The organism is Rhizobium grahamii CCGE 502 (assembly GCF_000298315.2).
GTDB lineage: Bacteria > Pseudomonadota > Alphaproteobacteria > Rhizobiales > Rhizobiaceae > Rhizobium > Rhizobium grahamii.
Map to the genome: position 1 here is coordinate 1 of NZ_AEYE02000015.1, position 111,360 is coordinate 111,360.

Sequence of the window (111,360 nt, forward strand, 5' to 3'; positions counted from 1 at the left end):
CGACGCAGACATTGCTTGCGCCAATGCTGCGCAGGCGCGCTCAGGTCAATGTCATTTGCGCGCAGGACGAACTCGCCGAACGCCAATTTCGATCCAGCACTCCTTAACGAAAACGGCACATATTAGCACTGCTGGAAGTACCATATCAGCGCATGCGCGGCCAACGGCCTCGAGACCCCTTTCCATCGGCTCAGGCTCGAGGCATCTCCGATCACTTTATCTGACGCCTTGGCTTCAAGCGTGTCTCCTACGAGTGCCGTGTTTTCGGGAACAACGGCCCTCCATGCTCAGGTTCTCGACTGATCCTGAATCAACTGGCCCCGCATGTGCGGGGCCTCTTTCTCACTTCCGGAAATGATCGCTAGTTCTGCGGCCTGTTCCTGAAGGCTTCCGCTTCCGCGTAGAACTTCTTTTCCCATTCCTTGTGGTTATCCAGCCCTTCTCGAATGAAGGGCGTGAACACGGCGACGTTCATCAGTGCCCAGTTGACGAGGCGCGCCGGGAATTTCAACGGCTTCACGAAATCGACAAACAGCACCACGCGAGTCTTGTCCGTGTGGTTCCAGGCTTCGTGTTCGTAGGCGTCGTCGAAGATCAGGACCTTACCTTCCTGCCAGTGGCAGATCTGGTCCTTGACCCGGATAGCGAGCTTGTCTGCTGGCTCCGGCACGATCATGCCGAGATGCAAGCGAAGCACACCATTGTAAGGGCCGCGGTGAGCCGGTAGATGTTTGCCGGGTTCGAAGATCGAGAACATGGCGGTTTTCAGTCCCGGTATCTTCTGCACCGCCTGCCAGGTTTGCGGGCAAGCCTTGATGTTCTGCTCCGACTTCAAGCCGAACCCGGCCAGGAAAAATGTCTTCCAGCCGTTATCGCTGGAGATCGACTTCACGTCAGTCGAGATATCCTGGAATGTCGGTAGCTCACTCTGTCGCAGGAGCACGCGGTCAAGCTCGGCGCGGATCTGCGGCCAGGCCTTTTCAACCTCGGCGGCCCAAGGGAAGGTCGCGTTATCATAGACCGGCGGATTACCGAGCTTTGCATATTTGAAGTTAAGCTTTTCCGCCCAGGCGACGATACCCATGAAGAAGCGGGTGATAGCGCTCGGCCGGCCCATCGGCTCGATGCCGACGGTACTGAAGGATTGGCCCTTCGCGGGAGAAGCTGGAGTTTCGGAAAGACCTGCGTGAGCGGTGCCGTCGGCCATGGGTTGTCCAATGCGTAGGATAAGCCGTGAAAAGTTCAAAAAGATATGGAGATGGCTCCATTTTTCACAAGCCCGCGCAGCGGTGGTCAAAATGTCGCGACGACATCTGCCGCGCCGTAGCGGGTCAAGTTCGTTAGCCAGATAAGTCCGGATACGGACAAAATCAATGGGATATGGATTTCGAGAAAAGGTTGACCACCAGCACGCCGGCAATGATCAACCCCAGGCCAAGGATGGCCGGCAGATCGAGCCGTTGCTTGAAATAGATGAGGCCGACCGCGGATATCAGCACGATGCCGAGCGCGCTCCAGATCGCGTAGGCGATACCGACGGGAATGATCCTCAATGTCATCGACAGGCAATAGAATGCAGCCGCGTAGCAGACAACCAGGACAATCGTCGGCCCGGCCCGGGTAAACTGCTGCGACAACTGCAGTGCCGTTGTGCCGATAACCTCGAGCACGATCGCAGCAAAGAGCAGGGCGTAGACTGCAGCGGGAGCCATGGCGCGATCCTACTTTACTTGTTGGTCAATTCGACAAGGCGGGCAATCAGCGCCTGGCGATCGCCGCCGTCGTCATAACTACCGAGCATGTCGGCAAGCCATAGGCCGTCGGCCGCGAACCGAACGATCTGCGCGTCGACGGACGAATCCGTACCCACGTATTCTTCGGTCCGCTCTTGTATCCACTCGCGCCAGCGCTGCCGAAGTCGCGGCTCGGCAAGCAGCGCGACGGTCACTTGCGCCCAGTGGGCAGCCTCGTCGGGGCTGTCCCTGAGATCAGCGACGGCATGCAGATAGGCCCGGCTGAAACGGCCATGCGGCACCGGGTCCTCGCGCATGCGCTCATTGATATCCACATCAAAACGATCGAGGAGGCTCTCGAAAAGCGCGTCAAGCAAGGCGTTCTTCGTCGGGAAGTGATGGAGCAGCCCACCTTTGCTCACACCCGAAGCACCAGAAACGGCATCCAGCGTCAGGGCGGCCATGCCGTCCTCCATCGTCAGTCGCGCAGCTACGTCCAGCAACTGCTGGCGTACGACGAGAGGCTGCTTACGGCGGTGATGAGCGAGTGACATGATTATAAAAGATACCGTCCAGACGGTTTTGTCAAGTAACTTGTGGTGCGATGACGAATTGCCGCGGACTATTTCTGGCGGTTGCAGTTCCCCTTTTCCCAAGGCATTAAAGAATTTTGAGGAACGGAACCGTGACGGAAAAAGTCATCACGCTTTACGAGGCAATCGGCGGCGACGCCGTCGTCCGTGCGCTGACGCACCGCTTCTACGAGCTCATGGATGCGTTGCCGGAGGCAAAACACGTTCGCGCGGTCCACCCGCCGGCGCTGGCAGGCAGCGAGGAGAAGTTCTACGAATACCTGACGGGGTATCTCGGCGGACCGCCACTCTATACCGAAAAGCGTGGGCATCCGCGCCTCAGAAGCCGGCACTTTGTTGCGAAGATCGGTCCTGTGGAGCGCGATGAATGGCTTCTCTGCTTCCGCCGCGCGCTTGAGGAAACCGTCGCCAACCCGAAGCTGCGCGAAATCGTCCTGCCGCCGATCGAGCGACTTGCCTATCACATGCAGAACAAGGAATAGAACAACCATGACGCTGAACACGCGCATCGCACCACTATTCTACCTATTCGCCGGTCTGTTCGGCTTTGCCGGCGTGGCACTGGCGGCTGCTGCGGCGCACGGTGGCGGCGAAGCGCATCTGGTTGCGTCGGCTTCGACAATGTGCCTGGCGCACGCCCCTGCCCTGCTCGCCCTTGCCATCGGGGCTGAAAGACTCCGCACTGCATGGCTCGCCGGCATACTAATAGGCGCGGGTACACTTCTCTTTGCGGGCGATCTCGTCGCGTTGCGCTATGCAGGTTCCGGATTGTTCCCAATGGCCGCGCCGACAGGCGGATTTGCCATGATGTTCGGCTGGCTAGCGATCGCGGCGGGCGCCTTTTTTCACCGAAGCTGATCGATCAGCTGACCGGTATGCGCCCCGCATCAGGTTGCCGTGAGGGTCATGGACATAGAAGTCTTCCATGCCGCGCGGAGGCGCTCAAGTGCCCGTCAGGCGCGCCGCTCGTCTTTCTTGAGCTCGGCATGGAGCGCGGCTCTCCGACCGCCGCACCAATAGACGGCCGTCGCCTCGCACGGCGCCCGCTCGCCAACGAGCCCGAAATGCAGCTCCATCTCGTTCGGCGAAACATCAGATAATCCGGAGACTGATAAATGATCCGGTCAAAGCCAAGCGCCTCGCGATAGAAGGCTAGCATTTCATCGAGACCAAGCGACGGCAACCGGCAAGACCTCCGCGCGATCCGGATCCAATTCGGCGGTTAGATGCCAGCCACCACATTGAAGCCTTCGAAAACCGGCGGTCCCTTGTACATCGACTTGCGCTCGCCGGCGCTGCGATGCGCAGCGCGGAAGTTCTCAGACTTCGTCCAGTTCACGAAGTCGTCTTCGCTCCGCCAGAGTGTATGCGAGGAAAACAGGGTGTAGTCTTCCTCGGCATTCGTCCTTCCACGCAGCAGGCGAAATTCGACAAAGCCGGGAACCTTGGAAAGGCTGGAATCGCGGTTGCGCCAAACATCCTCGAAATCCGATCGCAACCTTGAATCGGTTCATCGCAATATACATGGAGAATCCTTATCCCTTCCCTTTTGTGCCGGTCCGCACAGGCGCGAAGGCCACGACATTATTGCCGTTCGCAGCCTCCAGACCAAGTGGCTTCTCCGGCTCCTGCCCGGGCATTCTTGCCTCCCACAGCGGAAATTCGGACACGTTGGGATAGTCTCGGCGTCGCTCCGCGTTCCGCAAGAGCAGATCGTAGAGCTCCGGCACAAGGCCGTCGCCTCTTTGAGCGGCGAGCTTGTGCAGGCCGATCATCATGACCCCGTCAGGGCGTTCTTCATTCATCGGGAATTGTCTCGTTCGTTCATGGTCTGCAGCGCACGTTCCAGGCTGGACTTGCTGCCGTTCCGAAGCGGTATAAAGGCCTTGCCGAACTTCTTGCAGCCGGTCTTCACGCGCAGGCAGGCATCGTGGCTGATACAGTCGATCGGGCAAAAGACGCAGTCGACAGAGGGAAGCACGGTGTCGATGCGCGAGACCGCTTCGCGCAGACCGCCATCGTGGTGGATCAGCTCTGCTCCAAAGCTGCTTGCGATCTGACGAAGATGCGCCACCTGGCAGTCCCGTCCACCGACATACAGGAAGCTGCGTCCATCAAGTTTGGACCGCCCGGACGTTTCCTGAACCGTCTCGATATCAGCGCTGACGCGGATCTCGCGGTTGGAACCCTTCTTCGTCTTTCGAGCCATTGCCCACCCGTTCGCTCGTTGATCGTCACACGATTCCTGCGTGTGCCGGGGGACCTTATTAAACTTGATTTTAGAGTAAAGTATAAAGTTGATTATAACAGTCATATTTTATCAGCGACCCGTCACCTGGACGTCCTGGGTGAACGACCAGACCGGTTTGCCCCACTCTGCAGGGAGCGGAGGGAATGGCGCAGCGCGCCGGATACCCTCGACAACAGCTTGATCCAGCTCAGGAATCCCTGAGCTTCGCGCGATCGAAAGACCGCTCAAATCGCCGCTGGCGCCGATTGTCAGGCGAACGCGGACACTCATCGATGCGCTCATGCGCTTGTATTCCGACGGCACCCTGACCGAGCGCTTGATCCGGGACTGCACTTTGCCGGGATAATTGGCAACGGCCGCGCTCCCAGCACCGCCACTGCTGCCAGCGCCGCGCGAATTCTGGTTCGACGTTGCCGTCTCGGTCCCGTCGGCGGCCCCTCTCTTGGAATCCTGCTTGTTTTCACCGCCCGATCCAGCGGATGGTTTAGCCTTCTTCGGCGGTTCCTTCTTCTCGATCGGCTTTTTGACGGGCTTTTCCGCTTTCGGCTTGGCGTCAGGCGTCGACTTATCCGGCTCGGGAGCGATCGTCGCCGTTTCGACTGGTTGAACCGGCTTGACTTGTTCCGTCGCCGCTTGCGCAACCGGAGGCGTTTGCGCAGGAACTGCGGGCGCTACTTCAGTCGCCATCGGCTGCACGACGGATGTTTCAGCCGGCGACAGCGAGGTCAAAACTTCAGGCTCGGCGGCAACGGCACTCTCCGGCGAGACGCGGGTAACTTCTTGCACGGGCGCAACGGCCACCGGCTCGGTAGGCGCGGTCTCCGTCGGTGTAGCGGCGCTCGGCTGCACGGTCTGCGTCTGCACCGTCTCGGCCACGATCTGCTCGGGCTGCAGCTCTTCGGCCTTCTCGCCCGCCGCCGCCTGATCCGCATCCGAATCTCCAAGGATGATGACGCTCACCACCTCGCCCGCTTCTTCGACCGGATCGTGGGGTGTGACCACAAATCCAACGACGAGCATCGCAATGACCGCCACATGGCAAGCAAAGGAGCCCAGGCAAGCCACTATCACATTGCGTTGACGTGGCTCGGCGCCCGCTTCCTTTTCGGGGGTCGCATCCAGCGACGGTGCCGCCGCCGCGACGCTGTCGCTTGCGCTCTGCGGATCCTGCGGGAAGGATTCGATCAACGCCAGACGGGCGTAGTGAATGGAGACTTCGGCGGCTGGCTGGCGTGGCGCATTGCGAAGATCAGACAATTCATGCCCGGGATGCATTCCGGGCATGTTGTCGTTCATTCCGCTATCGGCGACCGGCTCCTCGACGAGAATAACTCTCGATTTGGATTTTGCTGAAACTGCCATTTGCGCCTGCCTCGGCCAGTTGAAACAGAAAATCGCCGGCTGTCATGCCGGCGAACCACTCAACCCTCGAAGGGAACGGAAACCTGTGAACGCGTGACGAGCCCCTTCATGCATTCACCCGAGGCCGGCCCATCGCAGATCAGCGCGTCGTTGATCAGCAGGCGCGTCACGGTCTCGCACTTGACGTTCGGCATATCGAACTGACGCACTCGCTTCTTTCCCTGTGGAAGGTCGCGGAAATCCAGTACGGTGACCCGGTCCACCGCATTCTTGTCGTTGAAGAAAGCAAGCTCGAAAGAGATTTTGCTGATCGGCACGGCGAGATTGTTGATTGCGACGAAGGTCATCATGCAGCCCTTCTGCGAGGGCGCTAGGCCATTCAACTCGACCTCGAGCCCCTTGGACGGCGATGCTGCGGCGGCATCCTGAGCAAGAACCTGCGAAGCACCCGCAACCATGATTAGACCGCTCGTCAAAAGCGCCGCAACCTTGCTCACCGCCATTCCTTCCATCAGTAGAACCTAAAACTTGACTTAAACTCCGCTATTGCGTCAATAAAAAATGATGACTATGAGAGTCAAGATAATAATGGATTTTCCCGGCGTTGCGCGCCGCGGATCAAGCGGAAATAACCGACCGGAAATGATGGTTGAGAAGCCAGATAGCTTTAGTCACGCGTCGCTGCAGCGCGAACCAACGGCAGAAATGCGCGTTTTGGAGAGTGCGGACATTTTTCGCGGAGCGACCGAGATCATGATCCGTCACGACGGCGTGGTCTACCGCATGAAAATCACCCGTCAGGGCAAACTCATTCTCAATAAGTAGGGCTAGGACATGACTGAAACCACGAAACCGGCTCCCGCCGACATTCGCGCATTCCGTGCAGAGAATCCGAAGATGCGCGAGCGTGACATCGCCGCTCAGCTTCAGATTCCGGAAGCCGCGTTAGTTGCAGCCGAGGTCGGCATCAGCGCGACCCGTATCGACGGCAGCGCCTTGAAGCTTCTGGAGAGGGTCGCTGAACTCGGCGAAGTCATGGCCCTTTCCCGTAACGAAAGCGCCGTTCACGAAAAGATCGGCGTTTACGAAAACATCACTGCCGGACCGCACGCCTCGATCGTGCTTGGAGAAAACATCGACCTGCGTATTTTCCCAACCCGCTGGGCGCATGCTTTCGCAGTCTCCAAGAAGGACGGCGACCAGGAACGCCTGAGCCTGCAGTACTTCGACAAGGCCGGCAACGCTATTCACAAAATCCATCTTCGCCCGAACTCTGATGTGAAGGCCTATCACGCCATCGTCCGCGATCTGAAGCTCGACGACCAGTCGCAGGAGTTCGTCGCTGATCCGACGTCCACCTCGATGGACGAGAGCGGCGAAGTCACTCGCGAGGAACTGCGGGGGCACTGGAGCAAGCTCACCGACACGCACGAATTCTTCGGCATGCTGCGCAAGCTGAAGATCGGCCGCCAGGCCGCCGTTCGCACCGTCGGCGACGATTATGCGTGGCAGCTCGACAACGCGGCGACGGCGGAGATGATGCACGCATCGGTCAAGGCTGGCCTGCCGGTCATGTGCTTTGTCGCCAACAATGGCATCGTCCAGATCCATTCCGGCCCGATCTTCAACGTGCAGCCGATGGGTCCGTGGATCAACATCTTCGACCCGACCTTCCATTTGCACCTCAGGCAGGATCACATCGCCGAGACATGGGCCGTGCGCAAGCCGACGAAGGACGGCCACGTGACCTCGCTCGAGGCCTACAATGCCGAGGGCGAAATGATCATCCAGTTCTTCGGCAAGCGCAAGGAAGGCGCTGACGAGCGCGACGATTGGCGCGCCATCATGGAAAACCTGCCGCGCGCAGGAACCAGCGTCGCGGCTTGAGCGGGAGATGACGATGCGTAAGGAACCGCAAAGCAAGCGGCTTCGGGCGATGGCGTTTTCGGTGGCGGCGATCGCGTTGTCGCTCGCTGCTGCGCCGAATGTGCTGGCCGCCGACAAGCTGGATACGAGCCGCCTCGTCTCCGTCGGCGGTGACGTCACCGAGATCATCTACGCGCTTGGTGAGCAGGACCGCCTGATCGCGCGCGACACGACCAGCATGTATCCCGAAGCGGCAACGAAGCTGCCCGATGTCGGCTATATGCGCGCGCTGTCGCCGGAAGGCATTCTTGCGATGAACCCGACGGCGATCATCGCCATCGAGGGATCCGGTCCTCCGGAAGCCCTGAACGTACTCAAGGGCGCGAGCGTCCCCTTCGAGACCGTGCCCAATGCCTATACCCGCGAAGGCATCCTCGCCAAGATCGACCGGGTCGGCAATCTGCTCGGTCAGTCCGACAAGGCAAAAGCGCTGGAGGACAAGGTCGGTGCGGATCTCGACGCGGCAATCGCCGACGCCGCCAAGCGGCCCGAAAGCGAGCGCAAGCGCATCCTCTTCATTTTGAGCATGCAGGGCGGCAAGATCATGGCCTCTGGCACCGGCACCGCTGCTGATGGCATCATCAAGCTGTCCGGTTCGGTCAACGCCGTGGGCAACTTTCCCGGCTATAAGCCCCTCACTGATGAGGCGATCGTCGAAGCCAAGCCTGATGTCATCCTGATGATGAACCGCGGCGATGGATCCGGAACCACGAACGAAGACCTCCTCAAGCAGCCGGCACTGGCCCTGACGCCCGCCGCGCAGAAAAAGGCGATCATTCGTATGGATGGTCTGCATCTCCTCGGCTTCGGCCCCCGCACCGCGAGCGCCGTTCGCGAATTGAACGCGGCGATCTACGGGAGCTGATGATGGCTCTCTTGGACTCCATGGGACAAAAGCGCGCCATGTTTTCGCTGGCAGGTCTCCGGGAACTTCACAGGGCGGGCGACCGCAGTCGCCTTGCTCTGTTGGCGATCCTTCTGCTTGGGGCTGGCTCCCTCCTGTCGCTGTTGTTTTCAGTAACGACAGGCGCCTCCAACGCCTCGTTTGTCGATGTCATTGCAAACATCGCCGGCTCCGACGAAGCGCTGAACGCGCGTGACAGGATCATCATCTTTGATATCCGCATGCCCCGCGCCATCCTGGGTTTCCTCGTCGGTGGCTCGCTGGCCGTCTCGGGCGCCATCATGCAGGGCCTGTTCCGCAATCCGCTTGCGGACCCCGGGCTGGTCGGCGTCTCCTCTGGGGCAAGTCTCGGAGCAGTCGTTATCATCGTGCTCGCCAGCACCTTTGCAGCTCCGCTCTACACGCTACTCGGCATCTACGCGTTGCCGATCGCGGCCTTCGGTGGCGGCCTTGCCAGCACGTGGTTGCTGTACCGGATTGCAACCGGCAACGGCCAGACCTCGGTCGCCACGATGCTGCTTGCCGGTATCGCGCTCGGCTCGCTTGCCGGTGCGCTTACCGGCCTGCTGATCTACATGGCCAACGATCAGCAACTGCGCGACCTCACCTTCTGGGGCATGGGCTCGCTTGCCGGAGCGACATGGGCAAAGATTGCCGCAGCTGGCCCGATCATTCTTCTTTCCTTCGCCGCGATACCCTTCATGGCGCGTGGCCTGAATGCCATCACGCTCGGCGAAGCCACGGCCTTTCACATGGGTGTGCCTGTTCAGCGACTGAAGAACATCGCGATCGTCACCGTTGCCGCCGCAACGGGTGCTTCGGTCGCCGTCAGCGGCGGTATCGGTTTCGTCGGCATCGTCGTTCCGCATGTACTGCGCATGTCGATCGGCCCCGATCACCGCTTTCTGCTACCGGCCTCGGCGCTGCTCGGCGGCTCGCTGCTGATTTTCGCCGATGTCCTTGCCAGAACCATCGTTGCGCCCGCCGAGCTGCCGATCGGCATCATTACCGCAGCTGTCGGTGGCCCGTTCTTCCTTTGGATCCTGTTGCGGCATCGCGCACGCCTTGCCCTTTGAGTGTTGAGCAATGATTGAAGTATCCGGCGTTTCCGTGCGCCTTTCCGGCAAGACCATTGTTAGTCAGGTCGGGTTCACTGCGGAAGCGGGTCAATTGACCGCGATTGCCGGCCCGAACGGTTCGGGCAAGACGACGACGATGAAAGCGGTCTCGGGTGAACTTCCTTACTCCGGCTCCATTGCTTTCAATGGGCAGGAAGTCAACCGGCTGCAGCCGTGGCAGCTGGCGACAATGCGGGGCGTGCTGCCGCAGGCAAGCTCGATCTCCTTTCCGTTCACTGTACGCGAAGTGGTCCGGATGGGCTTGACCGCCGGTGTCAATCGCAATCCGGAGAAGGCCGAGCAGACTGCTGCCAATGCGCTGGCCTCCGTCGATCTCGAGGGTTTCGAAGGCCGCTTCTACCAGGAGCTTTCGGGTGGGGAGCAGCAGCGTGTTCAACTCGCCCGCGTTCTCTGCCAGATCGCCGATCCGGTCATCGACGGCACCCCCTGCTGGCTTCTGCTTGACGAGCCGGTATCCAGCCTCGATATCAGCCACCAGCTGACCATCATGACGCTGGCGCGCAAATTCTGCGAGGCCGGTGGCGGCGTCATCGCCGTCATGCACGACCTCAACCTGACCGCGCTTTTTGCCGACCGGATCATCCTGATGAAATCCGGACAAGTAGCTGCCAGCGGCAGCGTCCGCGATGTCTTGACGGACGAGACGATGGAATCCGTCTTTGGTTGCGCGTTGCGGATCAATCAGGTTCCGGCGGATGGCACACCTTTTGTGCTTGCTCATAGTGCGATCCAGGCCTGACACAATCCAGCGTAGCGGAACTTTTTGCTAGGCGACGACGTTAAGCAATTGACGATGTGGGTCATTGCCGGGCGACAATCTTCATGCAAACGTCGGCGGCGGCCCTGTGTTGAACCAGGCCGCGCCAGAGCGCGCCTTACCGATGGAGAAAATCGTGGCCTCTTCGCTCCTCCACCCCATTCGCAGCCGGCGTAATGGCGGCACGCTTCACAACATCGAATCCACCATCGAAGAGCAGATCGAGTCTCTTCGCGAGGAGATCGCAGCGCTGACGAAGATTGCCGGAAAGCAGTCTCGCAAGTCGAGCGATCGCATTCGCTATCAGGCGGCGGCAGGTTATGACGATCTCGTCGCCCGCAGCGAAGACCTGATCCACGAATTGCAGGAAGGCTACCTTCGTGGCGCGCATGAAATGCGCAACACGGTACGCAAGCATCCTCTCGCCACCGTCGGCGCAGCGGCAGCCTTTGGGCTGGTCCTCGCGCTCCTTGCCCGCCGTTAAGGAGGCTCGATGCTCTTCCCGATTCTCAGCCTGCTGGTAGGCACGAGTGTTCACCGGACCGTTGCGCGGACCAAGCGCAACGGTATTTTCGTGGCGATTGCCGCCGTGCTTTTGTTGACCGCCTACACGCTCGCGGTCGTTGCTGGCGCGATATGGCTATCGGGAATTTATGGACCGATCGGCGCAGCCCTGTTCCTGGCCGCCGCAGCACTGCTGATCGCGATCGTAGTCCTCGTCATCATGATGGTGATCAACGCGCAGGAAGCCCGCCGCGCGCAGGAACGCAAGCAGGCACTGGAATCACTCGCCGCAGTCGGCATTGGTCTCGTCCGCGCGCAACCCTTGTTGACCGCCGGAGTGCTCGCAGCAATCGTGGCAGCCAACCTCATGGGTTCCAAGCGGGACGATTGACGGCCCGCATTGCTGCAATCAACTCTCACGAAAAAGGCCGGCGCCCCGAGGCAGCCGGCCTTTGATCGCTGAGATGTGCAGAATTCAGAAAGCGAAAGCCTTGGAGGTCAGCGGCGACGACGTCGCATCCGGTCCGAAATCGGCCTCGCCGGAAATCTGAAGAAGCTCCTGGAGGCGCTGACGGGCGCGGTTAACGCGGCTCTTGATCGTGCCGACGGCGCACCCGCAGATTTCCGCGGCTTCCTCGTAGGAGAAGCCCGAAGCCCCAACGAGGATAATCGCTTCACGCTGATCGGGGGGCAATTGGTCGAGTGCCTTCTTGAAATCCTGAAGGTCGAGCGCACCGTACTGCGACGGGTGCATCGCCATCGACTCGGTGAACAAGCCGTCACTATCCTGGATTTCGCGGCCGCTCTTGCGCATCTGACTGTAAAGCTCGTTGCGCAAAATCGTAAATAGCCAGGCTTTCATGTTCGTACCCATCTCGAAATGGTCCTGCTTTGCCCAGGCCTTCATGATGGTGTCCTGAACAAGGTCATCGGCCCGATCGTGGCGGCCGATCAGCGAGATGGCAAAGGCTCGGAGGCTGGGAAGAGACGCGAGAAGTTCGCGTTTGAAGCTCGGTTGCTGCTTTTCCATGGAGCCACCTACTTCGCGGCTTTGGCCGAAGCGACAAGTTCGGCTTGATCCAGCTTCTCGAGCAGGTCGAGAAAGCGGTCCGGAATAGCCTCTTCCTGCACGGCAGCATAAAGCGATCGCAACTTCACCCCGATCTGGCTGTTGGGGTCCAGTATATCGCTTGCGCGCATTTCCAGCCGCTGCCGATCTTTTTCATTCTTCCGTGTCGTCATCAATCGTCACTTTACTTCTGTTATTCGCCCGTCCTGCCGCCCGCCTCAAGTTCGTCTTAACTAATTCAGCCGCTTGGGCCGACTGATTGGCGAACACCCCGTCAGGTGCCATGGAACAAATGCGATGAGCCCTCTGTTGTAGGCACCATAATGCTGCCAGGGAAAAAAAGTTCCTACTTCTCAGGAACATTTTTACAGTCCGTGACGTTTTAATCGCCATTGAGGGCCGCTCGGGCCTCTAGTGGGAGCTATAAATGACACTTTCGACTCGAATCGCGCCGCACCTTCCTTACCTGCGTCGTTATTCCCGCGCGCTTACCGGAACGCAGACCTCAGGCGACGCCTACGTCGCTGCCGTGCTTGAGGCGATCATCACCGACATATCCATTTTCCCGGATACTGCGGATGACCGCGTCGCATTGTACAAACTTTTCACCACGCTCTTTGGTTCCGTCACGGTCCAGATTCCGGAACCGACGTCGCCTTACGCGTGGGAGCAGCGCGCAACGCTGAACCTCGCCAAGGTTTCGCCGCGCGCCCGTCAGGCCTTTATCCTGGCCTCTGTTGAAAACTTTCGCGTCGGAGAGATCGCCGAGATCTTGGGCGTAGAAGAAGATGAAGTGGTCGGCCTGCTCGACAGCGCATCACGCGAAATCTCTCGCCAGGTTGCGACCGATGTCATGATCATCGAGGACGAGCCGCTAATCGCGATGGACATCGAACAGATGGTAGAAAGCCTGGGCCACCGCGTCACCGGCATCGCGCGTACCCACGCCGAAGCAGTTGCGCTTTACAATAGGACCCGGCCGGGCATGGTTCTTGCGGACATCCAGCTTGCCGACGGCAGTTCCGGCATCGATGCGGTCAACGACATCCTCAAGACCGCGAGCGTGCCGGTGATCTTCATCACCGCCTTTCCGGAGCGATTGCTGACCGGCGAACGACCGGAGCCGACATTCCTGGTCACGAAGCCGTTCAATCCTGACATGGTCAAGGCCTTGATCAGTCAGGCGCTCTTCTTCAACGAATCCACCAAGGCCGCTGCCTGAGGAAATGGCGCCTTAGAGGAACAAAAGGAAACGGGGATGCGTTTCGGGTGAATCCGAGACGCTCTTCCGCCTTAAGGTTTTGTTTCAGCGCTTTACTCTAGGATGAGCTTCCCTATCGAAGGGCATCTTTCTCAGGGGCGACTGAGAGAAGATCAACATGGGAAAGGCGACTAGGTGAATACGAATGAACCAGTGCCCGGCATGCCCTTCGCGCTGGAAGAAAAAGCAGTATTGCTGCAGCGAGCCCTCGCCAGTGCAGGGATCTGCGTAATCTACCAGGATCCTCGCCTATCGATCACCTATGCCGATAACCTCCCTCCGCATTTCCAGTCACTGGCGATACCAGGCGGAACCGACGCCGATCTTTTCGGCGAGCTGCAGGGAGCCAATCTGGCGAAACTGAAGCAGCAGGTATTCGAAACCGGAAGACCTGCTACGACCGAGGTCGACATTTCGATCGACGGTGAAATGCGCACCTACGAGTTGAAAATCGAACGCGCCGGTGGCGATCAACCGGTCGGAATCCTTTCCGTCATCTCAGAGGTAACGGAAACGCGGCATCGCGAGAAAGTGCTGAAGTCCCTTCTTCGCGAACTCTCCCACCGCTCAAAGAACCTTCTCGCAATTATCCAGGGCATTGCCACCCAAACAGCCCGCAACACCATATCACTGGATAGCTTTCTGATGAAATTCCGGGGCCGGCTGCAATCGCTGTCGAATTCTCAGGACCTGATTACCGACTCCAGCTGGCGTGGTGCCTTCCTCTTCGAACTGGCTGAAAAGCAGTTCGCACCGTACTGGCCGGAGACCGCGGGACCGCTGCCGATTTCCGGGATAAACGTCCACCTCACTCCCAATGCCGCCGTGCACGTCGGCCTGGCGCTCCACGAATTGATCGTCAACTCGGCCTCCTACGGAGCAATCGCCGGCAGCAAGCCTGCCGTCACTCTGACGTGCCGCGAAGTGGCCTCGACCGGACGAAGGGCCATCGAGATTTCATGGACGGAGACGCTGTGCGATCCCGCCGAGATTCATGAATTCAGCGAGAACAGCTTCGGTAAAACGGTGCTGGAGCGTGTCGTACCCTCCTCTGTCAACGGCAAGGCCGAGCTGACGCTGGTACCGGGACGGATCGAATATAACCTGACAATCCCCGACGCCGAATTCGAAATTCTTAGGCGCCCCCCTCAAAAAGCCGCCATGCGCTAAACGAAGAACAGCCAGTGCGAGGGCGGCGCACCGGCTGTTCTTTCACTCACCGGGAGGGGACCGTGAGTACGTCCAAACGATGGGTTGGGGGCGCGCATGTTGGGTCGATGCGGTCATCGTTTGGATATCGCAGTAACGAGCAGGTATCCAAATGGTTCCCGGCGCTTCTCAGAAAAATATCGATTTCTTTACTTTTTTATTTGCGGGGCGAGAACAGGCCCTGATGGCCCTCGGCTCAAAAGAAAATAACGGTATAAAAACAGATGCATAGATACCAAAAGCTTCTAAAATTTTACCGTTTGATAAATTTTTGAAGCTGAGTTACGCTTTCCCTCACTGGCCGTTTACCAATAATGAGGGAACTTCAATGGAACGACTGGGAACTGGGATTCGTGCCGGCCGGCTTTCGCCCGCTGAGTATGAGTCGAATTTCTCCGATCTTCATCCGCGCCTCGACAAGCACGAGGCGCTGGTCGCAGCTGACCGCTGTTATTTCTGCTACGACGCGCCGTGCATGACGGCCTGTCCCACCTCCATCGACATCCCGCTCTTCATCCGGCAGATCGCCACCGGCAATCCGATCGGCTCGGCAAAGACGATCTTCGACCAGAATATTCTGGGCGGCATGTGCGCCCGCGTCTGTCCCACCGAAGACCTATGCGAGCAAGCCTGTGTGCGCAACACGGCAGAGGAACGCCCTGTCGAAATCGGTCGCCTTCAGCGCTACGCCACCGACACCGCCATGCAGGCGGATCGACAGTTCTACAGCCGCGCCGCCTCATCAGGAAAGAAGGTCGCCGTGGTCGGCGCCGGTCCGGCTGGCCTTGCCGCCGCTCACCGCCTCGCCGTAAAAGGCCATGACGTCGTCATCTATGATGGCAAGGCAAAGTCCGGCGGCCTCAACGAATACGGTATCGCCACCTACAAGGCGGTCGATGACTTCGCCCAGAAGGAAGTGGACTACGTCCTTGCGATCGGCGGCATCGAAGTCCGTCACGACCAACTGCTCGGCCGCGATTTCTCGCTCGCCGATCTGCAGTCGCAATATGATGCCGTCTTCCTCGGGATCGGCCTTGCCGGCGTCAATGCGCTTCGTGTCGAAGGCGAAAACCTGGCCGGCGTCGATGATGCCGTCGACTTCATCGCAGGCCTGCGCCAGGCCACAGACAAGGGCGACGTTGCCATCGGCCGCCGCGTCGTCGTTCTCGGCGGCGGCATGACCGCCATCGATGCCGCCGTGCAGGCCAAGCTCCTCGGCGCCGAAGAGGTGACGATCTGTTATCGCCGCGGCAAGGAGCACATGAACGCCTCGGAATTCGAGCAGGATCTTGCCACGTCCAAGGGCGTCATAATCCGCCATTGGCTGGCGCCGAAGTCGATTCTTGCACAGGATGGCAAGGTCGCGGCGATCGAGGTGGAATATACCAAGCTCGTCGATGGCCGCCTGTCGACGACGGGCGAAACCGGTGTCATCGCCGCTGATCAGATATTCAAGGCGATCGGCCAGACCTTTGAGGCGTCAGGCCTCGGTGCACTGCGCATGGAATCCGGCCGCATCGCCATCGATGCGGATGGCAAGACCTCGCTCGACGGTGTCTGGGCCGGCGGCGACTGCGTCGTCGGCGGTGACGACCTGACCGTTTCGGCGGTCGCGCAAGGGCGCGACGCCGCTGAATCCATCAACCGTGTGCTTGCTGCGGGCGCGCAGCCGGCCGTTGCCGTCGCGTGAATGGGAGAATGAACAATGGCTGATCTCCGCAATAATTTCGTCGGCATCAAGTCGCCCAACCCATTCTGGCTTGCCTCGGCACCGCCGACCGACAAGGCCTACAACGTCGAACGCGCCTTCAAGGCCGGATGGGGCGGCGTTGTCTGGAAGACGCTCGGTGAGGAAGGCCCGCCCGTCGTCAACGTCAACGGCCCGCGCTACGGCGCGATCTGGGGCGCCGACCGCCGCCTGCTCGGTCTCAACAACATCGAGCTCATTACCGACCGCGACCTCTACACCAACCTGCGCGAAATGAAGCAGGTGAAGATGAACTGGCCGGATCGGGCGCTGATCGCCTCGATCATGGTTCCTTGCGAGGAGAATGCCTGGAAGGCAATCCTGCCGCTGGTCGAGGAGACCGGCGCCGACGGCATTGAGCTCAACTTCGGCTGTCCGCACGGCATGTCGGAACGCGGCATGGGCTCCGCGGTCGGACAGGTGCCGGAGTATATCGAAATGGTCGTGCGCTGGTGCAAGCAGTACACGCGCATGCCCGTCATCACCAAGCTGACGCCCAACATCACCGATATCAGAAAGCCGGCGCGGGCCGCCAAAGCCGGCGGCACCGACGCCGTATCGCTGATCAACACGATCAACTCGATCACTTCGGTCAATCTCGACACCTTTGCTCCGGAACCGTCGATCGACGGGCGCGGCAGCCACGGTGGTTATTGCGGACCGGCCGTCAAGCCGATCGCGCTTAACATGGTGGCCGAGATCGCCCGCGATCCGGAAACCTATGGCCTGCCGATATCAGGCATCGGTGGCGTCACGACATGGCGCGATGCGGCCGAGTTCCTGGTGCTCGGCGCCGGCAACGTGCAGGTCTGCACGGCGGCGATGACCTACGGCTTCAAGATCGTCCAGGAGATGATCACCGGTCTCTCTGACTGGATGGACGCCAAGGGCCACCGCAACCTCGACGACATCACGGGTCGCGCGGTCCCGAATGTTTCCGACTGGCAGTATCTCAACCTCAACTACATCGCCAAGGCGAAGATCGACCAAGATGCCTGCATCAAGTGCGGTCGCTGCCACATCGCGTGCGAGGATACCTCGCACCAGGCGATCACCCAGTTCGTGAATGGCGTCAGGCAGTTCGAGGTGATGGAAGAGGAATGCGTCGGCTGCAATCTCTGCGTCAACGTCTGTCCTGTCGAGAATTGCATCACCATGGAGCAGCTTCCGGTTGGCGATCTCGACAAGCGCACCGGCAAGATCGTCGATCCAAATTATGCAAACTGGACGACCCATCCGAACAACCCGATGGCTCGACAGGCCGCGGAGTGATGGACTGTAGCGCCGCGGGTTCTCCGCGGCCCTTTACTCCTCATTCCTGGGCCAAGCACAGGAATGAGGAGAAGCAGAGCCGCTGGGCACGCGTCTCACCGTCGACCGCGTGCGCCCGCACAAACAAAAGCGCCCGCCTGAAAAGACGAGCGCTTCGAAACCATTGCAAATAGCGCTACTTAGCGCGCGGCAGCCCTTGCTACCGTCTCGATGTCGGCACGATTGATGCCGAGGTCGTGCAGTTCGCGGTTGCTCATCCGGCCAAGCTCGGAGACCGTCTGACGGTACTTGCGCCAATTGTTGAAAGAACGTGCTACATTCATGATAATCCCCTTTCCTTGGGCTTTCGAAGTTAGCTGCCAGTCGTTGGCGCTTCGATTACTTCGATGACCCTCATATAGTGGCGCCATGTGGGGGATTGGAGCGCCAAGAATCGATCCCAGCCATGCTTGCAACGCATGTCTTCAAAAGTCAGGCGGGTGTTGACCGACATCGCTGAACGCTCGCCTTGATGGCGCTTCTCTCGTGGAAAGCACGAGGTTCACTAGCGGCGTTTGACCGCCGGCGACCGCCTGAGCGAGCCGCTAAAACAGGCACTATTACTGGTGAGCGCTGATTTGCGGATTGGGACCTATTGGCCGGACCGTCCCATCTACGTCGCTTGTTTTTCCCCATCCCGCCCAGACAAGTATTGCAAGACTGGCAACAAAGACAAAAGCCAACGTTCCCGTCAGATCGCTACGCAAGGTGACATGCGCTTTCGTTGCTGCAATGCTGTTTGTCGCGTCAGTCATATAACCTCTTACAGGGCCGCATTTCGACCGCCTAAGTAGCAGCTGGAGATAAACTATGGAAGTCCTCACATTGAGCGATGACTTACTGCGGTCCTACTGAGACGGACCCAGGAATGATCTCCCCTTGCCGCACAGCGATTACGCTCTAAAACCTTTGTAATTGGAGGATCCATGAAGCCGGACGCCGACAAACCGGACACCGAGCGCATCTTCGCGATAGACCTGTCCGACCCCGAAACAGAGGATGCAGGGATCTTCACTTGGGATATGACCAAAGATCTCGTCTACGCCGACGCCGCGCTTGCGGAACTGTTCGGACTGGCTGCCGAGGAAACCATGCGCGGCTTGCCGCTTCAGTCGTATCTGGACCGTGTCCACGCAGAAGATCGACCGAAGCTGGCGAAAGCCATCACCGAAACAATCGTTGGCGAACGACCGCAGCAGTCTGTCTACCGTGTCATGGCAGCAAACAATCATTACATGCGGGTGGCTGCATTTGGCAGATGCTTTCGCGATCGCGACGGCACGCCAATTCTTTATTCCGGCATCGTCATCCTCGAAAGCGAGGCGTCAACGGCGACGGTCCATCACTGACGGCCGAGTGGAAAATGGCGAATGAGCGACAACTTCATCATCTCGTCAGCAGCGTTTTCAAGATGCGGTTGCTACCGGTACCGGCTCGAGCGCCAATGGGACCCGCTGAAGAAAACAGTTGCGTTCTTGATGCTCAACCCCTCCACCGCGAACGCACGCGACGACGACCCGACCCTTCGTCGATGCATCACCTTCGCTAGGTCGTGGGGATTCGGCGGTCTCGTGGTCGGCAACCTGTTTGCACTGAGATCGACCTCTCCAAGTTTGATCTACGAACACACCGATCCTGTTGGACCGGCGAACGATCGTTATCTTCGCAGGATCGCTAAGGACTACAGCCAAATCGTCTGCGCTTGGGGAAGACACGGCGCTTACCTCGGACGTGGTTCCAGAGTTTTCGAAATGCTCCGGACGTCCCGGTGCTGCGCACTCAAGCTTACATCCAACGGGCATCCTTCACACCCGCTATATATTTCTGCCACCGCTGAACCAAAGCCGTTTTGGATCTGAACTGGAAAACTTGGCAACCCAGCCCAAACGCGACAAATGAAGCATGTGACCTGTGGCAGTCCCTGCGTTCACCGAAGCTCGTCCCGAAGAGCTTGCTTTTGGCTGGGACGGTATTTCGCGGGGATGACCGAAAGAGCGACGTCAACCGATCGAGAGGCGAACACGCTACCAGCAAGCGCGATAGCTGTGGCGGCCATGACAAGCAAAAATGTGAACACGGTGGTTGGTTTCTCCATTTGCGTTACGGTCTCAGAGAACACCCGACATGTGTCGCAATTGTTTTCTCTCTCCTTGGATTTGAAAGGCGATGTAACTACGGCTTGCCCGGACAAAGTAAGATACAAAGGACGAGATGCTCGCCCGATCTCAAAAGCTCAATAATTAGGCGCTCCACAAAACAGCTTGATTTTAAGGCGAACATCGCGCAAGCAATGCGCCTCGCGAGAGTCTGTGCATGACCTCAAAACCCAAGGACGTTTGCGACGAAGCCATGATCCCTTCCGGTCAAACTGACATCAAAGACGGTCCGCTCCATGCGTCTCACGAGTACACAGCGGTAGACGCATAATGACCCCTCTTGCCAAGCCCAGCGACCTCAACGTGCTCGTTATCGATGAGAACAGCATTCGGGCGTCGATCATCGAAGTCGGTCTGCGCGAGGCGGGCTATGACAACGTCACGCTCATCGATGACATGAATGGCCTTGCAAGGCGCATCATGGAAATCAACCCTGACGTCATCGTCATCGACCTCGAGAACCCGAACCGCGACATGCTGGAAAGCATCTTCCAGATTTCCCGCGCGGTAAAACGCCCCATTGCCATGTTCGTCGACAAGTCGGACGAAGCCTCCATCGAGGCCGCCGTTGAAGCTGGCGTTTCCGCCTACATCGTCGACGGCCTGAAGCAGGAGCGTGTCCGCCCGATCCTCAAGATGGCGATCAGCCGTTTCAACGCCTTCTCGCGCCTGAACCGCGAGCTCGAGGAAACGCGCGGCGAACTGGAAAACCGCAAGCTGATCGACCGCGCCAAGGGGTTGCTGATGCGATCCCGCGGGCTGAGCGAAGATGAGGCCTATGCGCTTATGCGGCGCACGGCCATGAACCAGAACAGGAAGATCGTCGAGATCGCGCAGAGCCTGATCACAGCCGCAATCCTCCTCGATCCGGGAACCGACGCATGACAAGCACGCATCAGATTACCGCTGGCTTCCTGCCGCTTCTCGATAGCGCGCTTTTGGTCGTCGCCAAGGAAAAGGGCTTTGCCGCCGAACAGGACATCGCGCTGACGCTCGTGCGTGAACGCTCCTGGGCGACGATTCGCGACCGGCTTGCGGTCAGCCATTTCGACGTGGCCCATATTCTCGCCCCCATGCCGATCGCCTGCAATCTCGGACTGACCGCACCGGCGCCGCGTATGATCGTGCCCATGGCGCTTGGACTTGGCGGCAATGCTGTGACCGTTTCTGCGGGCCTGTGGAGCGATATGGCCGAATGCGGCGCCTCGCCGGATCTTGATGCCATCTCCAGCGGTCTCGCCTTGCGCAGGGTGGTCGACAACAGGAAAGGAGAACGACTGCGCTTCGGCGTCGTCCACCCCTATTCAGGCCATAACTACGAGCTACGTTACTGGCTGGCAGCAAGCGGCATCGACCCCGAGGAGGATGTAGAGATCGGCATCCTGCCGCCGCCCGATATGGCTGATGCGATGACATCGGGTCTGATCGACGGTTATTGCGCCGGCGAGCCCTGGAATACGCTCGGCGTGCTCCACAGCGGAGCGCACCTGGCGACAGTGAAGGCGGCTATCTGGAAATCGAGTCCGGAGAAGGTGCTTGGCGTCAACGGCCGATGGGCCGATGGCCACGCCGAAGCCCTGGCGGCTCTCCTGCGAGCCCTTTACAAGGCCTCACTTTGGTGCGCCGCTCCCGGCAATCAAGAGGAACTTGCCGACCTGCTGGCGAGACCTGCCTACGTGGATCGGGCCGCAGAAAGCCTGCTGCCGGCATTAACCGGCCTTCTGCAAATCGGCGGACACAAAACGCTGAGCATCAGGGACTTTTTCGTCCCCAACGCCAAGGCGGCGACCTTTCCCTGGAAGAGCCACGCTCTGTGGTTCTATACGCAGATGGTTCGGTGGGGACAAATCCGGCATACGCCAGACCATGAGCAAATCGCCAACGACACTTACAGGCCCGATATCTACCGAAATGCCCTGAAGGCGCTGAATATTGCCATGCCGGCGGCAAGCTCCAAGGTGGAAGGCGCGCTTAAGATAGAGACACCCGTCGGTTCAAGCGGCGCACTAACATTGGGGCCGGACGGTTTCTTCGACGGCGGCCTGTTTGATCCCGTCGACATCGAGAGCTATATCGCCAGTCAGGCTCGCATCTAATCGTGCTCATTTTATATGCATTGCACAATTTTTAGGGCGATTGCTGCGCACGCGTTGGCGCAGATAATACTGCTCCGGTCTTCGTGATCAATGCTACCCATGCAAAAACAATAACTTAAATAAAGTGGCACGCGCCTTGCTTCGTTACAAGCAGGCCAAGAAGCCAAGAATTCCGCGTCCAACGACGGGCGCCCACAGCAAAGCCGCTGATCAGGATATCTCGCGCACGTCTAGTGCATGCGCGCCCTGACCAGCGGCTTTTTGTTTTTAACCCCTAGCGATGGATCGGCACGACCTTGTCGGGCCCCGGAGAAGCCATGTCTGTTATCAGGAACACGCAGTCCATGTCCGCCAGCGAACCAGCCAAAGCATTGTGGATGTCCACGATTGCCTTCACCCTCTGTTTCGCCGTCTGGACGATCTTCGCCATCATCGGCATCCGCATCAAACAGGATCTCGGCCTGAACGAGGCCGAGTTCGGATTATTGGTCGGGACGCCTGTCCTGACCGGTTCGCTCGTCCGCATCGTCCTTGGCATCTGGACCGGCCGTTATGGCGGCCGCCTCGTCTACACGCTCACCATGCTGGCCGCTGCCCTGGCGACCTTCCTGCTCTCCTACGCCCAGACCTACACCCAGATGCTGATCGCCGGCCTCGGCGTCGGCCTTGCCGGCGGCTCCTTCGCAGTCGGCGTCGCCTATGTCTCGCCCTTCTTCCCGGCTCAAAAGCAGGGAACAGCGCTTGGCATCTTCGGTGCCGGTAACGTCGGCGCTGCCGTGACCAAGTTTGCGGCACCCTTCGTCCTGATCGCCTGGGGCTGGCAGGCCGTTGCCCAGATCTGGGCAATCGGCCTGGCGCTGATGGCAATCGTCTTCTGGTTCACCACGACCGATGATCCGGCCTTCCGCCTTCGCCGCGAGGGCAAGGTTGCCTCCAAGAGCCTGGCACAGGAGTTCGCGCCGCTGAAGAACGTCCAGGTCTGGCGTTTCTCCCTCTACTATTTCTTCGCCTTCGGTGGCTTCGTAGCCCTGTCTCTGTGGCTGCCCCGCTATCTGGTTGGTGTTTACGGCTTCAATCTGGCAACTGCAGGCATGGTCGCGGCCGCCTATTCCATCCCGGGCAGCATCTTCCGCGCCTTCGGCGGCGTCGTCTCCGACAAGAAGGGCGCCCGCAGCGTAATGTACGTGATGTTCGCAGTCGCGGCCGTCGCGACGCTCATCCTGTCGCTTCCCGCGGCCGGCGCAGGCGCAACGGTCGGCATCACGCCTGTCGTCTTCATCGTCGTCATCTTCGCCCTCGGCTTCGTCATGAGCCTCGGCAAGGCTGCCGTCTACAAGCACATCCCTGCCTACTATCCAGAGAGCGTCGGCGCGGTTGGCGGCATCGTCGGCATGATGGGCGGACTTGGTGGCTTCATCCTGCCGATCGCCTTCGGCTTCCTCAAGGACATGACCGGCCTCTGGTCGAGCTGCTTCATGCTGCTTTTCGCGATCGTCGTCATCTCGCTCGTCTGGATGCATCTGTCGGTAAAGCGCCTCGACCGCCAGGGCCTCTCCGCACAAGCCGTCGCTGCCACCTGATCTGAGGATTTGAAACTATGACTGAGAAGCTTGTTATCATCGGCAACGGCATGGCGCCCGGGCGCATGCTCGAGCACCTCTTCGAAAAGGCGCCAGACCAATATCAGGTCACGATCTTCAACGCCGAGCCGCGCGTCAACTACGACCGCATCATGCTCTCGCCGGTTCTATCAGGCGAGAAGGACTACGAGGAGATCATCATCCACGGTGATGGATGGTACATCAAGCACGGCATCACCCTCTACAAGGGCCACAAGATCATCAAGATCGACCGTGCCGCGAAGACCGTCACCTCGGATCACGGCGTCACGGAAAGCTACGACAAGCTGGTGATCGCCACCGGCTCCGTGCCCTTCATCATCCCCGTGCCCGGCAACGATCTGCGCGGCGTCATCACCTATCGCGACCTCGACGATGTGCAGGCGATGCTGCTTGCCGCCCAGTCGCGCGAAAAGGCGATCGTCATCGGCGGCGGCCTGCTCGGTCTCGAAGCGGCGGCAGGCCTTGCCTCTCGCGGCATGGACGTCACTGTCCTGCATGTCATGCCAACACTGATGGAGCGCCAGCTCGATCCTGCTGCCGGCTATCTCCTGCAGAAGGCCGTGGAAGAGCGCGGCATCAAGGTCATCTGCAAGGCCAATACCAAGGCGATTATCGGCAACGGCAAGGTCGAGGGCATCGAGCTCGACGACGGCCGCATCATTCCGGCAACCCTAGTCGTCATGGCGGTCGGCATCCGTCCGAGCGTCGGGCTTGCCAAGGATGCCGGGATTGCCGTCAACCGCGGCATCGTCGTCGATGACGGCATGCTGACCTCGGACGGCAGCATCATGGCGCTCGGCGAGTGCGCTGAAGTCGGCGGCATGGTCTACGGCCTTGTCGCTCCGCTCTACGAGATGGCCCGCGTCGCCGCTTCGCATCTGTCGGGCGATCGCTCCGCTGCCTTCGTGCATTCCGACACGCCGACCAAGCTGAAGGTCACCGGTATAGAATTGTTTTCGCTCGGTGACTTCGCCGATGGCGACGACCGCGAGGAAATCGTGCTGCGCGACGCCTCCGCCGGCGTCTACAAGCGCCTCGTGCTGAAGGACAACAAGATCATCGGGACCGTGCTCTACGGCGAAACCGCCGATGGCGCCTGGTTCAATGATCTGAAGAAGAAACAGACCGACATCAAGGAGATGCGCGAAACGCTGATCTTTGGTCAGGCCTACCAGGGAGGGTCGCCGCTGGACCCTATGGCGGCCGTTGCAGCCTTGCCGGATGACGCGGAAATCTGTGGCTGCAACGGCGTATGCAAGGGCAAGATCACTTCGACGATCACGTCCAAGGGCCTGACGTCGCTGGACGACGTGCGCGCCCACACCAAGGCATCCGCATCCTGCGGCTCCTGCACCGGCCTCGTCGAGAAGCTGATGACGCTGACCCTCGGCGACAGCTACAACCCGGTAGCTGTCCAGCCGATGTGCACCTGCACCGAGCTCGGCCATGACGACGTGCGCCGCCTGATCAAGGCCAAGGGCCTGAAGACGATCCCCGCCGTCATGCAAGAGCTCGAATGGAAGACCTCGTGCGGCTGCGCCAAGTGTCGCCCGGCGCTTAATTACTACCTCGTCTGCGACTGGCCGGACGAGTATGCCGACGATTACCAGTCGCGCTTCATTAACGAGCGCGTCCACGCCAACATCCAGAAGGACGGCACTTATTCCGTCGTGCCGCGCATGTGGGGCGGCGTGACGAACTCCAACGAATTGCGCGCCATCGCCGATGTCGTCGACAAATTCGAGATCCCGATGGTGAAGGTCACCGGCGGGCAGCGCATCGACCTGCTCGGGATCGAGAAGGAAGATCTTCCGGCGGTCTGGGCCGATCTCGGCAAGGCGGGCTTCGTCTCAGGACAGGCGTATGCCAAGGGCCTGCGCACCGTGAAGACCTGCGTCGGCTCCGATTGGTGCCGCTTCGGAACGCAGGATTCCACCGGTCTCGGCATCCGCATCGAGAAATTCATGTGGGGCTCGTGGACGCCGGCCAAGCTGAAGCTTGCCGTCTCCGGCTGCCCGCGCAACTGCGCGGAAGCGACCTGCAAGGATATCGGCGTCATCTGCGTGGATTCGGGCTTCGAAATCCACTTCGCCGGAGCCGCCGGCCTCGACATCAAGGGCACGGAGGTTCTCGGGCTCGTGAAGACCGAAGACGAGGCGGTGGAACACATCGTGGCGTTGACGCAGATGTACCGCGAGCAGGCCCGCTATCTCGAGCGCATCTACAAGTGGGCAAAGCGCGTCGGCCTCGAGGAAATTCGCCGCCAGATCGTGGGCGATGCCGACAAGCGCAAGGCCTATTACGACCGCTTCGTCTTCTCGCAGAAATTCGCCCAGGTCGACCCCTGGTCGGAACGCGTCTCCGGCAAGGACAAGCATGAATTCAAGCCGATGGCGACCATCGGCTTCCCCCAGGCAGCGGAGTGAAGTGATGGACATGAACTGGATTTCGATCGGTGACATTTCCGACATTCCGCTGCGGGGCGCCCGCTGCGTGAAGACACCTCAGGGCAAGGTCGCCGTCTTCCGCACGGCGGAAAACGAGGTCTTCGCCATCGAGGACCACTGCCCGCACAAGGGCGGGCCGCTGTCGCAGGGGATCGTCCATGCGAAGGCGGTCACCTGCCCGCTACACAACTGGGTGATTTCGCTCGAAACCGGCAAGGCGCTCGGGGCCGATGAGGGCGAGGTAAGGACCATTGCGGTGCGCAACGAAAACGGCGCCCTCTACATCGCCCTCGAAAGCCTGATGATGGCGGCCGAATGATGGAAAAAGAGGTCAAGACAATCTGTCCGTATTGCGGTGTCGGCTGCGGCGTCATCGCCAAGGTCGCAGAGGACGGCAAGGTTTCCGTCAAGGGCGACCCGGACCACCCCTCCAACTTCGGGCGGCTCTGCTCGAAGGGCTCGGCGCTCGGCGAGACGGTCGATCTCGACGGACGCCTCCTCTATCCGGAAGTTTCCGGGAAGCGGGTGGAATGGGAACAGGCGCTTGACCTCGTCGCACAACGGTTTTCGGATGCCATCAACGAGCATGGCCCCGATTCCGTTGCCTTCTACGTCTCCGGCCAGCTGCTGACCGAAGACTACTACATCGCCAACAAACTGATGAAGGGCTTCATCGGCTCGGCCAACATCGACACCAATTCACGGCTCTGCATGTCGTCCTCCGTCGCCGGCCACCGCCGCGCCTTCGGATCGGACACCGTGCCGGGCACCTATGAGGACATCGAGCTTGCCGATCTGGTAATCCTCACCGGCTCGAACCTCGCCTGGTGCCACCCCGTGATCTATCAGCGGCTGGCGGCTGCCAAGGCCGCGCGCCCCGGCATGAAGGTCGTCGTCATCGATCCGCGGCGCACGATGACTTCGGATATCGCTGACCTGCACCTGGCGATCCGCCCGGACAGCGACGTCGCATTGTTCGTCGGTCTCTTCGAACACCTGATCGCAAGCAACGCCATCGACCAGAACTACGTTGCCGAGCATACCAACGGCTTTGCCGAGGCCTTCACGGCGGCGTCAGGTGTCGCCTTCAACGAGGTGCTTGAACTGACCGGCCTGCCGGCCATGCAGCTTCGCGAATTCTATCGCCTCTTTGCCACGACCGAGAAGGTAGTCACCTGCTACAGCCAGGGCGTCAATCAATCCTCGTCGGGCACCGACAAGGTCAATTCAATCATCAACTGTCATCTCGCCACCGGCAGGATCGGCCAGCCGGGCATGGGGCCGTTCTCGCTCACCGGCCAGCCGAACGCCATGGGCGGGCGTGAAGTCGGCGGGCTTGCCAACATGCTGGCTGCCCACATGGCGATCGAAAGTGCCGAGGATCGCGATCGCGTCCAGCGCTTCTGGGCAGCGCCGACCATTGCTGAAAAGCCGGGCCTGAAGGCGGTCGACATGTTCAAGGCCGTCGCCGACGGGCGCATCAAGGCGCTCTGGATCATGGCGACCAACCCGGTCGTTTCGATGCCGGATGCCGACACCGTCGAGGCCGCCATCAAGGCCTGTCCCTTCGTCGTCGTCTCCGACGTCCTTGAGAACACGGATACCGCACGGCACGCCGACGTCCTTCTACCTTCGCTCGGCTGGGGTGAGAAGAGCGGCACGGTCACCAATTCGGAACGCCGCGTTTCCCGCCAGCGCTCCTTCCTCGATGCTCCCGGAGAAGCCCGGGCCGACTGGTGGCAGCTGGCCGAAGTGGCTCGCCGCATGGGCTTTTCCGAAGCCTTCGACTTCGGCTCCACTGCCGAGATCTTCGACGAACACGCCACCCTCTCCGCCTTCGAGAATAGCGGCAATCGTGACTTCGATATCGGTGCCTACGTCGGCATCAACCGTCGGTCCTATGACGAGTTAACACCTTTCCAGTGGCCGCAGCCTGCCGGTCGCGAAGCTGATGTGACCCGCTTCTTCGCCAAGGGCGGCTTCTACCATGCCGACGGCAAGGCGCGTTTCATCGCGGTGAAGCCGGTCGCTTCCGATCGCACCAATGCCGACTATCCCTTCACGCTGAACACCGGCCGCATCCGCGACCAGTGGCACACGATGACGCGCACGGGCAAAAGCGCGCGCCTCTCATCGCATATCGCCGAGCCGTTCGCCGAACTTCATCCCCGCGATGCAATCGAGATCGGCGTCGGCAATGCTGCCCTCGTCGAGATCGAAAGCCCGCACGGCAAAGCCGTGGTTCGTGCCCTGATCACGGAGCGTCAGGCCCGCGGCAGCATTTTTGTGCCGATGCACTGGAACGATCAGTTCGCCGCGAAGGCCCGCATCGACGCCGTTGTTGCGCCGTTGACCGACGCGATCTCCGGCCAACCCGCTTCAAAGAACGTCGCTGTCGCGGCGCGTCGCTTCAAGGCGACCCGCTATGGCTTTGGCGTTTCCGCAGCCAAGCCTGATCACCTCGACGCTGTCTATTGGGCGCTGGCAAAGGCTGAAGGCGGCTGGCGGGTGGAGCTCGCCTTCGACCAGCCGGTCGAGGACTGGTGCACCTGGTGCCGCAGCACCTTTGCTATCCCCGAAAATGTCGAGCCCCTCGGCTATGCCGACCAGCAATCCGGTGATCTGAGGCTCGCCTTCTTCGACGGCAAGCGATTGCTCGCGGCGCTGTTCCTGGCCCGCGAACCTGTGGCGGTTGCCCGCAACTGGGCGATCTCCCAGCTCACCGCCGAACACACCAATCTGCGCAAGCGCTTCGCGCTCGTCGCCGGTCGCCCCGGCACCGACAAGCCGGACCCGGGCGCCACCGTCTGCTCCTGCTTCGGTGTCGGCGTCAACCAGATCGTCGCTGCCGTGCGCGGCGGCTGCCACAGCGTCGAAGCTGTCGGCAAGGAACTCAATGCCGGAACCAACTGCGGCTCCTGCCGCGCCGAGATCAGGGGGATCATCGATGGATGTCTTGCAGCAGCCGCGGAATGAAGCACCCGCCCGCATGGAGCCGCTTGCCAAGCTGCCGGTGTTCTGGGCGCTTGAAGGCAAGCGCGTGATTGTCGCCGGTGGATCCGATGCAGCCGCCTGGAAGGCCGAGCTTCTCGCTGCCTGCGGCGCGGAGGTCCATGTCTATGCCGACGAGCTTTCCGACACCTTCGAGAAACTGATCCTGCGCGGCGCTGAGCACTCTCAGGGCGGCTTCATCCACCACTGCCAGGCATGGGATGAAACGATCTTCCGCGGCGCGGCCATCGCCATCGCCGACTGTGAGGAAGACGACGAGGCGGCCTTTTTCGACGCCGCCCGCGCCGCTGGCGTGCCGATCAACGTCATCGACAAGCCAGCCTTTTGCCAGTTCCAGTTCGGCTCGATCGTCAACCGCTCTCCCGTCGTCGTCTCGATCTCGACGGATGGTGCCGCTCCGATCCTCGCCCAGGCCATCCGTCGGCGGATCGAAACCTTGCTGCCGCAGGCACTGAAAGGTTGGGCGGGACTGGCACAATCGCTACGAGACCGGATCAACGAACGGCTGGCGCCCGGCCCCTTGCGCCGCGCCTTCTGGGAGACGTTCGTCGATCGCGCCTTTTCAAGTTCGGATACGCCGGAGGAGGGCGTCGGCGGGCTGCTTCTCAAGGAAGCCGACAGGCTTCGGGAAGCGCCCGCCCACTCTTCGCGCGGCCGTGTGACACTGGTCGGCGCTGGCCCCGGCGATGCGGAGTTGTTAACGCTGAAAGCCGTCCGCGCCCTGCAGGCCGCCGATGTGATCCTCTTCGACGATCTCGTTTCGTCAGAAGTGCTGGAACTCGCGCGTCGTGAAGCCAAGCGCATGCTGGTCGGGAAACGTGGCGGCCGCACGAGTTGTCGCCAGGAAGACATCAACGCCATGATGGTGAAGCTCGCCAAGGCAGGCAAGCACGTCGTGCGCCTGAAGTCCGGCGACCCGATGATCTTCGGTCGTGCCGGCGAGGAGATCGCCCATCTTGATCGGGAGAACATTCCTGTCGACGTCATCCCCGGCATCACCGCCGCAAGCGCCATGGCCTCGCGCCTCGGGATCTCGCTGACGCATCGTGACCACGCGCAATCCGTCCGCTTCATCACCGGCCATTCCCGCCACGGAGGCCTGCCCGCCGATGTCGATTGGGCGACGGTTGCGGATCCGCACACAACGACCGTCTTCTACATGGGCGGCAGGACCGCACCACTCATCGCCGATCGGCTAATCGAAGAAGGCCTGTCGCCGGAAACACCGGCGATCGTCATCAGCGAGGTCAGCCGGTCGACCGAGCGCGATTGGCGCGGCACGCTCGCAACCATCGCCTCTGGCATCGCGGAAATCGGTTACGACAATCCCGTGCTGATCGCAGTCGGCAGCGCGCTTGCTGCGCGCCAAAGCGGCGCTCGTGACACAAACGATTTTGACAGCGATCGCCGCATGGTCATGGGAGCGCGCTGATGCAGTTCCACGCGATCGCCCCCGTCTTCCTCGTTCTTGCCATGGCCCTGAGCTGGCCGCGTTTCGCCAGCATATTCTCACCTCACACCAACGCCGACGTCGCTACAGCACCGCTCACAACAATTGCGACCGCAATCAACCTTTCGGCTATCGGCTTGGCTTTTGCCGGCAACGATCCAGGGCCTGCCGTCCTCATCGTGTTGGTTGGCGTTTTCCTCGGCGCGGTGATGCGAGCCCCAGCGCCGCCCATATCTGTAGCGCTCTCGGTAGCGAGCCTTGCGGTCTCTCTTCAACTCAGTTGAGCCTCGGAAGCGTTCTCTGCGGTTCGCCCTAACTCGCGTGGATTGGTCGGCGTCTTCGGTAAGGCCTCTGTGCGGACACTGAGATCATAGAAATCGCGACCAGCTTACATCACGCTGACCGGGCAGCCGGCCGCCTGCAGCGGCGCAGCGTCTGCTGCCACTGCAGGGAGATTGCATTTTCGTTAGCCGGTGCGATAGTCGGGAGGCGCAAAGAGGTAGCCTCCCGCATGACACGCCACATCGTCGCGATCGGTCAGTTGCCTCCGCCGCTCAACGGCTTCTCGTTTGCGACCAAGAGCATGATTGCGCTTCTTTCGGAAGCAAACAGCGTCACCGTCGCCAACATCGCCCCGCCTTTGGGCAAGCTCTCGTTGTTGAAGCATCCGGTGAGATTCGCCCGTGTCCTCGGTACTTGTCTCCAGTTGTTGCGCGATCGCAAGCGCGTCAACCGGGTTTGCTATCTCGGCTGCGAAGGCGGCCTCGGCTTGATCTATACGCTTCTGATTGTGCTGGTCGCGAGGACCCTCGGCTATCCCACCTATCTGCACCATCACAGTTTCAGTTACGTCGAGAAGCCCAGCCTGCTCATGCGATGCATCCTCACGCTCGGCAGTCGCAATCTGCGACACATCTTCCTGTGCGACATGATGCGGGATCGCTTCGCTGACACCTATGGCGGCCGTACGCGCTGCTACCTGATCTCCAACGCTGCCTATGTAGCCCCGCGGGAGGAGAACGATGAAGCGACCGACAGCACCCACCTCGTAATCGGGATGCTCAGCAATCTCACTGCTGAGAAGGGCCTCGACACTTTCCTGGATCTCGCAAGGCAGGCACGGAAGGAGAACCTGCCGATCAAGGCCGTCCTTGCCGGTCCGGCCGGTGTCGGCAAGCGCGCCGCGATCGACGCGGCTGTCGCTGAACTAAGTGGTAGCTTGGAGTACCGCGGCCCGCTGTACGATGACGCGAAGACAGCTTTCTATCGCGAGATCGACGTGTTCGTTTTCCCGACCACCTATACCAATGAGGCGCAGCCCTTGGTGATTTTCGAGGCGAAGGCGGCAGGAAACGCCGTCATCTCGTGCAACCGAGGCTGCATCAGAAAACAACTCGACGAAAGCGACCTTCTGATCCCCTCGGACGGCGAGTTTATACCGACCGCATTGGCCTGGTTATCGGCAATGTCGCCGGACCCTGCGCTGGCAGCAAGACGGAAGGCGATCCGCCAATCTTACAAAGCCCGCCACGCCAAGGCGCGTGCCGCCGTCGCCGCGGTCTTCGATTTCGACGAGGCGTGACGCGACCAGATCACGAGGCGCTCGGCACCGGCTTGACCTTCAGCCCGTCGATGAACAGCTGCTCGAGGAAGCGCGCCGCATCCTCGAAGCGACCGGCGCCGGCATGTTCCTGCCCGAGCACCGCCCTTACCTGAACGTCGAAGTCAGCATAATGCTGCGTTGTCGACCAGATCGAGAAAATCAGGTGATAGGGATCGCACTTGGCGATCTTGCCGGCCTTCGTCCAACTGCGGATCACCTCGGCCTTCTCGTCGACGAGCTGCTTCAGCGGTCCCTTCAGTTCATCCTCGACATGCGGCGCGCCCTGCAGCATCTCGTTGGCGAAAAGTCGGCTTTCGCGCGGGAAATCGCGGGCCATTTCAAGCTTGCGCCTGATATAGCTGCGGATCTCGCTTTCGGGATTGCCGTCCGCATCGAAGGCTCTCAGCGGCTCCAGCCAGGTAAATAGGACGCGGTCGATCAACGCCCGGTGCATCGCTTCCTTGGTGCGGAAATAATAGAGCAGGTTCGGCTTCGACATGCCGGCAACTTCGGCGATCTGATCGATCGTGGAACCGCGAAAACCGCTGACCGAAAACACATCGAGCGCGGCTTCAAGAATCTGCTCTTCCTTCTCTTCCTGAATGCGCGTGCGCCGCTGGGTCTTGGCTGCTCTCGGGATTGTCATGTCGACCTTGTTTTCCCCTTCAAATTCAACCGTTTCACTCAAGATTGGGCTGGCGCGACAGCTTGCCGCAAAAATGAGCAGATGCCGGCAATTTTGTCTGTATTTTTCCTGATTTTCGTCTTGAGCCCAGCGCCGGAAGTTGTAATGTTTACCAATCGGTCAAATTATCGATCAGATGCTAAACAAAGGCAACTAGCGATTTTCCGGCGCTAATAAAACAAACAAGGGCGCTCGGATACTGGCCACGGGAACAGGCGGACATGTGAATTGCATGGCCGCTGAAAACAGGTGAGGATTTTAGACATGGTGGCAGCACCAGGCGAGAACATGCGCGTCAACGGGGACCGTCTTTGGGACACCCTCATGGACATGGCAAAGATCGGCCCGGGCATTGCTGGCGGCAACAACCGCCAGACGTTGACGGATTCGGATGCCGAGGGGCGCAGCCTCTTCAAAACGTGGTGCGAAAACGCAGGCATGACGCTCGGCGTCGACAAGATGGGCACGATGTTCGCGATCCGCCCCGGCACCGATCCTGACGCCCTGCCCGTCTATGTCGGTTCGCACCTCGACACCCAGCCGACCGGCGGCAAGTATGACGGCGTGCTCGGCGTGCTTGGCGCGCTCGAGGTCGTCCGCACCATGAACGATCTCGGCATCAAGACCAAGCATCCTATTGTCGTCACCAACTGGACCAACGAGGAAGGAGCCCGCTTTGCGCCCGCCATGCTCGCCTCCGGCGTCTTCGCCGGCGTCCATACGCTTGAATATGCCTATGACCGCAAGGATCCCGAGGGCAAGACCTTTGGCGACGAACTGAAGCGCATCGGCTGGGTCGGCGACGAAGAGGTCGGCGCCCGCAAGATGCACGCCTATTTCGAATATCACATCGAGCAGGGCCCGATCCTCGAGGTCGAGAACAAGCAGATCGGCGTGGTCACGCACTGTCAGGGCCTCTGGTGGCTCGAATTCACGCTGACCGGCAGGGAAGCCCATACCGGCTCAACGCCGATGAACATGCGCGTCAACGCCGGGCTCGCCATGTCGCGCATCATCGAGATGGTGCAGACCGTGGCGATGGAGAACCAGCCGGGCGCCGTCGGCGGCGTCGGCCAGGTGTTCTTCACCCCGAACTCCCGCAACGTCCTGCCGGGCAAGGTCGTTTTCACCGTCGACATCCGCTCGCCGGATCAGGCAAAGCTCGACAGCATGCGCGCCAGGATCGAGGCGGAAGCACCTGCCATCTGCGAAGCGCTCGGCGTCGGCTGCGCGGTCGAGGCGATCGGCCACTTCGCGCCCGTCACCTTCGACCCCACACTCGTGTCCCGCGTGCGCAACGCTGCCGAGCGACTCGGCTACAGCCACATGAACCTGATATCGGGCGCCGGCCATGATGCCTGCTGGGCGGCAAAGGTCGCCCCGACAACGATGGTCATGTGCCCCTGTGTCGGGGGCCTCTCGCACAACGAGGCGGAGGACATCTCCAAGGAATGGGCAACGGCTGGCGCTGACGTCCTCTTCCACGCCGTCGTCGAGACCGCTGAAATCGTTGCATAATCAAGGGCGGGGTCATTCCCGCCTTTTCTTTACCAGCGGACGAAGAGCCGCGAGCAATCAATGCAAGGGAACTGATCATGAGCAAAGTCATCAAGGGCGGAACCATCGTCACTGCGGACCTGACCTACAAGGCGGACGTGAAGATCGAGGGCGGCAAGATCGTCGAGATTGGTCCGAATCTCTCCGGCACGGAGACGCTCGATGCGACCGGCTGCTACGTCATGCCCGGCGGCATCGACCCGCACGTTCACCTCGAAATGCCGTTCATGGGCACCTATTCGTCGGACGACTTCGAAAGCGGCACGCGCGCAGGCCTTGCCGGCGGCACGACCATGGTCGTCGATTTCTGCCTGCCGGGGCCGGAGCAATCGCTGCTCGAAGCGCTGCAGATGTGGGACAACAAGACAAGCCGCGCCAACGCCGACTACTCGTTCCACATGGCGATCACCGGCTGGAACGAGCGCGTCTTCAACGAGATGGAGACGGTAGTCAAGGACAGGGGCATCAACACCTTCAAGCATTTCATGGCCTACAAGGGCGCGCTGATGGTGAACGATGACGAGATGTTCGCCTCCTTCCAGCGCTGCGCGGAACTCGGCGCCTTGCCGCTGGTTCACGCCGAAAACGGCGACGTCGTCGCCTCGATGACCGCGAAGCTGCTCGCCGACGGCAACAACGGCCCCGAGGCGCACGCTTATTCCCGCCCACCCGAAGTCGAAGGTGAGGCAACCAATCGCGCCATCATGCTCGCCGACATGGCCGGCGTGCCGCTCTATGTCGTGCACACCTCCTGCGAACAGGCGCACGAAGCGATCCGCCGCGCCCGCCAGAAGGGTATGCGGGTCTACGGCGAGCCGCTGATCCAGCACCTGACGCTCGACGAAAGCGAATACTTCGACAAGGACTGGGACCATGCAGCCCGCCGCGTCATGTCTCCGCCCTTCCGCAACAAGCAGCATCAGGACAGCCTCTGGGCCGGTCTGCAGTCCGGCTCGCTGTCGGTGGTGGCAACCGACCACTGCGCCTTCACCACCGACCAGAAGCGCTCCGGCCTTGGCGACTTCTCCAAGATCCCCAACGGCACCGGCGGCCTCGAGGACAGGATGCCGATGCTGTGGACCCATGGCGTCAACACCGGGCGCCTGACGATGAACGAGTTCGTCGCGGTCACCTCGACCAACATTGCCAAGATCCTCAACGTCTATCCGAAGAAGGGCGCCATCCTCGTCGGCGCCGATGCCGATATCGTCGTCTGGGATCCGAAGCGCTCGAAGACGATCTCGGCTAAGACGCAACAATCGTCGATCGATTACAACGTCTTCGAAGGCAAGCAGGTCACCGGCCTGCCGCGCTACACGCTGACCCGTGGTGAGGTCGCGATCGAGGAAAGCACGGTCAAGACGAAGGAAGGACACGGCCAGTTCGTCAAGCGCGAGCCGTTTCAGGCCGTCAACAAGGCGTTGTCGACTTGGAAGGAGCTCGTGGCCCCGCGCAAGGTCGAACGGTCAGGCATTCCGGCGACGGGGGTCTGATCCTTGGCATCATTCCTGCACCAGCCGTTCAAGCTCCGGAAGCAAGACGACGCTTTCCTGCTCGTTCGGATCGGTGCGGGCGATGATGGCGGTGCAGGGCGTACTGCTGAGATTGGCGGGCAGATGCGGCACACCGGCGGGGATGTAGAACAGCTCGCCGGCATGCACGACGACATGATGCTCCAGTTCGTCGCCATACCAGGTGTGGGCCTCGCCGGAGAGCATGTAGATCGCCGTTTCATGCGACTCGTGCAGATGCGCCTTGGCGCGGACGCCGGGCGGAATCGTCAGCAAATGCATGCAGATGCCCTTGGCGCCGACCGTCTCGGCCGCGATGCCTTCGAAGTAACTCAGCCCCTGCTTGCCGTCATAGGCATGACTGGGGCGCACAATGTGACAGGTGGGCTTTGATGTCGCGTCCATCGTCATCCTCCATGGACCTTGCCGGAACAATGAAAACAGCTACTCATACTATCACGCAAACCGCGGAAGCGCGGGCAAGACAGGATACACAAGCATTGACGCAAGCTGCCTCCGTCGTATCCGCCAAGGATCTCTGTCTGACCTATCAGGCAGACGATGCTCCCGTACAGGCGCTGACGAACGTCAACCTCGACGTTCGCAAGGGCGACTTCGTCTCCTTCATCGGCCCATCGGGCTGCGGGAAGACGACCTTCCTGCGCGTGATCGCCGATCTCGAAAAGAAAACATCGGGCGAGATCACCGTCAATGGCATGACGCCTGAGGAGGCACGCAAGGCGCGCGCCTACGGCTACGTCTTCCAGGCGCCGGCACTCTACCCCTGGCGCACGATCGAGAAGAACATCGCTTTGCCGCTCGAAATCATGGGCTACTCATCGGTTGACCAGAAGAAACGTATCGCCGGCGCGCTCGATCTCGTGAACCTCTCCGGTTTCGAGAAGAAGTTTCCCTGGCAGCTGTCCGGCGGCATGCAGCAGCGCGCCTCGATCGCCCGTGCGCTCGCCTTCGATGCCGATTTGCTCTTGATGGACGAGCCCTTTGGCGCGCTGGATGAAATCGTTCGCGACCACCTGAACGAGGAGCTTCTGAAGCTCTGGGCGCGCACCAACAAGACGATCTGCTTCGTCACCCACTCGATCCCCGAGGCGGTCTACCTCTCCACCAAGATCGTGGTGATGTCCCCTCGCCCGGGTCGCGTCACCGATATCATCGACTCAACGCTTCCGCGCGAACGCCCGCTCGACATTCGCGAGACGCCCGAATTCCTCGAAATCGCCCATCGCGTTCGCGACGGCCTGAGAGCGGGGCACAGCTATGAGCATTAAGCTGAGCGTCAGAGCCGATGAATGGGGGCGCCCATGAAGTCGGATACTCTGAAAGACAGGCTCGTTCCCGTCCTGACAATCCTCGTGGTTCTGGTCGTGGTCTGGTACGTCGCGGCCGCTCTGATGAACGCCTCCTTCCAGCGCGACATGGATCAGCGCGCGAACCAGACGCGTGGAACCATCGAATTCATCGAAAAGACGCTCTCGCAACCCAAGCCGTTGCTGCCCGCCCCGCATCAGGTGGTGCAGAACGTCTTCGAAAACACCTTCCTGCGGAAGCTTTCGAGCAACCGCAGCCTCGTCTACCACAGCTGGGTCACGCTCTCGTCGACGCTGCTCGGCTTCGGCTTCGGTACGCTGCTCGGCATCGTGATCGCCGTTGGGATCGTCCACATTAAGGCGCTCGACCGCAGCCTGATGCCCTGGGTCATCGCCTCGCAGACCATCCCGATCCTGGCGATCGCGCCGATGGTGATCGTCGTGCTCGGCGCCATCAACATCACCGGCCTGATCCCGAAGGCGCTGATCTCGACCTACCTCTCCTTCTTCCCGGTGACGGTCGGCATGGTGAAGGGCCTGCGCTCGCCCGAGGTCATGTTCCTCGACCTGATGCGGACCTATAACGCGACGCCTGCGCAAACCTTCTGGAAACTGCGTGTTCCAGCTTCCGTGCCGTTCCTTTTCACCTCGATGAAGGTTGCGATCGCAGCAAGCCTTGTCGGCGCCATCGTCGGCGAACTTCCGACCGGTGCTGTCGCCGGCATCGGCTCGAAGCTGCTGGCCGGCTCCTATTACAGCCAGACGATCGACATCTGGGCGGCCCTCATCGCGGGCTCGGTGCTTGCCGCAGGCCTGGTTGCCATCGTCGGCCTTGTCGCAAAAATCGTCGATCGCTCGATGGGCGGGAGACCGGCATGAAGAAGATGTCCTTCTCCTGGCAGGGCGTTCTTGCCCTGGTGCTGACCGCGATTGCAATCATCACCTTGCCGCTCATGGCCGAAGGCGCACCAGACCCCGTGTCACCGCTGACTGTCGGTCTGACGATCGCCCTGATCGTCGCCCTTGCCTTCGTTTCCTTCGCACCATTGCCGAAGCCATACATTGCCGCGGTCTTGCTGGTCGGCGCGCATTGGGCGGCATGGGTGCTGCTCGCTGATGTGACCGGAAATGAAGGTCTGGCCACCAGGTCCTTCTTCCTGCTGATGGCAGCCTGCTGGCTGCTTGCGTGGCGCTGCGTCACCGAGCTTTCGGCAATGACGCCTGGTTCCAGTTTCAGCCGCACGTTCCTGCGGCTGCTGATCCCGGCGATCTTCGGCGCCTGGATCCTGATCATCTGGGAAGCGCTGACGCGCGGCGCCGGCATTCCCTTTGTTCTGCTGCCGCCGCCGAGCGCCATCGGCGTCAGGATTGCCGGCTCGCTGCCGATCCTCGCAGACGACGTGCGCCAGACGATCTTCAAGGCGGTCTTTGCCGGTTACATCATCGGCTGCGGTGCGGGCTTTGCCGTCGCCATCCTCGCCGATCGCGTTGCTTTCCTGCGTCGCGGTCTGCTGCCGATCGGCAACATGGTGTCGGCGCTGCCGATTATCGGCGTGGCGCCGATCATGGTGATGTGGTTCGGCTTCGACTGGCAGTCGAAGGCGGCCGTCGTCATCATCATGACCTTCTTCCCGATGCTGGTGAACACGGTCGCTGGCCTCGCCGCATCCGGTCCGATGGAGCGCGACCTGATGCAAACCTACGCCTCCAACTATTGGCAGACACTGCTGAAGCTCCGGCTTCCGGCGGCAATGCCCTTCATTTTCAACGCATTGAAGATCAACTCGACGCTGGCGCTGATCGGTGCCATCGTCGCGGAGTTCTTTGGTACGCCGATCGTCGGCATGGGCTTCCGTATCTCCACGGAGATCGGGCGCATGAATGTCGACATGGTCTGGGCCGAAATCGCCGTTGCGGCGCTTGTTGGTTCGATCTTCTACGGCGTCGTCGCCCTTGCAGAACGGGCGGTGACTTTCTGGCATCCGTCTATCCGTGGTGGCTAGGCGTCGCTTTCTTCCCGCGAATGGGATTGGGGCATAACTTCAGAGGGAACAAGAAAATGAAAAAACTGATTGTTGCGATGATGGCGAGTGCGATGTCGCTCGCGGCAGCCCATGCAATGGCTGCCGACAAGGTGACGCTGCAGCTCAAGTGGGTGACGCAGTCGCAGTTCGCCGGCTACTACGTCGCCAAGGAAAAGGGCTACTACGACGAGGCAGGTCTCGATGTCACCATCAAGCCGGGCGGCCCTGACATCGCGCCGGAACAGGTAATCGCCGGCGGTGGCGCCGACGTCATCGTCGACTGGATGGGCGGCGCGCTGGTTGCCCGCGAAAAAGGCGTTCCGCTCGTCAACATCGCCCAGCCTTACCAGAAGTCCGGCATGGAAATGATCTGCCGCAAGGACGGCCCGATCAAGACCGAAGCCGATTTCAAGGGGCATACGCTCGGCGTCTGGTTCTTCGGCAACGAGTACCCGTTCTTCGCGTGGATGAACAAGCTCGGCCTCAAGACAGATGGCGGTAAGGACGGGGTTACCGTGTTGAAGCAAAGCTTCGACGTGCAGCCGCTGCTGCAGAAGCAGGCCGACTGCATCTCTGTCATGACCTACAACGAATACTGGCAGGCGATCGATGCCGGCTTCAAGCCGGAAGAACTGCTCGTCTTCAACTACACCGCCATGGGCAACGACCTTCTCGAAGACGGCCTCTATGCCATGGAAGACAAGCTGAAGGACCCAGCCTTCAAGGAAAAGATGGTCAAGTTCGTCAAGGCCTCGATGAAGGGCTGGAAATACGCCGTCGAGAACCCGGACGAGGCTGCCGGAATCGTCGTAGACGCAGGCGGCCAGGACGAAAACCACCAGAAGGTCATGATGGGCGAAGTCGCCAAGCTGATCGGCGACGGCACCGGCAAGCTCGACACGACGCTCTATGATCGCACGGCAAAGGCTCTCCTCGACCAGAAGATCATCAACAAGGAGCCATCAGGCGCCTGGACGCACGACATCACGGACGCTGCCTCCAAGTAAAAGGCGTTTGATCGTCCATGAAACGCGCGGAGCTTCCGCGCGTTTTTCATTTTCATGAAAATATTTGCGTCCGATGTCGCATCGCGCGAGACTCCAACGTCATAGCAATGTGGTGCGTGATCAACTATCGGAATGCTTGCATAACCGGCGAGTGATTGATCTGCATCACATTGGTAATTAATGTGTTCGAATGAGGAATTATTTTCCGCCAGACTTGCGCAATGGGCAAATCGCTACCACTTAGATGCGGGATTTGCCGGATGAGGGACTTAAGCAAAAGTCGGCAAATGATGCGGAAATACTTCTGAGAACACCAAAACGGGAACCGGCCGTTCGCGAACTGATGATTTTGCGCGAGTCTGCCGACTAGACTGGATGACGACGCATGGCACGTACGCCTGTTAAGATACTTCGCGCCTCCACCCTGCTGATCGCGGCGGTTGTAGCTTCAACGACCTTTGCTCAGGAACAGCCGGTCGCAAAGCCGCAGCAGAACCTGCCGGCGATCGTGGTGACGAAGGCCACCACCCGCACGCTTGTCGACCGCGTCGTGGCGACCGGTACGGTGAAGCCGGTCGAGGAAGTTTACATCCAGCCCCAGGTCGAGGGATTGTCGATCCGCGCGCTGAATGCAGACGTCGGCGATAGGGTCCAGGCCGATAGCACGCTGGCGACGCTGAATGACGACGCGATCATTCTGCAGAAGAGCCAGATGCAGGCCACCAAGGCCAAGAACGAAGCGAGCCTCGCGCAGCTTCGCGCGCAGCTGATTGAAGCAGAGGCCAATGCAGAGCAGGCGCGACAGCAGCAGGCGCGCGCTCAGGAAATGGGTAAGAAGGGCACCGTTTCTACGGCGACGGTGGAACAGGCCGATGCCGCTGCGGCTTCGGCCAATGCCCGTGTTGATTCGGCAAAGCAGGCGATCCAGGTAGCCGTTGCAGAGATCAAGGTCACTGAAAGCCAGATCGCCGATGCCGACCTGAGGCTCGCCCGCACCGACGTCAAGACGCCGGTCGCCGGTACTATCGCGGCCAAGAACGCCAGGGTCGGAGCGATCGCGCTCGCCACCGGCGATCCGCTCTTTACAGTCATTCGCGATGACGAGATCGAGCTGGTGGCGGAAGTGGGCGAGAGCGACATCGTCAAGGTCCAGCCCGGCCAGAAGGCCACGATCTTGCTCTCTGGCAGTCCCGACAAGATTGCCGGCTCGGTACGGCTGGTGTCGCCGACCGTTGACCCGCTGACGCGCCTCGGTTTGGTCCACATTTTGATCGATGACTCGAGCAAGGCCCGCTCGGGCATGTACGGCAGCGCCGACATCGTCGTGCGCACCAAGGAAAACGTGGCGCTCCCTGTTTCGGCCGTGTTGTCGGGCAGTGAGGGATCGTCGGCCCGCAGGGTCGAGGACAGCGTCGTCAAGTTTGCCAAGGTCGAGACCGGCATCCAGGATGGTGCCTATGTCGAGATCGTCAAGGGATTGAAAGCCGGCGATGAGGTCGTAGCCAAGGCGGGCGCCTATGTCCGCGACGGCGACCGCATCACACCGGTTCGTGAACAGCCACCGGTTTCAAACTGAGAGACGGCCGATGAACTTTTCAGCCTGGTCTATCCGAAATCCAGTCGCCTCGCTTCTGGCGTTTGCACTCTTGCTTTTCGTCGGCATCCAGTCCTTCAACAAGCTGCCGATCACCCGTTTCCCGAATATCGACGTCCCCCTCGTTTCCATCGTCGTGACGCAGAGCGGCGCTTCGCCGGCCGAGCTCGAAATGCAGGTGACAAAGGAGATCGAGGACGCCGTTGCCAGCATAACCGGCATTGACGAAATCCAGTCGACGGTGACCGACGGCCAATCGCAGACGGTCGTTATGTTCCGCATGGAAATCCCGACCGAGCAGGCCGTCCAGGACACCAAGGACGCCATCGACCGCATCCGCAGCGACCTGCCCGCCAATGTGGAAGAGCCCATCGTCTCAAAGATCGACGTCGAGGGTCAGGCGATCCAGACGTTTGCGGTCTCCTCTCCCGACATGACGCTCGAGGAACTCTCGTGGTTCGTTGATGACACCGTCAAACGCTCCTTGCAGGGGCAAGCCGGCATCGGCCGCGTCGATCGTTACGGCGGTGCCGACCGCGAAGTGCGCATCGAGCTCAGTCCCGACAAACTGAACGCCCACGGCATCACCGCGGCAAGCGTGAACCAGCAGCTGCGCGGCACCAACGTCGACCTCGGTTCCGGCCGCGGTCAGGTGGCTGGGAGCGAACAGGCCATCCGCGTGCTCGGCGACGCCCGCAATGTCGCCGAACTTGCCAACACCACGATCGCATTGCCGAACGGCCGCTTCGTCAAGGTTTCAGATCTCGGCGTCATCAAGGACACCTACCAAGAGCCGAAATCCTTCTCGCGCTTCGATGATACGCCTGTCGTGACATTCGGCGTCTTCCGCTCCAAGGGCGCCAGCGAGGTCAGCGTCGCTGAAACCGTGGCCAAGAGCCTCGAGAAGGTCCGCGCCGAAAATCCGAATGTCGGCATTGAGCTGATCAGCGACTCCGTCTACTTCACCTACGGCAACTACGAAGCTGCGATCGATACGCTGATCGAAGGCGCGCTGCTGGCCATCATCGTGGTCTTCCTCTTCCTCAGGAATTGGCGCGCAACGCTCATCTCCGCCATCGCACTGCCGCTGTCGGCGATCCCAACGTTCTGGATCATGGACCTGATGGGCTTCTCGCTGAACCTCGTCAGCTTCCTGGCACTGACGCTCGCGACCGGTATTCTGGTCGACGATGCGATCGTTGAGATCGAAAACATTGCCCGTCACATCAAGATGGGTAAGACGCCCTACCGCGCGGCAATCGAAGCGGCCGACGAAATCGGCCTCGCCGTCATCGCGACGACCTTCACGATCATTGCCGTTTTCGTGCCGGTGTCGTTCATGCCCGGCATTCCCGGCCAGTACTTCATCCAGTTCGGTCTGACGGTTGCTTTTTCTGTCTTCTTCTCGCTGATGGTGGCGCGTCTCATAACCCCGATGATGGCCGCCTATCTGATGCGGGCAGAGGACGGGATGGAAGACCATCACGACAATGACGGTGCGTTCTTCCGCGGCTATACACGCCTGGTGCGCGCGACGACCCGCCGCTGGTGGACACGTTATTTGACGCTGATTGCCGCGATCGCCTTCCTGATCGGCTCCGTCATGCTGCTTGCGCAGGTGCCGGGCAGCTTCCTGCCGCCGGAGGATGCATCGCGCATCGTGCTCTCGGTGGAGCTGCCGCCGAACGCGACGCTGGACGATACGGAAGCGACGACGAACGCGATCTACAAGGACGTGAAGGATATCGACGGCGTCGAAAGCGTCTTCGTGCTCGGCGGCGCGTCGCCGAAAGGCGACCTCGAACTACGCCGTGCCACGGTAACGCTCACGCTTCACAAGCTTGATCAGCGGCTCTTGAAGAAACTGGATGACTTGGTCGTTAAGATCCCGGTGCTCGGATCCTATCTGCCCAAGGTGGAGCCGAAGGGACGCGTTCGTCCGCAGTGGGATATCGAAAAGGAAGTTTTCGCCAAACTCCACCATCTCCCTGACGTGCGGATCCTCAAGCTCAACGATCGCGGCGAGCGCGATCTCTCGTTCAACTTCCTCTCCAAGAACGAGAAGGATCTGAACGATGCCGTGGGCGTTCTGGAAGCGAAGCTGCGCGCCGATCCGCTGTTGGCCAACGTCAGCGCCGAGGGTGCCCTGCCCCGTCCGGAGCTTCAGGTTCGTCCACGCAAGGATCAGGCGGCTCGCCTCGGCATTACGCCGCAGCAAATCTCCGAGACGATCCGCGTCGCCACGATTGGCGATATCGATTCTGCCCTCGCCAAGATCAACCTGGACGACCGCCAGATCCCGATCCGCGTCCAGGCGTCGCTCGATATGCGCCGTGATCTCGCGGCTCTTCGAGCCATGAAGATCCAGACGGCAAGCGGCAGCACCGTGCCTCTGTCGACCGTCGCCGATATCGACTATTCGGAAGGCGTCAGCTCGATCAAGCGCAACAACCGCTACCGCGTGGTGTCGATCGGCTCCGACCTGCCGCAGGGCGTGGCTCTCGATACCGCATCGGCGCGCTTCCGGCAGATCGTCAATGAAGCCAAGATGCCTCCGACCGTCCAGCTGGCCGAAAGTGGTGACACCAAGGTGCAGACCGAAATGCAGCAGAGCTTCGTCAACGCCATGTTGATGGGTCTGATGCTGGTGCTGACGGTGCTGATCCTGCTCTTCAAGGATGTGATCCAGCCTTTCACCATCCTGTTCTCGCTGCCGCTTGCGATCGGTGGTGTGGCGGTCGGCCTGCTGGTCACCCAGAACCCGCTCTCGATGCCTGTCATGATCGGTATCCTGATGTTGATGGGTATTGTCACGAAGAATGCGATCCTGCTCGTCGACTTCGCCATCGAGATGCGCCATCGCGGCATGGAGCGTGTGGAAGCCATGGTCGAAGCAGGCCGCAAGCGCGCCCGCCCGATCATCATGACCTCCATCGCGATGTCGGCTGGCATGCTCCCCTCGGCACTCGGCGTCGGCGAAGGCGGTTCGTTCCGCGCACCGATGGCAATCGCGGTGATCGGCGGCATTATCGTGTCGACCGTCCTTTCGCTGGTCGTCGTGCCTTCCTTCTTCCTGATCATGGACGATCTCTCCCGCCTTCTCGGCTGGATGTTCGGCCGCCTGGTTGGCAGGAAGGACAAGGAAGATCTGGCGTTGTCCCGCGAGGAGCTTACGCAGGCTGTGGGCGCTCTCGAAGGCCGGGTATCGGCAATCGAGACGCCGGAAAGCAAACGCGGAAAATCCGGCAACGTCGTGCGCCTGCCGCCTTTCGCGGCGGAGTAGCGCTCAAACCAAAAGCCGGGGCAAGACCCCGGCTTTTTTATTGGCGGACATTTGATCAGGATCAAGTTCTGAACCGCGTCTCCCGGTTACCCTTACCAATATCAGGTAGGGGCGGCACCCGCCGCGCCACAGGGAGAAACAGATGACCAGAGCTTTGAAACTGAGCAACGCGCACCAGGCGATGCTTGGTGATGCGTTAATCGCGTCCAGCCTTGACCGGCAAGAGCGGGACGCTCTGCTGTCCTGCGCGGTGGCGGTACGCTACGAGCCTCAGGATGTTCTTTTCCGCGAAGACGGGAACGCGCGCTACTTCTACTGCGTGCTGAGTGGCTATGTTCGCCTCTATCGGGGTTCGGAAGACCGCGAAGCGGATATCAGGATCTGCGAGCCGGGCGACAGCTTCGGAGAATGCCTGGTGCTCGTCGGCGACCGGTACAACTATAGCGCCCAGGCAATGGAACACGCGATCCTCGCCCGCTTCGATCTTGGCCAGGTCAAAAGGCTGCTCGATGAACAGCCTCGGGTGGGGCGGGCAATCGCGCGCTCCCTGTCGCAGCATTTGTTGTCAACCATGGACTGCTTGGCGCGAGATCGCATGCAGACCAGTCAACAACGTGTTGCGCATTATCTCCTTACCCACTGCACCAACGAAGGTGCGCGGGCGTCGCTGCGACTGCCGTTCCAGAAAAGCCTGCTGGCACGAAAACTTGGTCTGGCGCCGGAGGCGCTGTCACGTGCGTTCTCCGCCTTGCGGACATCGGGCGTGACGGTCAGCGGCCGTGCCATCGCAATCGAGGATGTCAGGGCGCTCCGGCAGGTCTGATCGCTACAGACCGCCATGCTCCTTCAGGAAGCTGACGATGGAACTGACGCCGTCGCCACGCTTCATGTCGGAGAAAACAAAAGGCCGTGCCTGGCGCATGCGTGTCGCGTCGCGGTCCATGACCGCAAGGTCAGCCCCGACGTGGGGAGCCAGATCCTTCTTGTTGATGACGAGAAGGTCGGACTTGGTGATGCCGGGGCCGCCCTTACGAGGGATTTCCTCGCCTTGGCAAACCGAGATGACGTAGATGGTGATATCCGCCAGATCGGGAGAGAAGGTGGCGGCCAGATTGTCGCCACCCGACTCGATGAACACGACATCGAGGTCGGGAATCCGCTCGTTAAGGCCGGCGATCGCCTGCAGATTGATCGTCGCGTCCTCACGGATTGCCGTATGCGGGCAGCCACCGGTCTCCACACCAACGATCCGATCCGATGGCAAGGCCTGCATGCGCATGAGCGCCTCGGCATCCTCCGTCGTGTAAATGTCGTTTGTGACGACGGCGACCGAATATTGGTCGCGCATAGCCTTGCACAGCTTTTCGGTAAGCGCCGTCTTGCCCGAACCGACCGGGCCGCCGATCCCAACGCGAAGGGGTCCGTTTCCTGATTTCATGCTTTGAAAACTCCAATAACGATCGATGATAGCGCGCTGCTTGAAGGGCGACCACCGGCAAATGACTGAGGTCGTAGCGGTTGGTGTCCCGGAGAAGTCACGATCGAAAGAGACGCGTCGACTGCGTTTCATGGCGCAGCGACATGATGTCTGCTTGGATGGTGGCCGACCCGAGATCGCTGACTGTTGAAGCGGCTGCCCGCTTCGCGATTGAGGCTATGTCGCCTTCCAACCGCGACAGAATGGCAACGCCATCCCGTTGCCCAGCAACTCCGAGGCGGATGCCTGAAGAAACTGCCTGCGAGAGATAAGCGTGGAGAAAGGCAGCAATCGCCTTCTCCAACGCCACTCCGTGGGCACCTGCCACGGCGCCGATCGCTACCGGGTACGCCACGTGTCGCGGCAGTCGGTCGAAGACCTCGTGCGGCCACGCGCTGGCGGCGGACAAGAACGCATCGCCGAGCAGCATCGTCTCCTGATGGCGCTCACGCGAGCCGGCGAGCGCTTCGGCGAGTTCCGCCAGTTCGCCAAGTCTTTCCGGTTGCCCGTGACAACGGTGGCACTCCGCGAGGAGAACGGCGTCGTTCCAGACAGGCCCGCGTTCGATCAGGTTCGACGCCCATGCTGCAAGCGAATCGGCATCGGTGACCAACCCATCATGGACAGCGCGCTCCAAGCCACCCGAATAAGCGAAGGACCCGACAGGGAAAGCTGGCGAAAGCCAGGCCATAAGCCGCAGCAGAGCCTGCAGATCGGCATCATCCGTCATGTCCTACTCAGTCGTGCGAGTGATGGTGATGGGCATGATCATGCCCATGCGAATGGTAGGCGCCGCGGGCCGGCTGGAACGGCTCACTCACTTCCCGCACCATCGCTCCCAGCCCTTCGAGCATGGAGCGGATCACATGGTCCCGCAGGATGAGGATGCGGTCCTCCTCGATCTGCGCGCCGAGATGGCGATTGCCGAGGTGCCATGCCAGCTCGATCAAGTGCCGGCGATCCTTGCCCTTCACCTCGAAAAGCTTCTCGTCAGCGGCTACAATCTCGATGAGCTCGCCGTCCTCGAGAACGAGCATATCGCCGCTGGCAAAAAGCACCGGTTCCTTGAGGTCGAGCATGACCATCTCGCCATTTTCGAGATGGAGCAGCTTCCGCCGCAAATGCCTCAAGTCGTGCGGCAAAACCACTTTTCCGATTGGGTTGGAAGAAGGCGTGCCGGCTGGCAGGTAGGAAGTAACGCGTTGCATGACATGTCCAATTCGCTTGAGATTGCGAGCATGCAAAATTGCCTTGTGCGATGCAAGAAGGAATGAGCTTCCACGGAAACACCGCCCAAATCTCTTCAGGCTAGCCGCGCCTCATCACAATCCACGTTGCTCATGCGCGCATCCACAGTTTCCCTTGGAAGACACCTACCCCAACCCGGATACAAGCCCTCGTTCTCATGAACGACACGATTTCGACCGAGCGCCTTTGCCAGATAGAGTGCTTTGTCTGCCGCCGAATAGGCTCCTTCCTTGCTTCGCTCTGGCTTGAGCTCCGCAATGCCGGCCGACACCGTTAGCGCAACCACGCAATCTTCGGCCGCAACAGGGCGCGCCGCCAGGCTTGCGCAGACGGATCGCACGCGCTTGATCCGCTGCTCCTGAGAGCCCCCGACAACGATCGCGCCAAACTCCTCCCCACCCAACCTTGCCACGGCGGAGTGCCCGTCGAAGGCAGTGGCGAGAATGGCGGATACAGCGACAATCACGGCGTCGCCACAAGCGTGGCCAAAGCGATCATTGATGGCCTTGAACCGGTCCAAGTCGAAGATCACGAGGCAAGCATTTCCATCAACCTGCTCCAGTACCTCAGTAAAGGCACGCCGGTTGAGAAGTCCTGACAATACGTCCGTGCGGCTCAGTTGCTCGAACTCCGCTCGAGAGACGCTGAGTTGATGCATCGCGTGACCTGCCACCAGCGACAGCACGCTCGACACGGCACCGCCGATGAGCCAAGACAGCAGGACGCCATAGACAACGCCATGAGCGAATGGGACGGGCAACATTCCCATCCAGTCGAGCGGCGGCAATATCAGCACAATCACCACCGACGACAGGGTCACCGCGAGGAAGCTCATCTTGAGAGCGAACACGTAAATTGTGTGGCGATCCCGAAAATCGCCAAGCTCCGCCTGGAGTGAAATTCTCATGCGAATCGACCTTCTTGCCCACCGCCAGGCACATTGCTTAGAGGTGAACTGCTGCCGAGTTCTTAAGTGAATCGTTAAGATTTGAGCGAATTTGGTGAATTGATCGCCGGTTGAAAGTCGGCCGAAAACGAGACGTCTTCGGAGGTGAATCGGCCCAACAACCAAAGCAGACAAGCTATTGTTTTTCCGATATTTTCCAGCGAAGATAAACAGGAATGTCCTAATACGGACAGACCGCCTCAAGGTGGAACATGCAAAAGTAGAAAACAACTTTTGGGAGATTCAACCTTAACGCATGGCTTTAACAGCAGCCGGCAGACGTACCGGCTGCACATGAGCGACTAGAACAGGAAATAACGCTGCGCCATCGGCAACACTGTCGCTGGCTCGCAGGTCAGCAATTCGCCGTCAGCGCGCACCTCGTAAGTCTCCGGATCGACCTCAATGTGCGGCGTCAGGCTGTTATGGACCATCGATGCCTTGGAGATGCCCCCGCGAGTGTTCTTCACCGCAACGAGACTTTTTGCGACACCCAGACGGCTCTTCAGACCGGCATCGAGCGACGCTTGCGAAACGAAAGTAACGGACGAATTCGTCCGCAACTTGCCGTGGGCGGCAAACATCGGCCGATAGTGCATCGGCTGCGGTGTCGGGATCGAAGCGTTCGGATCGCCCATCGGAGCCGCCGCAATCGAACCGCCGAGCAATACCATCTCCGGCTTGACACCGAAGAAGGCCGGATTCCACAGAACCAGATCGGCGCGCTTGCCCACTTCGACCGAACCGATCTCGTGGCTGAGACCCTGGGCGATCGCCGGGTTGATCGTGTATTTCGCGATGTAGCGGCGGATGCGGAAATTGTCGTTCTCGCCGGTCTCCTCCTTGAGGCGGCCGCGCTGACGCTTCATCTTGTCGGCCGTCTGCCAGGTGCGGATCGCGACCTCGCCGACGCGACCCATGGCTTGGCTGTCGGACGAGATGATCGAGAAGGCGCCGATATCGTGGAGGATATCTTCTGCTGCAATCGTCTCCTTGCGGATGCGGCTTTCGGCAAACGCGATATCTTCGGGGATTGACGGCGACAAGTGATGGCAAACCATCAGCATGTCGAGATGCTCGGCAACCGTGTTGACGGTATAAGGCCGCGTCGGGTTGGTCGACGAAGGAATGACGTTCGATTGGCCGCAGATCTTGATGATGTCAGGCGCATGTCCGCCGCCGGCGCCCTCCGTATGGAAAGCGTGGATCGTGCGGCCCTTAAGGGCGCCGATCGTATCCTCGACGAAGCCGCTCTCGTTCAGCGTGTCGGTGTGGATCATCACCTGGATGTCATATTCGTCGGCGACCGAAAGGCAGCAGTCAATCGCCGCCGGTGTCGTGCCCCAATCCTCGTGCAGCTTCAGCGATGACGCGCCGGCCAAGACCATTTCCTCGAGCGCCGCCGGTAGCGAGGCATTGCCCTTGCCGGCAAGTGCAAGGTTCATCGGAAAGCCGTCGAAGCTTTCGATCATCCGCTCGATATGCCAGGCACCGGTGCAGGTGGTGGCGAGCGTGCCATGGGCCGGGCCAGAACCGCCGCCCAGCATGCAGGTGACACCGGACATCAGCGCTTCCTCGATCTGCTGTGGGCAGATGTAGTGGATATGCGCGTCCATGCCGCCGGCAGTGATGATTTTGCCCTCGCCCGCAATCGCCTCGGTCGATGGGCCGACGATGATGTTGACTCCCGGCTGTGTATCAGGATTGCCAGCCTTGCCAATCGCCGCGATGCGGCCGTTCTTGAGCCCGATGTCGGCCTTCACGATCCCCGTGTGGTCGATGATCACGACATTAGTGATGACGGTGTCGACGGCACCCTGAGCCCGCGTCGCCTGGCTTTGGCCCATGCCGTCGCGGATCACCTTGCCGCCGCCGAACTTCACCTCTTCGCCGTAGGTCGTGAAGTCCTTCTCGATCTCGATGAAGAGCTCCGTGTCGGCCAGGCGCACCTTGTCGCCGGTGGTCGGGCCGAACATGCCGGCATAGGCAACGCGAGAGATCTTGTAGGGCATATGTCAGGCTCCTTGGGAGGAAGAAATGGCTGCGCTCGCCGGCAGCCGCGTGACGCGGCCAGTGGCGACATAACTATCAACAAGCTGCCGCTCAGCAGCGAAGGGATGCCATTCCCAGCCCGCATGGCCGAAACCTGCGAGATCGATGGCCGCCTCGGGAAATCTGTTCATCACCTCGGCGATTACGATCATGCCGCTGCTAGGCACGACGTAAGGCGCTGGGTGGTAGGCTGCCAGCGCCTCGTCCACGGCTTCATGAATCAGTTTGTTAACAACCACATGCGCCTTGCCAACATCGGCGCAGAACGCATTGAATTGACTCGTGTAGTCATCGCAGAAGTCATCTAGCTCGGGGTGCGACACGGCAAGCGGCGCCCGCATTTCCACGAACTTCCGCGGATCGCGCACGCTCCAGATCGCCCCGGCTTCACGCACGCCGGGATGCTCCCGCCATGTCTCAGAAGCAACCATCGCTTTGCCCGGCCGCCCGGTATTGCAGACCGCGACGACATCGGTGCGGCCTGGGCTCAACTGATAGGACCGGCATTCGTTGAAGCGGATAACGAACGCGGCATCCGCCACAGCGGCGGCGGCCTGCGCTCCGATCTCCCCGTTGCCGACGATCATGATCCTGCCAGCCACGTCAGTTTCCCATCGTCTCTGCGAGTTCTTTGAGCTGCTTGGTGCGAGCGTCGGTCAACTCGGCAATGCAGCCTGCGACGAGCATTGGTTCCATCGTGCCGCCACGCGCCTGGAAGCCGGCCGCCTCACACTCCGCATCGCGGAAATCCACCCATGCGCGCTGCGCCTTCACCAGCGCCTTTTCGGCGCCGCGCATATCGGCATCAAGATCCTTGTCGAGTGCCGCGAGAGCGGCGCGGGTGATCTTGTATTGTGCGTTCAGCGCCTTGTCGGCAGTTTCCTGACGCGCCTGTTCACACGCCGTCATGTCGGCCTGCGTGACTGGATTTTTGCAGTCCAGATCTTCGGCGTTGGCGCCGAAGGCGATGAACATCGCGACGCCGGCCGCCAGAAGATGCAAGCTCACCCGCTTCGTTTCCTCCCTGGTCATTCAGAGCTTGCCCATGACGAGTTGGCGGAAGCCGTAGACTTCGCGTTTACCGGAAAGTGGGATGAGCGTTACCGAACGCGTCTGGCCGGGCTCGAAACGAACGGCCGTCCCGGCCGGGATATCGAGCCGCATACCGCGCGCCGTCTCCCGATCGAAGGAGAGGCCAGCATTCGTTTCCGCGAAATGATAGTGGCTGCCGACCTGCACCGGCCGATCGCCGGTGTTCGAGACATCGAGCGTTACCGTCGGCGCGCCGACGTTCAGCTCGATATCGCCGCTTGCGGCGATGATTTCTCCTGGAATCATGATCTTCTCCTCACACGGCCTTGATGGGCGCGCAGCCCTCGGCCTTCAGAACGCGCTTTGTCGACGCGGGGTATTTGGCAAGCTTGGCAGCCGGACGCACCGGGCGGCGTACGAGTTCGCCGCCGCAATTCGGGCAGACTCCGCCGAGGACGTCCGCGACACAATCGGCGCAGAATGTGCACTCGAATGTGCAGATCATCGCCTCGGAGCTGTCAGGCGGCAGGTCCTTGTCGCAGCATTCGCAATTGGGGCGGAGCTCCAGCATCATGACCTCAGCGGATCGGTTCGTGGACGGTCACAAGCTTGGTGCCGTCGGGAAAGGTCGCCTCGACCTGGACGTCATGGATCATCTCCGCGATACCTTCCATGACCTGGTGACGGCCGATGACATGGGCGCCGGCTTCCATCAGTTCGGCGACCGGACGACCGTCGCGCGCGCCCTCGACCACGAAATCGGTAATCAGCGCGATCGCTTCGGGATGGTTAAGCTTGACGCCCCGCTCCAGCCGCCGCCGCGCTACCATCGCCGCCATCGAAATCAACAGCTTGTCTTTTTCTCTCGGTGTGAGGTTCATCGTGCATCCATCTGCTTGAACTAGAGATTCCAGACTTTCGGTACCGGCGCTCCGTTGCGCAAGGTCGAAATGATCGGGATCAGGATTTTTCTCAGGGCAAAACCATCGGGCGCCGAAAGGCGCACGACGAGCTTGCCGGCCCAGCTGCTGGCACCGCCCATATGGCCTTCGAGTAACGGCCGGACTGCGCCAAGGTAGGCTTCGGCTCGCGGCCCGACATACAGCACCGTTGCAAACGCGACCTTGCCTGACAGCACGGCATCGGCACCAGCAAACATTGCAACATTTCCCTGCAGCGCCAGGTCCTCGGCGTGGCAGAGCCTACCTGCTTTGCGAATACGCCAGCGATCCCGGAAGAGCCCCGTCTCGACAGCCTCCCCCATCGCCTTGCGGCCAAGCAGGATGGCCTCGACGGCCAAGAATTCGGAATCGTCATCAAGATCGACGTAGAGTCTTCGAAACAGCGATGAGCGGTCAAAAAGAATGGTTTCCTGCGGCAGCCAATCCACCCTGGCGTTTGCGCCGACAGTAATACTAGTGTTGACCTCGGCCGTTCCCGCTGACGCCTTGTAGATCTTCTCGCAGGCCTGTGTGGTGACATCGATGCGGGTGCCGGGGCCAGCCGCGACGCTCCAATTCATCCGGTCGCCACCGGTCAGGCCGCCCGCGGTATTGATGATGACGGCTTCCATCGAGGAATCGAACGTATTGGGAAGGCGGATCTTGGCCGCTCCCTCCTGATACAACTCTTGCAGGCGGGTCCGCCCGTCGAGCGTCTTCGCAGCCAGATGTCCGCGCCCCTCGGCCCTTTGCGGCCTTGTGGCCGCAGCAACGTTCATCATTCCATCCCCTTCGAGCGCGTCGCCGGCTTGTCCCAATGTTTCTCCTGGCGCCGGCCAGCGATTGACGGCAAGCAATTCCCGTGCCGTGCCAAGTTGCAGTGCGATCCGGCGCTATGACGCTAGTACTCGTCCTCAACTGCCGACAAAAGCGGCATGTGCCCAATGGAGCGGCGCAGCCCCAAGCCATAAGACGGCATCTCCGATCGCCAACTGTCGCGCAAGACTTAGTGATAAAGATTTGAAGGAAGTTGCATTGATCCGCAGGGCGACAGAGCAGGACATCGCCCGGATTGTCGAGAGCCGCGCCGGCGTTTCCGAGAACGCCCTGTCCGATCCATCCAAGGTTACGCTTGAAGACGTCCGTTGGTTGATCGTCAATCCCGGCATCTTTGTCTGGGAGGATGAAAGCGGTACTTGCGGCTTCTCCGCCGCGGACACTCGCAACGGCTCAATCTGGGCACTGTTCGTGGATGAGCGGCACTGCAACCGTGGCATCGGACGCGCCCTACTCGAGCGCGCCTCCACAACAGTGAAATCGGCCGGCTTCGACAGCATCTGGCTAACGACGGATCCAGCAACGAGAGCGGAGTGGCTTTACCGCCGCGCCGGGTGGCGCTTGATCGGCAACCAAGAAGGCGAATTGCACTTTGAACGGAGTCTCTAACCCTGAACCTTCAGTCAGACAAAGACGCTAGGCAACGCGATCCGGCGGCTCTTTGCCTTCGAAGAAGGCGGTGATGTTCTCCACAACCTTCATTCCCATGGCCGTGCGGGTTTCCTCCGTTGCGCTTCCGAGATGTGGCAGCAGGACGACATTCTCCAGGGCTCTCAGCGCCTCCGATACGTCAGGCTCGGCTGCATAGACGTCGAGCCCGGCGCCGCGGATGACACCGTCTTTTAAGGCGGCGATCAACGCCGCTTCATCGACGACATCGCCGCGAGCCGTGTTGATGAGGAACGCGCCGGGCTTCATCGAGGCCAACCGGGTAGCATTCATCAGATGCCTATTCTCCGCGCCGCCAGGGCAATGCAAGGAAACGAAATCGGAGAGCGCCAACATATCCTCAACCGTCGGCAATTGTCGCGCGCCGCAGCGCGCCGCTTCCGTCGGATCGACAGGCGACCGATTGAAGAAGACGACATCCATACCGAAGCCGAAATGGCAACGCTGCGCGAACGCCTTGCCGATGCGCCCGAAACCGATGATGCCGACGGTCTTGCCGGTAACCTTCGTCCCGATCATGTGCGTCGGGCACCAACCCTGCCACTCGCCGGCGCGGACCTGACGCTCACCTTCGCCGCCCCGTCGGGCGACGGTGAGAAGCAGGAGCATGGCGATATCGGCCGTGCAGTCTGTCAGCACGCCGGGCGTGTTCGTCACCACGATCCCTCGCGCCTTCGCGGCATCTACGTCGATGTGATTGTAGCCGACCCCGAAATTCCCCAGGATGCGGGCACGTGGCGTCACACTATCAAAGACGGCAGCCGGCAGCCGGTCGGAGACCGTCGGCAGGACGGCGTCGTACGCACCAAGCGCATCGCTCAGTGCCTCCCCCCTCATGGCGATATCATCCGCATTCAGCGTCGTGTCAAAACGGTCCGAGAGGATCTTTTCTACCGCTGCGGGCCAGCGACGCGTGACGAGAATGCGTGGTTTGGACATGAGAACCGTTCCGATTGCCGTGATTGACTTCCTACCCAGTAGCGCAAAAGAACGCCAAGGGCCAAACGGAAGAAGCCCGGTCTTGCGACCGGGCTTCCAAAATCCGCACAAGCGGGGATGAACCCTTACTTGGCTTCCTGCGGGAAGTAGCTGTACTTGCCGTCCGGACCCTTCTTCCACTCGTACATGATGTAGCCGGGAAGCTTCGGGTCGCCCTTTTCGTCGAACGACATGTCGCCGAGAACGGTCGGGAACGGACCCTTTGCCTTCATTGCAGCAGCAACGGCTTCAGCGTCGTTGGATCCGGCAGCCTTTGCGCCACCCGCGATCGACTGCAGAGCAGCGTAGGAGTAGAGCGTGTAAGCTTCCGGGTTGAAGCCAGCAGCCTTGAACTTCGCAACGAGGTCCTTGTTAGCCGGGTTCAGCGTCGGATCGGGGCCGAAGGTGTTTAGCGTACCGGCGACTGCGTCGCCAGCGATCGATGCCAGTTCGTTCGAAACGATGCCATCACCGGAAACCAGCGTAGCCTTGAGGCCCTGGTCGGCAGCCTGACGGATGATCAGACCAGCTTCGGTGTGAAGGCCACCCCAGTAGATGATCGAAACGCCGGCTTCCTTCATCTTGGCGATGAGGGCCGAGAAGTCCTTGTCACCAACGTTGATGCCTTCGTAGACGACTTCGGTAACGCCAGCAGCGTTCAGAGACTTCTTGGTTTCGTCAGCGAGACCCTGGCCGTAAGGCGTCTTGTCGTGAACGACAGCGATCTTGGCGTCCTTGAAGTGGTCAGCAAGATACTTGCCGGCGATTGCACCCTGCTGGTCGTCACGGCCGCAAGTACGGAACGTGTTCCAGAGACCGCGCTCGGTGAACTTCGGGTTCGTAGCAGCCGGAGTGATTTCGAGCATGCCGTTTTCAGCGTAAACTTCGGAAGCCGGGATCGAAACGCCCGAGTTGAAGTGGCCGATAACGAACTTGACGCCGTCAGCAGCGAACTTGTTCGCAACCGAGATGCCCTGCTTCGGGTCGGAGACGTCGTCGCCGAGTACGACCTTGATCTGCTCGCCGTTGATGCCGCCGGCAGCGTTGATGTCAGCGGCCGCCTGCTCTGCGCCCTTCTGGAGCTGAGCCCCGAACGCAGCGTTCGGGCCGGTCAGCGGACCAGCAACGCCAACGATGATGTCGGCCCATGCGTTGCCGCTGAAGGCGACCATCGCCGTCAGAGCTACAGCCGACAGGAGAGACTTTTTCATTCTATTACTCCCAATTTTTTAGCGGGTTCTGTTCCACCACCCAGCGCATTACCCACTTTACTGCGCCAGGAAACTTGTTCCACTCGAAGGGGCAATCTGTCCCTAGATTCAACCGGCTGTCAATGTTTTGCCTTCCAGGAGAAGGGGGACGTCTTTTCGTATAGCCAGTAGTAGTTGTTGACCATCTGGTTGGTCCGACGATAGCGATAGCCGGCCGTCGAGAAGATCGAGAGAAGGACGAGGTCGATCACGTAGTAAAAGACGCTGAGGACCGGTCCATCAAACAGTGCGTGATGCAGAAACTGCATCGCAGCGGCGAGCAGAACCGTGTAGGCGATCACCAGCGGATAGTCGCTCCAGCTGTCCGCCGCAGCCTTGCCTGCTCGCCAGGCGGTCCAGAATCCGATCAGCACGACGAAAAGCCGAATGGCGCTGCGAACGCCGGTATCGCCCTCAAAGAAAAGTCCCTGCATATCAAAGTCTCCCCTTCGTCATGCTCAATGCCGTCCGCCTTCGAGATAGGCGGCACGCACTTCCGGATTTGCCAGCAGTTCAGCGCCGGAACCGCTCATCGTCACCTTGCCGTTGACCATGACGTACGCACGGTCGGACAGGCGCAGCGCTGCGAAGGCGTTCTGTTCCACGAGGAAGACGGTAAGCCCCTCCTCCTTGTTCAACTTCTTGATCGCCTCGAAAATGCCCTTGACGATCAGCGGCGCGAGACCGAGCGACGGTTCGTCGAGAAGCAGCAGCTTCGGACGGGCCATCAGCGCGCGACCGATCGAGAGCATCTGCTGCTCGCCGCCAGACAGCGTGCCGCCGCGCTGGGTCTGGCGCTCCTTCAACCGCGGGAACATCGTAAAGACCTTTTCGACGTCCTCGTTGAAGTACTTCAGGTTATCCAGGCCGGCACCCATCTGGAGGTTTTCCATGACGGTCATGCGCGGGAATATCCGACGTCCTTCGGGCGACTGCGCGATGCGAAGCCGGGCGATCTCGTGCGTCGGCATACGCGTGATGTCACGACCGTCGAAAACCACCGAACCGTTGCGCGCCTGCGGGCTGCCGCAAATTGTCATCATCAACGTCGACTTGCCGGCACCGTTGGCGCCGATCAAGCTGACGATCTCGCCCCGATGGACTTCGACATCGATTCCGGCCAGAGCCCGAATGTTGCCGTAATAGGTCTCGACGCCCTGGACTTTGAGAAGTGGCTGACCAGTCATCAGTGCGAGCCTCCTTCGAGGTTCTCTACGGCTGCAATCACTTCTTCCACTTCCTCGTCTTCGACGCCGAGATAGGCTGCGATAACCTTCGGGTCATTCTTCACCTCATCAGGCGTGCCGTCGGAGATCTTCTGGCCATATTCCAGAACGACGACATGGTCGGAAATTTCCATGACCACCGACATATCGTGTTCGATCAGAAGGATCGACGTGCCGCTGTCGGTACGAATGCTGCGCAGCAGCGCATTCAGCGCTGCCGACTCTCTTGGATTGAGGCCAGCGGCAGGCTCGTCCAGGCACAGAAGCTCTGGTTCTGTGCACATGGCGCGCGCGATCTCAAGCCGGCGCTGTGCGCCGTAGGGCAGATCACCAGCCGGGTCATCGGCGCGATCCATCAGATCGGCCTTCTCAAGCCAGTGGCGCGCCAGTTCGATGGCATTCTTCGCCTCGGCCCGATACGGTCCGATGCCCACCAGCCCCATCACCGTGTAGCCGGACGCCTTCATCAACTTGTTGTGTTGGGCGACGAGCAGGTTTTCGAGAACGGTCAGGCCGGAAAACAGCCGGATGTTCTGGAAGGTACGGGCAACCCTAGCCTCTTTGGTGATCCGGAAGTCCGGAAGGCGTTCAAGCAGGAACTCCTTGCCGCTCTTCTGCTTCAACGTGATCATCCCCATCGTCGGCTTGTAGAAGCCGGTGATGCAGTTGAAGACCGTCGTCTTGCCGGCGCCGTTCGGTCCGATGAGCGCGGTAATGTCGCCGCGCTTGGCTTCGAACGAAAAGTCGTTGATCGCCATCAGGCCGCCGAACTTCATCGACAGGTGCTCGACCTTGAGCAAAGTATCGCTGGTCATGTTTGTTTCCTGAGGGCTCATCAACCGTGGCCCTCCTTGGTAAAGCTGCCGGAAACTGCCTTGCGCTCCTTGAGGAAGGCCGTCGGTTCACGCGATCCCACGAAGCCACGCGGCTTGATCAACATCACAACGACCATCGCCAGACCGAACAACAGCATGCGGTAGAGCTCAGGCGTGAAGTCCGGTCCGAAAATCATCTTTAGGAAAGCCATCTCACGCAGCAATTCCGTGCCGCCAACCATGACGATTGCCGCAATCGCAATGCCCGTCAGCGACCCCATGCCGCCGAGAACGACGATGGCGAGAATGACCGCCGATTCCAGGAAGACGAACGATTCCGGAGAAACAAAACCTTGGCGAGCAGCAAAGAACGAGCCGGCGAAACCACCGAACATCGCACCCGTCGCGAAGGCGGTGAGTTTCGTTGTCACGGTATTGATCCCGAGCGAGCGGCAGGCAATTTCGTCTTCGCGCATGGCCTCCCACGCACGGCCGATCGGCATCCGGCGCAGGCGGATCGTCACATAGGCGGTCAGCATGCAAAGCGCCAAAATCAGGTAGAAAAGGAAGATCTTGTAGTAGGCCGATGACATTGGCAGGTGGAAGAGCTTGGCAAAGCCGCCGGCACTTGCATCGAACGGAATGCCGAAAAGCGTCGCCTTCGGAATGCCCGAGATCCCAAACGTCCCCTTGGTGAGATCCGTCCAGTTGATGATCACCAGGCGAATGATTTCACCGAAAGCCAGCGTTACGATCGCGAGATAGTCACCACGCAGTCGTAGGACCGGGAAGCCCAGAATGACACCCCACAGTGCAGCCAAAATACCGGACAGAGGCAGCAGCACCCAGAACGAGAGGCCGAAATAGCTGGATAGAAGCGCGTAAGAATACGCCCCAATCGCGTAGAAGGCGACGTAACCGAGATCGAGCAGGCCGGCGAGACCGACGACGATGTTCAATCCCCAGGCCAGCATCACGTAGATCAGGATCTGGATACCAAAGTTATCCACCCACTTCAGCGAGCCCTGTGGACCGGCAACGGCATAGATAAACACCGGATAGAGCAGCAGCGCGATGAGCGCGATCTTCAAGAAGTGCGTGTGAAAAAAGCCCTTCTCGGTCGAGATATCAAGCTCGCCGCTACGAGCCTTCGCCAACTTGCGGGCATCGAGATGTGGCCTCAAGAAAACCACCGTCAAGAAACGACCGACGGCAGCAATTGCCACGAAGATGGCCAGGAGGCCCCAGCGCTGAACGATGATGAGTTCGTTGCTGATGTTCTGGTCGGTCTTCAGACCGACGTAGAGCACGAACATGCCGAACGAGATGAGAGCCGCGAACAGAGCTTCTTTAATACCCTTCTGAACAAGTCCGGCGTTTGCGGACTTGTCAGCGGAACGTACAGCATTTTCCATGACGTTATACCTTCTCGACTTCCGGCCGGCCCAGGATACCTGTCGGCTTGAAGATCAGCACGAAAGCGAGGATGGCGAATGTCGCCACATCCTTGTACGCGATGGTGAAGTAAGCCGACCACAGCGACTCGATGAGACCGATCATCAGCCCGCCGAGAACAGCACCCGGCAAGGAGCCGATGCCGCCAAGAACAGCCGCGGTGAACGCCTTCACACCCGGTACGAAGCCGTCGTTGAAGTTCACGACACCATAATACATCAGATACATCGTACCTGCGACGGCAGCGAGCGCCGCACCCATGATGAAGGTAACGGAAATCGTCTGGTCGACATTGACGCCCAGCAGCGCTGCCATCTTGCGGTCCTGCTCGGTTGCGCGTTGGGCGCGCCCGAGGGACGTGTGATTGACGAGATACCAGAACACCGTCAGCAGCACGACCGTGATGAGGATGATTACGATCTGCTTCAGCGAAATCGAAATCCCCGCAACGTTGTAAACGGTGCTGACCAGCGGCGGGATCGGCTTGTTGCGCGGACCTTGCGTCACCTGAATGAAGTTCGACAGCGTGATCGACATGCCGATCGCGGTGATCAGAGGCGCGAGGCGGAAGGATCCACGCAGCGGACGATACGCAACACGCTCGATCGTCCAGTTCCACAAGCTCGTCATCAGCATCGCAATGAGCAGCATTACCAACAGCAGAACCGCTACCGGAAGGCCCGCGAACATGGATGTGAGAACGAGAAAGACAATAAGGCCGGCAAAGCCGCCGAGCATGAAGATATCGCCGTGGGCGAAGTTGATCATGCCGATAATGCCGTAAACCATCGTATAGCCAATAGCCACAAGGCCATAGATGGATCCAAGAGTCAGCCCATTAACGAGCTGCTGGACAAAATATTCCATATGTCATTTCCCCTGGATGCAAGCCAGTTCAGCCAGCATCTCTTGTTATTAGAGCCTTAAATGAGCCCTTGATTAAGGATTTCATACCGCTTTCAAACCAAAAGGGAAGTGCAAAATCGCAAAGCCCCAAAGTTCTTTGCCGTTTTGGTGAAAATGACTTTTTTGCGGTCAGGAATTCGCTTTTTTTAGCATGCTAAGCCTAAGAAAGCGCTTTTTGACTTTAAACGGCACAAGCAACCGAAATTTTTCGCTCTGGCGCCAGGCGATGCAGCATATGAAGACGACCGCAGAGATTCTTTTCCGGGACCGCTGCGCGCATTTGATACATGATTGCATGCATTCGACCGCAACCCGTTGCGCTGATACGATTCACATCGTCGAGGGAATTCCCTATATAAGAAAAGGCGCTTGAGATGAGCGCAGTGCGGAAAATCCGGAAGGCGAGCAATGCTCGAAACATTTGAGCGCGCCGCTCTCGAAGCGGGCAAGGTAATTATGCAAGTCTATCTGGAGGGATGCCCGTCCGCCAGGAAAGCAGACAACAGCCCGGTCACCATCGCCGACGAGCGCGCCGAGCGCATCATCATTACACAGCTTGAAGCAGCCTTCCCCGATACCCCGATCATTGCGGAAGAGTCGGTGGCCGCCGGCAACGTTCCCGCGATCGGCGCGTCTTTCTTCCTTGTGGATCCGCTCGACGGTACACGCGAGTTCATCGACAAGCGGCGCGAGTTCACGGTGAACATCGCCTACATCAGAGACGGGCGCCCCCTCGCCGGGATCGTCTATGCGCCTGCCCTCGGCATCGCGTTTTCTGCAGAGAACGACAAGGCCGAGAAGCTGCTTGTCAACGAGCATTTTCAAGTGATCCGGCGAACCGCCATCCGTGTGCGACCGCAACCGGCCGACCGGACGGCTTTGGCGAGCCGATCGCACAATAGCCCTGAGACGGATGTGTTTCTAAGCGCGAATGCGATCTCCCGCTGTACGAACATCGGTTCATCGCTAAAGTTCTGCATGCTGGCTGAAGGGCTGGCCGACGTCTATCCGCGTTTCACGCGCACGATGGAGTGGGATACGGCCGCCGGCGACGCCGTGCTGCGCGCCGCGGGCGGCTCGACCGTAACGCTGGATGGACTGCCGCTCACCTATGGCAAGACGTCACAGCCGCATGACAGCGACTTCGCCAACCCGAATTTCATCTCCTGGGGCGGCGCGAGGTCCGCGATCGAGCGGGCATAACCTTTTCGAAAAGACACGGAAAATCAGCGAAACGGGCCTTCCACCGTCCACGCCCCGTTAGCGGCATCTAGGATTTTCGGCGAAATGAAGCCGCGCCGGGCGCAAGTTCCGGCCAATCCGGGAGCCGCAAACCGTGTCTGACCAAACCAACAATCTCGCCCTGCCCTATATCCTACCATCCCAGGCGCAAAAGCACGTTACCCACAACGAAGCGCTGCAGCGTCTCGATGCCATTGTCCAACTGAGCGTCGCCGGAGAATCCTCCCTTCCGCCATCCGACGTCTCCGAAGGACAATGTTACCTCGTCTCTGAAGGCGCCGGCGGTGCTTGGTCCGGCCGGGACGGAATGCTGGCACTCCGCCAGGACGCCGCCTGGATCTATATCGAGCCGAGGCCGGGCTGGCGTGCCTTCTTCATGGCGCAGGGCCAACTCCGCGCATTCAGCACTGACGGGTGGCATGCGATAACACTGGATAGCGATAATTCTCTACCGATGGTCGGCATCAATACCTCGCCGGATGCCTTCAACCGCCTCTCAGTGGCGTCCGACGCAAGCCTCTTCAGTCACTCGGGCCATGGGCACCAATTGAAAGTCAACAAGCTCGCCTCCGGCGAGACGGGAACGCTGCTCTTCCAGACGGCATGGTCCGGCCGGGCGGAACTAGGCCTCGCCGGCAACGACGATTTCTCGATCAAGATCAGCGGCAACGGCAGCGATTGGCTGACGGCTCTGACAATTTCGCCGCGAGGGATTGTGCGAACGCCAGCCAGACCCGCCGCGCGCGTCTCCTTGACTGCGGGGACATCCATGCCGGCATCCGGCAGCCGAACCGGCTTCGATGAACTCCATCTGCTGCAAGGCGGCTTCACGCTTGGGCCGGTCATCTCACCCGGCATTGGCAACCGCCTGCTCATCCCCGAGACCGGCCTATATCTCCTGCTGCTCACAGCAAGCACGCTGTCCTCGTCCGGACATGAGGCCGTCCTCGAGGCAAATGGCACGGTGGCGCTGGCCGCCGCTGTCGGTCCTGCTTCGACCGGCGCGGCACGTCATGCTGCCTGCACTTTAGCATCGCTGAATGAGGGAGACTCGCTGGCGCTGCTGCACCACGGCAGCGCGCAGTATGAGTTCGGATCTGCGAAAACCGAGCTTTCGGTCGTGATGCTTTAGATCGGCAGCGCCTAGAGCAATCTGTAGCGAAATGCGCGGGCAATGGCCTGCATGCGATTGACGGAATTGAGCTTCCGCATCGCGCTCTTCAAGTAACCAACCACCGTATGCGCGGAGAGATCAAGGATGATCGCGATCTCTTCGCTGCTCTTTCCAGCGGCCGACCAACGCAAGCATTCGATTTCGCGACTGCTGAGGCTTTCCGCGGGCTGCTCTACAGGGGTCTGATGGCCGAGTTGCTGCAGGAGTTCCATCGCGCGGAAGACCAGCCTCATCGCCTCATCGCGAGCAGGTGACTCGCGCTCACCCGAAAATGCGAACACATAGTGGCGCAGGTGCACATCATGCAGCGCAAAGGCAAATGTATTTATCAAGCCATATCTTTTGAAGATGGTCGCCAGGAGCTGGCTGCCCTGGTTGGTCGCCGCACTCTCGAAGGCCGCAATGTCATGGAAGACCGGCATCGTCGTCGTCTTCAGAGCTGCAAGAAGCTTGCAGCAGTAGAAGAAATCAACCTCTTCGTAGACATCAAGTAGCTCTTGCGGCCAGTTGCTTGCCAGATGGTTGCTGAGGAAGCCGCTGCGGTCGCCGCGTGGAAATTCCGCCAGCAAGTAGTGGTTGAAGTCTGCCTCGCTCGCCATCTCGGCCATGCCATCGCCGAAACGGTGTGCAGTCATATTCTGCCCAGATACGATCCGCGAAAAAACAGCATTCTCCGCGCCATCGCGAATGGCGCGCCCTTGTTTCTTCATTCTCTTGTCCCTCGGCGGCTCGCTCCGACCCAGTTGCTTCGTTTGCCGACCATAAAAAGGCCGCGCGGCACCGAGCGAAAAGCAACGGCCTCGTATCAAAAGGACACGAAGCAAACAGCCTTAGTCATTCCAGGCGCCACAAGAAGTACGGAGACGGGACCTTGCGCTCACAACTATGTTGCGGCGCTTATAAATTAGCGAATATCAATTGCACATCAACCATTACGCATGGCTCCTATGCACTGACCACAAATTTACGTTGCGGGAGGCCGCGCGTGAGCAAATCGCTTCCTAGCGCGCCGACGCCTAAATTTCTTATCAAAGTGTTACGATGCGCTTAGGCAATTCTTAAATGTGACAAGCTAGAGTGACTGCCGTGGTCTTGAGTTGTGTAGAGAGTCCAATGACCGAAATGATACGTCCCCGAGTAAAATATGTCATCGGCCCCGATGGCAGCCCGCTGACGATTGCTGATCTGCCGCCGCCGAATACACGGCGCTGGGTGATCCGCCGCAAAGCTGAGGTTGTAGCGGCGGTTCGCGGTGGCCTGCTGAGCTTGGAAGAAGCCTGCGAGCGTTACACGTTAACTGTTGAAGAGTTCCTCTCCTGGCAGTCTTCGATCAACAGCCATGGTCTTGCCGGTTTGCGCACGACCCGCATCCAGCAGTATCGCCACTGACCAGCCCTTTTGGGCAACGAATTTTACAAGTCGGGCCGCTTGCATGTCCTGAGGGGGATATACAAACGGCCCGAATTCGCGACGCAGCGAACTTGCTTCGTCTCGCCATCACCGACAAGCGTCACCGCGAATTCCCGCTTCATGGACCACTCAGCTGGAAACTCGATCGGTGACGCCGGAACCGCTGCCGGTCCATACCGGCAGCCCTCTCCCCGCCCACCTCATCGAACACTGTGTTCTCGTCTACCGTCTTGGCGTGCGTAAGATGACATGCCAATTTCCCCAACAGCACACTGTTGATGAGGAATGGCAATGAACATCAAGAACGAAGTAACGACTTCCGGCGGTAGCTACGTTGCAGAGCTAGAGGGCCATCAGGCCGAGATGACCTACTCTCGCACGTCGCCTAAGCTCGTCATCATCGACCACACCGGGGTACCCGATGCACTGCGCGGGAAAGGCGTCGGCCAGGCACTGGCTCTGCACGCCGTCGAGGAAGCGCGCAAGGGCGGATGGAAGATCTTCCCGCTCTGCCCGTTCTTCAAGGCCCAATCCCAACGCCACGCGGAATGGGCAGACGTCATCAACAGCTGATATCGCAACGCCAAAAGCCATGTATGACGGACGCGGCGGCCCATCATGCATGGCTTTTTCGAGGCGATGTCGAGGCGCCCTAGCGGCGCCCGATTCCTGCCCTAGGCTCTTGCCCGGACCGCGCTGTCGCGCTCTTCCAGCGCGGCTGCACGTGCGTACTCCGCCTGCATCTCTTCGAGCGCTTGTTCCAGCGACTCTTCCTGCATCTTCAGCTCCTTGATCGAAACCTGAAGATTGTCCGCCCGCTGGCGCGCTGCCTTTGCGAAAGTCGGATAGGCGAAGTGATTCGGATCGGAAATGCCGGATTTCTTTTCTTCGACGAGGATCTGGCTCTCCAAATCCTTCGTCATCCGTTCAAATTCGGACATCATCATCTGCAATTGCTGCAGTTGGCGACGTTTTTCGTTCACCTGAAACTCCTTCAGGCGAGTTAGGCTCTCACGCGACTTCATACGCATTACTCCAGTGATGCGAGACCCCTGCTCCACTCAAAACCGCCCCCGCGAGCCGCTTTGAAACGGCCTGCCCAAAAAATTTCCGTCGGTATTAACAAAAACCTACCGCTGGTAACCTTTCGTTTACGGGCATCGTTAATGATAGTGCCGATGATTTAAGGGTCGGTAAACACAACTACGCGATTTCCGATACCGCTTCATTGGTGAGTCGAATGAATCGCTTACCGGCCGTTCTTAATGTGAAAATTAAGGAATTGGCTTTGCGGATTCTCGTTGGAAAACAGCGAAATGGACAAAATATTTAATAAATTGATTACCTCTTGCCAGAGTGAATCAGAATTTGTTAACCATTTCGTGGCAGCTTCCAAATCACGCAGTGACATATTCGGTATCGTGTAGGGGGCCAGACCACCTTTCGGCGGCGGTAAAGGGGATAAGAATGCGGGTACTACTCATCGAAGATGATAGCGCGACAGCGCAGAGCATCGAATTGATGCTCAAATCAGAAAGTTTTAACGTCTACACCACCGATCTCGGTGAAGAAGGCGTGGATCTCGGGAAGTTGTATGATTACGACATCATCCTTCTCGATTTGAACCTTCCCGACATGTCCGGATATGAAGTGCTCCGCACTCTCCGCCTGTCCAAGGTCAAGACACCGATCCTGATTCTCTCCGGCATGGCCGGTATCGAAGACAAGGTTCGCGGCCTCGGTTTCGGTGCTGACGACTACATGACCAAGCCGTTCCACAAGGACGAGCTGGTCGCCCGCATCCATGCGATCGTCCGTCGCTCCAAGGGCCACGCCCAGTCCGTCATCATGACCGGCGAATTGATCGTCAACCTCGACGCCAAGACCGTCGAAGTCGGCGGCCAGCGCGTTCACCTGACCGGCAAGGAGTACCAGATGCTGGAGCTGCTTTCGCTCCGCAAGGGTACGACGCTCACCAAGGAAATGTTCTTGAACCACCTCTACGGTGGCATGGACGAGCCGGAACTGAAGATCATCGACGTCTTCATCTGCAAGCTGCGCAAGAAGCTCGCCAATGCTGCCGGCGGCGCGAACTACATCGAAACCGTCTGGGGCCGTGGCTATGTTCTGCGCGAGCCGGATGGCGCTGAGTACGCCGAGACCGCCTGAGTTTTCATCCCCTTTGCCAAACAGAAAAAGTCCCGTCCTTGTGGCGGGATTTTTTTGTTTCCGGCATAGAAAAAGCCGCTCGGGAGCGGCCTTGATTGGTGAAAGGAGGTTCGCAATTATGCTGCGATAGCCCGATTGCCGAAAACGGCAGTCAAAATCTTGCGGTCGAACGGCTTGAGCAGAAAATCCGTCGCCCCTGCCCGTTTTCCCATCATCAGCTTCTTGAGATCGGCTTCGACCACGCAGTAGTAGACCTTGACCTCTTTGCCGCCTTCCATACCACGGATGGTAGAGATCAGTTCAAGCGCACCGTCCATTCCGGAATCGACAATCAGGTAATCCGGAAGTTCGACCTGGCAATTGGAAAGAGCTTCATAAACATTCGAGGCTTCGCTGACCAGGAAATCCAGCTCAGACAGGATACGTTTCCCGACCTTGCGAACAACGTCCGACGAGTCGGCGATCATAAACCTCTGCATGGCCTGCTCCTTGCCCCAGCTTCTGTCCCGGCTGGCGAATTACTAGCCAAGGATAAAAACATTAGGCTAAGGATTTATTACCTCGGCGCGCTGAATCGCCGTCGAGGCCTGTATCAAGCCGCGATAAAGTCAGCGGTGAAGGTCAGTTCTTCGGTGGTTGCACCATGGCCCAGTGTCATGCCGCATTCATCCGCAAGCAGCACCGTATAGTACGGCTGAATCGTATGGGCATCGATGGCCTCCTCGACCTCCCCTGTCGAAATTTCCACGAACTTCGGCGGCAGGCGCATCAACTTGCCTTTTGCGACAATCTTGAATTTTGCGTCCAGTTCCGGGTTTTCCAGTGTGACTTCAATGGTGCCGCCACGCGGAATGGACGAATAGGCCACAAGAAACAGATTGAGCAGCAACTTGACGCGGTTCTTGGCGATGATCGCACGCGGGCCGCTCCAAGTAACCTCGGTCTTCTTCTCGGCAGCCGCAAAATCCTTCGCCGCACGTTCGGCTTCACCGGTATCGATCGAGGCGCCGACCGAGCCCGAGGCGCCGAAGGCAAGCCGGGCGAACTTCAGACGCACAGACGCGTTGAGCGCGCTTGTCCTGATGAGATCCATCGCATCGGCGTCGGCGCCGCCTTCGTCCAGAAGCTCCAGGCCATTGTTGATAGCGCCGACCGGCGAAATGACATCATGGCAGACGCGGCTGCACAGAAGCGCGGCAAGGTCGGGACCGGTCAGGGTGAGGTTTGGATTCTTCGACATCATCGTCTCCAGGGCGGCAGGGTCATTCCGCCGTCTATCTTGCGTCATTAAAATTGCGCGAAGTTTGCGGCCGTACTCGGCGCCATAATGACACCATATTTGGTAAACCGATTGTTAAGACCATACGCGCAAAATGAATCAAACGCCGGAAACGGCTCATCGTACCGACCATGATGAACGGATGACACCATGCGCGCCCATTTCCTCGGAAGACTCTCGGCCCTCTGCCGGCTTCTCGTTGCGCTGATATTTTCGCCCCTCGTGCTTATCCCCACGCAGGCAGCGGCGCAGCAGGCCAACAACGGCCAGTACACGATGCAGGAGATCGTCGATGCCGGACACTCGTTCTTCGGCTCGACCAGCGGCGGGCTCGCAAAGGTGGTCGAAGCAGCCTTTCAGAAGTACGGCCTTCCGAATGGTTACATCCTCGGCCAGGAAGGCTCCGGTGCCTTCATTGCCGGGCTTACCTATGGCGAAGGTCAGCTGAATACAAAGAACGCCGGCGAGCATCCGCTCTATTGGCAGGGCCCGTCGCTCGGCATCGACTACGGTGGTCAGGGCACACGCGTCATGATGCTGGTCTATGACCTGCCCTCGACCGACGCGATCTATGCCCGCTTCGGCGGCGTCAGCGGCCAGGCCTTCGTCATCGCCGGCTTCGGTATGACGCTTCTCAAGAACGATAACGTCCTGGTGGTCCCAATCCGCACCGGTGTCGGCGCGCGCCTCGGTCTGAACGTCGGCTACCTCAAGGTCACGCCGAATCCGACCTGGAATCCCTTCTGATTCTTATAGGCGCTGTCGAACTCTCGCTCGCCGTTACCTTTCCGCCACTTGCTCTATGCGTCAGGTCCGCTTAATCATTGGTCCTGACGCAAATCAACTTTTGGAAGCCGTGGCAACTCCGTGATCGAATATGCTCTCTTGTTCGGACTGGGCTTCCTGACAGCAGCGTTCCTCGTTTTCCTGGTGTCGCCCGCTGTCCACCGTCGAATCGTCTGGTACACCGAAAATCGGATGCGTGCGACCATGCCGCTCAGCCCGCAGGAAGTGCGGGCGCAGAAGGACATGGTACGAGCCTTCTATGCCGCGGAAAACGCCAAGACGACGCAACAGCTGGTGCGCGAGCGCGAGAAGTCGCTGGCGCTGCAGTTGAAACATGATTCACTGGCACTCGACGCAGGACGGTCTGCCGCTGAAATCGGCGGATTGCAGGCGCAGATCAGCGACATGAGTGTCGAAGCAGCGGAACAGCGCTCGCATCTGCGCAGGGATGAAAACTACATCAGTCAGCTGAAGACGAGCCTCCACATCGCGGAGCAGGCAAGTGCGGCCAAGGAAGGCGAACTTGAAGCGCTTCGCACGCGGCTCAACAGACTTGCGGAACAGACCGACAATTTAAAGATCGATTTGGCGGCGCGCGAGACCGAAATCGAAAGCATGAGCTTCAAGGCGAATGCGGTCCGCATCGAGCGCGACACGCTTCGCCAGGACGTAAGCTTGCTGCAGAAGCGCGCAAGGGATGCGGAGCAGGCTCTCGCCCAGCACGAGCACGCGGTCATCAGGCTCGAAGATCAGGCAGACCGCGATGCGGCGTCGGTGGCCGACAAGGATACGCTTCTCGGGCGCCGCCAGCAGGAAATTGCTAAGCTGAAAGAACAGATCAAGGCGGCGAACGCGGACCTGCGGAAGGCAAACCGTGCCCTGCGCAATGGCGGCCTTCAACCCATAGCCGCAGATGCGGTTTCAGAGGAGCGGGCAACCGAGGAAACGATGGCAACCGAACTCGATACCGCGGCGATCGCGGCACGCCTGAGCGAAGAAGTGCGCAAGCGCAGCGCCGCCGTTTCGGAACAGTTGAAAGCAAAGTCGGACACGCATCAGGATGAAGCCGCACGCGAGGAGATCGCCGACATAGCCGCAAGAATGGTCGCATTGACAGCGATCAATGAAGGCCCCACGTCGCCGATCCGAGATCTTTTGCCGGATGCCGCAGACCATCAGGATGGTGAGCGCATCAACCTTGCGCAGCGCGCAGCGACGATCCTGTCGGAACCAGGCTGAGATCAGATCCGCTTCACCGCTGACGCCATGGCGAAAAGAGCGATGCCGGTCGCCATCGCCACATTGAGGCTGTCCAATCCCTCCGACTGCGGAATGCGCGCACTGTTGAAACGCTCAAGCACAACAGGCGGCAATCCCTCGCCTTCCGTGCCTACGACCAACGCCATCTTGTCGGCTGGCGGTATGGCCCGGATATCGGTCTCGCCGCGCGGCGAAAGTGTCCAGATAGCGAAGCCATTCGCGGCAAGCCGCGTCAATATATCGAGTCCAGTGCCCTGCCGCTGATAGGGCACGCTGAGGACGGAGCCGACAGAAACGCGCAATGCCTTGCGATACAGCGGATCGCAGGACGTTTCATCGAGGAAGATGGCATCGGCCTTGAAGGCGGCCGCGTTGCGGAACATCGATCCGGCATTGTCATGATTGGAAATGCCGCAACCGACAAGGACCAGCGAACGCTCAGACAATCGGTCGACGAGATCGACTTCCGCCACCTCGCGCCTGCCAAGGGCCAATACGCCGCGATGGAGATGAAATCCGACGATCCGGTCCAGTACTTCGGCCTCGGCAACATAGACGGGCACCTCGATCGGCAGCCGCTCGAGAATGGGAGCGACGCCATCGACACGGTTCCTGAGCAACAGCACCTTTTCGGTTGTAAAGCTGCCGCTGGTGCTGGCTTCCGCCAACATGCGAAGCACGACCGTGCCTTCCGCAATGAAGCGGTTCTGCCGACCGGTCAGATCCCGTTCGCGGATATCGCGAAACTCAGCGATGCGAGGATCGTCCGCGCTCTCGATGGCAACGAGCCGGGAAGCCATCGCCCTAGCCGCCGTTGATGGTCACGTCGGCGACAATGCGTCCTGCCTTGATATCGAAGACGAGCGACTTCATGATCCCGTCGGCCGTGGCCCCAAAGAACATGATCTGCCCTCCCGAGAACGACGACGACTGGATGATGAAGCCCGGCGGTAACACGGCCGTCACGGATACAGGCGCATCCGACGGTACACCGGCCGATGTCACGGCTGTTGGTTCGCTCGCGGGACTCCGCATCGTCTTGTAGACAATGGCGCCGAAGACCGCCATAAGGCTCACGAACATGATGATGCCTGAAACAATCTGCAGGCGGATCATCTTGCGCCGGACACGTTCCATCACCGGATCAAGGGGCTTTTCGTCCTGATCACCTTCTGGCTGGATATTCGTCATATGTGGCGTTCCGTTCTATAAATCATTCGGAGAAGAAGCGTCTTGAGCGACCCCTTTAAACAAGCATCCGGCATTAGAAAAGTCCTCACGGCCGACGAGAGTGCCGAAGGCCGTCTCGATGCGTGGATGACGGCACAGCTCGGCGAAGAGTTTTCGCGCAGTCGCGTGAAGGTGCTGATCAAGGAAGGCCAGGTCTCGGCGGGTGGCAAGGTCGTCGCCGATCCGCAGAAAAAGGTGCGTCCAGGCGATGTCTTCGAGATAGTCCTACCGGAACCGCAAGACCCGACGCCCCAGGGCGAAAACATCCCGCTCGATATTCTGTTCGAAGACGACGATGTCATCGTCATCTCGAAGCCTGCGGGCCTCGTCGTCCATCCAGCGGCCGGGAACTGGACCGGTACGCTCGTCAATGCGCTGATCTACCATTGTGGCGACAGTCTTTCCGGTATCGGCGGCGTCCGTCGTCCGGGGATCGTTCACCGCCTGGACAAAGACACCACAGGTGTAATGGTCGTCGCCAAGAACGACATCTCTCATCGCCACCTGTCGCTGCAGTTCGCCGATCACGGGCGCACCATGCCGCTGGAGCGCGCTTATCAGGCAATCGTCTGGGGGCGTCCTCGCGCTCTGACGGGGACGATCAATGCCCCGCTCGGGCGCTCCGTCGGCGACCGTACGCGTCGTGCCGTCAAACGGCCCGAGACGCAAGATGCCGACGAGGCGATCACACATTATGAGGTGCTCGAGCGCTTTCATGAGAATCCCGACGCGACTTCGCTCGCCTCACTCATCGAGTGTCATCTCGAAACCGGCCGCACGCATCAAATCCGCGTGCACATGGCACATATCGGCCACCCGCTGCTCGGTGACACGGTCTACGGCGCAGGTTTCAGGACAAAGGCAAATCTCCTTCCGGATGCTGCCAGGAAGACTGTGAATGCCTTTGGCAGGCAGGCTCTCCATGCCTATATGCTGCAATTCGAGCACCCCCGCACCAACGAGGTGATGCACTTTGAAGTGCCTCTGCCTGAGGACATGGTAGAGTTGGCAAGCGCCCTGCGGGCCAAGGCGGAGTAACGCCTTCGTGAAACGGTGTGCGGCCTTGAACCCCTGTTCCGCCATACTTATCTGTACATTGACTCAGTGCGGGCTCCGATAAAGCCGCACGTCCCCGGTTCGCCTTTTTAACGCAGGGGCGCGTTCCATCGGGAACCGGAATTCAGATAGGAGGGTGCTTTTATGGCCCGAAATAACTTGCCGTCCATTACCGCCGGCGAAGCCGGTCTCAATCGCTATCTCGACGAGATCCGCAAGTTCCCGATGTTGGAACCGCAGCAGGAATATATGCTCGCGAAGCGCTATGCGGAACATGGCGATCGCGAAGCCGCTCACAAACTCGTCACCAGTCACCTGCGCCTCGTTGCGAAGATCGCAATGGGATACCGCGGCTATGGCCTGCCGATTGGCGAAGTCGTATCCGAAGGGAACGTCGGCCTGATGCAGGCCGTCAAGAAGTTCGATCCGGAACGCGGCTTCCGTCTTGCCACCTATGCCATGTGGTGGATCAAGGCTTCGATCCAGGAATACATCCTGCGTTCGTGGTCTCTGGTGAAGATGGGCACGACCGCCAACCAGAAACGACTGTTCTTCAACTTGCGTCGCCTCAAGGGCCGCATTCAGGCCATTGACGACGGTGACTTGAAGCCGGAACACGTCGCTGAGATTGCCACGAAGCTGAACGTCTCCGAGGAGGAGGTCGTTTCGATGAACCGTCGCCTGTCGGGCGACGCGTCGCTGAACGCACCGATCAAGGCCTCGGAAGGCGAATCCGGTCAATGGCAGGATTGGCTCGTCGACGACCACGATAGCCAAGAGGCGGTTCTGATCGAGCAGGACGAACTCGACACGCGTCGCCGTATGCTGGCGAAGGCGATGAGCGTTCTCAACGATCGCGAACGCCGTATCTTCGAGGCGCGTCGTCTCGCTGAAGATCCGGTAACGCTGGAGGACCTCTCGTCGGAGTTCGACATCAGCCGCGAACGCGTTCGTCAGATCGAAGTTCGCGCCTTCGAAAAAGTCCAGGATGCCGTGCGCAAGGAAGCTCTGGAGCGCGCCAAGGCCGTTCGGGTCGTGGAAGCGACAGCCTAAAGCGCAAGTTTCCTCAGGTAAAAGAAAGGCGGGACCGTTTGGTCCCGCCTTTTTTGTTTTAGCACTTCAAACGTCGACTATTGGCTGGTCGACACGTCGCCAAAAGCAGTCCATTCCTTGATCGCGGCGTTGAACGCCTCCGCGCCGGTCGAACCCTTCTGCATTGTCAGAAGCGCACGGCGGCCGTTGCGATAGGTGATCGGGATATCAATCCAGTCGCGAGTTCCCAGGAGATCGAGGTTGGCCTTGCGCGCATCCGGATAGTCATTCAGCGCGATCATATGGAAATCGTCCGTGATCTTTGCGGGAACTGCAATCAACGCGTCGCCGCGATCCTGCTCGGTCCGCTTCATCGAAATGCGCTGGACGCTCTCGATGGCGCCGCCTTCGAAGTTCGGCGGCAACGAGAAGACGACTTCGACGATGTGGCTTGCAGGCAGCGACGGATCTGAATTGCGTTTGAAGGTGAGCTGCGCCGACAGGTTGCGTTCCGGAACGGTCACGGTCGCCTGCACGGATGCTTCCTGCCTGCCGTCCGAGCCTGCCTCGTGCTGGAGGCTCCAAACCACCGACCCCTGGATAGCGGTCGGCGAACTCTGCCCAATCCGCTCTTCATAGAGGAACATTTTTTCATTTGACCCGACAGGCGTGGTTTGTGCTGCACCTTCCGCCGGCGGCGTCGCTGCTGGCGTGGCTGCAGGAGGGGTAGCGCTCATCGCGGGCGGCGTCGTCGAGGTCGCAGGCGGCGTCGGATCGGCCGCAGCGACGTTCTGCTCGGCTACCGACTTTCCTTCGGCCGTCGGCGTTCCCGGAACAGCAGCGGGGCCGCTGTCGACCTCCGTGCCATCGGCGCGAAGTCGCTGGTTGAACTTGTTGTTGACGGCAGCGCCGTCATTCAACGAGGCGACTTCCTTGTTTGCGTCTGCCGGCTTGGCGTCGCTGGTCTGTCCCCCCGCGGCTGGCGTCGAGGCATCCGGCTTGGCCGGCGCCTGCTCGTTCTTCGCACTCTGCGACGGAGCGGCGCTGACAAGGTTCTTCACCATCGTCGACAGCGCATCTTGATGGGTCCAGGCGGCATACCCGCCGCCGCCAACAACGCCGAGCGCAATTAGGATCGTTACGATGGAACCGATGCCGAACCGGCGGCGCTTCGGCTCCATGCGCAGATTCTTGCCCTGGAACTTCGCGGCAACGGCGCTGTCGAGATCGGGCGGCGCAGTGCCGTCATCGTCTTCGGCAACAACGCCGCGGTTGTCGTAGCCACGAAGCGGCCGCGCCTCCTGCCAGGCAGGATTGGCTTCCGGCGCAGCTTTGGCGGTGCCATGGATCTCCGAGAAGAGATCGCCATCGTCGAAATGCGCGTTGATCGGAACCTTCTTGCCGCTTTCGATCGGCGGGAGATCGTCGAAGGCTGCCGCCTCCCACGAGAAACCCTCGTTGGCGGCAGGCATCTTCACGCTAGCCGGTGAATGGTCGATCCCGGCGATGACGTCCTCGAACGCGCGCGCGGCTTCGTTTGCCGGAGCAACGGGCGCTGCCTCGGAAAACTGCCTCAATTCCTCGAGCGCCCAGTCTGTCGGGGCATCCTTGGCCGGCGGCGCGGGCGTTTCCTCGACGGGCTCAGCCCATACCGGATCGAAATGCCCGGCGGCGTCCGCATGGAGCGGCTCTTCCTGGCTGCGATCCACGAATTCTTCCGGCGGGTGATCCAAGCCATAGACTGGTTCGACCAGACGGTTGGTGAGATCGTAGTCGCGCGCCGCTGGCTGCAAAGCCGGCTCCTCGTACGGAGGCTCGGTGGGCTCGGCAACAGCCTCTTCTATGCCCGCATGCTCGTCAGAGCCCTGCAGTTCCTCGCGAGCGACCTCTTCGGAAGGAGCGGAATGCAAGTGCTCGACAGGCTCGATTTCTTCAGCGGGAGCCGACGGCTCTTCATGCGGCCAATGCGTGTCCTGCTGGGCAGCATACTCCGGCTCGGCAGCGGCAGGCTCTTCGTGATAATGCGCAGGCTCTTCGACCGGCTCCTCATAGGCAGGCGCAGGCTCTTCAGCTTCTACATGCTCTTCGTGAATCGATGTCTGGTCTGCCGGCTCGTCAACAGTGGGTTCGGCGGCGACCGGTTCAGGAGCGGTGGCCTCCGGCTCATGGGTGGCCTCGACTTCGGGCGCAGCCGCCGCGGCAACATCGTCCGCGGACGGAACGGCTTCGGCGTGTTCCGCTTCGACTTCGCGGATTGCAGCCTCAAGCTTTTCAAGCTGCCGTTGCAGCATCGCTTCCGGCGGACGCGGTTTCATGTTCTCGAGCTGCCGCTGCACAGCACCGCGAGCGCGCTCGTAGACTTTCACCCGCATCTCGGGAGTATTTTCAGACAGGCCGTCAACCGCCCGCCGGATAACTGCGATAAAATCCGCCATTCGTACTTTCTCTAAGAGCGCGGTCCGCAACGCGAACCACACAAATAATGACCCGCGACCTTAGTCCTCAAACGGATCGGTCACAAGTATCGTGTCGTCTCGCTCAGGACTTGTAGACAGGAGAGCGACAGGCGCCCCGATCAACTCTTCGACCTGGCGAACATACTTGATTGCCTGGGCCGGCAGATCGGCCCAACTGCGCGCGCCGACGGTCGATTCTTTCCAGCCTTCCAGCGTGATGTAGATCGGCTCGACGCGGGCCTGGGCAGCTTGGCTAGCCGGAAGATAATCGATCTCTTTGCCGTCAAGCTTGTAGGCGACGCAGATCTTCAGTTCGTCGAGACCGTCAAGAACGTCGAGCTTGGTCAGCGCGATGCCCGTGATGCCAGATGTCTTCACAGTCTGGCGGACTAGAACCGAATCGAACCAGCCACACCGACGCGGACGCCCGGTATTGACGCCGACTTCGCGACCGACTGTCGAAAGATGCTTGCCGATCTCATCGTCCAGTTCGCACGGGAACGGACCTTCGCCCACGCGCGTCGTGTAAGCCTTGGTGATGCCGAGAACATAGCCGATTGCCGTCGGGCCGAGACCCGAGCCGGCGGCGGCCTGACCGGCAACCGTATTCGACGACGTGACGAAGGGATAGGTGCCGTGGTCGTTGTCGAGTAGCGCGCCCTGCGCACCTTCAAACAGGATGCGGGCACCAGCTTTACGTTGATCGTCGAGGATGCGCCAAACCTGGTCGACATAAGGCAGAACCTGGTCGGCGACCTCGTTCAGTTCCCTCTCCAGCGATTCCACCGAAATCTCCGGCAGGCCGAGACCGCGGCGTAGCGCATTGTGATGCGTCAGAAGACGGTCGATCTTCGCCGGCAGCGCTTCCTTGTCGGCCAGGTCGATGGCGCGGATCGCGCGGCGACCGACCTTGTCTTCATAAGCCGGGCCGATGCCGCGGCGGGTCGTACCGATCTTGGTTCCGCTGTTGGAGGCCGCGTCTTCGCGGAAGCCATCGAGGTCGCGGTGCAGCGACAGGATCAGCGGTGCGTTGTCTGCGATGCGCAGCACCTCGGGCGTCACATTGACACCCTGCGCGCGCAGCTTCGCGACTTCAGCGACGAAATGATGCGGATCGACGACGACGCCATTGCCGATGACACTGAGTTTGCCGCGTACGAGGCCGGATGGCAGAAGGGCAAGCTTGTAGCTGACCCCGTCGATGACCAGCGTGTGGCCCGCATTGTGTCCGCCCTGATAGCGTACGATCACATCGGCGCGTTCTGAAAGCCAATCGACAATCTTGCCCTTGCCTTCGTCACCCCATTGCGAACCGACCACGACTACGTTCGTCATTCACGTCTTCCTGTTAAAGGCGGATTTACCCGCACCCTTCTCAAACCCGCGCATCTATAAAGCTTTGTCACGGGGAAAGCGACCCTGTTATGCTGCCGGAATCGGCTTTTTACGTGACAAATCAGCCATCATCGGGCTATTGGCCAATCATATCCTGGGGTTGAGAACACATCGCCGTCATCTGGAAGAATCGCCTGTGCAGGTTGCCGCTTATATTTCTCTCGTCGTCGCGGCATTGTGCTGGGGCGGAAACGCGGTAGCGGGCAAGCTCGCGCTGGGGCACGTCAGCCCGATGACGTTGACATTTCTGCGCTGGTTCCTTGCAACAGCGCTCATTGCCGCCGTTTCGGTCCCGCAATTGAAGCGCGACTGGCCGATCGTTCGCAAGAACCTGCCGCTTCTCTTCTTTTATGGCGTCGTCGGCTACACGCTTTTCAACGCCATGCTTTACTCCGCCGTCCAATATACGACCGTGATCAATGTCGCGATCGAGCAGGCCGGCATTCCGATGCTGATCTTCCTCCTAAACTTTGTTTTCTTCCGCACAGGCGTCCCTACGGCGCAAGTCGTCGGCTTCGCGATGACCTTGGTCGGGGTCGCATTGACCGCCGCGCACGGTGACCTGAGGACCCTGCTGCAGCTCGGCCTCAACCGCGGTGACGGACTCATGCTGATCGCCGTCGCCGCCTATTCGGTCTATACGATTTTTCTTCGCTGGAAGCCGCCACTCGATTGGCGCACGCTGATGGCCGTTCCCGCACTCGGCGCGACGCTCACTGCCGTGCCGCTACTCATCTGGGAGGGCAGTCAAGGCGCCATTCAACTGCCCGACAACAGCGGCTGGCTGATCGCCTTTTACACCGCGATCTTCGCCTCCCTCCTCGCGCAAATCCTCTACATTAAAGGCGTTGAGGCGATTGGCGCAAACCGGGCCGGCCTCTTCATCAATCTCGTGCCAGTTTTCGGAACGCTGTTGTCGGTGGCCCTGCTTGGCGAGCATTTGCAGGCCTTTCACATCGTTGCGTTGGCGCTTGCATTGGGCGGCATCGCCATTGCTGAAAAGGGCCGCCCCCAGACAGCCGTCTCTACCGCCCCTGCATCACCAATGGATTAGCCGAGTTCCAGCGTCGTTACGCCGAAGACGTTCTTCAGCGGAACGACTGGCGCGGCGCCGCGATACATTCGAGCCGTTTCGAAGACGGGCGCCAAGCCCATGTCCTCTGCAAGCGCAATCGCCTCGCCGTTGCTGGCGGGGATGTCGATGAACACCTTCGCTCCTTTTGCCTGTGGCGCCAGAAGCGAGAGCAACGCTGCGGCACTATCCTTGTCGGCAGCAAACAGCGGGCCGAGCTTGTAGCCGTCGTAACAACGACGGATCGTGCCATAGCCGCGGATCTTGCCGCTCTTGCGCACCACGGCCGAGTGCCTGTCCCTGCGGGCCGCACACCACGACGCCACAAATGCTGGCCGCGGGGCCGGAAAGATGGTCGCGTCATAGCGCAACAATCCGTCAAGCTTGTCGGAGACAGCCTGTGCGACCAGCGTCGAGGCCGGCAGGGCTGATATCACGCCGCCGTAGCGAACCGTCCGATAGGCCTCTTCGAAGCCGGCTTTGTGGTAGTTACCCTGCTGAGCGGCGACGCCATCCAGGCCGATGCTGCGGCCCTCCGCGGACGCCATGCCGGCATTCCAGATGGCTTTGCCATAGCCCCGTCCGCGAAAATCCGGATGCACGATATAGAGTCCGAGGAAAGCAAAGTCGTCGCCATATTTGACGACCGAAATCGAGGCGACCGGCACCTCCCCGAGCACGCCAACGAAAAATCCGGACGGGTCAGCATCGTGAAAGGCAATCGAGTCGTCGAGACCGGGATTCCAGCCCTCCTGACGCGCCCATTCGAGCACTAGCTCCAACTCACCGGGTCGCATCGGGCGAACGGCAAACTCCGAATTCATGCAACGTCCCTAAATCAGATCGACCGCAAACCTAACTCGCGGAGAAAACATAAGAATGAAAGTCTAACGGCGCAAAGCCGGCGACAGCGAAGAAACATGTTCATGGCTGAGGCGATTTGCATCGATCGTCATGAGGCACAACCCGAAATTCTTCGCATCGCAATCATCATGGAACAGGGAGAATACAATCTCAAGGCAATTACTTAAGAGAACATGAAGACATGGTAAGTTCTCAGTAACGACTATCAGACGAAAACTGGATTTTGTTTCGCACCAGGATGGTAATCTTCGATAAGAACGCTCCCGGGATGCGGAAGCGACGCTCTACGCGATAGCGATAACCTCGAGCTCCTGGCCACCAACAGTGGCGACATCTCCAATTGACTTGCCGATCAGCGACCTTGCCACTGGGGACACAAAGGAAATCGATCCGGCTTTGGGATCAGCCTCATCCTCGCCAACGACGCGATATGTCTGCACACGCCCGTCGTCGCGACTGAAGGTCACGGTGCTTCCAAAGGCCACTTGATCGAATGAAGATGGGTCGGGAACAACCTCGGCAGTGCGAACCCGGGCCGCGAGGTAGCGTAGGTCCCGCAAGGGATTCGCCGCCTGTCGCCGTCGCTCATTGATATCCTCGATCGTGCTTGCGGCATCGAATGCGTCGCGTGCCTGCTGGAGCTGCAATTCCAGAGCCTTCAATCCCGTTTCCGTCACAAGGTTTGGGTGCGGTGAAATTGGGCGGTCCGGCAGCAACGTTTCAGATGCGGCTTCCGCACTTTCTTCTTTGACGAAGGCAACACTCAATTTCGCAACTCCGTTTGGGCGCCTCGTGATCTCCCGGCGCACGCACCCGCGACAGGTCGTCCCGACGGATGGAACGGCCAATACCACCCGTATCTTATAGCATCTCGTCCAGTGGTCCCAGCGGGAAGAACACCGGCTCGGACAAAACCACACCTCCCGAACTCGAGCACAGCCGGCGATCACCGTAATACGTGGCAAATGCCCACCGACGCAGTCTGGCCATGTGCGTGAACGTCCCCGCCCGCTCCACATGAAATAGGATCATATTCCCGTTTACTGTTGTGGAGGTCTCAATAATGTTTCTCGGTATCGATATCAGTGCCCACCGCCCTGCCCATCACGACGGGGCTAGGCCGCGCTCCATCGTCGCCTTCGGCGACAGTCTGACGGCAGGCGCGGGCGCGTCTTCGTCGGACCACTCCTACCCTGCCCTGGCAGCTTCGCTATTCAACCCACCTCGTACTGTCCTCAATCGCGGCATCGGCGGCCAGGCCTCGACCCAGATCGCTGTTCGCCAGGGAGGCCTGCCACTGCAGCTCGCCGTTCAGGGTACCGAAACCAAGAACCTTTATCCCCGCAGTCGAGACTGGATGACCTCGTTTGATGCAGGCTTCATCAACGGACTTGCTCACGAATTGGTAGCGGCAGGCGTTGATGAAAATGGACTGCCCTATGGCGACGTTCGCGTTCACGGAACGGCAACCGCATCGTTCACGGATATCGGTCGGCAGATATACGGCTCCATCGCCGCAAACCTGGAAGTCGAAGCTGGCAGCCACTGGACTATCTCCGGCGAAGCTCAGCTGGTTGGCGGCTCTGCCAGTGGCATTAACGGTTTCAATCTCCTGCTCATTCAGGCAGACGAAGCTGGTGGCTACATCAACGAGATCGCGTCGCCGGGCTTTCCGCTCAACGGTGCGCGCAATACGATATCGGGAAGCGGTGAAGCAACCCACGCCTTTATTCGCTCGACCTTCCTGTTGAACGTTGTCGTCAGCAGCGCTATCGACATCACGCTTCGCATTTTTCCGGGCCAGTTCGAGGCCGGCCCAGTGCGAACCTCTCTGCAACTCACACCTGGCGACGGCACGATCAACCTCTACGATCCGACGTTCTCTACGACGTCTCGCTTCGAGATAGGCGCCGACGGCTGGACCCCGCGCTTTCAGGATGGCCACACAACCCCGCTGCGAGTCGAAAATCGGAGGCTGATCGTCCAGAACGACGACGCCGGAATCCTTCGCGGCTGCGAGATCGCCCTGGCGGCGGTGCCACAGGGCAAAACCATTCGCGTCGGCTTCGATCTCGACTTCATCGAGGGTGGCGGCCTTGTCCAGATCGGCGGCCTCAACGCACCAGGTGGCAGTTGGGCGGCGGAAACCGCCGAAGGAAATGCAACCTCGGTTATCAGCCACAGTGGCCACCACGAAGTGATCTTAACCAGCGGCAACAGCACTTTCGGCAACGAGTCGTGCGGCGCGATCGCGTTTGTCAGCAGCGACAGCTATGTCACCTGGTCGCTTGACAATATCTCCATCGAGTGGGGCGATAGCAGCCCGCAAATTCCCGTGACCTACAAATCCGCGGACATCTTCATCGATTCCGGCGTTCACCGCGGCAGCGCCTCCGGCACGCTGGTCGGCATCAAAGGATCGATCTCCGCCGATGCCGCAGGCAATTGGAGCTTCACGCGAAGGTCCGCAGGCGACAGCGCCGGCGTGCCCTATTCCGCAACCTTCCTTTTGGACGACGCCATCGCGACACGAGGAGACGTCCAGTGGATCTGGGCCGGCCGCAACAACGCCAGCGCTCCAGCTACGGTTATGTCCGATATCGCAGCAATGGCAAATCGGGTAGCACGCGGGCGATATCTCGTTGGCTCGATCCTGGCTGCGGCAAGCGACACACCCGAGGTGATGCAGCAGATATCGGAGCTGAATGCGGCTCTCAAGACCGTATACCAAAACCAGTTTGTCGATCTTCGAGCTGCCCTTCAGTCCGCAGCCAACCAGACTTCCGGCGATCAGGAGGACGTGGCGACCGGCCTGGTGCCACGATCGCTGCGGGCTGATGCAATTCACCTCAATGATCAGGGTTATGCGGTCGTCGCTGCCGCCTGGGCTGGCGCTACGATCGCCCAGGGCTGGTAAACAGCACGCGCTTGCGCAGGAAACGCGCCGGGTTGCCGGCAAAGATTGTCCAGGCCGGGATGTTGCTGAAGGCGACGCCACGCGCACCGAGGACGGACCCCTCTTCCAAAATTACGCCGGGGCCGACAAAGGCCTCGGCCGCCACCCAGGCATTGGCACCGATCGTGATCGGATGTGCCTCCAGCTGGAAATAGGGATCGTCCACGACATGAGTACCGGTGCAAAGATGCGCGCCTTGTGAGATCACGGCATTCCGGCAGATGCGGATCGGCGCCATCGCATAGCAAATGACACGCGGGCCAATCAGTGCGTTCTCTTCCATCACAAGGTTCGGTGGATACCAGATCCTTGCCGAACCATGAACGCGGGCATTGGCCGCCAGTTGCGCGCCGAACATGCGGAGCAGCATCGCCCGCCATCGATGCAAGGGGGCGGGCGTCCAGCCAGCGAGAAGCATCCACGCGACCGCCCACCAGGCCCGTAACATCCTGTGTTGTAACGAAAAGCTTGGACCGCCGGTGCGCGAGCCGCTTTTCCTTGCGTCGAGGATGCCCAAGGCATGTTGTTCCATTATCATCGCCTCCAATCTCGAACGGCGGCTAACTGTGCCGATGGCTGGACGAACCGCCCGAGCGAGACGGAAAGCAGCTTCGCGACAAACAGCTGACAGACGAAAAGCGGAAGCACCGCACCCACCGGCCCACGCAGAAGAATGGGCAAGGACGCTGCGATGAAGAATTGCAGCACGCGAACTCCGAAGAACCTGTCCTGGTTGAACCGGATCATCGCTCCCAGCAGAAATGCACATGCGAAGCCGCCGAGCACGACGCCCACAAACCCGAAATCCATGTAGAAGTCGCAACCGAGAAAGAGGGAGAGGTTTGGCGTCCCGTACATGCCGGCGGCAAAGAGATCATTGCCGATATCAAGCCCGCCGACGATTGGTTTACCCGGCCAGACGGCGCGGGGAACGAAGAACAGTACGACAGCGGTCAGCTTTTCGCCCCACATGAGATCATGCGTCGACATGTAGCGGACGGAGTGGACAGCCATGTCAAATACATCGACGGAAGGAATGTCAAAGAAATTCCCGACAACCGAGACCTGCGACAGATCCTGCAATCCCTCTAGTCCTGAGCGTGTCGTTGTATTGAGGATCGGAAACAAGACGGTCAGCGCCAACAGGCAGCAAAGGTAAAACTTGGCGGCCGATAGCTTACCACCAGCAAGTGCCAGGAACACAGGCCCCCACACAGCCAGCAGGACGAAGCGTGGTGCATTGAACGGGTTTCTGGCGACCGCCAACAACACCAGAACGAGCAGCAGCATCAACACCGCGGTAAGCCTGCGCGGCGATAAGCGACAGTATGCTGCCACCATGCAAGCGCTCGCAGATTGAACCGCCAGAAATAGCATGCTCGCGATGAAGGGCTGCGAGCCATCCTGCTCCAAGCGCGATGAAAGTAGCCTTCCGAAGCCACCTTCGGACATGGCGAACAGGATGAACGCAACGACGTTGAGGAAGAGGATGAAAGATATGCCAGGTCGGACATCGGTCTCCACGGGCTTTTCATCGGATTGCATCGACACGAAGAGGAATGGGAAGACAAAGACAACGACGACCAGCATCGCCAGAGCATACTCGGCCGGATCGTAGGTGTAGGCCGTTATCGCAGTCGCGCCACCGATCCGGTCCCCATGAATTCGCTGCAACGGCGAGATCACAAAATAGATAAACAGACAGAACCAGAAAATGTCGCCGATCTGGAAATCGCGCGATCGCAGGCGCCACAAACCGACGATCACAATGGCGAACAGCGGCAAGGTCAGGCCGACCACGAAAAGACTGTCGGCAAAAGGGAAGTTGAACAGGTAGAGTGCCAGCACCGTTCCGAGCCTGATCATCACGTCCCTCGAGATGCCGGTAGACCACGACGAAAGAGCAGATACCAAAGGCAGAACGCGCCCGCGGCATGCGAGACTACCTCGGCAACTGCAAGCCCAGCAAGGCCAAGCCAGTAGCCAAGCGCGGCAGTTGCGACGAAACAGATCAGCATGGCGCCATTGGCCGACAAGGCGACCGCGCGGTAGTGCCCCAGTGCCTGCGCCGCCTGGGACAGCGTCGACACCAATGCACCGCTCAGTATCCCAAACGAGAAAAGGCTGACAACACCGGCCGCTGCCGCGATCGCGGCATGTGTCGATCCGACGATCAGCAAACCGGCTATCAAAAGGCCAGATGAACCAAATACCGAAAGCCAAGTGGCCAAGCGCTGATTGCCGAACGCGGTCCAAACCGGGCTGGCGCTCGTGGCAATCCCGTGTACGAGCAGAGGAAAGTGCGCTCGGCGGACAAATTCCAATACCTGCGAGCCCGCTGCCGTAATCTGCCGACCGTAGAGAAAGATTGCTGTCAGTCCCTGGCCAAAAAGCAGTGAGCAGATTATGAGCTGAAATCGAAACGACAGCTGCCCCGGCAGTACCGCAAGCAAGACCGACAATCCTTCGCGGACAAGATCCGCGCAGCGTCGCCATGTCGCCGATATTCTCCCAGGAGGGCGACCGACATGCCAAAGGGCCAACAACTGCATGGTGACGGCGATGCCGCATCCTATCGACAATGCCGCCCCGAGAATCAGACCGGACTGGTTAGCCGAAAGCCCGCTCGCAGGCAGCAGCGCTGCCCCCGAGCAGAAGTACGTCGCCATGCCGGTCACCCCGCTCAGTCCACTCAGTTTCAGCCCATCAAGGATGCCGCCGGCGTTGAAAGCCCAGAATACGAGGGCCGGAGTGGCCGCTGTCACGTAGGCACGGGCGAAGTCATCCTGCGCCCCCAGCGCGTACAACGAAGCAAGCGACGCGACCGTAATCGCGACACAGAACCGCACGATACTTGCGGACCAGAAGCAGTGTCGGATCTCCGCAGGGTCACCCTTGATGTCTGCAAAGGCAACTCTGCGGGCGACCGAGGTCACGGATCCAAAATCGACAATCATCAGCGCCAGAACAGCGAAGGAAAAACAGGTCCCGAAGCGCGCCAACAGCTCCAGCTCGCCCCGACTAACCAGCAGGGTCTGCACAAGAAAGACCGAGCCCTGCCCTATGCAGAAGCTCGCAATCAGCAGCGCAGCGTTGCCGGTTCCCTGCCACGACAGCCCCCTGTCGCCACGCGTCTTCGGCAGCCGAGCACCGATCGCGGTCATGCGGCCGCTCGGATCAACTGGCTCTCGATCCAGGCATAAGTTGCCTCCAAACCGGTGATGAGGCTTTGCGCTGGTCGCCAGCCCAGCTTCTGCTCGATCAAACGATTATCGGAGTTCCGACCGCGGACACCAAGCGGACCCGGGATGTGTCGCTTCTGAAGCCGCTTGCCGGCAATGGCGCAGACCATGTCGACGAGCTGATTGATGGTCACCATTTCGTCCGATCCGATGTTGACCGGTCCTTCGAAACCGGAGCGCATCAGGCGGATCGTTCCCTCCAGACATTCGTCTATGTAGAGGAAAGAGCGGGTCTGTAGGCCATCACCCCAGATCTCGATTTCGTCGCCATTCGAGGCGATTGCAACCTTGCGGCAGATTGCGGCTGGCGCTTTTTCCTTGCCGCCTTGCCAAGTGCCGGAAGGTCCGAAGACGTTGTGGTATCGCGCAACGCGGTTCTTCATTCCGTGGTTGCGGTTGTAGGCAAGAAAGAGGCGCTCGGAGATGAGTTTCTCCCACCCATATTCGCTGTCTGGCGCGGCGGGATAGGCCGATGACTCCGCGCAGTTGGGATTGTCCGGATCTTCCTGATTGTGCGCAGGATAGATGCAGGCCGAAGAGGAGTAGAAAATTCGCTCGACATTCTGACGGCGGCAAATTTCGGCGACATTCAGGTTGATGGTCGCAGAATTGTGGATGATGTCGGCGTCGTGCTCGCCGGTGAAGATATACCCAGCCCCGCCCATGTCAGCGGCCATCTGGTAGACCTCGTCGAAGCGACCGTCGATGACCCTCTCACAAATATCCTGCCGGCGAAGGTCACCCGCTATGAATTCGTCGGCTGCCGTCGCTTCATATTCCGGATACTTGAGATCGACGCCGCGAACCCAGAACCCCTCATGCTTCAACCGTCGGACAAGGTGGCTGCCGATGAAGCCTCCGGCACCACAGACAAGAGCAGTTTTCCCCAGCACCTTACGCCCCCCAGCGCTATTTTGCCTGCAACTCCATCAAGAACAGCCGTTCAAGAATTCCCTCAAATCGATCCGCGATCCCGTCGATCCCGAAACTTCTCTCGGCATACGCGCGACCATTTGCACCAAGCTTCGCCCGGACCTCCGCACGCTCAGCCAACTGACGAAAATTGGTCACGAAATCGGTGTGATTGCCGGGTTCTGAAACGAGCCCGGCTTCCTCCCGCTCGAGGATTCTTCGTGCGAGATTTCCCGCGGGGATGGCGGCGAGCACTGGCTTCCCCGAGCAGAGGTAGGTGAGTACCTTCGACGGCACCGAAAAGATGCCAGCATCGGCTTCGATCATGGCAATCAGTATGTCGGCGTCAGCCAACACCCGGGGCAGGTCCGAGAAGCGAACCCATGGCCGGACGACAAGATTGGTTATACCTTCGCTTTTTGCACGATGCGCGAGCTCGTCTGCTGCGCGGCCCTCGGAGAGGACGTCAATCGTCACGGGCAGCTCTTTCGCCGCAGAAAGAAGAACCTCGGGATTGTGCTTGTAACCCAACGTTCCCGCGTAAACGGCGTGTATCGTTCCATTTCCCGGCTTCGCTCGCCCTTGCGGGCTCAGATCATTCAGCGGCGCCCAATTTTCTATAACGGAAATATCGTGAGTTGAGACGCCGTTGTTGCAAAGAAACGGGATAAAGTCGTCCGTGATCGCGACGATTTGGTCGCTTCCTCTCAAGAGGTCGTATTCGAGCTTGCGGTAGCGCTTGGCAACAAGGCTGCCGAGCACCGGAAGTTTACGGGGCAGGATGCGGCCGATCGCTTCGCTATAGATATCCTGAAGCCAGAAAACGAATTTTGCTCCGATCGCCCGTGTCGCTTTGTAGATCACGGCTTGGGTATCCAGCGGGGCGTTGGAGGAAATAACGACCTCCGGCCGAAATTGCTGGATTTGGACTGCAACCAACCGTCCGGTTTCGATCTCTTGGGACCTGCGCCTGAGGAAGCTGTTCTTGTGAAAGACTCCGTCCAGATGAACACCCGCGATCTGTAAGCTCGTGGGATCATCCGAACGCTTCGTCAGGTCGCCCTTAGGTGTTTGAAAGCTCTCTGAATGGACGTGGAGAACCTGATGGCCGCGTTCTGCAAGACAGCGCGACAGCTGGACCTGAAAAGGGTGACCCGAGTAATCATGAATAAGTATACGTCGTCGGCAATTCATGTCTTTTCTCAGATGAAATGAATAAAAAGATGCCGCAAATTAACCGCCCCAGCAGAAATCCGCCGCCACTGCTGTATTCCAACCAGCCCCGCGCAGCCTGCTGCTCGGCTGAAATGTACTCCACCCACGCAGTTCTCAGGCACTTGCAAGAACATAATGCCCTCCGACCGCAAACCACTTGCGTTGATCCTGTCTGTTCAGCACAGCGATGATTGGCGCTGCATCTCTCGTATGGCCCCTTAGGGCGGTGACTGCCTTTCGCGCGGCCTTTTGAGGCGTAGTCGCCCATTGCACGACGAAGAGCACAGCGTCGCTCAGCCGCGCGAGATAGAGCGCATCAACAGCCGCCTCCATTGGAGGCGTGTCGACGATAATGTAGTCGAAGTGCTGGCGTGCTCGCTCTAGCAGCTTCCTGACCCGCGGCCCCATCAGAAGCTCATCCGTCGGAAATTCGGCGGGCCGTGCGCCGAGGATCACGGAGAGGTTGGTGGCGTGATCCGTCACCACCATGTTCGCGAGACCGGGATCAGGCTCGCCACGCAAAAGATTGACGAATGCCGATGTCGGCTCGCGATCGACGTGCCGATGGATGCTGGGTTTGCGAAGGTCGCAATCGACGAGCAGTGTGCGCTTTCCGGCCAATGCATAGGTACGTGCCAGGGAGGTCGCGAGCGTTGACCTTCCCTCTCCAGACAGCGCCGAGGCAACCATAACGACGACGCCTGTTTCGGTCTCAGGTTCGAGGAGCCCGGCATTTCGCAATAACGTCTGATCCAGCGACACGCGGATGCGTCGCAGTGATTCAGAGAAGAGCGAGAGCGGGGCTGACATGATTGTGTCGGAAAGGCCTCGCCCGTGCGGCTTTTCGACTTCGCCGCCAGCTTGATCCGGCGTAACGGAGGCGAGCGGAATGTTCAGTACTGCGCTTACCTGATCTTCACTCGTGAAGCCGCCGATAAAGAACTCCCGGAGCAAGGCGCCACCGATGCCCAGACCCAGCGCAAGAATGGCCACTATGGCGAACACGAGACCTTTTCTCGGATACGACGGCTCGATCGGAGCGAGCGCTGCGGAGACCACGCGGCTGTCGGCGACCTGGAGACTTGCCTGCGCTTCGAAGTCCTGCAATCGGGTTAAAAGGTTCTGATATTGCGTCCTTGCGACCTGCGCCGATTGCTGCAGCGCATAGTATTGCGTGACGATTTCCGAGGATACACCGCGCCCGTAGTTTGGCCCGCGCGCATCGGAAGCGGTTTCGCCAAATTGCGCGTCCGCGAGCCGCAACTGCTGCAGCGATCCGGCGGCTTGGAGATTGCCATGGGAGGTGACGAAGAGATCGAGATTTCGCTCATTCTGCGCAAGGACATCTCTAGCGGCCGTGACCTGATGCTCGAGAATCTTGCCGGCCGAGACCGTATTCGCGACTTTTGCCTCGACCTGTTTCTTGATGTAGACAGCCGTCACAAGATTTGCCAGCCGCGCCGCCTTCTCAGCATCCTTCGACGTCACACCGACGGTGATAAGATAGGTCAGACCTTCGCGGCGAACCCGGACCGCGTACCTGAAAGAGTCAAGAACGGCCCCAATCGCCTTGTCGCCCGACGACACCGTCCTCTTGAGGCCAACGACGGCCAGTAGCGGCTCCATGAAACCATTGGGTGTAAACTCCGGGTCGGAGAGGAGATTGCCGTCCCTTATGACGTCGAGCAGCACTGCATCGGATCGAACGATGCGAACCTCGCCCTCTACTCGAGAGTTGTCGGTCAGGCCGCTTGTGGCGGCGGTATTGGGGTCGAGAAGATTCTTTGAACTCGTATCGACAAGAACCAGCGACTGAGCGGTATACCGCGGCGTGAGAGAGAAGAGGACAGCAACACTCAGGAGGAAGATCGGCAGAGCCACCGCTAATATTGTACGGACTTGCCGGTGGGCTAGTCCGATCAGCATTCGAAGGTCTGCGACATCGTTCATGCGAATGCAAACCCTTAACCGATGCAGCCGAATACTCGCTCAGGTTTTATCGCGCAAACAATTACCACAGCAGGGACGCTTCACAACCACAGATAATCCTATTGGATTATCACCCCCTGCATTTGAATGAGGCCTGCCGGATGATCGAGAACCATCCGACAGGAGTTGCTTAACGATACGGCTCGAAGAACCTCTGAATGGCATCGATTTCGTTCTGCCTGATATCGTGCCCACCGGCATGCCATTCCGTCGTGGTGGAAGCATTCTGCGCCTCAAAATACTCCGCCAAGGCCCTCGTCACGGGCGCAGGACTGATCGGGTCGCGCTCGCCGGCAGTGATCAATACCTTTCGTCCGCCGAGCGCTGGATTTGCCTTCGGTTGAAACGGGATCAGCGGGTGCATCAGAACCGAAGCATTGAACAATCCCTTTTCGATCAGCACGTTGGCAAGGATATTTGCGCCGTTCGAGAAGCCAAGCCCGAGGACATCGGTCGCCTCATGTTCTTTCGCAAGCGTTGCGACAAAGGACGCCATCTTTTCCGTGGCTCGAGCAAGATCCGCCATATCGTAGACGCCCTCGCCGGTGCGCTTGAAAAAGCGTGCTGCGCCGAACTCTGAAACATCGCCCCGCGGCGATACGATCGTCGCTTCCGGCAACAAGCGTCGTCCAAAGTCAAAAAACTGGTTTTCGTCGCCGCCCGTTCCGTGCAGCACGACAAGAATGGGCTTTCCGGATGCACCGGCCTGGAGCCGGTGCACATAGCTGTTGTCGGTCATCGTGTGTCCCCTTATGCTTCCAACGGCTGCAGGTGCTGCTCGATAAGGGCGCGCATGTGCTGATGTTGCTGCGGCAGTTTCAGTGCTTCGCCGAGATGCGCCGTGTCCTCGTCACGGTTGAAGCCGGGTTCGTTGGTCGCAATCTCAAACAAGATGCCACCTGGGGTGCGGAAGTAGATCGCCCAGAAGTAGTCGCGATCGATGACAGGCGTAACCTGATATCCCGTATCCATCAGCGCCTTGCGCACTTCGAGCTGCTTCTCGCGGTTCTCCACGGCGAAAGCGACATGGTGCACCGAACCCGCGCCCGGCAGTGCCCGAGAGAGGTTCGGCATGGTTTCCAGGTCAACGAGATGGGCACCGTTTCCGCCGGGGATGGTCAGGCGCTTCACGCCGTCGCGCTCTTCCTGGACTTCGTAGCCCATGAATCTAAGCAGCTCGGACGTGGCGCCGTCATCGCGCAGTCGCATGGCAACCGAGTGAAACCCGCGGATCGCGTGGTCCTCGCTGATGCCGCCGTGCGTCCAGGGCAGACGATCGTCTTCCTTGACTTCAACCAGTGCAAAGCCGTCGCCATCGGGACCGCCAAAGTTCAGGCGCTTTTCGCCGAATGTTTCCTCGGTCTTCAGGCCGGTGACATTCAATTTGTTCAAACGATCGCTCCAGAAACCGAGCGAACCCTGGGGGACCGAGAAAACAGTGGTCCCGACCTCACCGGTTCCCGGACGTCCTTGCGGCATCTTCGGGAATGGGAAGTACGTCATGATCGTACCTGGTGCGCCGGTCTCGTCACCATAGTAGAGGTGATAGACGTCAGGCGCGTCGAAGTTCACGGTCTTCTTGACGCGACGCAGACCGAGCGCATTGGTGAAAAACTGGTTGTTGGTGCGGGCATCCTCCGCCATCGATGTGACGTGGTGCAGACCCTTGATTTGATCGAGCATTTGAGACCCCTTTCTTGCCCGCCTCGCGGGCTTCGGATGGGGTATAGATGATCGCTAAGGGTCGATCGGAATAGCCCCGACGACCAGAACGCATTGTCTCCTTTTAGTGAACGACAAAGCAAGCTCGTTCAGAAAGAGCCTACGGATGCGGAGCGGTAGGCAACTGCCAGTCGATCGGCGCCCGGCCGCGCGCCTGCAAGAAGGCATTAGCCTTGGAGAAATGGCCACAACCAAAGAAGCCGTTATGCGCGGAAAGCGGCGACGGATGCGGCGCCTTCAACACCAGATGACGCGACGTATCCACGAAGGCGGCCTTCCTTTGCGCATAGGAGCCCCAAAGCATGAAGACCACGGCATCGCATTCGTCGTTGACCTTGCGAATGACCGCGTCGGTGAAGCGCTCCCACCCCTTGCCCTGGTGCGAGGCAGCCTGAGCCTCCTCGACTGTCAGCACGCTGTTTAACAACAGCACGCCCTGCCGCGCCCAATGTTCCAGAAATCCATGCCGAGCCGGCTGAACTCCCAGGTCGCTCTGCATTTCCTTGTAAATATTGACGAGTGAGGGCGGAATTCGAACCCCCGGTCGAACGCTGAAGCAAAGGCCATGCGCTTGCCCGAGCCCATGATAAGGGTCCTGTCCGAGGATAACCACCTTGACGTCCGCCAGTGGCGTGAGGTCAAGAGCGCGGAAGTACTCCGACCCCTTCGGAAAGATCCGCTTGCCTCCCTGCTTCTGGGCGACGAGGAACGCCTTTAGCTGCTGCATGTAGGGGCTGGAGAATTCACCAGCGAGAGCGTTCTTCCAGCTCTCCTCCAGTGCGATCGATTGTTCATCCATGAGCAGTCCTTATCCGCTCGCACGCTTTCGGCTTGCCTCAAGGCGGGAATTGGCGGAGATTTTATTGTTCGCCGTCGGCAATATTTACAAATGCGGGGTAGATTGCGTTCAAATCGCAGGTGAATTCAAGCGCGTCGGGAATCTTTCAAGATGAAATTCGGAACAAGTGGACTTCGCGGCCTGTCTGCCGACCTCAAGGGTCGCGCTTCTGCCCTTTATGCCACCGCGTTCGGACGCTACCTGCTCGACAGCGGACTGGCGCGCGCGGGCGACGCCATCCTGATCGGCCGGGACTACAGAGATTCGAGTCCAGAAATCGCGGCCAACTGCACTGATGCCCTTGTCAGCCTCGGCTTCGATGTCCAGGACTGCGGCACAGTGCCGACGCCAGCCCTTGCGCTTTATGGTCTCCAGGAAAAGACCGCCTGTCTGATGGTGACGGGTTCACACATACCTGCTGATCGTAACGGCATCAAATTCTATCGACCGGACGGCGAGATCGACAAAGCAGACGAGGCGGCAATCACCGCTTTGGCAACAGAACTCGATCGTACCGGCTTTGCGTTTGCGCCCCGCGGCACACGTCCGCACGAGGTTTCGTCCGAATGCCTGGCGGCCTTCCGCGAACGGAATGCCAATATTCTTCCTGCGAGCGCGCTTGCTGGCCTCAAGGTCGGCGTCTACCAGCATAGCACGGTCGCCCGCGACCTGCTCGTGGATCTCTTGAAGCATTTCGGTGCGACTGCCGTGCCCTTCGGCCGGTCGGAAACATTCATTCCTGTCGACACCGAAGCCGTTTCCGAAGAAACGATTGCCAAACTGACGGATGCCGCCAGACAACATGGCCTCGACGCAATCGTCTCGGCTGATGGCGACGGGGATCGTCCGCTAGTGACGGACGAGACCGGCACCCCGCTGCGCGGTGACCTTCTCGGATTGATCGCCACAAACTTCCTCGGCGCGACATCGGTGGTTACCCCGGTTACGTCGAATTCGGGGATCGAAGCTGCCGGGAGCTTCAGCGTCATTCGCACCCGCGTCGGTTCCCCGTTTGTGATATCGGGCATGCAGGAGGCAATCGCATCGGGCCAGAACCATGTCGCGGGCTTCGAGGCAAATGGAGGCGTGCTGACCGCGAGCGACTTCGACATCAACGGCCACACGCTGCGCGCGCTTCCGACGCGCGATTGCTTCGTGCCCATCTTGGCGACGCTCTTTCTTGCAGCATCCAGACGGCAGCCGCTTTCGGTCATCGCTGCTTCCTACCGGCTGCCATTTGCCATGGCTGACCGTCTCGAAGACTTTCCGGTTGAGACAAGTGCCCGTCTGATGGCGCATCTCCGTTCCGGGTCCTCCAACCTCGCGGCGTTTCTGGAGCCGATCGGCAAAGTCGACAGCGTCAGCGATATCGACGGGCTGCGTGTCACGCTAAAGGACCGGCGCATCATTCATTTCCGTCCCTCCGGCAATGCTCCGGAAATGCGCTGCTACGTTGAAGCGGAAGGCGAAGCCGCCGCCGCGGCGTTGCTCGGTGCCGGACTGCAACGCATCCGCTGGTGGGCCAAGACGAACTGATCGACCAAGCAAGAGATAGTCAAGGATATTAGAGATGACCAAAAAGATCGTTCCAGTGATCATGGCAGGCGGCAAAGGTACTCGGCTTTGGCCACTATCACGCGCTGCCGCGCCGAAGCAGTTCATCCGTTTCGTTGGCGACAAGACACTTTTTCAGGAAACGCTGCGGCGCGTATCCGATCCTGCGCTCTACGAAGCGCCCGTCGTTCTTACCAACGAAGAATTCCGCTTTCTCGTCGCCGAGCAAGCGCGTGAGCTGGACATCGACCTCGCCGCCATCCTGCTCGAACCGGTTGCCCGCAATACCGCCGCTGCGGTCGCCGCCGCTGCCACGCTGGTACGCGACCGTTTTGACGAGGACACCGTTATGCACGTGCTCGGCTCCGACTACGAAATCGTTGCCGACGACACCTATTTTGGCTGTGTCAACATTGCTGCCGCCACGGCGGCCGAGGGAAAGCTGGCAACTTTCGGAATACAGCCGACCGAGCCGGCAACGGGCTACGGCTACATCGAGGGTGGGGAGCAGCTTCCTTCGGGTGCTCGGGTGGTGGCGCGTTTCATCGAAAAGCCGCCACTCGCCAATGCAGAAGAAATGCTCGCCGCTGGCGGTTTCTATTGGAATTCCGGCATGTTCATGTTTTCGGTTTCGCGTCTGCTCGCCGAAATGCGCACCTACGCTGCGCCGGTGTTGAAGGCAGCAGCCGACTCGCTCGCAAAGAGCGTCAGAGATCTCGACTTCATCCGCCTCGACAAGGCAGCGTTCTCCGCTGCCCCGAACATCTCGATCGACTACGCGATCATGGAGAAGACGAGCAACGCAGCCGTCGTCCCTTCGCCTTTCAAGTGGTCCGATCTCGGCAGCTGGGATTCCGTCTGGAAGAGCGGTAGCCGCGACGAATATGGCAATGTGGCAGCCGGCAATACGACGGTCGTCAACACCAAGAACTCGCTGATCATGACACATGGTGTACACCTCGCCGTCCAGGGCATGGACGATATCGCTGTCATCGCCAGCGAGGACGCCGTGTATGTCGGCCGACTGCAGGACAGCCAGGACGTCGGGAACCTTGTGAAGATGCTCGCCGCCGCCCCCACGACATCGCAGCTGACCGAGACCCACCCCACCTCCTACCGGCCCTGGGGCGGCTATACCTCAGTGCTGAACGGCGACCGCTTCCAGGTGAAGCGCATCTTCGTCACGCCGGGCAAGAAACTGTCGCTACAGAAGCACCACCACCGCTCCGAGCATTGGATCGTCGTAAAGGGCACGGCCGAGGTGACCATCGGCGAGAACGTGCAGATGCTGAGAGAGAACGAATCCGTCTACATCCCGCTCGGCGAAATCCATCGCTTGGCCAACCCAGGCAAGATCATGCTCGAACTGATCGAAGTGCAGACCGGATCCTATCTCGGCGAAGACGATATCATCCGTATCGTCGACGAGTTCGGCCGCAGCTGATCACTGTTGTCTTGAACTTATAAACTTCCCCCTGTAACACCATCGCGGCTCCGCCAACCGGCCGGGCCGCGATCGCTGTCTCAGGGAATGAATCCATGCGTATTGTGATGATTGGCTCGGGCTATGTCGGCCTTGTCTCCGGTGCCTGCCTTGCCGATTTCGGCCATCATGTCACATGCGTCGACAAGTCAGCCGCGAAGATCGACGCGCTGGAAGCCGGCCAAGTCCCTATCTTTGAACCCGGTCTCGATGCCATTATCGAGCATAACCGGACCTCCGGTCGCCTGGACTTTTCCAAGGATCTGGCGTCTCCGGTTGCCGAGGCGGATGTCGTCTTCATCGCCGTCGGAACGCCCTCGCGCCGCGGCGATGGCCACGCCGACCTGAGCTATGTCTATGCGGCGGCCCGCGAGATCGCGGCAGCCGTTTCCGGGTTTACCGTTATCGTCACCAAGTCCACTGTTCCTGTCGGCACCGGTGATGAAATCGAGCGCATTTTCCGCGACGAGTTCCCGGAGAAGGATATTGCGGTCGTCTCCAACCCCGAATTCCTGCGCGAGGGCGCGGCGATCACGGACTTCAAGCGCCCGGATCGCATCGTCATCGGCACTGAAGAGCCGCGCGCCGTGGAAGTCATGCGTGAGGTCTATCGCCCGCTCTACCTCAACGAAGCGCCGCTTTATTTCTGCGAACGCCGCACCTCTGAGCTCATCAAGTACGCCGCCAACGCCTTCCTCGCGATGAAGATCACCTTCATCAACGAGATCGCTGACCTTTGCGAGCAGCTCGGCGCCGATGTGCAGAAGGTCGCCAAGGGCATCGGGATGGACAAGCGAATCGGCGACAAGTTTCTGCATGCCGGCCCCGGCTACGGCGGCTCATGCTTCCCCAAGGATACGCTGGCACTGGTCAAGACCGCACAGGATCACGACAGCCCGGTTCGCCTGATCGAAACCACGGTCGCAATCAATGACAACCGCAAGCGCGCCATGGGCCGCAAGGTCATCGCAGCCTGCGACGGCAATGTTCGGGGCAAGAAGATCGCCATCCTCGGCCTGACCTTCAAGCCGAATACCGACGACATGCGTGACGCACCGTCGATCACCATCATCCAGGCGCTGCTGGACGGTGGCGCCAAGGTTCACGCCTTCGACCCGGAAGGCATGGAGATGGCGAAGGAAGTCATCGGCCCGATCACCTACGGCAAGGACCCATACGACATTGCCGACGGTGCCGACGCCATCGTCATCGTCACGGAATGGGACGAGTTCCGGGCGCTCGATTTCAAGCGGCTGAAGTCTATGGTGAGAACCCCTGTTGTCGTCGACCTGCGCAACGTCTACCCGGTCGCCGAAGTGACCAAGCATGGCTTCAGCTACTTTGCAGTCGGAAAGAAGAACGAGAAGAAGTAGATGCGTTACTTCATCACCGGCACCGCAGGCTTCATCGGTTTTCATCTCGCCCGCCGCCTGCTGCAGGAAGGCCACGAAGTCATCGGCTTCGATGGCATGACGCACTACTATAACATCAAGCTCAAGCACATGCGCAATGCCGCCCTGGCGCAGTTTCCTGCCTTCCGCCCGGTGACGGCGATGCTGGAAGACCGCAAAGCCCTGGAAGGTGCCGTCGTAGACGCAAGGCCCGATGTGCTGGTCCATCTCGCAGCACAGGCCGGTGTGCGCTACAGCCTGGAAAACCCGCGCGCTTACCTGACATCAAATCTGGAAGGCTCCTGGAACATCCTGGAGATTGCCAAGGATGTCGGTGTCAGCCATCTGATGCTGGCATCGACCTCGTCCATCTATGGCGCCAATCCGACCGTTCCATTTCGCGAGACAGACCGTGCGGATGAACCGCTGACCTTCTACGCAGCGACGAAAAAATCGATGGAATTGATGGCGCACAGCTATGCCCATCTCCACAAGATCCCGACGACCGCCTTCCGCTTTTTCACTGTCTACGGCCCCTGGGGACGTCCCGACATGGCCCTCTTCAAGTTCGTGAAGAACATGCTGGAAGACCAGCCGATCGAGATCTACGGCGAAGGCAGGATGAGCCGCGACTTCACCTATATCGATGATCTCGTGGAGGCGATCCTCCGGCTCTCTTCCGTCGCTCCCTCGGAAGCCAATCGCGTGGCAGACGAACGGATGGAGACGCTCTCACATCAGGCGCCGTTCCGCGTCGTCAACATCGGCGGCGGTCAGCCCGAAAACCTGATGACCTTTGTCGAGACCGTCGAAAGGGCACTCGGCCAACCGGCCAAGCGCAAGATGCTGCCGATGCAGAAGGGTGACGTGCCGCGCACCTTTGCCAGCCCCGACCTGTTGCTGGCGCTGACCGGCTACAAGCCTGAGACAACACTGGATGTCGGCGTCAAGGCTTTCGTCGACTGGTATCTGGAAGCACGCGGCGAGCTCGAGCCGTAGACCTACCGTCCGTCTACCGGCGGAGGTTGGCGGCCAGCGCCTCCTTTTTCGATGCGAAAATCCCATCGATCTCGGACGCCGGCAGCGGATGGCCGAGCGCGAAGCCTTGCAACGTGTGACAGCCGAGCTTGGCGAGCGTCACGGCATGATTTTCAGTCTCGACGCCTTCCGCAATCACGTCGACGCCGAGTGCCTTGCCGATTTCGACGATCGACTTGACGACGCGGCGTTGCTCGGACGAAGTATCCACCTCGCTGACCAGCTGCCGATCGATCTTCAGCCGGGCCGGTCGCAGCCGCACGAGGCCGATCAGCGACGCGTGGCCCGAGCCGAAATCATCGATCTCGATTTCGATACCCATTTGCTTGATGCGATCGACAGCCTGCAGCAGTTCATCGTCGCAATCATCCAGAAAGATCGTCTCGACGAGCTCGAAAACCAAAGCCCCTTCCGGTACCTCCAGCGTTTCGAGATCCTTTATCAATTGGGGATCATAGAGGCGCTGTCCCGAAATATTGACCGAAATCCGTGGCAGGGTCGTGCCGTGCTGCTCCCAGGTCCGACGGTCCGCGAGCACACGTCGCAGGATCGAAGCATCGATTTCGGAGGACAAGCCGAACTCGTCGGCGATTTTCAGAAATATGCCGGGAGAGAGAGTGCCGCGTTCGCTATGATGCCAACGCGCCAATGCCTCGATGCCGACGATCTCCCGGGTGTTGGCATCGAGCTGCGGTTGGTAGAATGGAATGATGTCGCCCTGTTCCAGCGCGAGCTTCAACTCTTCGGCAAGACGCCGCTTGCCCATCAGATCGTCTTTGAGCTGCTGCGAGAAGAACTCGATGCGGTCGCGCCCTGATGTTTTTGCCTGATAGAGCGCGATGTCCGACTCTGCGAGGAGATTGGAGCCTGAGCGATCCGACGACCATGAAATGCCGATTGAAACTGCGGATTGCAACATCTCGTGGCCGAAGCGAATCTTCTTCTTCAGGCGCCGCTGCACTTCGCGCGCCATCCGGTTTAGTTCCGTCAACCCGCCGAAATTGACGAGCAGGATGACGAATTCATCTCCGCCGATACGCGCCGCCATGGCCGCCTTCGGAATAGCAGTCTCGATCCGCAAGGCTGCGGCGCGCAACACGGTGTCGCCCGCGACATGGCCATGACTGTCGTTAATCTGCTTGAACTCATCGAGGTCGAGATGCAGGACGGCAAGCGTGGAGACCGAGGCATCCTCCGCCAGTTCCGCCAGACGCTTGTCGAAAAGACGGCGGTTGGGAAGACCCGTCAGGTAGTCGTGTTCCGCTGCATGTTCGATGCGTGCATTGCTCTCCTCTAGGGCCAACGCACGCGCCTCGGCGACGGTGCGCTGACGAGCAGCCTCCTTCGCGAGTAGGACGTCTCCAGTAACGTCCCATTCGGCACCGATGAAGAATGGGGATCCTTCCTCGTTCACATAGAAATGGGCTCGCGAGCGGATGTGTCGTATCTCACCGTTCGGCCAGACGATCCGGAACTCTGAATTATATAGACCACGCCTCGCAGTCGCTTCCTCGAATTCCAGTTCGGCACGCTCGCGATCATCGGGGTGAATTGCATCCGACCAGACTGCCGTCGGGACCTGACCACTGCCTCGGCCGGTCTGATACAACCGGTGCATCTGGACGTCCCACGCGATCTCATTCTGAGCTAGGTTGTGCTCCCACACACCGATCTGGGACGCATCGAGCGCAAGCTCAAGGCGCCGCAAGATGTCCTGGAACTCTCGTTCGGACCGTGTGGGACTGCTCGATGCCAATGCCGTTCAAGCCTCATGCAGCTTTGAGTAACAGTAGGGTATCGGTCCTCGTGCGAGGAATCTCATTATGCGGGCAGAACCAACCTTTTGGCGAGAGATTAATTAGGATGCACTAAAAATCCATCAACAATTGTAGCGGCACTCGATCTTGGCAGAGATCCAGCAGGTTAGGCAATTCAGCCTTTTGAGGAACGGAAATTCTTTTCTTCGAGCTGCAACAGCAGGCCGCTATGATCGGTTTCGCCGCCGCCACGTCCGACGAACTCCGCAAACTCTGCACGCACCGCTTGCGTCAACGGCAGGGCTAGAGCGAGACTCTCGGCTGTCGCGACTATGTTGTTCAGATCCTTGAGTTGCAGTTTGGAGGGACCTGCTGTTCCAAAATCGCGATCAACCATTCGCTGACCGTGAACATCCAGGATTCGGCTTTCGGCAAAACCGCCCCGGATCGCGCGGCGGAATGCCTCGCGCGACCCGCCCCCCGCCTCGACGAGCAACATAGCCTCGGCAACGGCGCCGATCGTTATGGCAACGATCTGCTGGTTCCCAAGCTTCGCGAGCTGCCCGCAACCGCTCGGTCCAACGTGCGTAACGCGGCCAAGCGGCGCGAAGACGTCCGCCAGCTCTTCAATCAATTTGGCGTCGCCGCCTGCCATGATCGCAAGCGTACCGGCTGCCGCGCCGACCACACCGCCCGACACCGGCGCATCGAGATGTGCAATGCCACGCTCGGCGAGTTTTGAGGAATGCTCTCGCGCCGCATCCGGGGCAATGGAACTGGAGTCGATGACGACCGCGCCGGTATCGAGCGCCTCTGCGGCGCCTTGCTTGAACAATACGTCCTCTACTGCCGTTCCGTCAGTGAGCATCGTGAAAACCACCGATGCTCCCTCGACCGCAGCAGCTGGCGTATCGGCAACCACTGCACCGTCCCCGGCAAGCTCCTGCGCCTTGGCATGATTGCGATTCCAGACCGTGACGGCAAAGCCGGCGTGGAGCAGGCGGCGAGCCATCGGTGCGCCCATCAGCCCTGTCCCCAGAAATGCGATGCTGCGCGATTTGATGGTCGTCATAGCCGTCCTCCCAGTTCATCCTCTATATGCACGCGAACAATGTCGTCGAAAGAAGCATCGGCGACGAAACCCAACTTTCTCGCGCGCTCGGCCTCGAATGCCTGCGGCCACCCGGACACGATCTTCATGACCAGCTCATCGGGTTCGCGCCGGATCAGACTGACGGCCTTCTCTCCTGCGATCTTGCGCAACGCCTCAATCTGCTCCCCGACCGTCGCACTTACGCCTGGCATCGTCAGGCTGCGGCGGGCGCCAAGTGGCTCGAGATCGATACTGGCGGCATGGATGAGAAAGCCGACGGCCGAACGGGGCGACGCGTGCCAATGGCGAACGGTTTCCGGCACCGGCAGGATTGCCTCCTGCCCGGCCAGTGGTTCGCGCACGATGCCGGAGAAGAAGCCGGAGGCAGCTTTATTCGGTTTACCGGGACGGACGCAGATCGTCGGCAAACGGATGCCGATGCCGTCGATGAAGCCCCGGCGCGTATAATCTGCCAGGAGCAATTCGCCCATCGCCTTCTGCGTGCCATAGCTCGTCAACGGTGTGAGATTGAAATCGTCAGGGATCACCTGGGGCAATGGTGCGCCGAAGACCGCGATGGACGAGGTGAAAACGACGCAGGGTCGATAGCCGTCCTGAAGATGTGCCGCCCGGATCGCTTCAAGAAGTGCACGCGTGCCTTCGAGATTGATGCCGTAACCTTTCTCGAAATCCAGCTCGGCCTCGCCAGACACGATCGCGGCGAGATGAAACACCACATCCGGTCGCGAGGCGATAATTCGCGCCGCTTGCCCCGGAGCAGAAACGTCTATCGCGCTGGTCTCGACACGTCCGCCGAACCCTTGAGGGACGGCGGGCATGACGACATCAACAAGAGATAGCCGATTGATCGACTGGCCTGCTAACCGGCCGTCCGCGACAAGCCGCGCAGTCAACTTTCGACCGATCATTCCCGCTGCGCCGATAATCGCAATATGCATTGGCCGCCTCCGTCAAACGTTGCAGCGTGCGACTCCCCTCGCCCCTGCATGCCCTTCGAGACATAGCCCTATGGCCGGCCAATGAAAACAGGAAAGGCGGCGCAATGCTCCGCGTTGAACGGCGTTTTATGTACTCTTCCGCGCACCCGTGGATAGGCGCATACTCCGTCATCGCAACCGCTCGGCCGGGAGTAGGTCGAACGACGCCGCACGGCGCTCTGCTGCGAGCATGCCCATCGCGTCGAGGGACGCACTCAGACAAATCGAGATCATGTCGGAAGGAGGAACCCATGAATACGACAGACGATTCAGCGAATACAAACGCAAAAGTTCCTGAGGGCATTAGCCGGCGTCAGGTCTTGCTCGGCGGCACAGCTCTGGTGGCAGCCACGACTGCGCTCTCGACGACGCAGAGCGTCGGAACCGCGTCGGCGCAGCAGGCCAGTGGCAAGCCGAATATCCTCGTCATCTTCGGCGACGATATCGGTTATTGGAACATAAGCGCCTACAACCGTGGCATGATGGGCTATCGCACACCCAACATCGATCGCATCGCCAAGGAGGGTGCGATCTTCACCGACCTCTATGCCCAACAATCCTGCACAGCCGGACGCGCCGCCTTCATCACCGGGCAGAGCGGCCTCCGCACCGGCCTGCTCAAGGTCGGCCTGCCCGGCGCCAAGGAAGGACTATCCGAGAAGGACCCGACGCTTGCTGAGTTGCTCAAGCCGCAGGGCTACGCCACCGGCCAGTTCGGCAAGAACCATCTTGGGGACCGCAACGAGTTTCTGCCGACTGTACACGGCTTCGACGAGTTCTTCGGCAATCTCTACCACCTCAACGCCGAGGATGAACCGGAAAACCCCGACTATCCGAAGGATCCGGCATTCTTCGCAAAGTTCGGGCCGCGTGGCGTGCTTAAGAGTGTCGCGACTGACACCGACGATCCCACCGAGGACCCACGCTTTGGAAAGGTCGGCAAGCAGAAGATTGAGAACACCGGCCCACTCGACACCAAGCGCATGGAAACCGTCGACGAGGAATTCCTCGGCGCTGCGATGAGCTTCATCGATAAGAATGCCAAGGCCAACAAACCGTTCTTCTGCTGGTTCAACACGACCCGCATGCACATCTTCACCCACCTCAAGGCGGCGTCGAAAGGCAAGACCGGCCTGGGAGTCGAGGCTGACGGAATGGTCGAGCTCGACGGCTATATCGGCCAGCTTCTCAAACAACTCGACGACCTCGGCATCGCCGACAACACCATCGTCCTGTGGACCACCGATAACGGCGCCGAAGTCTTCGGTTGGCCCGACGGCGGCACGACGCCATTCCGCGGGGAGAAGAACACAAACTGGGAAGGTGGCTACCGAGTTCCCGGCATGATCCGCTGGCCCGGGGTTGTCAAACCGGGCACCGAGATCAACGACATCGTGTCGCATGAGGACTGGGTCCCCACGCTGGTGGCGGCGGCCGGCGAGCCGGGCGTCAAGGAGAAACTGCTGACCGGTTATGACGCGGCGGGCAAGACGTTCAAGGTCCATCTCGACGGCTACGACCAGCACGATCTGCTGGCCGGCACCGGCCCCGGCCCGCGTCAGGAGTTTTACTATTGGACCGATGAAGGCAATCTAGCCGCCTTGCGCTACGACCGGTGGAAGCTCGTCTTCCTGGAACAGCGAGCGGAAGGTCTGGATGTCTGGCAGGACCCACTGGTGCCGCTTCGCCTTCCCAAACTGTTCGATCTTCGCGCCGACCCTTTCGAGATGGCTGACCGCGACTCGGGCGAATACATCAAGTGGCGTGCCGAACGCCTGTTCGCACTTGGCCCGGCACAGGCGTTCGTTGCTCAGCACCTGCAAACCTATGCCGACTTCCCGCCGCGACAGAAGCCTGGCAGCTTCTCGCTCGACCAAGTGCTGGCAAAACTGAAGGAGTCCGGCGGCTAGGCAAGAACTGAAAACGGTTGAGGGCGGGCGGTCAGCTGACTGCTGGCGAATATTAGCCAGAAGCAGGAAAGGCGGAGCAATGCTCCGCTTTTTTGTGATTGCAGACCGTTGCAGACCGTAGCTAAGCTACTGCATTTTCTACGTTTTCTACGAGATGCCACTCTTACATTGTCGTAGTCAATCGCATATAATTGCATCTCGAAGGTGCAAGTAAAGGTGCAAGCGAAATGGCGCGAACTACGAACAAGCTCTCCGCGACGGGGGTTAAGAACGAAACCCGACCCGGCCGTCACGGGGACGGCGGCGGCCTCGCCTTACAGATTTCCGAGAGCGGTAGCCGGTCATGGATTTTCATGTGGAAGGAGAGCGGGAAGCGTACCGTCATGGGGCTCGGCGCTTATCCTGCCGTATCCCTTGCGGATGCACGCGACAAGGCAGAGGGGTGTCGCAAGCAGATTGCTAGGGGGCTCAATCCACTGGTCGAGAGCCGGAGGGAAGGCGCTCCGACGTTTGCCGTGGCCGTCGAATGCTACCTTGATGCGCAGAGGCTCGCCGTATGGCGCAATGGCAAGCACAAGGCACAGTGGAAGATGACGCTCGGCAAAGCCTACTGCTCTGCAATCCTTGACAAGAAGGTAGACGAGATTGGGACTACTGAAGTGCTTAAGGTGTTGAAGCCGGTGTGGACGACGAAGGCTGAAACTGCCTCGCGTCTACGAGGACGCATCGAGCGCGTTCTCGCCTTTGCTGAAGGAAAGGGCTGGCGGCCGGAAGGCAAGAACCCGGCGCAATGGAAGAATGGGCTGGACGCCATCCTGCCGAAGCGACAAAAGCTGACGACGCGCGCCCGTCACCATCGCGCAATGCCCTATGAGGATGTACCCGCCTTTATCGAGAAGTTGCGTCTGTCGCCCGGCATTGCCCCGCTAGCGCTTGAGTTTCTTATCCTTACTGCGGCCCGCAGCGGCGAGGCCTTGGGGGCTCGATGGGAGGAAATCGACTTCGAAAGAAGACTATGGACAGTCCCCGCGGAGCGCATGAAAGCAGGCGAACGGCACGAGGTGCCACTGTCACCACTGCTTCTAGGCATAGGTCACCTCCATTGAAACGGGCAACCTTTCAAATACTACCTTCTGCAAACAAAAGCAGTGAACCGAAATCGCCGAATTGAGTTCACTGCCGGAGGCATCGGTAAACATACTCCTTGCTGATGTTGTACCAATCAGCGACCTCAGCGACGGCCGCGTCCGTATTCAGTCGCTGTGCCTTGAATGTCTCCACCGCTGCGATAATCTGCTCGACGATGTAAGGGACAGCCACTGCTCCCGGCCTGCGTTGACCGACACGCGCCTTCAGTGAAGGATGCGCGCTTGTCGCCGAAGCCGCCCCGGCACGGCTCGTGTATCAGCTTGCCGACAACGGAGAGGCTTGTGTAAGCGCCATCCCTATAAGCGATATGGGCCATGCCACGATTGCGGTCTCTCCGTGCCTTCCCGCGAACAGAAACCGAAGAGAGGAAGCTGACGACTATCCCGCCATCGTCGCCCAGTTAAACCCGAACTGGCGAGTTATCGAGTGCCACGATGCAATCCAGTGGATATTGCAACGTCGTGCCGGAATGAGGCACGGACAGCCGCGATGGGACGGACGGCGCTACTGCCGAACCCGGCAAGGGCTGATGCGGAATGTCCGTGAGTTGGCGGGCGAATGTGACGCCATCGCGCTCGCCACCTTGACTGGCCTTCCGAGTTGGACGGAGGGGCGGCAATGAAAAACCGACCTTCCATAGCATTCCGTCTTGACCACGATGGACCGGTCAAAAAGCTCAAGGGTGTCGTTCGCTCTCAAATTTCCATTTTGGAGGACTTTGATGGGCAAGGGCCAAGATAAACGAGGGCGCCAAAGAGGGGAGCCCCGCCATCTGCGGCTCTATCACTCCATGCTCAAGTGCTCCGCCTGGAATTCGCTGTCCGCCGTGGAGCGGTGCACCTACATCGCCCTCGCAGAACGATACAACGGTAGCAACAACGGCTTTATATGCTTTTCTGCGCGTGAAGGGGCCGAAGCCTTGAAGGTCTCCAAGAACACCATTTCACGAGCCTTATCGGTGCTCGCAGAACGAGGCTTTATCGAAGTCGCGGAGCCGGGAAGCTTTCACGTTAAAGTGCGTCACGCGACCGAGTATCGACTGACGGCGTATGCTTGTGACAGGGCCAACCGATTGCCGTCGAAAGCGTTTATGCAATGGCGTCCGGTCGGTACGAACGGAAAAAATACGGTGTCACTACAGACCTCCACGGTACCTGTGATGACACCGTTGAGTTGAATACTAACGCAAAATCGGCCTCACGGGGCCATGAGAGAGACCGTGGAGCCTCAAATCGGCGCAGTCACGGTCTCACCACAGGTACACATATAGTTTACCATGTGAGGGTGTTGTTGAGATGAGCGCCACCAATGCCACCGCTACAGAACCAACGTCATGAACTTTTTTCCCAAGCGATTGCCCGTGGACAGCCGGTTTATCGGGCCTATGGCGACATCTATGGCGCTGAGGGCCACGCCGCAGAGGCAAACGGGTGCCGATTGATGAAAAATGATAGGGTGAGCGACAGGGTCGGCGAATTGAAGGGGCAGGCGGCAAAACGCACCGAAAAAACCGTCGCCTCGTTGGTCGCTGACCTCGATGAGGTCATTGAATTTGCTAGAGAATGCAAGAACCCGGCGGCGATGGTCGCCGCTATTGCACAGCAGGCACGGCTGCTCGGTCTGGAAGCACCGAGACAGCTTGAAGTCATGCACAAGCCTGCACCGCTGCCGACAAGGGTGTTGGAATTAACCGAGCAGGAGTGGACGGCGCAATTCGCGAGCGGGCTTGGACCAAGACCCTCGTTGACAGAACTGAGCAAGCGGAAGGCGGCGACAGAATGAACTGCCGCATTCTACGGAAATCTGAGGGCAGTAACGTCAAGTTGCTCGGGTAATAATTCGACGGGTGACCCGTCATCTTTGTACACTTCCAACTCATGAAGTTTGCCGTCCACTATATGCAGTAGAACGTTGACGGCCGGTCGGAAATCAACGCCGCTTTTGTCGAAATAGTAGCCTTCCGTTGGAACGCGGAACGCTACCGCTGCTGGCGGGCCCGAGACCCGAAACTGCAGACTGCCCTCCTTGTCAATCGCAGACACGCGAGCCGTCTCCAACTGGAGGCGCAGTGCTTCGCATCCGGCAAACTCTCTCGACAATAACTTCTCGACCAGCCGACGTTCGTTCGGTGTCAAAGGTCGCCATGCACGAGACATTTCTCCTCCCGTCTTCCTCTGATGTCGTCGCTTGGCCCATCCTAAAGTGAACGGTAAGCGCGAACCATAAGAGTTACTGCGGCGAGCGCTTTCCCGAACATCATTCCGAGAAACGGCGGTATGGCGACCACGAGTAACTGGCCAATGAACAGTCGCTGAGGTGGAAAGGGAAGTGGTAGGCCGAGCCACGCGCGGGCAATCGCGAAAACGGTATAACCACCCATCGCCGCGAACAGGAAAATCACTCCAGTTGAAATTTTGAAGAGATGTTCGAAATCTCCCGACATGCCCCGCCGTTGTAAGAACGCGTCAAGGGCGGCGATGTTTTCGGATAAACGCGTGTTGTAAAGGCCGACAATTCCGGCAAGCGCTAGGCCGACATAGGCAATGAACCGGTTTGCTTCGGCATCATCGAGTTGTGCAAAGCGAATGCCGAAAATCATGGCTACGCCGACTGAGATAATGGCTAGAGAATAGTTCTCTCTTCTTCGTATGGTTTGTTCGACGGGTGACATAGTGAGCCTCAACTTTTGAGGCTAATTATCCGCACCATGTGTGAATGGTTGTGCCAACAAGCTTGCTCAACATACCGTTAACGACCGCTTTCGTGGAGCCGCCTGCCCAGCGAGCGTCGATTTCTCTCGCATTCATTTGAGCATCGCTGTATCAATTGCTGAAGGAAAAGATACAGAAAACAGGATGGATGCTTTGGTTGCCAAGGGAAACATAAAGGCCGTGGCGTACCTCCGGACCTCCAGCGCGGCAAATGTCGGGCAGGACAAGGACAGCGAACGGCGGCAGCGCGAGGCAATTGACGACTTCGCGCAATCAGCCGGTTATGAGATTGTTGACAGCTACTACGACGCCGCTGTTTCCGGTGCCGATGCGGTGACTGAAAGGCCGGGTTTCTCCGCGATGCTGGAGAGGCTGCTTTCCAATGGCGTGCGCACAATCCTTGTCGAGACAGCCAGCCGCTTCGCACGCGACCTCATCGTGCAGGAAACCGGGCATGAGATGCTGAAGGCGCGCGGCATAAACCTCATTGCCGCTGATAGCCCCGACAGCTTCGTTGCCGATACGCCGACCGCACGGCTAATCCGGCAAGTTCTCGGTGCCGTTTCCGAATTCGAAAAAGCGATGCTGGTCGAGAAGTTGCGTGGTGCCCGTGAACGAAAGCGCCGCGAGACCGGCAAGAAGGTCGGAGGCCGGAAGAACTATGCCGAGCTTGAGGGCGGGGTGGACATGGTTGCACTGGCGAAGAAACTGCATCGCTACCCCGTCAATGGTAAGCGCCGCTCGCTCAACGATGTCGCTGATGCCCTTGCGAAGGCAGGCTATTTTTCGAGCAACGGCACCCGCTTCACAAGGGCAGCCGTCTCCCGCATGCTCGACCGCAAGTCCGAAGGAAAAGTATAGGTGGACGACAAACGAGACCGGCCCACCCTCGGGGGACTTTCGGCGGGCGGGGTGGGGTGGCAAAAAGGGTCCCCCTGTTCACACCAACATCAGCGTCTGAAACCAAGGCGGAGCTCTCGGTGCAATAATCCTGTGGGAGATGCCGCCGCCGCTGCGCCCATGCGTTGACTTGCCCTAGGGGCTCGCTGAGGTTGTACGTCGGAAGGTTGGGGCACTGTGAAAAACTTGATAGCAGCCGTAGGCGTCGCCTGCATCCTGAGTGCATGTACAACGACGGATAAATTGCCGCCGCCGAATGCGTTGAATGTCTCGATGCCCGTCGAAACGAAAGTAAACGGCAACAGGAAGTTGGCGAGTTCCATACGCGCATTAACGATGAAAAACGTGGCAGAGAGTACCCTGCGGCGGGGCTATACACATTTCCGCCTTGAGGACGTCTTGACATCAAGCTCGCCGCTTGGCGTGAACGCAACCTTTCGCGCGAACGTGCGCCTGTTCCACGCAAACGATGCGGGCGCCAAGGGCGCTTTCAATGCCGCCGAAGTGCTGAAGAACAATGGCAAGGTTTGACGGCTGGGCGTGGGCGCTTGGCTATCGAGGGACGGGACGGCGCTGCTTGCTGGGCTCGAACGCACTCTTTGGGAAGGTCCGATGAACCGTCTTCGCTCAATCTATCTAGTCGTTCTCGGCGCTGCCGTGGCCTGTATGGCCTCCGGGGCCGTGTCGGCATTTGCAGGTCCGCTGCCTGCTGGCAAACTACTGAATTCAGCCGCCGCGCTGCTCGGTTTGGCCTCGGTCCTGCAACTGCGGGTCTCGGGCTGGTTTGATTTTGTGATGGAAGAATATGGAGACCAAGAAAAATACCCATTCGGGCCTCCAAGCCATATCACTCGGCAGATAATAGAAACCGATGACCCCAATCAGCCGATAGTGCGGGAAGCCCGGAACATTCTATTTGTCGAGGCGGAGACAGGGTTCAAGCTCGGTGTAGCCAGTCTGGTCGTGGCACTCGCTGCCGCATGGTTCTAATGCAAATAATTGCACAGAGGATGCCAGCTTATGGCTGTTGAGAACCAATTCCGGCTTCTTGTTGAAAGGGCGGACAAGTTCGGGAAAGCAATCGGAGTAGGAAAGGAGTTATTTCTCGGCCTGCTTGAAGAGCGTTCGGATTGGGCGTTCATAATCCAAATCGACGCTCTAAATGAAACCGCAATTCGCGAAACTATGGCGCGTCTCTTGCGGGTCAACGGGGTCGCAGGTGATGAAGGCGACAAAATGGAGCGCTTCGTTAACGGTCTGAGCTATCAAGGCAAGTCATCAATCCTACGACTATTGGAAGCTGCCGGAGCGCCGAAAGACGTTGTCGAATATGTCGAGGCCGTGCGGAAGGTCCGCAATCACTACGCTCACGACATTCGGAATTTGAACAAGAGCCTGATGGAAATCATCGAGGGTCACAATGAGAAATCCAAGCTGTTCAAGTCCCTATGCTACATTGCGAATTATGATGAAGCAGACCTGATGGAGACCATGCGCCAAGACGTCGGCTTTCTCCGCTTCAACCTTCTTAGCCAATGCATGGTGTTCCTGCTCGCGCTCCACCAAACATTGGGAAGGCGGGGCCGGAAGCCTTCGTATTGAACTTCGGCGCCCGCTTCACATGCCGCCCCCCTGCATTTCGTTGCACGGACGATACACAAGACGGATGTTATCCACAGGCCGGGAAAGGGGGTAGCAGCGAGCGAAGGTGCAATCTAAGGGCCAGTTGAGAGACCCTTTCGCTATAAAAATGCAATTAAAACAAATTGATATGACACAGGAAAGGCGGAGCAATGCTCCGCCTTTCCACGTCTCGCCACTGAGTGGGGGTTATTCGGCGGCGAGACGGATGATTTCGGCTTCCTCCTCGTCGTGCTCGTGTTCCTTGTGCTGGATCAGCGGACGGTTGCCCGACAGCTTGCGAACCATCACGTAGAAGACCGGCGTCATGAAGATGCCGAAGAAGGTGACGCCGATCATGCCCGAGAACACGGCCACACCCATGGCCGCACGCATCTCGGCACCCGCGCCGGTGGAGGTGACCAGCGGCACGACGCCCATGATGAAGGCCATGGAGGTCATCAGGATCGGGCGCAGACGCAGGCGGCTTGCCTCGATGGCGGCCTGAACCGGAGTCCGTCCTTCGAATTCCAGCTCGCGGGCGAATTCCACGATCAGGATCGCGTTCTTCGCCGAGAGGCCGACAAGGACGACCAGACCGATCTGCGTGAAGATGTTGTTGTCTCCACCGGTCAGCCAGACGCCTGTCAACGCCGCCAGCACGCCCATCGGCACGATCATGATGATCGCGATCGGCAACGCGAGGCTTTCATACTGAGCAGCGAGCACGAGGAACACCAGCAGCAGCGCCAGCGGGAAGACGATCACGCCGGAGTTGCCCGCCAGGATCTGCTGATAGGTCAGATCCGTCCATTCGAAACTGATGCCCTTCGGCAAGGTCTCTTCGGCGATCTTTTCGATCGCTGCCTGAGCCTGGCCGGAGGAGAAGCCCGGAGCAGGACCGCCGTTGATATCGGCGGAGAGGAAACCGTTATAGCGGTTGGTCCGCTCCGGCCCGGTTGTCGCGTTCACCTTCAGGAGCGCAGACAGCGGGATCATCTGGCCCGATGCCGAACGAACCTTCAGCTTGCCGATATCCTCGGGCTGGGCCCGGAACTTGGCATCGGCCTGGACGCGCACGCTGTAGGTACGGCCGAAGGCGTTGAAGTCGTTGACATAGAGCGAACCGAGGTAGATCTGCAGCGTCTCGAAAACATCGGTTACCGGGACGCCAAGCTGTTCCGCCTTCTCACGGTCGAGATCGGCATAGAGCTGCGGAACATTGATCTGGTAGGCAGAGAAGATGCCGGTCAGTTCAGGCGTCTGGTAGGCCTTGGCGATCATCGCCTTGTTGGCCTCGTCGAGCACCTGATAGCCGAGACCGGCGCGGTCTTCGAGCTGCATCTTGAAGCCGCCCGTCGTGCCGAGACCGTTGACCGGCGGCGGCGGGAACATCGCAATGAAGGCATCCTGGATCGCCCCGAACTTCTGGTTCAGGGACATGGCGATCGCACCACCCGAAAGCGCCGGCGACTGGCGCTCCT

The 111,360-nt window shown here is 59.7% G+C and carries 113 protein-coding genes and 1 pseudogene (1 of these 114 only partly in view); 57 read left to right on the forward strand and 57 right to left on the reverse strand.

Translation table 11 applies throughout. From position 1 onward, the window contains the following. Window positions 1–361: 361 nt before the first annotated feature. From olsC to RGCCGE502_RS14215, 3 genes are all read right to left on the reverse strand, one after another. On the reverse strand, window positions 362–1,207 hold the full coding sequence (gene olsC, locus RGCCGE502_RS14205) for an ornithine lipid ester-linked acyl 2-hydroxylase OlsC (protein WP_016554865.1): 846 nt from the start codon (window positions 1,205–1,207) through the stop codon (window positions 362–364). Window positions 1,208–1,370: 163 nt separating this feature from the next. Beyond that, complete coding sequence (locus RGCCGE502_RS14210; RefSeq protein ID WP_016554866.1) at window positions 1,371–1,712, reverse strand: SMR family transporter; 342 nt, start codon at window positions 1,710–1,712, stop codon at window positions 1,371–1,373. A 14-nt stretch (window positions 1,713–1,726) separates the two neighbouring features. Further along, window positions 1,727–2,287, reverse strand: a complete 561-nt coding sequence (locus tag RGCCGE502_RS14215) for a TetR/AcrR family transcriptional regulator (protein ID WP_040674620.1) — start codon at window positions 2,285–2,287, stop codon at window positions 1,727–1,729. Between the two features lie 131 nt (window positions 2,288–2,418). On the opposite strand from RGCCGE502_RS14215, the gene RGCCGE502_RS14220 reads away from it, so the two are divergent. Then, the gene (locus RGCCGE502_RS14220; protein WP_016554868.1) at window positions 2,419–2,808 is read left to right on the forward strand and encodes a group II truncated hemoglobin; all 390 of its coding nucleotides are present in this window, start codon (window positions 2,419–2,421) and stop codon (window positions 2,806–2,808) included. A gap of 7 nt (window positions 2,809–2,815) precedes the next feature. Continuing rightward, the gene (locus tag RGCCGE502_RS14225) at window positions 2,816–3,184 is read left to right on the forward strand and encodes a DUF423 domain-containing protein (RefSeq protein WP_016554869.1); all 369 of its coding nucleotides are present in this window, start codon (window positions 2,816–2,818) and stop codon (window positions 3,182–3,184) included. 364 nt (window positions 3,185–3,548) lie between these two features. Here RGCCGE502_RS14225 and hmuQ read toward each other — a convergent pair. From hmuQ to RGCCGE502_RS14255, 5 genes and pseudogenes are all read right to left on the reverse strand, one after another. Further along, window positions 3,549–3,852: pseudogene (gene hmuQ / locus RGCCGE502_RS14235) on the reverse strand (heme-degrading protein HmuQ). A gap of 9 nt (window positions 3,853–3,861) precedes the next feature. Further along, window positions 3,862–4,131: a hypothetical protein gene (locus RGCCGE502_RS14240; protein ID WP_016554871.1), complete on the reverse strand. Its 270-nt coding sequence runs from the start codon at window positions 4,129–4,131 to the stop codon at window positions 3,862–3,864. Beyond that, complete coding sequence (locus tag RGCCGE502_RS14245; protein ID WP_016554872.1) at window positions 4,128–4,535, reverse strand: DUF2325 domain-containing protein; 408 nt, start codon at window positions 4,533–4,535, stop codon at window positions 4,128–4,130. The genes RGCCGE502_RS14240 and RGCCGE502_RS14245 overlap by 4 nt, the downstream gene beginning before the upstream one ends. A gap of 111 nt (window positions 4,536–4,646) precedes the next feature. Then, window positions 4,647–5,939 (reverse strand): energy transducer TonB family protein, encoded by a 1,293-nt coding sequence (locus RGCCGE502_RS14250; protein ID WP_016554873.1) that lies wholly within the window; start codon window positions 5,937–5,939, stop codon window positions 4,647–4,649. A 59-nt stretch (window positions 5,940–5,998) separates the two neighbouring features. Continuing rightward, window positions 5,999–6,397 carry a hypothetical protein gene (locus RGCCGE502_RS14255; RefSeq protein WP_439332341.1) on the reverse strand — a complete coding sequence of 133 codons (399 nt, stop codon included), beginning with the start codon at window positions 6,395–6,397 and terminating at the stop codon, window positions 5,999–6,001. Between the two features lie 184 nt (window positions 6,398–6,581). On the opposite strand from RGCCGE502_RS14255, the gene hemP reads away from it, so the two are divergent. The 7 genes from hemP to RGCCGE502_RS14290 all read left to right on the forward strand — a co-directional run bounded on the left by hemP (window position 6,582) and on the right by RGCCGE502_RS14290 (window position 11,560). Beyond that, window positions 6,582–6,764: a hemin uptake protein HemP gene (gene hemP / locus RGCCGE502_RS14260; protein ID WP_040674651.1), complete on the forward strand. Its 183-nt coding sequence runs from the start codon at window positions 6,582–6,584 to the stop codon at window positions 6,762–6,764. A gap of 9 nt (window positions 6,765–6,773) precedes the next feature. Further along, window positions 6,774–7,826 (forward strand): hemin-degrading factor, encoded by a 1,053-nt coding sequence (locus tag RGCCGE502_RS14265; RefSeq protein WP_016554876.1) that lies wholly within the window; start codon window positions 6,774–6,776, stop codon window positions 7,824–7,826. Between the two features lie 7 nt (window positions 7,827–7,833). Continuing rightward, the gene (locus RGCCGE502_RS14270; protein WP_040674623.1) at window positions 7,834–8,730 is read left to right on the forward strand and encodes a heme/hemin ABC transporter substrate-binding protein; all 897 of its coding nucleotides are present in this window, start codon (window positions 7,834–7,836) and stop codon (window positions 8,728–8,730) included. Window positions 8,731–8,732: 2 nt separating this feature from the next. Further along, entirely contained in the window at window positions 8,733–9,845 is a 1,113-nt protein-coding gene (locus RGCCGE502_RS14275; RefSeq protein WP_016554878.1) for a FecCD family ABC transporter permease, read from the forward strand. Window positions 9,846–9,855: 10 nt separating this feature from the next. Continuing rightward, on the forward strand, window positions 9,856–10,647 hold the full coding sequence (locus tag RGCCGE502_RS14280; protein WP_016554879.1) for a heme ABC transporter ATP-binding protein: 792 nt from the start codon (window positions 9,856–9,858) through the stop codon (window positions 10,645–10,647). A gap of 142 nt (window positions 10,648–10,789) precedes the next feature. Beyond that, window positions 10,790–11,149, forward strand: coding sequence for an ElaB/YgaM/YqjD family protein (locus RGCCGE502_RS14285; protein WP_176705701.1), 360 nt, complete (start codon window positions 10,790–10,792; stop codon window positions 11,147–11,149). Window positions 11,150–11,158: 9 nt separating this feature from the next. After that, window positions 11,159–11,560: a hypothetical protein gene (locus RGCCGE502_RS14290; protein WP_016554881.1), complete on the forward strand. Its 402-nt coding sequence runs from the start codon at window positions 11,159–11,161 to the stop codon at window positions 11,558–11,560. A gap of 84 nt (window positions 11,561–11,644) precedes the next feature. Here the strand turns inward: RGCCGE502_RS14290 and RGCCGE502_RS14295 are convergent, their stop codons facing one another. After that, on the reverse strand, window positions 11,645–12,199 hold the full coding sequence (locus RGCCGE502_RS14295; protein WP_016554882.1) for an RNA polymerase sigma factor: 555 nt from the start codon (window positions 12,197–12,199) through the stop codon (window positions 11,645–11,647). An 8-nt stretch (window positions 12,200–12,207) separates the two neighbouring features. Next, complete coding sequence (locus RGCCGE502_RS14300) at window positions 12,208–12,369, reverse strand: NepR family anti-sigma factor (protein ID WP_246719852.1); 162 nt, start codon at window positions 12,367–12,369, stop codon at window positions 12,208–12,210. Window positions 12,370–12,665: 296 nt separating this feature from the next. On the opposite strand from RGCCGE502_RS14300, the gene RGCCGE502_RS14305 reads away from it, so the two are divergent. The 4 genes from RGCCGE502_RS14305 (at window position 12,666) to preA (ending at window position 17,727) form a co-directional block, all read left to right on the forward strand. Then, window positions 12,666–13,460, forward strand: coding sequence for a response regulator (locus RGCCGE502_RS14305; protein ID WP_016554884.1), 795 nt, complete (start codon window positions 12,666–12,668; stop codon window positions 13,458–13,460). A 201-nt stretch (window positions 13,461–13,661) separates the two neighbouring features. Further along, complete coding sequence (locus RGCCGE502_RS14310; protein ID WP_016554885.1) at window positions 13,662–14,669, forward strand: sensor histidine kinase; 1,008 nt, start codon at window positions 13,662–13,664, stop codon at window positions 14,667–14,669. A 367-nt stretch (window positions 14,670–15,036) separates the two neighbouring features. Further along, complete coding sequence (locus RGCCGE502_RS14315; RefSeq protein ID WP_016554886.1) at window positions 15,037–16,398, forward strand: NAD(P)-dependent oxidoreductase; 1,362 nt, start codon at window positions 15,037–15,039, stop codon at window positions 16,396–16,398. A gap of 15 nt (window positions 16,399–16,413) precedes the next feature. Then, window positions 16,414–17,727 carry an NAD-dependent dihydropyrimidine dehydrogenase subunit PreA gene (gene preA / locus RGCCGE502_RS14320; RefSeq protein ID WP_016554887.1) on the forward strand — a complete coding sequence of 438 codons (1,314 nt, stop codon included), beginning with the start codon at window positions 16,414–16,416 and terminating at the stop codon, window positions 17,725–17,727. 179 nt (window positions 17,728–17,906) lie between these two features. Here preA and RGCCGE502_RS34940 read toward each other — a convergent pair whose 3' ends face one another. Next, entirely contained in the window at window positions 17,907–18,050 is a 144-nt protein-coding gene (locus RGCCGE502_RS34940; protein ID WP_016554888.1) for a DUF1127 domain-containing protein, read from the reverse strand. Window positions 18,051–18,692: 642 nt separating this feature from the next. Here RGCCGE502_RS34940 and RGCCGE502_RS14325 point away from each other — a divergent pair. The 11 genes from RGCCGE502_RS14325 to RGCCGE502_RS14380 all read left to right on the forward strand — a co-directional run bounded on the left by RGCCGE502_RS14325 (window position 18,693) and on the right by RGCCGE502_RS14380 (window position 32,131). Further along, the gene (locus RGCCGE502_RS14325) at window positions 18,693–19,115 is read left to right on the forward strand and encodes a PAS domain-containing protein (protein WP_016554889.1); all 423 of its coding nucleotides are present in this window, start codon (window positions 18,693–18,695) and stop codon (window positions 19,113–19,115) included. A 21-nt stretch (window positions 19,116–19,136) separates the two neighbouring features. Next, entirely contained in the window at window positions 19,137–19,625 is a 489-nt protein-coding gene (locus tag RGCCGE502_RS14330; RefSeq protein ID WP_016554890.1) for a DUF1643 domain-containing protein, read from the forward strand. A gap of 567 nt (window positions 19,626–20,192) precedes the next feature. Then, window positions 20,193–20,807 (forward strand): ANTAR domain-containing response regulator, encoded by a 615-nt coding sequence (locus RGCCGE502_RS14340; RefSeq protein ID WP_016554891.1) that lies wholly within the window; start codon window positions 20,193–20,195, stop codon window positions 20,805–20,807. After that, window positions 20,804–22,018: a CmpA/NrtA family ABC transporter substrate-binding protein gene (locus RGCCGE502_RS14345; protein ID WP_016554892.1), complete on the forward strand. Its 1,215-nt coding sequence runs from the start codon at window positions 20,804–20,806 to the stop codon at window positions 22,016–22,018. Before RGCCGE502_RS14340 ends, RGCCGE502_RS14345 begins: the two co-directional genes overlap by 4 nt. A gap of 317 nt (window positions 22,019–22,335) precedes the next feature. Beyond that, entirely contained in the window at window positions 22,336–23,598 is a 1,263-nt protein-coding gene (locus tag RGCCGE502_RS14350) for an MFS transporter (protein ID WP_016554893.1), read from the forward strand. A 17-nt stretch (window positions 23,599–23,615) separates the two neighbouring features. Continuing rightward, the gene (nirB, locus tag RGCCGE502_RS14355; protein WP_016554894.1) at window positions 23,616–26,066 is read left to right on the forward strand and encodes a nitrite reductase large subunit NirB; all 2,451 of its coding nucleotides are present in this window, start codon (window positions 23,616–23,618) and stop codon (window positions 26,064–26,066) included. Between the two features lie 4 nt (window positions 26,067–26,070). Then, window positions 26,071–26,406: a nitrite reductase small subunit NirD gene (gene nirD, locus RGCCGE502_RS14360; protein ID WP_016554895.1), complete on the forward strand. Its 336-nt coding sequence runs from the start codon at window positions 26,071–26,073 to the stop codon at window positions 26,404–26,406. Further along, window positions 26,406–29,063, forward strand: a complete 2,658-nt coding sequence (locus RGCCGE502_RS14365) for a nitrate reductase (protein ID WP_016554896.1) — start codon at window positions 26,406–26,408, stop codon at window positions 29,061–29,063. The genes nirD and RGCCGE502_RS14365 overlap by 1 nt, the downstream gene beginning before the upstream one ends. Further along, entirely contained in the window at window positions 29,035–30,531 is a 1,497-nt protein-coding gene (cysG, locus tag RGCCGE502_RS14370; protein WP_016554897.1) for a siroheme synthase CysG, read from the forward strand. The genes RGCCGE502_RS14365 and cysG overlap by 29 nt, the downstream gene beginning before the upstream one ends. Continuing rightward, window positions 30,531–30,833 (forward strand): hypothetical protein, encoded by a 303-nt coding sequence (locus tag RGCCGE502_RS14375; RefSeq protein WP_016554898.1) that lies wholly within the window; start codon window positions 30,531–30,533, stop codon window positions 30,831–30,833. The genes cysG and RGCCGE502_RS14375 overlap by 1 nt, the downstream gene beginning before the upstream one ends. 227 nt (window positions 30,834–31,060) lie before the next feature. After that, the gene (locus tag RGCCGE502_RS14380; protein ID WP_016554899.1) at window positions 31,061–32,131 is read left to right on the forward strand and encodes a glycosyltransferase family 4 protein; all 1,071 of its coding nucleotides are present in this window, start codon (window positions 31,061–31,063) and stop codon (window positions 32,129–32,131) included. Window positions 32,132–32,141: 10 nt separating this feature from the next. Here RGCCGE502_RS14380 and RGCCGE502_RS14385 read toward each other — a convergent pair whose 3' ends face one another. Further along, window positions 32,142–32,798, reverse strand: coding sequence for a TetR family transcriptional regulator C-terminal domain-containing protein (locus RGCCGE502_RS14385; RefSeq protein WP_016554900.1), 657 nt, complete (start codon window positions 32,796–32,798; stop codon window positions 32,142–32,144). 303 nt (window positions 32,799–33,101) lie between these two features. Here RGCCGE502_RS14385 and RGCCGE502_RS14390 point away from each other — a divergent pair, with 303 nt between their 5' ends. Both RGCCGE502_RS14390 and hydA read left to right on the forward strand, forming a co-directional pair. Beyond that, window positions 33,102–34,355 (forward strand): Zn-dependent hydrolase, encoded by a 1,254-nt coding sequence (locus RGCCGE502_RS14390; protein ID WP_019279968.1) that lies wholly within the window; start codon window positions 33,102–33,104, stop codon window positions 34,353–34,355. Window positions 34,356–34,432: 77 nt separating this feature from the next. Further along, window positions 34,433–35,887 carry a dihydropyrimidinase gene (gene hydA / locus RGCCGE502_RS14395; protein WP_016554902.1) on the forward strand — a complete coding sequence of 485 codons (1,455 nt, stop codon included), beginning with the start codon at window positions 34,433–34,435 and terminating at the stop codon, window positions 35,885–35,887. A 9-nt stretch (window positions 35,888–35,896) separates the two neighbouring features. Here the strand turns inward: hydA and RGCCGE502_RS14400 are convergent, their stop codons facing one another. Then, window positions 35,897–36,310, reverse strand: a complete 414-nt coding sequence (locus RGCCGE502_RS14400) for a cupin domain-containing protein (RefSeq protein WP_016554903.1) — start codon at window positions 36,308–36,310, stop codon at window positions 35,897–35,899. Between the two features lie 95 nt (window positions 36,311–36,405). Here RGCCGE502_RS14400 and RGCCGE502_RS14405 point away from each other — a divergent pair, with 95 nt between their 5' ends. The 7 genes from RGCCGE502_RS14405 to RGCCGE502_RS14435 all read left to right on the forward strand — a co-directional run bounded on the left by RGCCGE502_RS14405 (window position 36,406) and on the right by RGCCGE502_RS14435 (window position 45,964). Then, on the forward strand, window positions 36,406–37,194 hold the full coding sequence (locus RGCCGE502_RS14405) for an ABC transporter ATP-binding protein (RefSeq protein WP_016554904.1): 789 nt from the start codon (window positions 36,406–36,408) through the stop codon (window positions 37,192–37,194). Window positions 37,195–37,227: 33 nt separating this feature from the next. Then, window positions 37,228–38,112, forward strand: coding sequence for an ABC transporter permease (locus RGCCGE502_RS14410; RefSeq protein ID WP_016554905.1), 885 nt, complete (start codon window positions 37,228–37,230; stop codon window positions 38,110–38,112). Continuing rightward, complete coding sequence (locus RGCCGE502_RS14415) at window positions 38,109–39,236, forward strand: ABC transporter permease (RefSeq protein WP_016554906.1); 1,128 nt, start codon at window positions 38,109–38,111, stop codon at window positions 39,234–39,236. Before RGCCGE502_RS14410 ends, RGCCGE502_RS14415 begins: the two co-directional genes overlap by 4 nt. 56 nt (window positions 39,237–39,292) lie before the next feature. Then, on the forward strand, window positions 39,293–40,264 hold the full coding sequence (locus tag RGCCGE502_RS14420; protein ID WP_016554907.1) for an ABC transporter substrate-binding protein: 972 nt from the start codon (window positions 39,293–39,295) through the stop codon (window positions 40,262–40,264). A 385-nt stretch (window positions 40,265–40,649) separates the two neighbouring features. Beyond that, the gene (locus RGCCGE502_RS14425; RefSeq protein ID WP_016554908.1) at window positions 40,650–41,840 is read left to right on the forward strand and encodes an efflux RND transporter periplasmic adaptor subunit; all 1,191 of its coding nucleotides are present in this window, start codon (window positions 40,650–40,652) and stop codon (window positions 41,838–41,840) included. A gap of 10 nt (window positions 41,841–41,850) precedes the next feature. Next, window positions 41,851–45,141, forward strand: a complete 3,291-nt coding sequence (locus RGCCGE502_RS14430; RefSeq protein WP_016554909.1) for an efflux RND transporter permease subunit — start codon at window positions 41,851–41,853, stop codon at window positions 45,139–45,141. Between the two features lie 142 nt (window positions 45,142–45,283). Then, window positions 45,284–45,964: a Crp/Fnr family transcriptional regulator gene (locus RGCCGE502_RS14435; protein ID WP_016554910.1), complete on the forward strand. Its 681-nt coding sequence runs from the start codon at window positions 45,284–45,286 to the stop codon at window positions 45,962–45,964. A 3-nt stretch (window positions 45,965–45,967) separates the two neighbouring features. On the opposite strand, the gene ureG is transcribed toward RGCCGE502_RS14435, so the two are convergent. From ureG to RGCCGE502_RS14490, 11 genes are all read right to left on the reverse strand, one after another. Further along, a complete protein-coding gene (ureG, locus tag RGCCGE502_RS14440) occupies window positions 45,968–46,579 on the reverse strand; it encodes an urease accessory protein UreG (RefSeq protein ID WP_016554911.1) in 612 nt (203 codons plus the stop codon). A 97-nt stretch (window positions 46,580–46,676) separates the two neighbouring features. Beyond that, the gene (locus RGCCGE502_RS14445; protein WP_016554912.1) at window positions 46,677–47,348 is read right to left on the reverse strand and encodes an urease accessory protein UreF; all 672 of its coding nucleotides are present in this window, start codon (window positions 47,346–47,348) and stop codon (window positions 46,677–46,679) included. A gap of 7 nt (window positions 47,349–47,355) precedes the next feature. Next, complete coding sequence (ureE, locus tag RGCCGE502_RS14450; protein ID WP_040674656.1) at window positions 47,356–47,826, reverse strand: urease accessory protein UreE; 471 nt, start codon at window positions 47,824–47,826, stop codon at window positions 47,356–47,358. 95 nt (window positions 47,827–47,921) lie between these two features. Next, entirely contained in the window at window positions 47,922–48,773 is an 852-nt protein-coding gene (locus tag RGCCGE502_RS14455) for a GGDEF domain-containing protein (protein ID WP_016554914.1), read from the reverse strand. Window positions 48,774–49,114: 341 nt separating this feature from the next. Next, window positions 49,115–50,824 (reverse strand): urease subunit alpha, encoded by a 1,710-nt coding sequence (ureC, locus tag RGCCGE502_RS14460; protein ID WP_016554915.1) that lies wholly within the window; start codon window positions 50,822–50,824, stop codon window positions 49,115–49,117. Window positions 50,825–50,827: 3 nt separating this feature from the next. Beyond that, entirely contained in the window at window positions 50,828–51,451 is a 624-nt protein-coding gene (locus RGCCGE502_RS14465; protein WP_016554916.1) for a hypothetical protein, read from the reverse strand. 16 nt (window positions 51,452–51,467) lie between these two features. After that, window positions 51,468–51,839, reverse strand: a complete 372-nt coding sequence (locus RGCCGE502_RS14470) for a lysozyme inhibitor LprI family protein (RefSeq protein ID WP_439332342.1) — start codon at window positions 51,837–51,839, stop codon at window positions 51,468–51,470. A 57-nt stretch (window positions 51,840–51,896) separates the two neighbouring features. Continuing rightward, a complete protein-coding gene (locus RGCCGE502_RS14475) occupies window positions 51,897–52,202 on the reverse strand; it encodes an urease subunit beta (RefSeq protein WP_016554918.1) in 306 nt (101 codons plus the stop codon). Window positions 52,203–52,212: 10 nt separating this feature from the next. Beyond that, window positions 52,213–52,467 (reverse strand): DUF1272 domain-containing protein, encoded by a 255-nt coding sequence (locus tag RGCCGE502_RS14480; protein ID WP_016554919.1) that lies wholly within the window; start codon window positions 52,465–52,467, stop codon window positions 52,213–52,215. A 7-nt stretch (window positions 52,468–52,474) separates the two neighbouring features. Beyond that, entirely contained in the window at window positions 52,475–52,777 is a 303-nt protein-coding gene (locus tag RGCCGE502_RS14485; RefSeq protein WP_007533656.1) for an urease subunit gamma, read from the reverse strand. A gap of 20 nt (window positions 52,778–52,797) precedes the next feature. Continuing rightward, a complete protein-coding gene (locus tag RGCCGE502_RS14490; RefSeq protein WP_040674659.1) occupies window positions 52,798–53,619 on the reverse strand; it encodes an urease accessory protein UreD in 822 nt (273 codons plus the stop codon). Window positions 53,620–53,872: 253 nt separating this feature from the next. Here RGCCGE502_RS14490 and RGCCGE502_RS14495 point away from each other — a divergent pair, with 253 nt between their 5' ends. After that, window positions 53,873–54,283, forward strand: a complete 411-nt coding sequence (locus RGCCGE502_RS14495; RefSeq protein WP_016554921.1) for a GNAT family N-acetyltransferase — start codon at window positions 53,873–53,875, stop codon at window positions 54,281–54,283. A 27-nt stretch (window positions 54,284–54,310) separates the two neighbouring features. Here RGCCGE502_RS14495 and RGCCGE502_RS14500 read toward each other — a convergent pair whose 3' ends face one another. The 7 genes from RGCCGE502_RS14500 to RGCCGE502_RS14530 all read right to left on the reverse strand — a co-directional run bounded on the left by RGCCGE502_RS14500 (window position 54,311) and on the right by RGCCGE502_RS14530 (window position 60,934). Then, complete coding sequence (locus RGCCGE502_RS14500) at window positions 54,311–55,282, reverse strand: 2-hydroxyacid dehydrogenase (RefSeq protein WP_016554922.1); 972 nt, start codon at window positions 55,280–55,282, stop codon at window positions 54,311–54,313. 125 nt (window positions 55,283–55,407) lie between these two features. Beyond that, window positions 55,408–56,532 carry a branched-chain amino acid ABC transporter substrate-binding protein gene (locus RGCCGE502_RS14505; RefSeq protein WP_016554923.1) on the reverse strand — a complete coding sequence of 375 codons (1,125 nt, stop codon included), beginning with the start codon at window positions 56,530–56,532 and terminating at the stop codon, window positions 55,408–55,410. 119 nt (window positions 56,533–56,651) lie between these two features. Then, complete coding sequence (locus RGCCGE502_RS14510) at window positions 56,652–57,005, reverse strand: DUF6867 family protein (protein WP_016554924.1); 354 nt, start codon at window positions 57,003–57,005, stop codon at window positions 56,652–56,654. A 24-nt stretch (window positions 57,006–57,029) separates the two neighbouring features. Continuing rightward, a complete protein-coding gene (locus tag RGCCGE502_RS14515) occupies window positions 57,030–57,758 on the reverse strand; it encodes an ABC transporter ATP-binding protein (protein WP_016554925.1) in 729 nt (242 codons plus the stop codon). Beyond that, window positions 57,758–58,633, reverse strand: a complete 876-nt coding sequence (locus RGCCGE502_RS14520; protein WP_016554926.1) for an ABC transporter ATP-binding protein — start codon at window positions 58,631–58,633, stop codon at window positions 57,758–57,760. Before RGCCGE502_RS14520 ends, RGCCGE502_RS14515 begins: the two co-directional genes overlap by 1 nt. Further along, window positions 58,633–60,027 (reverse strand): high-affinity branched-chain amino acid ABC transporter permease LivM, encoded by a 1,395-nt coding sequence (gene livM / locus RGCCGE502_RS14525; protein ID WP_016554927.1) that lies wholly within the window; start codon window positions 60,025–60,027, stop codon window positions 58,633–58,635. Before livM ends, RGCCGE502_RS14520 begins: the two co-directional genes overlap by 1 nt. 4 nt (window positions 60,028–60,031) lie before the next feature. Further along, window positions 60,032–60,934 (reverse strand): branched-chain amino acid ABC transporter permease, encoded by a 903-nt coding sequence (locus RGCCGE502_RS14530; RefSeq protein ID WP_016554928.1) that lies wholly within the window; start codon window positions 60,932–60,934, stop codon window positions 60,032–60,034. Between the two features lie 447 nt (window positions 60,935–61,381). Here RGCCGE502_RS14530 and cysQ point away from each other — a divergent pair, with 447 nt between their 5' ends. After that, window positions 61,382–62,176: a 3'(2'),5'-bisphosphate nucleotidase CysQ gene (cysQ, locus tag RGCCGE502_RS14540; RefSeq protein ID WP_016554929.1), complete on the forward strand. Its 795-nt coding sequence runs from the start codon at window positions 61,382–61,384 to the stop codon at window positions 62,174–62,176. A 133-nt stretch (window positions 62,177–62,309) separates the two neighbouring features. Next, complete coding sequence (locus RGCCGE502_RS14545; protein WP_016554930.1) at window positions 62,310–63,347, forward strand: DUF2793 domain-containing protein; 1,038 nt, start codon at window positions 62,310–62,312, stop codon at window positions 63,345–63,347. Between the two features lie 11 nt (window positions 63,348–63,358). On the opposite strand, the gene RGCCGE502_RS14550 is transcribed toward RGCCGE502_RS14545, so the two are convergent. After that, window positions 63,359–64,099, reverse strand: a complete 741-nt coding sequence (locus tag RGCCGE502_RS14550) for a helix-turn-helix transcriptional regulator (RefSeq protein ID WP_016554931.1) — start codon at window positions 64,097–64,099, stop codon at window positions 63,359–63,361. 403 nt (window positions 64,100–64,502) lie between these two features. Between RGCCGE502_RS14550 and sciP the strand changes: the two genes are divergently transcribed. Continuing rightward, a complete protein-coding gene (sciP, locus tag RGCCGE502_RS14555; protein ID WP_007533628.1) occupies window positions 64,503–64,778 on the forward strand; it encodes a CtrA inhibitor SciP in 276 nt (91 codons plus the stop codon). A 312-nt stretch (window positions 64,779–65,090) separates the two neighbouring features. After that, window positions 65,091–65,372 (forward strand): GNAT family N-acetyltransferase, encoded by a 282-nt coding sequence (locus tag RGCCGE502_RS14560; RefSeq protein WP_016554932.1) that lies wholly within the window; start codon window positions 65,091–65,093, stop codon window positions 65,370–65,372. Between the two features lie 101 nt (window positions 65,373–65,473). Here the strand turns inward: RGCCGE502_RS14560 and RGCCGE502_RS14565 are convergent, their stop codons facing one another. Beyond that, entirely contained in the window at window positions 65,474–65,824 is a 351-nt protein-coding gene (locus RGCCGE502_RS14565; protein WP_016554933.1) for a hypothetical protein, read from the reverse strand. 442 nt (window positions 65,825–66,266) lie between these two features. Here RGCCGE502_RS14565 and ctrA point away from each other — a divergent pair, with 442 nt between their 5' ends. Further along, window positions 66,267–66,968, forward strand: coding sequence for a response regulator transcription factor CtrA (gene ctrA, locus RGCCGE502_RS14570; RefSeq protein ID WP_003542362.1), 702 nt, complete (start codon window positions 66,267–66,269; stop codon window positions 66,966–66,968). A gap of 116 nt (window positions 66,969–67,084) precedes the next feature. Here ctrA and RGCCGE502_RS14575 read toward each other — a convergent pair whose 3' ends face one another. Both RGCCGE502_RS14575 and chpT read right to left on the reverse strand, forming a co-directional pair. Next, on the reverse strand, window positions 67,085–67,447 hold the full coding sequence (locus tag RGCCGE502_RS14575) for a response regulator (RefSeq protein WP_016554934.1): 363 nt from the start codon (window positions 67,445–67,447) through the stop codon (window positions 67,085–67,087). 113 nt (window positions 67,448–67,560) lie between these two features. Continuing rightward, entirely contained in the window at window positions 67,561–68,208 is a 648-nt protein-coding gene (gene chpT / locus RGCCGE502_RS14580) for a histidine phosphotransferase ChpT (protein ID WP_019279972.1), read from the reverse strand. 189 nt (window positions 68,209–68,397) lie between these two features. Between chpT and RGCCGE502_RS14585 the strand changes: the two genes are divergently transcribed. Together RGCCGE502_RS14585 and RGCCGE502_RS14590 are read left to right on the forward strand one after the other, a co-directional pair. Then, the gene (locus RGCCGE502_RS14585; RefSeq protein ID WP_016554936.1) at window positions 68,398–68,994 is read left to right on the forward strand and encodes a DUF1134 domain-containing protein; all 597 of its coding nucleotides are present in this window, start codon (window positions 68,398–68,400) and stop codon (window positions 68,992–68,994) included. A 120-nt stretch (window positions 68,995–69,114) separates the two neighbouring features. Next, window positions 69,115–70,272 (forward strand): coiled-coil domain-containing protein, encoded by a 1,158-nt coding sequence (locus RGCCGE502_RS14590; protein WP_016554937.1) that lies wholly within the window; start codon window positions 69,115–69,117, stop codon window positions 70,270–70,272. A gap of 2 nt (window positions 70,273–70,274) precedes the next feature. Here the strand turns inward: RGCCGE502_RS14590 and RGCCGE502_RS14595 are convergent, their stop codons facing one another. Together RGCCGE502_RS14595 and RGCCGE502_RS14600 are read right to left on the reverse strand one after the other, a co-directional pair. Next, the gene (locus RGCCGE502_RS14595) at window positions 70,275–71,093 is read right to left on the reverse strand and encodes a TrmH family RNA methyltransferase (RefSeq protein ID WP_016554938.1); all 819 of its coding nucleotides are present in this window, start codon (window positions 71,091–71,093) and stop codon (window positions 70,275–70,277) included. Between the two features lie 4 nt (window positions 71,094–71,097). Further along, on the reverse strand, window positions 71,098–71,484 hold the full coding sequence (locus RGCCGE502_RS14600; RefSeq protein ID WP_019279973.1) for a hypothetical protein: 387 nt from the start codon (window positions 71,482–71,484) through the stop codon (window positions 71,098–71,100). A 42-nt stretch (window positions 71,485–71,526) separates the two neighbouring features. On the opposite strand from RGCCGE502_RS14600, the gene RGCCGE502_RS14605 reads away from it, so the two are divergent. Together RGCCGE502_RS14605 and rpoH are read left to right on the forward strand one after the other, a co-directional pair. After that, entirely contained in the window at window positions 71,527–72,561 is a 1,035-nt protein-coding gene (locus RGCCGE502_RS14605) for an RluA family pseudouridine synthase (RefSeq protein WP_016554939.1), read from the forward strand. A gap of 162 nt (window positions 72,562–72,723) precedes the next feature. Then, window positions 72,724–73,632 carry an RNA polymerase sigma factor RpoH gene (rpoH, locus tag RGCCGE502_RS14610; RefSeq protein WP_016554940.1) on the forward strand — a complete coding sequence of 303 codons (909 nt, stop codon included), beginning with the start codon at window positions 72,724–72,726 and terminating at the stop codon, window positions 73,630–73,632. A 77-nt stretch (window positions 73,633–73,709) separates the two neighbouring features. On the opposite strand, the gene RGCCGE502_RS14615 is transcribed toward rpoH, so the two are convergent. Together RGCCGE502_RS14615 and RGCCGE502_RS14620 are read right to left on the reverse strand one after the other, a co-directional pair. Continuing rightward, window positions 73,710–76,046 (reverse strand): hypothetical protein, encoded by a 2,337-nt coding sequence (locus RGCCGE502_RS14615; protein ID WP_016554941.1) that lies wholly within the window; start codon window positions 76,044–76,046, stop codon window positions 73,710–73,712. A gap of 60 nt (window positions 76,047–76,106) precedes the next feature. After that, window positions 76,107–77,402 carry an adenylosuccinate synthase gene (locus RGCCGE502_RS14620; protein WP_016554942.1) on the reverse strand — a complete coding sequence of 432 codons (1,296 nt, stop codon included), beginning with the start codon at window positions 77,400–77,402 and terminating at the stop codon, window positions 76,107–76,109. Between the two features lie 196 nt (window positions 77,403–77,598). Here RGCCGE502_RS14620 and RGCCGE502_RS14625 point away from each other — a divergent pair, with 196 nt between their 5' ends. Then, window positions 77,599–78,516, forward strand: coding sequence for a DMT family transporter (locus tag RGCCGE502_RS14625; RefSeq protein ID WP_016554943.1), 918 nt, complete (start codon window positions 77,599–77,601; stop codon window positions 78,514–78,516). Here RGCCGE502_RS14625 and RGCCGE502_RS14630 read toward each other — a convergent pair. Next, window positions 78,513–79,358, reverse strand: a complete 846-nt coding sequence (locus RGCCGE502_RS14630; protein ID WP_016554944.1) for a GNAT family N-acetyltransferase — start codon at window positions 79,356–79,358, stop codon at window positions 78,513–78,515. The two genes, RGCCGE502_RS14625 and RGCCGE502_RS14630, sit on opposite strands and share 4 nt — an antisense overlap. A 324-nt stretch (window positions 79,359–79,682) precedes the next feature. Next, window positions 79,683–80,165, reverse strand: coding sequence for a transcription elongation factor GreA (gene greA, locus RGCCGE502_RS14635; RefSeq protein ID WP_016554945.1), 483 nt, complete (start codon window positions 80,163–80,165; stop codon window positions 79,683–79,685). A gap of 296 nt (window positions 80,166–80,461) precedes the next feature. Between greA and RGCCGE502_RS14640 the strand changes: the two genes are divergently transcribed. Then, entirely contained in the window at window positions 80,462–82,315 is a 1,854-nt protein-coding gene (locus tag RGCCGE502_RS14640; RefSeq protein WP_016554946.1) for an SGNH/GDSL hydrolase family protein, read from the forward strand. Here RGCCGE502_RS14640 and RGCCGE502_RS14645 read toward each other — a convergent pair. The 9 genes from RGCCGE502_RS14645 to ung form a co-directional block, all read right to left on the reverse strand. After that, a complete protein-coding gene (locus RGCCGE502_RS14645) occupies window positions 82,293–82,886 on the reverse strand; it encodes a DapH/DapD/GlmU-related protein (RefSeq protein WP_016554947.1) in 594 nt (197 codons plus the stop codon). The genes RGCCGE502_RS14640 and RGCCGE502_RS14645 overlap by 23 nt on opposite strands. A 2-nt stretch (window positions 82,887–82,888) precedes the next feature. After that, the gene (locus RGCCGE502_RS14650) at window positions 82,889–84,220 is read right to left on the reverse strand and encodes a hypothetical protein (protein WP_016554948.1); all 1,332 of its coding nucleotides are present in this window, start codon (window positions 84,218–84,220) and stop codon (window positions 82,889–82,891) included. After that, complete coding sequence (locus RGCCGE502_RS14655; RefSeq protein ID WP_016554949.1) at window positions 84,220–85,518, reverse strand: polysaccharide biosynthesis protein; 1,299 nt, start codon at window positions 85,516–85,518, stop codon at window positions 84,220–84,222. The genes RGCCGE502_RS14650 and RGCCGE502_RS14655 overlap by 1 nt, the downstream gene beginning before the upstream one ends. Continuing rightward, window positions 85,515–86,489, reverse strand: a complete 975-nt coding sequence (locus tag RGCCGE502_RS14660; protein ID WP_016554950.1) for an NAD-dependent epimerase/dehydratase family protein — start codon at window positions 86,487–86,489, stop codon at window positions 85,515–85,517. The genes RGCCGE502_RS14655 and RGCCGE502_RS14660 overlap by 4 nt, the downstream gene beginning before the upstream one ends. 16 nt (window positions 86,490–86,505) lie before the next feature. Further along, window positions 86,506–87,702 (reverse strand): glycosyltransferase family 4 protein, encoded by a 1,197-nt coding sequence (locus RGCCGE502_RS14665; protein ID WP_071224917.1) that lies wholly within the window; start codon window positions 87,700–87,702, stop codon window positions 86,506–86,508. Between the two features lie 135 nt (window positions 87,703–87,837). Next, window positions 87,838–89,673, reverse strand: a complete 1,836-nt coding sequence (locus RGCCGE502_RS14670; RefSeq protein ID WP_141652330.1) for a GNVR domain-containing protein — start codon at window positions 89,671–89,673, stop codon at window positions 87,838–87,840. A 169-nt stretch (window positions 89,674–89,842) separates the two neighbouring features. Further along, the gene (locus RGCCGE502_RS14675; protein WP_016554953.1) at window positions 89,843–90,451 is read right to left on the reverse strand and encodes an alpha/beta hydrolase; all 609 of its coding nucleotides are present in this window, start codon (window positions 90,449–90,451) and stop codon (window positions 89,843–89,845) included. Window positions 90,452–90,462: 11 nt separating this feature from the next. Continuing rightward, on the reverse strand, window positions 90,463–91,395 hold the full coding sequence (locus tag RGCCGE502_RS14680) for a VOC family protein (RefSeq protein ID WP_016554954.1): 933 nt from the start codon (window positions 91,393–91,395) through the stop codon (window positions 90,463–90,465). A 139-nt stretch (window positions 91,396–91,534) separates the two neighbouring features. Continuing rightward, the gene (gene ung, locus RGCCGE502_RS14685; RefSeq protein ID WP_016554955.1) at window positions 91,535–92,233 is read right to left on the reverse strand and encodes a uracil-DNA glycosylase; all 699 of its coding nucleotides are present in this window, start codon (window positions 92,231–92,233) and stop codon (window positions 91,535–91,537) included. Between the two features lie 150 nt (window positions 92,234–92,383). On the opposite strand from ung, the gene RGCCGE502_RS14690 reads away from it, so the two are divergent. The 4 genes from RGCCGE502_RS14690 (at window position 92,384) to RGCCGE502_RS14705 (ending at window position 97,699) form a co-directional block, all read left to right on the forward strand. Beyond that, complete coding sequence (locus tag RGCCGE502_RS14690) at window positions 92,384–93,808, forward strand: phosphomannomutase (RefSeq protein WP_016554956.1); 1,425 nt, start codon at window positions 92,384–92,386, stop codon at window positions 93,806–93,808. A 34-nt stretch (window positions 93,809–93,842) separates the two neighbouring features. Further along, window positions 93,843–95,270, forward strand: coding sequence for a mannose-1-phosphate guanylyltransferase/mannose-6-phosphate isomerase (locus RGCCGE502_RS14695; protein ID WP_016554957.1), 1,428 nt, complete (start codon window positions 93,843–93,845; stop codon window positions 95,268–95,270). A gap of 95 nt (window positions 95,271–95,365) precedes the next feature. After that, the gene (locus tag RGCCGE502_RS14700; RefSeq protein ID WP_016554958.1) at window positions 95,366–96,682 is read left to right on the forward strand and encodes a UDP-glucose dehydrogenase family protein; all 1,317 of its coding nucleotides are present in this window, start codon (window positions 95,366–95,368) and stop codon (window positions 96,680–96,682) included. After that, window positions 96,683–97,699 (forward strand): NAD-dependent epimerase, encoded by a 1,017-nt coding sequence (locus RGCCGE502_RS14705; protein WP_016554959.1) that lies wholly within the window; start codon window positions 96,683–96,685, stop codon window positions 97,697–97,699. Between the two features lie 13 nt (window positions 97,700–97,712). Here the strand turns inward: RGCCGE502_RS14705 and RGCCGE502_RS14710 are convergent, their stop codons facing one another. From RGCCGE502_RS14710 to denD, 3 genes are all read right to left on the reverse strand, one after another. Next, window positions 97,713–99,494, reverse strand: a complete 1,782-nt coding sequence (locus tag RGCCGE502_RS14710) for a putative bifunctional diguanylate cyclase/phosphodiesterase (RefSeq protein ID WP_040674630.1) — start codon at window positions 99,492–99,494, stop codon at window positions 97,713–97,715. Window positions 99,495–99,670: 176 nt separating this feature from the next. Beyond that, window positions 99,671–100,567 carry an NAD(P)-dependent oxidoreductase gene (locus tag RGCCGE502_RS14715; protein WP_016554961.1) on the reverse strand — a complete coding sequence of 299 codons (897 nt, stop codon included), beginning with the start codon at window positions 100,565–100,567 and terminating at the stop codon, window positions 99,671–99,673. Continuing rightward, entirely contained in the window at window positions 100,564–101,547 is a 984-nt protein-coding gene (gene denD, locus RGCCGE502_RS14720) for a D-erythronate dehydrogenase (RefSeq protein ID WP_016554962.1), read from the reverse strand. Before denD ends, RGCCGE502_RS14715 begins: the two co-directional genes overlap by 4 nt. Window positions 101,548–101,837: 290 nt before the next feature. Between denD and RGCCGE502_RS14725 the strand changes: the two genes are divergently transcribed. Then, window positions 101,838–103,496: an arylsulfatase gene (locus RGCCGE502_RS14725; RefSeq protein ID WP_016554963.1), complete on the forward strand. Its 1,659-nt coding sequence runs from the start codon at window positions 101,838–101,840 to the stop codon at window positions 103,494–103,496. 227 nt (window positions 103,497–103,723) lie between these two features. Next, window positions 103,724–104,602 (forward strand): tyrosine-type recombinase/integrase, encoded by an 879-nt coding sequence (locus RGCCGE502_RS14730; RefSeq protein ID WP_016554964.1) that lies wholly within the window; start codon window positions 103,724–103,726, stop codon window positions 104,600–104,602. A gap of 67 nt (window positions 104,603–104,669) precedes the next feature. Here the strand turns inward: RGCCGE502_RS14730 and RGCCGE502_RS37260 are convergent, their stop codons facing one another. Then, window positions 104,670–104,816, reverse strand: coding sequence for a hypothetical protein (locus RGCCGE502_RS37260; protein ID WP_019279977.1), 147 nt, complete (start codon window positions 104,814–104,816; stop codon window positions 104,670–104,672). A gap of 550 nt (window positions 104,817–105,366) precedes the next feature. Here RGCCGE502_RS37260 and RGCCGE502_RS14740 point away from each other — a divergent pair. Both RGCCGE502_RS14740 and RGCCGE502_RS14745 read left to right on the forward strand, forming a co-directional pair. Continuing rightward, window positions 105,367–105,822 (forward strand): helix-turn-helix domain-containing protein, encoded by a 456-nt coding sequence (locus tag RGCCGE502_RS14740; protein ID WP_016554965.1) that lies wholly within the window; start codon window positions 105,367–105,369, stop codon window positions 105,820–105,822. Between the two features lie 260 nt (window positions 105,823–106,082). Then, window positions 106,083–106,427 carry a Terminase small subunit gene (locus RGCCGE502_RS14745; protein WP_141652332.1) on the forward strand — a complete coding sequence of 115 codons (345 nt, stop codon included), beginning with the start codon at window positions 106,083–106,085 and terminating at the stop codon, window positions 106,425–106,427. 11 nt (window positions 106,428–106,438) lie between these two features. Here the strand turns inward: RGCCGE502_RS14745 and RGCCGE502_RS39185 are convergent, their stop codons facing one another. Further along, window positions 106,439–106,801, reverse strand: a complete 363-nt coding sequence (locus tag RGCCGE502_RS39185) for a DUF6984 family protein (RefSeq protein ID WP_016554967.1) — start codon at window positions 106,799–106,801, stop codon at window positions 106,439–106,441. A gap of 41 nt (window positions 106,802–106,842) precedes the next feature. Then, window positions 106,843–107,316, reverse strand: a complete 474-nt coding sequence (locus RGCCGE502_RS14755) for a hypothetical protein (RefSeq protein ID WP_141652333.1) — start codon at window positions 107,314–107,316, stop codon at window positions 106,843–106,845. 184 nt (window positions 107,317–107,500) lie between these two features. Between RGCCGE502_RS14755 and RGCCGE502_RS14760 the strand changes: the two genes are divergently transcribed. From RGCCGE502_RS14760 to RGCCGE502_RS14775, 4 genes are all read left to right on the forward strand, one after another. After that, window positions 107,501–108,217, forward strand: a complete 717-nt coding sequence (locus tag RGCCGE502_RS14760; RefSeq protein WP_016554969.1) for a recombinase family protein — start codon at window positions 107,501–107,503, stop codon at window positions 108,215–108,217. A 312-nt stretch (window positions 108,218–108,529) separates the two neighbouring features. After that, window positions 108,530–108,787, forward strand: a complete 258-nt coding sequence (locus RGCCGE502_RS35300) for a hypothetical protein (protein WP_244441702.1) — start codon at window positions 108,530–108,532, stop codon at window positions 108,785–108,787. An 81-nt stretch (window positions 108,788–108,868) separates the two neighbouring features. Beyond that, window positions 108,869–109,246: a hypothetical protein gene (locus tag RGCCGE502_RS14770; RefSeq protein WP_016554971.1), complete on the forward strand. Its 378-nt coding sequence runs from the start codon at window positions 108,869–108,871 to the stop codon at window positions 109,244–109,246. A 30-nt stretch (window positions 109,247–109,276) separates the two neighbouring features. Further along, complete coding sequence (locus RGCCGE502_RS14775) at window positions 109,277–109,858, forward strand: hypothetical protein (protein ID WP_016554972.1); 582 nt, start codon at window positions 109,277–109,279, stop codon at window positions 109,856–109,858. A gap of 228 nt (window positions 109,859–110,086) precedes the next feature. On the opposite strand, the gene RGCCGE502_RS14780 is transcribed toward RGCCGE502_RS14775, so the two are convergent. Continuing rightward, window positions 110,087–111,360, reverse strand: partial view of an efflux RND transporter permease subunit gene (locus tag RGCCGE502_RS14780; RefSeq protein WP_016554973.1) — the end only. 1,927 nt of this gene lie beyond the right edge of the window; 1,274 of the gene's 3,201 nt are visible here — the last part of the coding sequence; its start codon lies off the right edge, out of view; the stop codon is at window positions 110,087–110,089.

Excerpts from the sequence above, each read along its gene's own strand:
- olsC (WP_016554865.1), bottom strand. The coding sequence starts at position 1,207 with ATGGCCGACGGCACCGCTCACGCAGGTCTTTCCGAAACTCCAGCTTCT.
- RGCCGE502_RS14210 (WP_016554866.1), bottom strand. The coding sequence starts at position 1,712 with ATGGCTCCCGCTGCAGTCTACGCCCTGCTCTTTGCTGCGATCGTGCTC.
- RGCCGE502_RS14215 (WP_040674620.1), bottom strand. The coding sequence starts at position 2,287 with ATGTCACTCGCTCATCACCGCCGTAAGCAGCCTCTCGTCGTACGCCAG.
- RGCCGE502_RS14225 (WP_016554869.1), top strand. The coding sequence starts at position 2,816 with ATGACGCTGAACACGCGCATCGCACCACTATTCTACCTATTCGCCGGT.
- RGCCGE502_RS14240 (WP_016554871.1), bottom strand. The coding sequence starts at position 4,131 with ATGAATGAAGAACGCCCTGACGGGGTCATGATGATCGGCCTGCACAAG.
- RGCCGE502_RS14245 (WP_016554872.1), bottom strand. The coding sequence starts at position 4,535 with ATGGCTCGAAAGACGAAGAAGGGTTCCAACCGCGAGATCCGCGTCAGC.
- RGCCGE502_RS14250 (WP_016554873.1), bottom strand. The coding sequence starts at position 5,939 with ATGGCAGTTTCAGCAAAATCCAAATCGAGAGTTATTCTCGTCGAGGAG.
- RGCCGE502_RS14255 (WP_439332341.1), bottom strand. The coding sequence starts at position 6,397 with ATGGTTGCGGGTGCTTCGCAGGTTCTTGCTCAGGATGCCGCCGCAGCA.
- hemP (WP_040674651.1), top strand. The coding sequence starts at position 6,582 with ATGATGGTTGAGAAGCCAGATAGCTTTAGTCACGCGTCGCTGCAGCGC.
- RGCCGE502_RS14265 (WP_016554876.1), top strand. The coding sequence starts at position 6,774 with ATGACTGAAACCACGAAACCGGCTCCCGCCGACATTCGCGCATTCCGT.
- RGCCGE502_RS14270 (WP_040674623.1), top strand. The coding sequence starts at position 7,834 with ATGACGATGCGTAAGGAACCGCAAAGCAAGCGGCTTCGGGCGATGGCG.
- RGCCGE502_RS14275 (WP_016554878.1), top strand. The coding sequence starts at position 8,733 with ATGGCTCTCTTGGACTCCATGGGACAAAAGCGCGCCATGTTTTCGCTG.
- RGCCGE502_RS14280 (WP_016554879.1), top strand. The coding sequence starts at position 9,856 with ATGATTGAAGTATCCGGCGTTTCCGTGCGCCTTTCCGGCAAGACCATT.
- RGCCGE502_RS14285 (WP_176705701.1), top strand. The coding sequence starts at position 10,790 with ATGGAGAAAATCGTGGCCTCTTCGCTCCTCCACCCCATTCGCAGCCGG.
- RGCCGE502_RS14290 (WP_016554881.1), top strand. The coding sequence starts at position 11,159 with ATGCTCTTCCCGATTCTCAGCCTGCTGGTAGGCACGAGTGTTCACCGG.
- RGCCGE502_RS14295 (WP_016554882.1), bottom strand. The coding sequence starts at position 12,199 with ATGGAAAAGCAGCAACCGAGCTTCAAACGCGAACTTCTCGCGTCTCTT.
- RGCCGE502_RS14300 (WP_246719852.1), bottom strand. The coding sequence starts at position 12,369 with ATGCGCGCAAGCGATATACTGGACCCCAACAGCCAGATCGGGGTGAAG.
- RGCCGE502_RS14305 (WP_016554884.1), top strand. The coding sequence starts at position 12,666 with ATGACACTTTCGACTCGAATCGCGCCGCACCTTCCTTACCTGCGTCGT.
- RGCCGE502_RS14310 (WP_016554885.1), top strand. The coding sequence starts at position 13,662 with ATGCCCTTCGCGCTGGAAGAAAAAGCAGTATTGCTGCAGCGAGCCCTC.
- RGCCGE502_RS14315 (WP_016554886.1), top strand. The coding sequence starts at position 15,037 with ATGGAACGACTGGGAACTGGGATTCGTGCCGGCCGGCTTTCGCCCGCT.
- preA (WP_016554887.1), top strand. The coding sequence starts at position 16,414 with ATGGCTGATCTCCGCAATAATTTCGTCGGCATCAAGTCGCCCAACCCA.
- RGCCGE502_RS34940 (WP_016554888.1), bottom strand. The coding sequence starts at position 18,050 with ATGAATGTAGCACGTTCTTTCAACAATTGGCGCAAGTACCGTCAGACG.
- RGCCGE502_RS14325 (WP_016554889.1), top strand. The coding sequence starts at position 18,693 with ATGAAGCCGGACGCCGACAAACCGGACACCGAGCGCATCTTCGCGATA.
- RGCCGE502_RS14330 (WP_016554890.1), top strand. The coding sequence starts at position 19,137 with ATGAGCGACAACTTCATCATCTCGTCAGCAGCGTTTTCAAGATGCGGT.
- RGCCGE502_RS14340 (WP_016554891.1), top strand. The coding sequence starts at position 20,193 with ATGACCCCTCTTGCCAAGCCCAGCGACCTCAACGTGCTCGTTATCGAT.
- RGCCGE502_RS14345 (WP_016554892.1), top strand. The coding sequence starts at position 20,804 with ATGACAAGCACGCATCAGATTACCGCTGGCTTCCTGCCGCTTCTCGAT.
- RGCCGE502_RS14350 (WP_016554893.1), top strand. The coding sequence starts at position 22,336 with ATGTCTGTTATCAGGAACACGCAGTCCATGTCCGCCAGCGAACCAGCC.
- nirB (WP_016554894.1), top strand. The coding sequence starts at position 23,616 with ATGACTGAGAAGCTTGTTATCATCGGCAACGGCATGGCGCCCGGGCGC.
- nirD (WP_016554895.1), top strand. The coding sequence starts at position 26,071 with ATGGACATGAACTGGATTTCGATCGGTGACATTTCCGACATTCCGCTG.
- RGCCGE502_RS14365 (WP_016554896.1), top strand. The coding sequence starts at position 26,406 with ATGGAAAAAGAGGTCAAGACAATCTGTCCGTATTGCGGTGTCGGCTGC.
- cysG (WP_016554897.1), top strand. The coding sequence starts at position 29,035 with ATGGATGTCTTGCAGCAGCCGCGGAATGAAGCACCCGCCCGCATGGAG.
- RGCCGE502_RS14375 (WP_016554898.1), top strand. The coding sequence starts at position 30,531 with ATGCAGTTCCACGCGATCGCCCCCGTCTTCCTCGTTCTTGCCATGGCC.
- RGCCGE502_RS14380 (WP_016554899.1), top strand. The coding sequence starts at position 31,061 with ATGACACGCCACATCGTCGCGATCGGTCAGTTGCCTCCGCCGCTCAAC.
- RGCCGE502_RS14385 (WP_016554900.1), bottom strand. The coding sequence starts at position 32,798 with ATGACAATCCCGAGAGCAGCCAAGACCCAGCGGCGCACGCGCATTCAG.
- RGCCGE502_RS14390 (WP_019279968.1), top strand. The coding sequence starts at position 33,102 with ATGGTGGCAGCACCAGGCGAGAACATGCGCGTCAACGGGGACCGTCTT.
- hydA (WP_016554902.1), top strand. The coding sequence starts at position 34,433 with ATGAGCAAAGTCATCAAGGGCGGAACCATCGTCACTGCGGACCTGACC.
- RGCCGE502_RS14400 (WP_016554903.1), bottom strand. The coding sequence starts at position 36,310 with ATGGACGCGACATCAAAGCCCACCTGTCACATTGTGCGCCCCAGTCAT.
- RGCCGE502_RS14410 (WP_016554905.1), top strand. The coding sequence starts at position 37,228 with ATGAAGTCGGATACTCTGAAAGACAGGCTCGTTCCCGTCCTGACAATC.
- RGCCGE502_RS14415 (WP_016554906.1), top strand. The coding sequence starts at position 38,109 with ATGAAGAAGATGTCCTTCTCCTGGCAGGGCGTTCTTGCCCTGGTGCTG.
- RGCCGE502_RS14420 (WP_016554907.1), top strand. The coding sequence starts at position 39,293 with ATGAAAAAACTGATTGTTGCGATGATGGCGAGTGCGATGTCGCTCGCG.
- RGCCGE502_RS14425 (WP_016554908.1), top strand. The coding sequence starts at position 40,650 with ATGGCACGTACGCCTGTTAAGATACTTCGCGCCTCCACCCTGCTGATC.
- RGCCGE502_RS14430 (WP_016554909.1), top strand. The coding sequence starts at position 41,851 with ATGAACTTTTCAGCCTGGTCTATCCGAAATCCAGTCGCCTCGCTTCTG.
- RGCCGE502_RS14435 (WP_016554910.1), top strand. The coding sequence starts at position 45,284 with ATGACCAGAGCTTTGAAACTGAGCAACGCGCACCAGGCGATGCTTGGT.
- ureG (WP_016554911.1), bottom strand. The coding sequence starts at position 46,579 with ATGAAATCAGGAAACGGACCCCTTCGCGTTGGGATCGGCGGCCCGGTC.
- RGCCGE502_RS14445 (WP_016554912.1), bottom strand. The coding sequence starts at position 47,348 with ATGACGGATGATGCCGATCTGCAGGCTCTGCTGCGGCTTATGGCCTGG.
- ureE (WP_040674656.1), bottom strand. The coding sequence starts at position 47,826 with ATGCAACGCGTTACTTCCTACCTGCCAGCCGGCACGCCTTCTTCCAAC.
- RGCCGE502_RS14455 (WP_016554914.1), bottom strand. The coding sequence starts at position 48,773 with ATGAGAATTTCACTCCAGGCGGAGCTTGGCGATTTTCGGGATCGCCAC.
- ureC (WP_016554915.1), bottom strand. The coding sequence starts at position 50,824 with ATGCCCTACAAGATCTCTCGCGTTGCCTATGCCGGCATGTTCGGCCCG.
- RGCCGE502_RS14465 (WP_016554916.1), bottom strand. The coding sequence starts at position 51,451 with ATGATCGTCGGCAACGGGGAGATCGGAGCGCAGGCCGCCGCCGCTGTG.
- RGCCGE502_RS14470 (WP_439332342.1), bottom strand. The coding sequence starts at position 51,839 with ATGTTCATCGCCTTCGGCGCCAACGCCGAAGATCTGGACTGCAAAAAT.
- RGCCGE502_RS14475 (WP_016554918.1), bottom strand. The coding sequence starts at position 52,202 with ATGATTCCAGGAGAAATCATCGCCGCAAGCGGCGATATCGAGCTGAAC.
- RGCCGE502_RS14480 (WP_016554919.1), bottom strand. The coding sequence starts at position 52,467 with ATGCTGGAGCTCCGCCCCAATTGCGAATGCTGCGACAAGGACCTGCCG.
- RGCCGE502_RS14485 (WP_007533656.1), bottom strand. The coding sequence starts at position 52,777 with ATGAACCTCACACCGAGAGAAAAAGACAAGCTGTTGATTTCGATGGCG.
- RGCCGE502_RS14490 (WP_040674659.1), bottom strand. The coding sequence starts at position 53,619 with ATGATGAACGTTGCTGCGGCCACAAGGCCGCAAAGGGCCGAGGGGCGC.
- RGCCGE502_RS14500 (WP_016554922.1), bottom strand. The coding sequence starts at position 55,282 with ATGTCCAAACCACGCATTCTCGTCACGCGTCGCTGGCCCGCAGCGGTA.
- RGCCGE502_RS14505 (WP_016554923.1), bottom strand. The coding sequence starts at position 56,532 with ATGAAAAAGTCTCTCCTGTCGGCTGTAGCTCTGACGGCGATGGTCGCC.
- RGCCGE502_RS14510 (WP_016554924.1), bottom strand. The coding sequence starts at position 57,005 with ATGCAGGGACTTTTCTTTGAGGGCGATACCGGCGTTCGCAGCGCCATT.
- RGCCGE502_RS14515 (WP_016554925.1), bottom strand. The coding sequence starts at position 57,758 with ATGACTGGTCAGCCACTTCTCAAAGTCCAGGGCGTCGAGACCTATTAC.
- RGCCGE502_RS14520 (WP_016554926.1), bottom strand. The coding sequence starts at position 58,633 with ATGAGCCCTCAGGAAACAAACATGACCAGCGATACTTTGCTCAAGGTC.
- livM (WP_016554927.1), bottom strand. The coding sequence starts at position 60,027 with ATGGAAAATGCTGTACGTTCCGCTGACAAGTCCGCAAACGCCGGACTT.
- RGCCGE502_RS14530 (WP_016554928.1), bottom strand. The coding sequence starts at position 60,934 with ATGGAATATTTTGTCCAGCAGCTCGTTAATGGGCTGACTCTTGGATCC.
- cysQ (WP_016554929.1), top strand. The coding sequence starts at position 61,382 with ATGCTCGAAACATTTGAGCGCGCCGCTCTCGAAGCGGGCAAGGTAATT.
- RGCCGE502_RS14550 (WP_016554931.1), bottom strand. The coding sequence starts at position 64,099 with ATGAAGAAACAAGGGCGCGCCATTCGCGATGGCGCGGAGAATGCTGTT.
- sciP (WP_007533628.1), top strand. The coding sequence starts at position 64,503 with ATGACCGAAATGATACGTCCCCGAGTAAAATATGTCATCGGCCCCGAT.
- RGCCGE502_RS14560 (WP_016554932.1), top strand. The coding sequence starts at position 65,091 with ATGAACATCAAGAACGAAGTAACGACTTCCGGCGGTAGCTACGTTGCA.
- RGCCGE502_RS14565 (WP_016554933.1), bottom strand. The coding sequence starts at position 65,824 with ATGAAGTCGCGTGAGAGCCTAACTCGCCTGAAGGAGTTTCAGGTGAAC.
- ctrA (WP_003542362.1), top strand. The coding sequence starts at position 66,267 with ATGCGGGTACTACTCATCGAAGATGATAGCGCGACAGCGCAGAGCATC.
- RGCCGE502_RS14575 (WP_016554934.1), bottom strand. The coding sequence starts at position 67,447 with ATGCAGAGGTTTATGATCGCCGACTCGTCGGACGTTGTTCGCAAGGTC.
- chpT (WP_019279972.1), bottom strand. The coding sequence starts at position 68,208 with ATGTCGAAGAATCCAAACCTCACCCTGACCGGTCCCGACCTTGCCGCG.
- RGCCGE502_RS14585 (WP_016554936.1), top strand. The coding sequence starts at position 68,398 with ATGCGCGCCCATTTCCTCGGAAGACTCTCGGCCCTCTGCCGGCTTCTC.
- RGCCGE502_RS14595 (WP_016554938.1), bottom strand. The coding sequence starts at position 71,093 with ATGGCTTCCCGGCTCGTTGCCATCGAGAGCGCGGACGATCCTCGCATC.
- RGCCGE502_RS14600 (WP_019279973.1), bottom strand. The coding sequence starts at position 71,484 with ATGACGAATATCCAGCCAGAAGGTGATCAGGACGAAAAGCCCCTTGAT.
- rpoH (WP_016554940.1), top strand. The coding sequence starts at position 72,724 with ATGGCCCGAAATAACTTGCCGTCCATTACCGCCGGCGAAGCCGGTCTC.
- RGCCGE502_RS14615 (WP_016554941.1), bottom strand. The coding sequence starts at position 76,046 with ATGGCGGATTTTATCGCAGTTATCCGGCGGGCGGTTGACGGCCTGTCT.
- RGCCGE502_RS14620 (WP_016554942.1), bottom strand. The coding sequence starts at position 77,402 with ATGACGAACGTAGTCGTGGTCGGTTCGCAATGGGGTGACGAAGGCAAG.
- RGCCGE502_RS14630 (WP_016554944.1), bottom strand. The coding sequence starts at position 79,358 with ATGAATTCGGAGTTTGCCGTTCGCCCGATGCGACCCGGTGAGTTGGAG.
- RGCCGE502_RS14640 (WP_016554946.1), top strand. The coding sequence starts at position 80,462 with ATGTTTCTCGGTATCGATATCAGTGCCCACCGCCCTGCCCATCACGAC.
- RGCCGE502_RS14645 (WP_016554947.1), bottom strand. The coding sequence starts at position 82,886 with ATGGAACAACATGCCTTGGGCATCCTCGACGCAAGGAAAAGCGGCTCG.
- RGCCGE502_RS14650 (WP_016554948.1), bottom strand. The coding sequence starts at position 84,220 with ATGATCAGGCTCGGAACGGTGCTGGCACTCTACCTGTTCAACTTCCCT.
- RGCCGE502_RS14655 (WP_016554949.1), bottom strand. The coding sequence starts at position 85,518 with ATGACCGCGATCGGTGCTCGGCTGCCGAAGACGCGTGGCGACAGGGGG.
- RGCCGE502_RS14665 (WP_071224917.1), bottom strand. The coding sequence starts at position 87,702 with ATGAATTGCCGACGACGTATACTTATTCATGATTACTCGGGTCACCCT.
- RGCCGE502_RS14670 (WP_141652330.1), bottom strand. The coding sequence starts at position 89,673 with ATGAACGATGTCGCAGACCTTCGAATGCTGATCGGACTAGCCCACCGG.
- RGCCGE502_RS14675 (WP_016554953.1), bottom strand. The coding sequence starts at position 90,451 with ATGACCGACAACAGCTATGTGCACCGGCTCCAGGCCGGTGCATCCGGA.
- RGCCGE502_RS14680 (WP_016554954.1), bottom strand. The coding sequence starts at position 91,395 with ATGCTCGATCAAATCAAGGGTCTGCACCACGTCACATCGATGGCGGAG.
- ung (WP_016554955.1), bottom strand. The coding sequence starts at position 92,233 with ATGGATGAACAATCGATCGCACTGGAGGAGAGCTGGAAGAACGCTCTC.
- RGCCGE502_RS14690 (WP_016554956.1), top strand. The coding sequence starts at position 92,384 with ATGAAATTCGGAACAAGTGGACTTCGCGGCCTGTCTGCCGACCTCAAG.
- RGCCGE502_RS14695 (WP_016554957.1), top strand. The coding sequence starts at position 93,843 with ATGACCAAAAAGATCGTTCCAGTGATCATGGCAGGCGGCAAAGGTACT.
- RGCCGE502_RS14700 (WP_016554958.1), top strand. The coding sequence starts at position 95,366 with ATGCGTATTGTGATGATTGGCTCGGGCTATGTCGGCCTTGTCTCCGGT.
- RGCCGE502_RS14705 (WP_016554959.1), top strand. The coding sequence starts at position 96,683 with ATGCGTTACTTCATCACCGGCACCGCAGGCTTCATCGGTTTTCATCTC.
- RGCCGE502_RS14715 (WP_016554961.1), bottom strand. The coding sequence starts at position 100,567 with ATGACGACCATCAAATCGCGCAGCATCGCATTTCTGGGGACAGGGCTG.
- denD (WP_016554962.1), bottom strand. The coding sequence starts at position 101,547 with ATGCATATTGCGATTATCGGCGCAGCGGGAATGATCGGTCGAAAGTTG.
- RGCCGE502_RS14725 (WP_016554963.1), top strand. The coding sequence starts at position 101,838 with ATGAATACGACAGACGATTCAGCGAATACAAACGCAAAAGTTCCTGAG.
- RGCCGE502_RS14730 (WP_016554964.1), top strand. The coding sequence starts at position 103,724 with ATGGCGCGAACTACGAACAAGCTCTCCGCGACGGGGGTTAAGAACGAA.
- RGCCGE502_RS14740 (WP_016554965.1), top strand. The coding sequence starts at position 105,367 with ATGGGCAAGGGCCAAGATAAACGAGGGCGCCAAAGAGGGGAGCCCCGC.
- RGCCGE502_RS39185 (WP_016554967.1), bottom strand. The coding sequence starts at position 106,801 with ATGTCTCGTGCATGGCGACCTTTGACACCGAACGAACGTCGGCTGGTC.
- RGCCGE502_RS14755 (WP_141652333.1), bottom strand. The coding sequence starts at position 107,316 with ATGTCACCCGTCGAACAAACCATACGAAGAAGAGAGAACTATTCTCTA.
- RGCCGE502_RS14760 (WP_016554969.1), top strand. The coding sequence starts at position 107,501 with ATGGATGCTTTGGTTGCCAAGGGAAACATAAAGGCCGTGGCGTACCTC.
- RGCCGE502_RS35300 (WP_244441702.1), top strand. The coding sequence starts at position 108,530 with ATGCCCGTCGAAACGAAAGTAAACGGCAACAGGAAGTTGGCGAGTTCC.
- RGCCGE502_RS14770 (WP_016554971.1), top strand. The coding sequence starts at position 108,869 with ATGAACCGTCTTCGCTCAATCTATCTAGTCGTTCTCGGCGCTGCCGTG.
- RGCCGE502_RS14775 (WP_016554972.1), top strand. The coding sequence starts at position 109,277 with ATGGCTGTTGAGAACCAATTCCGGCTTCTTGTTGAAAGGGCGGACAAG.